Origin of the sequence: Streptomyces sp. NPDC058864 (assembly GCF_042742985.1) — a bacterium.
Classification (GTDB): domain Bacteria; phylum Actinomycetota; class Actinomycetes; order Streptomycetales; family Streptomycetaceae; genus Actinacidiphila.
The window spans coordinates 1-99712 of sequence record NZ_JBHYMQ010000026.1 but is presented as its reverse complement, the minus strand read 5'-3'; the positions used below and the strand labels follow the sequence as shown (position 1 = coordinate 99712).

General features: G+C 69.1%; 99 protein-coding genes and 4 pseudogenes. 53 read left to right on the top strand and 50 right to left on the bottom strand.

The window, feature by feature from the left end:
- Positions 1-41: 41 nt before the first annotated feature.
- Together ACFW3D_RS21220 and ACFW3D_RS21215 are read right to left on the bottom strand one after the other, a co-directional pair.
- Entirely contained in the window at positions 42-1334 is a 1293-nt protein-coding gene (locus tag ACFW3D_RS21220) for a tachylectin-related carbohydrate-binding protein (RefSeq protein ID WP_500505804.1), read from the bottom strand.
- A gap of 332 nt (positions 1335-1666) precedes the next feature.
- The gene (locus tag ACFW3D_RS21215) at positions 1667-2161 is read right to left on the bottom strand and encodes a DUF6461 domain-containing protein (RefSeq protein ID WP_500505803.1); all 495 of its coding nucleotides are present in this window, start codon (positions 2159-2161) and stop codon (positions 1667-1669) included.
- 170 nt (positions 2162-2331) lie between these two features.
- On the opposite strand from ACFW3D_RS21215, the gene ACFW3D_RS21210 reads away from it, so the two are divergent.
- On the top strand, positions 2332-2559 hold the full coding sequence (locus ACFW3D_RS21210; protein ID WP_500505802.1) for a DUF6924 domain-containing protein: 228 nt from the start codon (positions 2332-2334) through the stop codon (positions 2557-2559).
- Between the two features lie 148 nt (positions 2560-2707).
- Here ACFW3D_RS21210 and ACFW3D_RS21205 read toward each other — a convergent pair whose 3' ends face one another.
- The gene (locus tag ACFW3D_RS21205) at positions 2708-3259 is read right to left on the bottom strand and encodes a TetR/AcrR family transcriptional regulator (protein ID WP_500505801.1); all 552 of its coding nucleotides are present in this window, start codon (positions 3257-3259) and stop codon (positions 2708-2710) included.
- A gap of 119 nt (positions 3260-3378) precedes the next feature.
- Here ACFW3D_RS21205 and ACFW3D_RS21200 point away from each other — a divergent pair, with 119 nt between their 5' ends.
- A complete protein-coding gene (locus tag ACFW3D_RS21200) occupies positions 3379-4425 on the top strand; it encodes an aldo/keto reductase (protein WP_500505799.1) in 1047 nt (348 codons plus the stop codon).
- 239 nt (positions 4426-4664) lie between these two features.
- Here ACFW3D_RS21200 and ACFW3D_RS21195 read toward each other — a convergent pair whose 3' ends face one another.
- Together ACFW3D_RS21195 and ACFW3D_RS21190 are read right to left on the bottom strand one after the other, a co-directional pair.
- Positions 4665-5534 carry a TIGR03619 family F420-dependent LLM class oxidoreductase gene (locus tag ACFW3D_RS21195; protein ID WP_500505798.1) on the bottom strand — a complete coding sequence of 290 codons (870 nt, stop codon included), beginning with the start codon at positions 5532-5534 and terminating at the stop codon, positions 4665-4667.
- A 146-nt stretch (positions 5535-5680) separates the two neighbouring features.
- On the bottom strand, positions 5681-6346 hold the full coding sequence (locus ACFW3D_RS21190; RefSeq protein ID WP_500505797.1) for a maleylpyruvate isomerase family mycothiol-dependent enzyme: 666 nt from the start codon (positions 6344-6346) through the stop codon (positions 5681-5683).
- A gap of 215 nt (positions 6347-6561) precedes the next feature.
- Between ACFW3D_RS21190 and ACFW3D_RS21185 the strand changes: the two genes are divergently transcribed.
- Both ACFW3D_RS21185 and ACFW3D_RS21180 read left to right on the top strand, forming a co-directional pair.
- Positions 6562-7551: a phosphotransferase family protein gene (locus ACFW3D_RS21185; RefSeq protein ID WP_500505796.1), complete on the top strand. Its 990-nt coding sequence runs from the start codon at positions 6562-6564 to the stop codon at positions 7549-7551.
- A 182-nt stretch (positions 7552-7733) separates the two neighbouring features.
- Positions 7734-8378, top strand: a complete 645-nt coding sequence (locus tag ACFW3D_RS21180; RefSeq protein ID WP_500505810.1) for a dihydrofolate reductase family protein — start codon at positions 7734-7736, stop codon at positions 8376-8378.
- A 225-nt stretch (positions 8379-8603) separates the two neighbouring features.
- Here ACFW3D_RS21180 and ACFW3D_RS21175 read toward each other — a convergent pair whose 3' ends face one another.
- Both ACFW3D_RS21175 and ACFW3D_RS21170 read right to left on the bottom strand, forming a co-directional pair.
- On the bottom strand, positions 8604-9137 hold the full coding sequence (locus tag ACFW3D_RS21175) for a hypothetical protein (RefSeq protein WP_500505795.1): 534 nt from the start codon (positions 9135-9137) through the stop codon (positions 8604-8606).
- A 159-nt stretch (positions 9138-9296) separates the two neighbouring features.
- Positions 9297-10220, bottom strand: coding sequence for an AraC family transcriptional regulator (locus ACFW3D_RS21170; protein WP_500505794.1), 924 nt, complete (start codon positions 10218-10220; stop codon positions 9297-9299).
- Positions 10221-10323: 103 nt separating this feature from the next.
- Here ACFW3D_RS21170 and ACFW3D_RS21165 point away from each other — a divergent pair, with 103 nt between their 5' ends.
- Together ACFW3D_RS21165 and ACFW3D_RS21160 are read left to right on the top strand one after the other, a co-directional pair.
- Positions 10324-11064 (top strand): SDR family oxidoreductase, encoded by a 741-nt coding sequence (locus tag ACFW3D_RS21165; RefSeq protein ID WP_500505793.1) that lies wholly within the window; start codon positions 10324-10326, stop codon positions 11062-11064.
- A 255-nt stretch (positions 11065-11319) separates the two neighbouring features.
- A complete protein-coding gene (locus ACFW3D_RS21160) occupies positions 11320-11886 on the top strand; it encodes a hypothetical protein (protein WP_500505792.1) in 567 nt (188 codons plus the stop codon).
- A 158-nt stretch (positions 11887-12044) separates the two neighbouring features.
- On the opposite strand, the gene ACFW3D_RS21155 is transcribed toward ACFW3D_RS21160, so the two are convergent.
- Positions 12045-13106, bottom strand: a complete 1062-nt coding sequence (locus tag ACFW3D_RS21155) for a glutathione S-transferase family protein (RefSeq protein ID WP_500505791.1) — start codon at positions 13104-13106, stop codon at positions 12045-12047.
- Between the two features lie 444 nt (positions 13107-13550).
- On the opposite strand from ACFW3D_RS21155, the gene ACFW3D_RS21150 reads away from it, so the two are divergent.
- On the top strand, positions 13551-14087 hold the full coding sequence (locus ACFW3D_RS21150; protein WP_500505790.1) for a hypothetical protein: 537 nt from the start codon (positions 13551-13553) through the stop codon (positions 14085-14087).
- A gap of 561 nt (positions 14088-14648) precedes the next feature.
- A complete protein-coding gene (locus ACFW3D_RS21145) occupies positions 14649-15056 on the top strand; it encodes a hypothetical protein (RefSeq protein ID WP_500505789.1) in 408 nt (135 codons plus the stop codon).
- 341 nt (positions 15057-15397) lie between these two features.
- Here ACFW3D_RS21145 and ACFW3D_RS21140 read toward each other — a convergent pair whose 3' ends face one another.
- The 4 genes from ACFW3D_RS21140 to ACFW3D_RS21125 all read right to left on the bottom strand — a co-directional run bounded on the left by ACFW3D_RS21140 (position 15398) and on the right by ACFW3D_RS21125 (position 20268).
- A complete protein-coding gene (locus tag ACFW3D_RS21140; RefSeq protein WP_500505788.1) occupies positions 15398-16537 on the bottom strand; it encodes a transthyretin-like family protein in 1140 nt (379 codons plus the stop codon).
- A 356-nt stretch (positions 16538-16893) separates the two neighbouring features.
- Positions 16894-17703 carry an aminoglycoside phosphotransferase family protein gene (locus ACFW3D_RS21135; RefSeq protein WP_500505787.1) on the bottom strand — a complete coding sequence of 270 codons (810 nt, stop codon included), beginning with the start codon at positions 17701-17703 and terminating at the stop codon, positions 16894-16896.
- A 168-nt stretch (positions 17704-17871) separates the two neighbouring features.
- Positions 17872-18735 carry an LLM class flavin-dependent oxidoreductase gene (locus ACFW3D_RS21130; RefSeq protein WP_500505786.1) on the bottom strand — a complete coding sequence of 288 codons (864 nt, stop codon included), beginning with the start codon at positions 18733-18735 and terminating at the stop codon, positions 17872-17874.
- Between the two features lie 126 nt (positions 18736-18861).
- Positions 18862-20268: an amidase gene (locus ACFW3D_RS21125; RefSeq protein WP_500505785.1), complete on the bottom strand. Its 1407-nt coding sequence runs from the start codon at positions 20266-20268 to the stop codon at positions 18862-18864.
- A gap of 323 nt (positions 20269-20591) precedes the next feature.
- Here ACFW3D_RS21125 and ACFW3D_RS21120 point away from each other — a divergent pair, with 323 nt between their 5' ends.
- The 3 genes from ACFW3D_RS21120 (at position 20592) to ACFW3D_RS21110 (ending at position 22758) form a co-directional block, all read left to right on the top strand.
- Entirely contained in the window at positions 20592-21197 is a 606-nt protein-coding gene (locus tag ACFW3D_RS21120) for a TetR/AcrR family transcriptional regulator (protein WP_500505784.1), read from the top strand.
- Between the two features lie 195 nt (positions 21198-21392).
- Positions 21393-22163 (top strand): SDR family NAD(P)-dependent oxidoreductase, encoded by a 771-nt coding sequence (locus tag ACFW3D_RS21115; protein ID WP_500505783.1) that lies wholly within the window; start codon positions 21393-21395, stop codon positions 22161-22163.
- Between the two features lie 178 nt (positions 22164-22341).
- Entirely contained in the window at positions 22342-22758 is a 417-nt protein-coding gene (locus tag ACFW3D_RS21110) for a MerR family transcriptional regulator (protein WP_500505782.1), read from the top strand.
- 179 nt (positions 22759-22937) lie between these two features.
- On the opposite strand, the gene ACFW3D_RS21105 is transcribed toward ACFW3D_RS21110, so the two are convergent.
- Positions 22938-23693, bottom strand: coding sequence for an SDR family NAD(P)-dependent oxidoreductase (locus ACFW3D_RS21105; RefSeq protein ID WP_500505781.1), 756 nt, complete (start codon positions 23691-23693; stop codon positions 22938-22940).
- Between the two features lie 459 nt (positions 23694-24152).
- Between ACFW3D_RS21105 and ACFW3D_RS21100 the strand changes: the two genes are divergently transcribed.
- Positions 24153-24833 carry a hypothetical protein gene (locus ACFW3D_RS21100; RefSeq protein ID WP_500505780.1) on the top strand — a complete coding sequence of 227 codons (681 nt, stop codon included), beginning with the start codon at positions 24153-24155 and terminating at the stop codon, positions 24831-24833.
- A 520-nt stretch (positions 24834-25353) separates the two neighbouring features.
- Here ACFW3D_RS21100 and ACFW3D_RS21095 read toward each other — a convergent pair.
- On the bottom strand, positions 25354-26007 hold the full coding sequence (locus tag ACFW3D_RS21095; RefSeq protein ID WP_500505779.1) for a class I SAM-dependent methyltransferase: 654 nt from the start codon (positions 26005-26007) through the stop codon (positions 25354-25356).
- A gap of 612 nt (positions 26008-26619) precedes the next feature.
- Here ACFW3D_RS21095 and ACFW3D_RS21090 point away from each other — a divergent pair.
- Positions 26620-26838 carry a hypothetical protein gene (locus ACFW3D_RS21090; protein WP_500505778.1) on the top strand — a complete coding sequence of 73 codons (219 nt, stop codon included), beginning with the start codon at positions 26620-26622 and terminating at the stop codon, positions 26836-26838.
- Positions 26822-27193, top strand: a complete 372-nt coding sequence (locus ACFW3D_RS21085) for a fic family toxin-antitoxin system, toxin component (RefSeq protein ID WP_500505777.1) — start codon at positions 26822-26824, stop codon at positions 27191-27193. The genes ACFW3D_RS21090 and ACFW3D_RS21085 overlap by 17 nt, the downstream gene beginning before the upstream one ends.
- A gap of 119 nt (positions 27194-27312) precedes the next feature.
- Here ACFW3D_RS21085 and ACFW3D_RS21080 read toward each other — a convergent pair whose 3' ends face one another.
- A complete protein-coding gene (locus tag ACFW3D_RS21080; RefSeq protein WP_500505776.1) occupies positions 27313-27522 on the bottom strand; it encodes a hypothetical protein in 210 nt (69 codons plus the stop codon).
- 198 nt (positions 27523-27720) lie between these two features.
- Entirely contained in the window at positions 27721-28059 is a 339-nt protein-coding gene (locus ACFW3D_RS21075; protein WP_500505774.1) for a YciI family protein, read from the bottom strand.
- Between the two features lie 696 nt (positions 28060-28755).
- Here ACFW3D_RS21075 and ACFW3D_RS21070 point away from each other — a divergent pair.
- The 3 genes from ACFW3D_RS21070 to ACFW3D_RS21060 all read left to right on the top strand — a co-directional run bounded on the left by ACFW3D_RS21070 (position 28756) and on the right by ACFW3D_RS21060 (position 31380).
- On the top strand, positions 28756-29223 hold the full coding sequence (locus ACFW3D_RS21070) for a peptidoglycan-binding domain-containing protein (protein ID WP_500505773.1): 468 nt from the start codon (positions 28756-28758) through the stop codon (positions 29221-29223).
- Between the two features lie 493 nt (positions 29224-29716).
- Complete coding sequence (locus ACFW3D_RS21065) at positions 29717-30895, top strand: adenosylhomocysteinase (RefSeq protein WP_500505772.1); 1179 nt, start codon at positions 29717-29719, stop codon at positions 30893-30895.
- Positions 30896-31026: 131 nt separating this feature from the next.
- Positions 31027-31380: an ASCH domain-containing protein gene (locus tag ACFW3D_RS21060; protein ID WP_500505771.1), complete on the top strand. Its 354-nt coding sequence runs from the start codon at positions 31027-31029 to the stop codon at positions 31378-31380.
- 329 nt (positions 31381-31709) lie between these two features.
- Here the strand turns inward: ACFW3D_RS21060 and ACFW3D_RS21055 are convergent, their stop codons facing one another.
- Positions 31710-32111 carry a hypothetical protein gene (locus tag ACFW3D_RS21055; RefSeq protein ID WP_500505770.1) on the bottom strand — a complete coding sequence of 134 codons (402 nt, stop codon included), beginning with the start codon at positions 32109-32111 and terminating at the stop codon, positions 31710-31712.
- Positions 32112-32336: 225 nt separating this feature from the next.
- Here ACFW3D_RS21055 and ACFW3D_RS21050 point away from each other — a divergent pair, with 225 nt between their 5' ends.
- On the top strand, positions 32337-32906 hold the full coding sequence (locus ACFW3D_RS21050) for a hypothetical protein (RefSeq protein WP_500505768.1): 570 nt from the start codon (positions 32337-32339) through the stop codon (positions 32904-32906).
- A 275-nt stretch (positions 32907-33181) separates the two neighbouring features.
- Here ACFW3D_RS21050 and ACFW3D_RS21045 read toward each other — a convergent pair whose 3' ends face one another.
- Positions 33182-33781, bottom strand: coding sequence for a DUF308 domain-containing protein (locus ACFW3D_RS21045; protein ID WP_500505767.1), 600 nt, complete (start codon positions 33779-33781; stop codon positions 33182-33184).
- 209 nt (positions 33782-33990) lie between these two features.
- On the opposite strand from ACFW3D_RS21045, the gene ACFW3D_RS21040 reads away from it, so the two are divergent.
- Positions 33991-35175 carry a sensor histidine kinase gene (locus ACFW3D_RS21040; RefSeq protein ID WP_500505766.1) on the top strand — a complete coding sequence of 395 codons (1185 nt, stop codon included), beginning with the start codon at positions 33991-33993 and terminating at the stop codon, positions 35173-35175.
- Positions 35172-35831, top strand: a complete 660-nt coding sequence (locus ACFW3D_RS21035; protein ID WP_500505764.1) for a response regulator transcription factor — start codon at positions 35172-35174, stop codon at positions 35829-35831. The genes ACFW3D_RS21040 and ACFW3D_RS21035 overlap by 4 nt, the downstream gene beginning before the upstream one ends.
- 55 nt (positions 35832-35886) lie before the next feature.
- On the opposite strand, the gene ACFW3D_RS21030 is transcribed toward ACFW3D_RS21035, so the two are convergent.
- On the bottom strand, positions 35887-36495 hold the full coding sequence (locus ACFW3D_RS21030; protein WP_500505763.1) for an ABATE domain-containing protein: 609 nt from the start codon (positions 36493-36495) through the stop codon (positions 35887-35889).
- A gap of 96 nt (positions 36496-36591) precedes the next feature.
- On the opposite strand from ACFW3D_RS21030, the gene ACFW3D_RS21025 reads away from it, so the two are divergent.
- Positions 36592-37389, top strand: coding sequence for an MBL fold metallo-hydrolase (locus ACFW3D_RS21025; RefSeq protein ID WP_500505762.1), 798 nt, complete (start codon positions 36592-36594; stop codon positions 37387-37389).
- 189 nt (positions 37390-37578) lie between these two features.
- Complete coding sequence (locus ACFW3D_RS21020; RefSeq protein ID WP_500505808.1) at positions 37579-38394, top strand: class I SAM-dependent methyltransferase; 816 nt, start codon at positions 37579-37581, stop codon at positions 38392-38394.
- A gap of 192 nt (positions 38395-38586) precedes the next feature.
- Here the strand turns inward: ACFW3D_RS21020 and ACFW3D_RS21015 are convergent, their stop codons facing one another.
- The 4 genes from ACFW3D_RS21015 to ACFW3D_RS21000 all read right to left on the bottom strand — a co-directional run bounded on the left by ACFW3D_RS21015 (position 38587) and on the right by ACFW3D_RS21000 (position 42592).
- A complete protein-coding gene (locus ACFW3D_RS21015; protein ID WP_500505761.1) occupies positions 38587-38850 on the bottom strand; it encodes a hypothetical protein in 264 nt (87 codons plus the stop codon).
- Positions 38851-39157: 307 nt separating this feature from the next.
- Positions 39158-39499 (bottom strand): hypothetical protein, encoded by a 342-nt coding sequence (locus tag ACFW3D_RS21010; protein ID WP_500505760.1) that lies wholly within the window; start codon positions 39497-39499, stop codon positions 39158-39160.
- A 428-nt stretch (positions 39500-39927) separates the two neighbouring features.
- Entirely contained in the window at positions 39928-41016 is a 1089-nt protein-coding gene (locus ACFW3D_RS21005; RefSeq protein ID WP_500505758.1) for an alkene reductase, read from the bottom strand.
- Positions 41017-41518: 502 nt separating this feature from the next.
- Positions 41519-42592: a PP2C family protein-serine/threonine phosphatase gene (locus ACFW3D_RS21000; RefSeq protein ID WP_500505757.1), complete on the bottom strand. Its 1074-nt coding sequence runs from the start codon at positions 42590-42592 to the stop codon at positions 41519-41521.
- 367 nt (positions 42593-42959) lie between these two features.
- Between ACFW3D_RS21000 and ACFW3D_RS20995 the strand changes: the two are divergent.
- Both ACFW3D_RS20995 and ACFW3D_RS20990 read left to right on the top strand, forming a co-directional pair.
- Positions 42960-43073: pseudogene (locus ACFW3D_RS20995) on the top strand (ketol-acid reductoisomerase); the annotation flags it as partial.
- Positions 43066-43557, top strand: coding sequence for an MEKHLA domain-containing protein (locus ACFW3D_RS20990; RefSeq protein ID WP_500505756.1), 492 nt, complete (start codon positions 43066-43068; stop codon positions 43555-43557). The pseudogene ACFW3D_RS20995 and the gene ACFW3D_RS20990, both read left to right, overlap by 8 nt.
- Positions 43558-43953: 396 nt before the next feature.
- Here the strand turns inward: ACFW3D_RS20990 and ACFW3D_RS20985 are convergent, their stop codons facing one another.
- Positions 43954-45366 (bottom strand): helix-turn-helix domain-containing protein, encoded by a 1413-nt coding sequence (locus tag ACFW3D_RS20985; RefSeq protein WP_500505755.1) that lies wholly within the window; start codon positions 45364-45366, stop codon positions 43954-43956.
- Positions 45367-45610: 244 nt separating this feature from the next.
- Between ACFW3D_RS20985 and ACFW3D_RS20980 the strand changes: the two genes are divergently transcribed.
- The 3 genes from ACFW3D_RS20980 (at position 45611) to ACFW3D_RS20970 (ending at position 47783) form a co-directional block, all read left to right on the top strand.
- On the top strand, positions 45611-46135 hold the full coding sequence (locus tag ACFW3D_RS20980; RefSeq protein ID WP_500505754.1) for a hypothetical protein: 525 nt from the start codon (positions 45611-45613) through the stop codon (positions 46133-46135).
- Between the two features lie 393 nt (positions 46136-46528).
- Positions 46529-47158 carry a hypothetical protein gene (locus ACFW3D_RS20975; protein WP_500505753.1) on the top strand — a complete coding sequence of 210 codons (630 nt, stop codon included), beginning with the start codon at positions 46529-46531 and terminating at the stop codon, positions 47156-47158.
- A gap of 160 nt (positions 47159-47318) precedes the next feature.
- Positions 47319-47783 (top strand): hypothetical protein, encoded by a 465-nt coding sequence (locus ACFW3D_RS20970; protein ID WP_500505752.1) that lies wholly within the window; start codon positions 47319-47321, stop codon positions 47781-47783.
- Between the two features lie 591 nt (positions 47784-48374).
- Here ACFW3D_RS20970 and ACFW3D_RS20965 read toward each other — a convergent pair.
- The 7 genes from ACFW3D_RS20965 to ACFW3D_RS20935 all read right to left on the bottom strand — a co-directional run bounded on the left by ACFW3D_RS20965 (position 48375) and on the right by ACFW3D_RS20935 (position 52578).
- A complete protein-coding gene (locus ACFW3D_RS20965) occupies positions 48375-48584 on the bottom strand; it encodes a hypothetical protein (RefSeq protein WP_500505751.1) in 210 nt (69 codons plus the stop codon).
- A 157-nt stretch (positions 48585-48741) separates the two neighbouring features.
- A complete protein-coding gene (locus ACFW3D_RS20960; protein WP_500505750.1) occupies positions 48742-49362 on the bottom strand; it encodes a transposase in 621 nt (206 codons plus the stop codon).
- Between the two features lie 198 nt (positions 49363-49560).
- Positions 49561-50286, bottom strand: a complete 726-nt coding sequence (locus ACFW3D_RS20955; protein WP_500505749.1) for a flavodoxin family protein — start codon at positions 50284-50286, stop codon at positions 49561-49563.
- Between the two features lie 217 nt (positions 50287-50503).
- Positions 50504-51148 (bottom strand): RraA family protein, encoded by a 645-nt coding sequence (locus ACFW3D_RS20950; protein ID WP_500505748.1) that lies wholly within the window; start codon positions 51146-51148, stop codon positions 50504-50506.
- A 257-nt stretch (positions 51149-51405) separates the two neighbouring features.
- Complete coding sequence (locus tag ACFW3D_RS20945; RefSeq protein ID WP_500505747.1) at positions 51406-51636, bottom strand: hypothetical protein; 231 nt, start codon at positions 51634-51636, stop codon at positions 51406-51408.
- A 187-nt stretch (positions 51637-51823) separates the two neighbouring features.
- Entirely contained in the window at positions 51824-52261 is a 438-nt protein-coding gene (locus tag ACFW3D_RS20940; protein WP_500505745.1) for a zinc-binding dehydrogenase, read from the bottom strand.
- A gap of 113 nt (positions 52262-52374) precedes the next feature.
- Positions 52375-52578, bottom strand: a complete 204-nt coding sequence (locus ACFW3D_RS20935; protein ID WP_500505744.1) for a hypothetical protein — start codon at positions 52576-52578, stop codon at positions 52375-52377.
- Between the two features lie 67 nt (positions 52579-52645).
- Between ACFW3D_RS20935 and htpG the strand changes: the two genes are divergently transcribed.
- On the top strand, positions 52646-54580 hold the full coding sequence (gene htpG, locus ACFW3D_RS20930; RefSeq protein WP_500505743.1) for a molecular chaperone HtpG: 1935 nt from the start codon (positions 52646-52648) through the stop codon (positions 54578-54580).
- 251 nt (positions 54581-54831) lie between these two features.
- Positions 54832-55848, top strand: a complete 1017-nt coding sequence (locus ACFW3D_RS20925; RefSeq protein ID WP_500505742.1) for an alpha/beta fold hydrolase — start codon at positions 54832-54834, stop codon at positions 55846-55848.
- Between the two features lie 90 nt (positions 55849-55938).
- On the opposite strand, the gene ACFW3D_RS20920 is transcribed toward ACFW3D_RS20925, so the two are convergent.
- Positions 55939-57903, bottom strand: coding sequence for a SpoIIE family protein phosphatase (locus ACFW3D_RS20920; RefSeq protein ID WP_500505741.1), 1965 nt, complete (start codon positions 57901-57903; stop codon positions 55939-55941).
- Between the two features lie 317 nt (positions 57904-58220).
- Here ACFW3D_RS20920 and ACFW3D_RS20915 point away from each other — a divergent pair, with 317 nt between their 5' ends.
- Positions 58221-58526: a GNAT family N-acetyltransferase gene (locus ACFW3D_RS20915; RefSeq protein ID WP_500505740.1), complete on the top strand. Its 306-nt coding sequence runs from the start codon at positions 58221-58223 to the stop codon at positions 58524-58526.
- Between the two features lie 9 nt (positions 58527-58535).
- Here ACFW3D_RS20915 and ACFW3D_RS20910 read toward each other — a convergent pair whose 3' ends face one another.
- The gene (locus ACFW3D_RS20910) at positions 58536-59165 is read right to left on the bottom strand and encodes a TetR/AcrR family transcriptional regulator (RefSeq protein ID WP_500505739.1); all 630 of its coding nucleotides are present in this window, start codon (positions 59163-59165) and stop codon (positions 58536-58538) included.
- Between the two features lie 674 nt (positions 59166-59839).
- Here ACFW3D_RS20910 and ACFW3D_RS20905 point away from each other — a divergent pair.
- The 13 genes from ACFW3D_RS20905 (at position 59840) to ACFW3D_RS20845 (ending at position 72510) form a co-directional block, all read left to right on the top strand.
- Positions 59840-60883: a zinc-binding dehydrogenase gene (locus ACFW3D_RS20905; protein ID WP_500505738.1), complete on the top strand. Its 1044-nt coding sequence runs from the start codon at positions 59840-59842 to the stop codon at positions 60881-60883.
- Positions 60884-61213: 330 nt separating this feature from the next.
- Positions 61214-62128: an NADP-dependent oxidoreductase gene (locus ACFW3D_RS20900; protein WP_500505737.1), complete on the top strand. Its 915-nt coding sequence runs from the start codon at positions 61214-61216 to the stop codon at positions 62126-62128.
- A 97-nt stretch (positions 62129-62225) separates the two neighbouring features.
- Complete coding sequence (locus tag ACFW3D_RS20895; protein WP_500505736.1) at positions 62226-62567, top strand: GNAT family N-acetyltransferase; 342 nt, start codon at positions 62226-62228, stop codon at positions 62565-62567.
- A gap of 172 nt (positions 62568-62739) precedes the next feature.
- Positions 62740-63369, top strand: a complete 630-nt coding sequence (locus tag ACFW3D_RS20890; RefSeq protein ID WP_500505735.1) for a TetR/AcrR family transcriptional regulator — start codon at positions 62740-62742, stop codon at positions 63367-63369.
- Positions 63370-63613: 244 nt separating this feature from the next.
- Positions 63614-64993 (top strand): dihydrolipoyl dehydrogenase, encoded by a 1380-nt coding sequence (gene lpdA / locus ACFW3D_RS20885; protein ID WP_500505733.1) that lies wholly within the window; start codon positions 63614-63616, stop codon positions 64991-64993.
- 565 nt (positions 64994-65558) lie between these two features.
- Positions 65559-65945 (top strand): nuclear transport factor 2 family protein, encoded by a 387-nt coding sequence (locus ACFW3D_RS20880; RefSeq protein WP_500505731.1) that lies wholly within the window; start codon positions 65559-65561, stop codon positions 65943-65945.
- Positions 65946-66313: 368 nt separating this feature from the next.
- Positions 66314-67519, top strand: a complete 1206-nt coding sequence (locus ACFW3D_RS20875) for an MFS transporter (RefSeq protein ID WP_500505730.1) — start codon at positions 66314-66316, stop codon at positions 67517-67519.
- Between the two features lie 60 nt (positions 67520-67579).
- On the top strand, positions 67580-68053 hold the full coding sequence (locus tag ACFW3D_RS20870; protein WP_500505729.1) for a GNAT family N-acetyltransferase: 474 nt from the start codon (positions 67580-67582) through the stop codon (positions 68051-68053).
- Between the two features lie 634 nt (positions 68054-68687).
- Positions 68688-69482: an isocitrate lyase/PEP mutase family protein gene (locus tag ACFW3D_RS20865; protein WP_500505727.1), complete on the top strand. Its 795-nt coding sequence runs from the start codon at positions 68688-68690 to the stop codon at positions 69480-69482.
- A 77-nt stretch (positions 69483-69559) separates the two neighbouring features.
- Positions 69560-70189: a nitroreductase family protein gene (locus ACFW3D_RS20860; RefSeq protein WP_500505726.1), complete on the top strand. Its 630-nt coding sequence runs from the start codon at positions 69560-69562 to the stop codon at positions 70187-70189.
- Between the two features lie 47 nt (positions 70190-70236).
- The gene (locus ACFW3D_RS20855; protein WP_500505725.1) at positions 70237-71154 is read left to right on the top strand and encodes an NADP-dependent oxidoreductase; all 918 of its coding nucleotides are present in this window, start codon (positions 70237-70239) and stop codon (positions 71152-71154) included.
- 29 nt (positions 71155-71183) lie between these two features.
- On the top strand, positions 71184-71567 hold the full coding sequence (locus ACFW3D_RS20850) for an MmcQ/YjbR family DNA-binding protein (RefSeq protein WP_500505724.1): 384 nt from the start codon (positions 71184-71186) through the stop codon (positions 71565-71567).
- 55 nt (positions 71568-71622) lie between these two features.
- A complete protein-coding gene (locus ACFW3D_RS20845) occupies positions 71623-72510 on the top strand; it encodes an SDR family oxidoreductase (RefSeq protein WP_500505723.1) in 888 nt (295 codons plus the stop codon).
- 81 nt (positions 72511-72591) lie between these two features.
- Here the strand turns inward: ACFW3D_RS20845 and ACFW3D_RS20840 are convergent, their stop codons facing one another.
- Positions 72592-73482, bottom strand: a complete 891-nt coding sequence (locus ACFW3D_RS20840; RefSeq protein WP_500505722.1) for a LysR family transcriptional regulator — start codon at positions 73480-73482, stop codon at positions 72592-72594.
- A gap of 130 nt (positions 73483-73612) precedes the next feature.
- On the opposite strand from ACFW3D_RS20840, the gene ACFW3D_RS20835 reads away from it, so the two are divergent.
- Positions 73613-74056 (top strand): hypothetical protein, encoded by a 444-nt coding sequence (locus tag ACFW3D_RS20835; protein WP_500505721.1) that lies wholly within the window; start codon positions 73613-73615, stop codon positions 74054-74056.
- 129 nt (positions 74057-74185) lie between these two features.
- Complete coding sequence (locus ACFW3D_RS20830; protein WP_500505720.1) at positions 74186-75244, top strand: zinc-dependent alcohol dehydrogenase family protein; 1059 nt, start codon at positions 74186-74188, stop codon at positions 75242-75244.
- Positions 75245-75499: 255 nt separating this feature from the next.
- On the opposite strand, the gene ACFW3D_RS20825 is transcribed toward ACFW3D_RS20830, so the two are convergent.
- On the bottom strand, positions 75500-75979 hold the full coding sequence (locus tag ACFW3D_RS20825; protein ID WP_392613497.1) for a winged helix-turn-helix transcriptional regulator: 480 nt from the start codon (positions 75977-75979) through the stop codon (positions 75500-75502).
- Between the two features lie 59 nt (positions 75980-76038).
- On the opposite strand from ACFW3D_RS20825, the gene ACFW3D_RS20820 reads away from it, so the two are divergent.
- Both ACFW3D_RS20820 and ACFW3D_RS20815 read left to right on the top strand, forming a co-directional pair.
- Positions 76039-77451, top strand: coding sequence for an MFS transporter (locus ACFW3D_RS20820; RefSeq protein WP_500505719.1), 1413 nt, complete (start codon positions 76039-76041; stop codon positions 77449-77451).
- A 57-nt stretch (positions 77452-77508) separates the two neighbouring features.
- Positions 77509-78228 (top strand): hypothetical protein, encoded by a 720-nt coding sequence (locus ACFW3D_RS20815; RefSeq protein WP_500505718.1) that lies wholly within the window; start codon positions 77509-77511, stop codon positions 78226-78228.
- A gap of 179 nt (positions 78229-78407) precedes the next feature.
- Here ACFW3D_RS20815 and ACFW3D_RS20810 read toward each other — a convergent pair whose 3' ends face one another.
- From ACFW3D_RS20810 to ACFW3D_RS20795, 4 genes are all read right to left on the bottom strand, one after another.
- Positions 78408-79355, bottom strand: a complete 948-nt coding sequence (locus ACFW3D_RS20810; RefSeq protein WP_500505717.1) for an ornithine cyclodeaminase family protein — start codon at positions 79353-79355, stop codon at positions 78408-78410.
- A 351-nt stretch (positions 79356-79706) separates the two neighbouring features.
- Positions 79707-80582 (bottom strand): alpha/beta fold hydrolase, encoded by an 876-nt coding sequence (locus tag ACFW3D_RS20805; protein ID WP_500505716.1) that lies wholly within the window; start codon positions 80580-80582, stop codon positions 79707-79709.
- A 220-nt stretch (positions 80583-80802) separates the two neighbouring features.
- Positions 80803-81147 carry a hypothetical protein gene (locus ACFW3D_RS20800; RefSeq protein ID WP_500505715.1) on the bottom strand — a complete coding sequence of 115 codons (345 nt, stop codon included), beginning with the start codon at positions 81145-81147 and terminating at the stop codon, positions 80803-80805.
- Positions 81148-81229: 82 nt separating this feature from the next.
- Complete coding sequence (locus tag ACFW3D_RS20795; RefSeq protein ID WP_500505714.1) at positions 81230-81814, bottom strand: GNAT family N-acetyltransferase; 585 nt, start codon at positions 81812-81814, stop codon at positions 81230-81232.
- Positions 81815-81931: 117 nt separating this feature from the next.
- Between ACFW3D_RS20795 and ACFW3D_RS20790 the strand changes: the two genes are divergently transcribed.
- Together ACFW3D_RS20790 and ACFW3D_RS20785 are read left to right on the top strand one after the other, a co-directional pair.
- Positions 81932-82723: a helix-turn-helix domain-containing protein gene (locus tag ACFW3D_RS20790; RefSeq protein WP_500505713.1), complete on the top strand. Its 792-nt coding sequence runs from the start codon at positions 81932-81934 to the stop codon at positions 82721-82723.
- A gap of 434 nt (positions 82724-83157) precedes the next feature.
- Positions 83158-85650, top strand: coding sequence for a SpoIIE family protein phosphatase (locus tag ACFW3D_RS20785; protein ID WP_500505712.1), 2493 nt, complete (start codon positions 83158-83160; stop codon positions 85648-85650).
- A 19-nt stretch (positions 85651-85669) separates the two neighbouring features.
- On the opposite strand, the gene ACFW3D_RS20780 is transcribed toward ACFW3D_RS20785, so the two are convergent.
- Positions 85670-86518, bottom strand: coding sequence for a helix-turn-helix domain-containing protein (locus ACFW3D_RS20780; RefSeq protein ID WP_500505711.1), 849 nt, complete (start codon positions 86516-86518; stop codon positions 85670-85672).
- A 112-nt stretch (positions 86519-86630) separates the two neighbouring features.
- Here ACFW3D_RS20780 and ACFW3D_RS20775 point away from each other — a divergent pair, with 112 nt between their 5' ends.
- Positions 86631-87470 (top strand): SDR family NAD(P)-dependent oxidoreductase, encoded by an 840-nt coding sequence (locus tag ACFW3D_RS20775; protein ID WP_500505710.1) that lies wholly within the window; start codon positions 86631-86633, stop codon positions 87468-87470.
- Between the two features lie 164 nt (positions 87471-87634).
- Here ACFW3D_RS20775 and ACFW3D_RS20770 read toward each other — a convergent pair whose 3' ends face one another.
- The 3 genes from ACFW3D_RS20770 to ACFW3D_RS20760 all read right to left on the bottom strand — a co-directional run bounded on the left by ACFW3D_RS20770 (position 87635) and on the right by ACFW3D_RS20760 (position 90500).
- Positions 87635-88393 (bottom strand): SDR family NAD(P)-dependent oxidoreductase, encoded by a 759-nt coding sequence (locus ACFW3D_RS20770; protein ID WP_500505709.1) that lies wholly within the window; start codon positions 88391-88393, stop codon positions 87635-87637.
- A 68-nt stretch (positions 88394-88461) separates the two neighbouring features.
- Entirely contained in the window at positions 88462-89811 is a 1350-nt protein-coding gene (locus ACFW3D_RS20765) for an MFS transporter (RefSeq protein ID WP_500505707.1), read from the bottom strand.
- A gap of 104 nt (positions 89812-89915) precedes the next feature.
- Positions 89916-90500: a TetR/AcrR family transcriptional regulator gene (locus ACFW3D_RS20760; protein ID WP_500505706.1), complete on the bottom strand. Its 585-nt coding sequence runs from the start codon at positions 90498-90500 to the stop codon at positions 89916-89918.
- 504 nt (positions 90501-91004) lie between these two features.
- On the opposite strand from ACFW3D_RS20760, the gene ACFW3D_RS20755 reads away from it, so the two are divergent.
- A complete protein-coding gene (locus tag ACFW3D_RS20755; protein ID WP_500505704.1) occupies positions 91005-91577 on the top strand; it encodes a TetR/AcrR family transcriptional regulator in 573 nt (190 codons plus the stop codon).
- Between the two features lie 89 nt (positions 91578-91666).
- Here ACFW3D_RS20755 and ACFW3D_RS20750 read toward each other — a convergent pair.
- The 3 genes and pseudogenes from ACFW3D_RS20750 to ACFW3D_RS20740 form a co-directional block, all read right to left on the bottom strand.
- A pseudogene (locus ACFW3D_RS20750) lies at positions 91667-91843 on the bottom strand (IS5/IS1182 family transposase); the annotation flags it as partial.
- A 42-nt stretch (positions 91844-91885) separates the two neighbouring features.
- On the bottom strand, positions 91886-92272 hold the full coding sequence (locus ACFW3D_RS20745) for a hypothetical protein (RefSeq protein ID WP_500505703.1): 387 nt from the start codon (positions 92270-92272) through the stop codon (positions 91886-91888).
- 93 nt (positions 92273-92365) lie between these two features.
- Positions 92366-93010: pseudogene (locus tag ACFW3D_RS20740) on the bottom strand (transposase family protein); the annotation flags it as partial.
- 70 nt (positions 93011-93080) lie between these two features.
- On the opposite strand from ACFW3D_RS20740, the gene ACFW3D_RS20735 reads away from it, so the two are divergent.
- Entirely contained in the window at positions 93081-93470 is a 390-nt protein-coding gene (locus ACFW3D_RS20735; RefSeq protein ID WP_500505702.1) for a hypothetical protein, read from the top strand.
- 374 nt (positions 93471-93844) lie between these two features.
- Here the strand turns inward: ACFW3D_RS20735 and ACFW3D_RS20730 are convergent, their stop codons facing one another.
- From ACFW3D_RS20730 to ACFW3D_RS20715, 4 genes and pseudogenes are all read right to left on the bottom strand, one after another.
- Positions 93845-94516, bottom strand: coding sequence for an ABC transporter ATP-binding protein (locus ACFW3D_RS20730; RefSeq protein WP_500505806.1), 672 nt, complete (start codon positions 94514-94516; stop codon positions 93845-93847).
- Positions 94517-94922: 406 nt separating this feature from the next.
- Positions 94923-95366 (bottom strand): annotated as a pseudogene (locus tag ACFW3D_RS20725) (ATP-binding cassette domain-containing protein); the annotation flags it as partial.
- Between the two features lie 64 nt (positions 95367-95430).
- Positions 95431-97065, bottom strand: a complete 1635-nt coding sequence (abc-f, locus tag ACFW3D_RS20720; protein WP_500505701.1) for a ribosomal protection-like ABC-F family protein — start codon at positions 97063-97065, stop codon at positions 95431-95433.
- A 485-nt stretch (positions 97066-97550) separates the two neighbouring features.
- The gene (locus ACFW3D_RS20715; protein WP_500505700.1) at positions 97551-97703 is read right to left on the bottom strand and encodes a hypothetical protein; all 153 of its coding nucleotides are present in this window, start codon (positions 97701-97703) and stop codon (positions 97551-97553) included.
- 334 nt (positions 97704-98037) lie between these two features.
- Here ACFW3D_RS20715 and ACFW3D_RS20710 point away from each other — a divergent pair, with 334 nt between their 5' ends.
- On the top strand, positions 98038-99654 hold the full coding sequence (locus tag ACFW3D_RS20710; protein ID WP_500505698.1) for a purple acid phosphatase family protein: 1617 nt from the start codon (positions 98038-98040) through the stop codon (positions 99652-99654).
- The last annotated feature ends 58 nt before the right edge of the window (positions 99655-99712 follow it).

The following is a 99712-nucleotide window of genomic DNA, read 5'->3' as shown; positions in this document are numbered from 1 at the left end:
CGCCGGTGGTCGGCGGGGCCTTCGGGGCGTCGGGTGTGGCGTCAGGCGATCTTCTTGTAGCGCAGGGCGACGTACGACGAGGCCGGGTGGCCGCCGATGTTGCCGCTGTAGACGTTCGCCGTCGAGTAGTTCATGTCCGTGGCGGTGCTGCCCTCGGCGTAGTAGTAGAAGGTGCCGGCGTCCTGGTCCTTCCAGCCGGCGAAGAGGACGGCGTGCTCGGAGTAGTAGTTCAGCGCGTCACCGGGCCTGAGGTCGGCCTTGCTGATCTGAGTGCTCGCGCTGGAGAGGGTCTCGGTCGTCAGCGAGGTGGTGAGGTGCCAGGTCATGGAGACGAAGCCGGAGCAGTCGGTGCGGTAGGAGTGGTCGCCGTCGACGTCGGTGGCGTAGGCGCTCTGGCTGTACGGGATGTTGCGGTTGTACCAGTCCTTGGCCCGGGCGATGACCTCGTTGCGGTAGATGGTGCCGCCCTGTACGGACTTCGGCGGGGTCGGCGCCACGTAGGCGCAGTTGTTCGCGTAGGACGACAGCAGGCTCTGGGTCCAGCCGGACGCGTCCACCGGGTCGTCGGAGTGGTACGCGATGTCGCTGCCGTCACCGTCGGTCGGGTCCGAGTCGTGGTACCAGTACATGCCGCCGTTGGTACGGCCGTAGTAGAGGCCGCCACCCGGTGAGGAGAGCGAGTCCACCGCCGACCAGCCGCTCGACTTCAGGACCGCGCTGTCCCAGTCGTTCACTCCGTTGATCTTGTAGCTGAGCAGCCGGCCGTCCGAGGTCGAGGCGACGATGCGGTCGTCGCCCGCGGCGGCGAGCGTCTTGAGGACGAAGCCGGTGTCGATCACGACGTGCTGGCCTATGTGGGCCGACCCCGAGGGCTTGGCCTGCGACACCAGGTACTGGTGGAGCTGACCGTCGACCGTCCCGTAGAGGTGACCGGCGCCGTCGTAGACCAGCTTGTCGAAGGTCCAGCCGCCGTCCCAGATCTTGACGACGCCCGCGACCGTGAGGGACGTGTTGTTGGTCTGCACGTCGACCCGGTAGAGGTCGCCGGTGGTCGAAGTGACCAGCACGGTGTTGAAGTTGAGCGCCGCCATGGCCTTGGGCGTGAAGCCGAGGTTCGGGCCGATGAGCGTCTTGACGCGGTCGCCGGTGTTCGGCTCGATCTGCGTGTACGTCAGCCGGCCGTCGGACAGCGTGCCGTACATCGACACGTCACCGGTGCACGACGCGACGGCATGCGCGGCTCCTGCGGTGGTCGCGACCAGGCCGAGGGACATCGCGCTGACGGCGACCACGGCGGCGGTGGTACGGCGGACGGCATGGCTCAGCTTCATCATTTCTCCTGCGGTGGGTAGGTCGAGCGGGCGAAGGCACATCCCTGGCCCGGACAGCTGCCCTGCAGGTGCAGCCGTGAAGGTGTCTCGGATGTGACTCCCGGTGGCAGCAACTACTCTCGCCGCAGGTCACGCGGGTTGGAAGAGAATGCGGATGGACGCAAACGTCCTTGGCCCGTTGCGTCCTGACGGGGCGTGGGCGGCGACCGGCAGGGGGTCAGGGCGGCGACCGGGGACCTCGTACCGCCGAAGGGGCCGCCCCCTCGGGGACGGCCCCTTCCGCACGCATCGCGGTCGGGACCCACTACGCCCCGATGGACCGCTGCCTCTCCCCGTCAGGACATGTCGAGATCGGGTAGGGCGAAGAACCCCGCGATCGCCCGCATGATCCGTTCCTCGTCGTCATCGCTGCCGAAGTCCGCGTCCGGGTCGACCAGTTTCGCCGCGGCGAGAGCCGGGAGCAGCAGGTCGGGCTCGTCGCCACCCCGGTATCCCGGGGTTTCGAAGCTGAAGAAGGTGACCAGGCGCCCATCGCGGTAGTACTCGAAATCGGGACCGAAGGCCTTGGCCATGCATGGTTCGGTGGCGATGACGACGAGTTCTCCGCCGTCCCGGCACATCGGCCCGTAGTTGGGGAGGTCGTAGTCGCCGGTCTGCCAGCCGAGCATGGGGTGCATGATCACCCCCCACTCGGTGCCCTTGCCGTACGCGAGCGGCATCCGCCGGGCCGCGAGGAGTTTCCGTGTGAGCGCGTCCAGGGACATGCCCCGGAAGAAGACGACGTTGATCTCCTCGTGCTGCGCGAGCGGTTGGTGTATCCAGTGCCTCATACCGCGCACGGTAGAGGAGCGCACTGACATGCTTGGATTGCTCCGTGACGCTCGCGCGGGCTTCGTCCCATGGGCAGTGGAGAGTCGGGGCACCACACCGATCGCCCCTGAGGAGGCGCCTTCATGCGACCAGTGCCCGCCGTGAGCGGACGTGATGAGGACGAGGCACCATGCCCGGCGAAGGCCACCCGCTCCTGGCGATCACGACGCTGACGCCAGGGGACTGCGAGGACGACAAGGACTACCAGCAGCTGATCGAGTTCGGCCGCGAGTTCCGCACCACCCCTTCGGGGGTCCACGAGGTCTACGCGAACCTGAGCATCGCCAACCTGGGATTCGAGGAGTTCGCGGCGTGGGCTCACGATGATCCCGAAGGGGTCTTCCGCTCGTCCGCCTGAAGCGGTGGATGACACCGTCTCGAGGCGAGATCTCGCGAGCCGCCGTGCGCCGTCCACTGGAGGCCGAGGACGTCGAGGTCGTTGGTGAGGCCGCCGACGCGACCGAAGCCGCTTGCGCCCTTGAACTGAAGGTGGCCTTCGCGGCGGTCTACGGCCGGAAGCCGTCGATGGCCAGTTCCAGCAGGCGGTTGGCCTGGGCGGCGCCTTCGGGATTGTCGGGGGTGCGCCACAGGCAGCTCATGAGCATGATCACGTCGACGGGGTCGATCCCGGGGCGTACCTCGCCGGCGCGTTCGCACGCCTCGAGGAGCCGGCCCACGGCGGCGGTGACGGGGGGCCACGAGGCGCTGACGACCTCTTGTGCGGCAGCGGAGTGGAGTGCCTCTCCGAGTCCGTGCTTGATGCGTACGTAGCCGGCGAGGGTGGTGAACCAGTGCCGCAGCGCGTCCAGCGGGGCATGGGTGGCGAGGACGTCCGACACGGAGTCCACCAGGCGGTCGACGTCGCGCCGGTGGACCTCCAGGAGGAGCGCCTCCCGGGTGGGGAAGTGCCGGTAGAGCGTGCCGGGGCCGACGCCCGCGCGTTTGGCGATCGAGTTGAGCGAGGCGTCGGGGGACTCGGCGAGTGCGTCGTGGGCGACCTGGAGGATCGCGTCGCGGTTCTTGAGCGCGTCGGAGCGCTGCCGTGCGGCGTCGGGCATGGATCCTCCTGGCGTGCGGACGGCCGTCCATTGCAAAGCGGAGAACTCTCCGCTAACGTGGCCGAAGTCAGGCGGAGAACTCTCCGCTTACTTTCGTCCTCCATTGTAGGAGCCCTTTCGTGCACTACATCAAGCTCGGCCGCACCGGCCTGGACGTGTCCCCGGTCGCCATCGGTGCCATGACCTACGGCGAACCCGACCGCGGCCACCCCGTCTGGTCCCTGGACGAGGAAGCCAGCCGGCCCCTGATCAAGCACGCCCTGGAAGCGGGCATCAACTTCTTCGACACCGCCAACCTCTACTCCTACGGTTCGAGCGAGGAGATCCTCGGCCGCGCGCTGAGGGACTACGCCAACCGCGACGACGTCGTCATCACCACCAAGGTCCGCCACGCCATGCGCCCCGGCAGCCCCAACGGTGGCGGACTCTCCCGCAAGGCGATCATGAGCGAGGTCGAGCACAGCCTGCGCCGCCTGGGCACCGACCACGTCGATGTCTTCATGATCCACCGCCTCGACAGCGACACGCCGCTGGAGGAGACGCTCGAGGCCCTGCACGACGTCGTGAAGTCCGGCAAGGCCCGCTACCTCGGCGCGTCCTCCATGCACGCCTGGCAGTTCGCCAAAGCCCTCCACCTGCAGGAGCGTCACGGCTGGGCACGATTCGTCACGCTGCAGGACCACTACAACCTGCTCGCCCGCGAGGAGGAACGCGAAATGCTCCCGCTCTGTGCCGACGAGGGCGTCGCCACCATGATCTGGAGCCCCCTGGCCCGCGGGCGTCTCGCCCGCCCCTTCGACCAGGCGAACGCCGGCTCGCGCGCCACGACCGACGGCGCCTACGCCGACATGCTCTACACCAACGCCGACAGCGACCGCCGGATCATCGACGAGGTCGGCGCCATTGCCGACGCCCGGGGCCGCACCCGCGCCCAGATCGCCCTGGCCTGGCTCCGCCGCAACCCCGTCGTCGCAGCCCCCGTCGTCGGCGCCCGCACCATCCAGCAGATCGACGACGCCGTAGCCTCCCTCGACCTGGACATCACCGACGAGGAGGCCCGCCGCCTCGAAGCCCCCTACACTCCCCGCTACGACTTCCAGGGCGTCTCCGACGTACGCGAACTCGAGCGCATCAAGGCCGCCATCCCCGGCTACGCCAACGTCTGACGACAGTGTCCCGGCGCTCTCCGAGCGTGCGGCCGCGCGCCTCGTGTGCTCGCGCGGCAGTCTGTCCAACGCCCGCCCCCATGATCCCGCCCCGGCCCGAAACCCCTGGGTAGAGGAGTGCGTAAATCTGCTGTGCCTCTGGGAGGGTCGTGGCGAATGCGGTCGTGCAGACGGAACAGGCGATCCGGACGATCGTTACCGGGCGCGTGTCCAGCGCATTGAGGTATCCGGTCGGCCGGTCACGGAGCCCGTTCGATCCATGTCCGGGCGAGTCCGGTAACCCAGGTGGCCGCCGCGTCGGGATCGGGCGGGGGTGCGCCGACGATGACGAGTTCCGAGACGCCCGCCGCTGCCAGCACGGGCAGGTGCTCCGGTGTGCCGTCGCTCAAAGCGACGGCGACCGTGAGGTCGTCGAATGCCCGGCCGTGGCGGGCGCACTCGTCGGCGAGGACTGCCACGCGGGAAGGGACGTCCGTCGCGGCGACGTTGAAGCCGTACCAGCCGTCGGCCAGCCTGGCCGCGCGACGCAGGGCGGCGTCGCTGTTGCCGCCGAACACGACGGGGAGTCCACCACCACGCAGCGGCTTGGGGTTGACCCGGATCGCGTCGAAGCGGGTGAACTCCCCGGCGAAGGAGGCGGGATCGTCGGCCCACAGAGCGCGCATCGCGGCGAGGTACTCCTCGGCGCGCCGACCGCGCCCGGCGAAGGGGACCCCGAGTGCCGCGAACTCCTCGGCCGACCAGCCGACCCCGACACCGAGGGTGAAGCGTCCGGCGGAGAGCAGGTCGAGTGTGGCGGCCTGCTTGGCGGTCACGACCGGGTTGTGCTCGGGCAGCAGAAGCACGCCGGTGGCGAGTTCGATCCGGCTGGTGACGGCTGCGGCGTAGGCCAGGGCGAGCAGCGGGTCCAGCCAGTCCGCGTCCGCGGGCACGGCGATCCGGCCGTCCGCGGAGTAGGGGTACCGGGAGGCGGGTGCGTCAACGAGAACCACGTGCTCGCCGCACCAGAGCCTGGCGAACCCGTGCGCCTCCGCGGCCGTGGCCACCGCAGCGATGACCCGCGTACGGGCACCGTCACCGATGCCGAGCGCGTGCAACCCCACTCGCATCCGCCACCTCCCGGCGTCACCCTAAGCGGCAAGCGCGGTCGCGCTCCGGGTGACGTGGCACACCGCGCGCGGAGGCGGCACGGCGCGGCACCCGAATGGACGAGGCCACGACTACGCGGCACCGGGCTCGAGGCCCGGACACCGGGTCAGGCCGGCTCGCAGCGGCTGCGGAGGAGTTGCACGCCGTCGCCCTCGAGGTCGTCGCAATAGGCCGCGCGCCCGGTCGTGGCCATGATCAGAGCTACGGTGGGGCCCGACACGGTCGGTCCGGAGCCGGTCGTGAAAGGGCCGTCGTCCGCGACGAGTTTCAGCCCGTCGATGCGTCCCTTGGCAAGGACCACGAGGTCCGAACCCCGGTAGTACTCGGCCACCTGCGTGACGACCTCGATCGGGTAGTCGTGACGGATGCCCAGCGGGCGCCGAATGTCCTCCGCGTGCACGATCGTCTCGCCCAGCATGGCCACGGCCGGCAAAGGAGGCTTCGTCGTGCTGGAGACGACACGCCGAAATCGCTCAAGCGTCTCCGCCGGAGTGCCGCCCAGTTGCTCGGCCAGCCGCATGGCCACCTGTTTGTCGAAGTCGAACCTGCAGCGGATGACCCCCGCCATCCAGCGCACGGCATTGAGGCTCGCGCCCGCGGTGAGGTGGGCGAGCACCTCGCGCACCGTCAGCCCCGTGCACAGCGACGGCGTTGCCCAGCGCTCGTCGGTCAGAACGGCAAGATCTGCTGCCAGCGCCGCTCGCTCCGTGCGGATGGAGGGCCAGAGGCCGTTCCTGCGGCTGCGGTCCGCTGTCAGTTCCGGATCAGTCATGAGCGGGGGTCTCCTGTCGCGGGCCGGATCGGGTGGACGTCCGTTACGGGTACTCGTGGGGGAGACTCCCGCCCACAGGCAAAGTCATCGCCCGCGAGTGACCTCTTCTCCGGCATCCGAACGCTGGGCATCCCATGCTCGGCGGCGGGACGACACCTGTGACCGGCCGCAAAAGAGGTGGTCAGGGGATGCCGGTCCGGGGATAGGGTCGGCGGATGCGCCAGTTCACAGAGACCGCGGTGTTGTCGGGGATCGTGCGTGAGGCACTGGGAGCGCAAGCCGATGTCGTGGGGGTGGACCGGTTGCGTGGCGGGAGCAAGAAGGGGGTCTACCGCGTCCACGTGGACGGATCACGCGCGGCGAGTGTGATCGTCTACAGCTGGGCCGAGGGCGAGAACTTCTGGCCGGCCGAGGACGGCATCGACGCCGCCCACCCGTTCGCTCCCGCCTCGGGGCTGGTTCCTTTTCTGGCCGCTCAGCGGAGCCTGGACCGTATCGGGGTCCGGGTTCCAGGGGTGCTCCTGACCGACGACAGCCGGCGCCGCTACCCGGCGGACGTGGCGGTCGTCGAGGACGTTGCGGGCGGCACCTTGGAAGCGCTCCTGAGAACCGATCCCGCAAGCGCCTCGGACCCCTTGAACGAACTGGCGGCGATGCTCGGCGTGATGCACCGGCAGCGCAGCGAGCATTACGGCAGGGTGGACGTGCTGGAGCGCGGCGACCAAGCGAGTGGCCTTTCGTGCGAGCAGTTGGTGCTCGAGCGGGCCCTGGGAGATCTCGCGGAGGCGGCCGGACGCGACCCCGGCATCGGATCAGCCGCCGCCCCGTTGCGTGATCGCCTGCGGGAGCTGGCCGCACGGGTCTCACCGCGCACGGAATACGGACTGATCCACGGCGAACTCGGGCCCGACCACGTCCTGGTCGACGCCGGCGGACACCCCGTCCTCATCGACATCGAGGGCCTGATGTTCTTCGACGTCGAATGGGAGCACGTGTTCCTGCAGCTCCGGTTCGGTGAGCAGTACCCGGCCTTGTCGCGCGCCGGACTCGATCCGGCACGACTCGACCTGTTCATGCTCGCGATGCGCCTCTCCCTGGTGGCGGGCCCCCTGCGGCTCCTGGACGGCGACTACCCGCAGCGCACGCTGATGCGGGACATTGCCGACCACAACGCGAAGGAAGCGCTGGCCCTGCTGGTCCGGTAGCGCCGGCGCACCCGGACCGTGGGCGGGACCGGTGCGACGGCCGCACGGCAGGCGGGACTGCGCCCTGACGTGCGGCGGAAAAAATCTTGCGGGCCCCTGTCGATCCGGAGCCGTCCCGTTCGACGTGATGGTGTGCGGCCTCTCGCCGCACGATGACGCGACAGGACCTGATGAGGGAAGACGTGGAGCAACTGCTGAGAGTCATGAATTTCAACGTCTCGAGTGACGGGATCGGCGCAGGCGAGGATCAGAGCCTGGAGAGGCCTTTCGGCTGTGATTGTCCCGAGAGGCTGTTCGGCTGGGCCGGGGCCACGGCGAGCTGGCCGAACCGGACGGATCCCGGAGGCAGCCGGGGCCTGGACGACTACTTCACGCGGGACTTCGCCCGCAATATCGGTGCCGAGATCATGGGCCGCAACAAGTTCGGGCCCCAGCGCGGGCCCTGGCACGACCACGAGTGGCGCGGCTGGTGGGGAGACGAGCCCCCGTTCCGCACGCCGGTGTTCGTCATGACCCACCACAAGCGTCCTTCGTTCACCCTCTCCGACACCACGTTCCACTTCGTGGACGGCGACCCGGTCACCGTCCTGGAGCGGGCGCGTGGAGCGGCGCAGGGCAAGGACGTCCGACTCGGTGGCGGGGTCAGCACCATCCGGCAGTTCCTTGACGCCGACCTGGTCGACTCCCTGCATGTGGCGGTCGCGCCGGTGAAGCTGGGGTCGGGACTGCGACTCTGGGAGTCGCCCGATGAGCTGCTCGACCGGTTCCACCTGGAGGTCGTGCCCAGTCCGAGCGGCGTGACGCACCACCTGTTCTGGCGAAGGTGACGCGAGGGCCCATCCGGGTTCGGGCCACCGGCGCGCGGGCGCGATGACGCGTGGTGCGGGCGTCGCGTCGGCGCCGGTCGTCCTACCGGGCCTCTGGTCCGCACGAGGTGACGGTGCTGGCTCACGCCGGGCCGGCGCAGGGGGACGGGCGCCGCTCTTGGCCCGTCCCCCGTCCCTGCCGACCGGCTCGAGCCGGGGCCGTTGCGGTTATGCGGCGATTGACGCTCAGACCTGGTGCGGGCAGGCGTCCAGGACGTCTCGGATCGCTCGCCTGCGCGGAAAACGTGAGCGTGAACCGTACGGGTGACCCTCCAGCTTTCGGACAACCGCGCTCAGCCACTCGGGGTCGCCGAGCCGGGCGGCTCGGCCACTGGCCGCGACCTCGTCGAGCAGCAGGCAAGCTGCCGTGATCTCCCGGCGGGGGTACCTCCGGGCGTGGTGGGTGAAGTCCGCGCTCCACTGTTCATAGGGATTGCGCGCGCCAACCCCGACGTTGGCGGCAAGACCCACGTGCTGGGTCGGCCGGCCGAGCCAGGACAACAGCACTGCTACCCGGCGCAGCCGTTTCGAGTGATCCGCCCGATGGGGCTGGACGCTGAGTACGATCTCCCGCACGCGCGACCAGGCCAGCTGATGTGTACGGACGCCCCACACCACATGCGAGAGACCGTCCCCCGTCAGCCTCACATGGTCTCCTGTGGGGTCGCCGATGACCCATTCCCCGTCGATGAGCTCAAGGGGCCCGAGTCGATCGGCCATGATCCTGTCCTTCGTTCCGCTGTACGGTCGAGCGCCGCCCGAGGAATGATGCATGACGCGGGTCACGGGCTGCCCCGCCGGGGTGCTGCGGGTCAGGCGGGTGCCGGAGTGCGCGCCGCTGCTTCCCGGCAACGCGGCAGCAGGCGGCAGCCGGTCGCCTCAGCCGCGAGCGGCCGCTCTGAACCGCCCCGGCGGCTGAGAGCGCGCGCGGCTGAAGGCCCGGCTGAAGGCGTAGCCGGAGGAGTAGCCGACCGAGGCGGCGATCGTGTCGAGGCTGTCCTGGGTGTCACGCAGGCGGCGGGCGGCGAGGTCCATGCGCCAGCGGGTGAGATACGTGCCTGGCGACTCGCCGGTCGCGGCGGCGAAGCGGCGGTCGAGGGTGGCACGTGAGACGCCGACCTCACGGGCGAGGGCGGCGGTGGTCCATGGCCGGGCGGGTTCTTCGTGGAGCCTGGTCACGGCGGCCGTCACGACCGGGTCGCCCAGGGCGCCGAGCCAGGAGGGAGCGGACGTCCCACCGGAGGCGAGCCAGGCCCGCAGCACGTGGATGAGCAGTACGTCCACCAGGCGGTCGAGGACCACGCCGGTGGCCGCACGCGGAGCGGCGAGTTCGCGGCCGAGCAGGCGCACGGTGTCCTGGGCCAGCGCGTCGGGGTCCTCGCCGGCCCGCAGGTGGACGACCTCGGGCAGCAGGGCGAGCACCTGCGTCGAGACGGTCCGGTCGTGGTCGTAATCGGCGCACAGGATGCGGGCGCGTACCGGTCCGGTGCCGATCGACACGGTTCCGGAGGTGGTGATGTGCCAGTCGTCGAACGTGCGGGGTCCCGTGCGGGCCACCGCCGCCGGGTCGCTGCCGAGTGCGTGCTCGGCCCCGCCGGGCAGGAGGACGACGTCACCCGGCATCAGCTGGAGGGGCGGGCCGTCGGGCAGGCCCACCCACACCGTTCCGGCGGTGACCGCGTGGAGCGACGCGCGCGGTGTCGCGGAGGTCCACCACCAGCCCCAGTCCTCGCCGGCCTCGATGCGTGCACCGACAGCCCCGCGCACATCCGACAGGGCCAGCACCTCGGCGAGCAGATCCATGGACGCAGCGTACCCCAACACCACTCTGGTCTGAGACAAACAGCCATTATCGTGTTGCATTGAGCCATCGTTTCGCTCATGGGTTGCGTCATACGGTGATCCCATGAAGATTTCAGGAAGCACTGCACTGATCACCGGGGCATCTCGTGGACTCGGTCGCCACTTCGCCGAGCAACTCCTCGAGCGCGGCGCCAAGGTGTACGCGACCGCACGCGACCCCGAGCGCGTGGACATCGCGGGCGCCGAACCCCTGCGCCTCGATCTCCTCGACCCCGCGTCCGTCACCGCCGCGGCGGCAGCCGCATCGGACGTCACGCTGGTGATCAACAACGCGGCCGTCAGCCTCTACCAGGACCTCGTCACCGGTGACCTGGACAAGATCCGCCGCGAGGTGGACACCTCCTTCTACGGCACCCTCTCGGTCGTGCGTGCCTTCGCCCCGGTGCTCGCCGCGAACGGCGGGGGCGCGATCCTGAACGTGCTCTCGCGTCTGTCGTGGCTCTCCTATCAGGGGGCCAACTCCTACGCGGTCGCCAAGGCCGCCGCCTGGAGCCTGACCAACGGCGTCCGCCTGGAGCTGGCGGGGCAGGGCACCCAGGTCACCGGTCTGCTGATGAGCTCGACCGACACGGACATGATGAGCCGGTGGGACATCCCGAAGAACGACCCCGCGGATGTCGTGCGCCAGGCCCTGGACGGACTCGAAGCCGGCGCGCTGGAAGTCCTCGCGGACGAGGACACCCGCTCGGCGAAGGCGGCGCTCAGTGCCGACCCGGGCGAGACGTACGGCACGCTCCTCGCGGCGACGCGAACTCACGGCGTTCCGGGGGGCGCCAGGCAGTGACACGGAGCAGGTGACGCGTCGCCGCCGGGCGGTGTCTTGCCGATGGGGCAATGGCGGTTGGTTCCCCCGGCTACGCTGACCACGTCACTGGGGGGACCATGGGCGGTGTGGGTCGTCCCGGTGTGCGGGACCGTGCTTCTGGACACCCCGGGTTGCGCGCCAGTCGGCCAGTCAGGACCATCGGGTCCTGAGCCGATTCCGGTGAGGACGGTCGGCGCCGACCGGTCCGATCGAGTCCCCGAGGGGAGCAATGGCATGAAGAGACTCCCTCGGCGCTTCTCCGGCTCGGCGACGATCGCACCCGCAGCGACCTCGCTGACCTTTCGTCCCAGCCCCGGAGACACGTCGTGGCAACCGGAATGGGTCCCACGCAACGCTGTCAGCCGGCCGACGGCCGTCGAGCAGCTCACCCAATCGGCCTTCATCTGGGACAACTTCAAGGTGAGCGCAGCCCTGAGGATCGGCGCTGCCGACTTCTCCGACGCGGCCGACTTCGTCTGCGTTCTGGACCTCGTGCTGATGCTCCAGGCTGCGCGAGTCACCTTGCGCGAAGACGTCCTCGCGGTGGTCTCACTCTCCGATTGCCAGGACGAGTGGCACTTCACTCGGGACCGCGGCGTCGTTCGGCTTCGGACTCGCTATGCGACCCGGGAGGGCTGGTGCTTCCGCCCCGCCGAAGGGCGTTGCCGGATCGGCGAGTTCGAGGGCCTTGTGGACCGGGCTCTGTCGGACGCCCTCTCCCTGCTCTTCTCGAAACAGCCGGCGACTCGGCGAAATCCCTACCTTCAGGGCCTGGCCGCCAGGGGCTTTGAGGCGGCCTGACGGTCCACCGCTTCGGCAGCATCCCGAACGAGCTCGGTGCGAGGCACGCGGACCTGTTGCCCGGTATCCACACCTCAGGCAGCGCAGAGGACGCGGAAGGCTCGCTCTGCGTTACCGGCGCTACCGAGGTGGTGGGATTCCCGGGCCGTGCGCGGAGGTCAGGGACGGCCCGTGGCCGGTACCTCCTCGGCCGCGGGTACGGGACCGGGAGGGGTGCCGTCGCCGAACGGCCGGCCACCCAGTTCCTCCCTGTGGTGTGGTGTCAGCCAGTTGGCGAGGTCGGGTCCGAGCGGCGTGATCCCGTTCGGGTTCACCCCGGTGTGCACCTGGTGGTAGTGCCGCTTGATGTGGTCGAAGTCGACGGTGTCGCCGAAACCCGGCGTCTGGAAGAGGTCGCGCGCATAGCCCCAGAGCACCGGATTCTCGGTGATCTTGTACAGGTTGCACTTGAAATGACCGTGGTACACCGGATCGAACCGCACCAACGTGGTGAACAGCCTGATGTCGGCCTCGGTAATGGTGTCGCCCATCAGGTACCGGCGGGTGGTGAGCCTTTCGGAGACGGCGTCGAGTCGCCCGAAGACAGCTCCGCAGGCATCCTCGTAGTCGCCTTGCGTGGTGGCGAAGCCGGCCCGGTAGACACCGTTGTTGACGTCCTGGTAGATGTCGTCCATTACCTCGTCCATCTCGTCCCGCAGCGCCTCGGGGTAGAGATCGGGAGCGCCTTCGCGGTGGAGGGCGCCCCATTCGGTGGCGAGGTCCAGGGTCAGGTGATGGAAGTCGTTGGTGACCAGCTTGCCCGTGGGAACGTCGACGATCGCGGGCACGCTGACCCCGCCCGGGTAGCCCGTTTCGCGCGCGTCGTACGCCTCTGAGAGGTAGCGGATGCCGAGCACCGGATCACGTCCCGACTCGTCGAGGGTGAAGCGCCAGCTGCGGTCGTCCTGGATCGGGTCGGTGATGCCGACGGAGATGGCGCCTTCCAGTCCGAGCAGTCGCCGGGAGATCAGTGCGCGGCTCGCCCAGGGGCAGGCGCGGCTGACGACGAGGCGGTAGCGCCCCGCCTCGACGGGCCAGCCGTTCCTGCCGTCCGCCGTGACGCGGTCGGCGAAATGCCTGGGGGAGCGCGTGAAGCGTCGCCGACCGAACTCGGCGTTGGCGCTCGCCGGGGTGTCGTCGTGGCCTTCGGCTTCTCTTGCTGGTGTGGTGGCGCGCGTCATTGTGCCTTCCTCCTGTGGGGTCTTCTTGCCTTGATGCTCAATCACGCCGGCGGGTGAGCTGCGCGGCGGCCATTCCGGACGTGGCTCGGGGTATACGCGACACATGCTTGCGCACGCACATTATCATGGCCTCGGCAGCCGGCGTCGTGTGCCGATGGCGGCCGGCGCGACTTTCCGACCGTGTGGGGATTCGTCTTTCGGTGACTGATCGGCGAAAACCGGCCGATGCTCGCGCGACGCGATCATGCCCTTTCGGCGGGAACAAGCGTTCCCGTACTCTCGCATCGGCGATCAAGGTGGTCGGGGCTCCCGGTACCCGGGGGCAACAACGGACTGCCCTCGCCTGGTACGTCCCGCCGTGGCATTGGCCCGGGCAGCTTCAGCACGCGTTCCGGCCGGTGACCACCGGCCGAAGGCGGCTTTCCGTAACCGAGGGGGATCACGTTGGACTTCGACAGCGCTGTGTCTCGCCATGCCGGCCGTTGTACCGGCTTGGCACTCGCGGTCGTGGCCGTGACCGCTCTTGCGGCCGGATGCGGCGCGTCGGAGGGCGGGTCGTCAGCGGCTCGCGCGACGCCGTCGTCCCCGCCTGACGCGGGGACGGGCCACGCGAGCCCGTCACAGCCCGAAGCCGAACCGGGGAGCAGCGGCCCGGAAGCGGACGACGGAACCCCCGAGGCGGCGACCGCTGCCTCCAAGGGCGGTGTCATCGTGCGTGAGCCCGTGCTCAAGGAAACCGGCGACGCCTTCTGGGTCGGCGTCAGGGTCGTCAACACCCACTCCGCACCGGCCAGGATCCATGCCGTCATCCGGCTGACCGGACCCCTGGGATACAACGCGTTGCTTGATGTGCGGACCGACGTTCTCCGGTACGGCGCTTCACAGGACGGCGTCTACACGGCGCACGACGAGGCTGAGGGCGCGGTGATCCCCGACCGGCCGACGGTCGTGGTGGTCGCTGTCACCCGGAGCGAGGTGTAACGCCCCGCGTTCCACTTCGTGGCCCCGCCGTGGGCACTGTCGGCAGGTGCTCATCTCCTCAGCCGCTGGGGAGTCGCACCCGACGCCGCGCAGGAGCTGGTCGACCAGGCCATCGGCGGTCGGTTCGAGAGCTGGACCGGCCCTGACACGGTGCTCGTCGAGGACACGGCGGAACGGCTCGCGCTGTCTCTGCGGCCGAACGACGGAGCGCGCCCTGTCCGGACCTGCGCCGGACCAACCCGAGCGGTAGGACGACACTGCGGCGTCCGGCGCCGGGCCCCGTCGGCGGCGGAGCCCGCCCCGAGAGTGCCGAGGGCGTCGAGGCTCGCGACTTCGGCGGCGGCTGCCGCCCAACGCGGTGGCGGCGATCGTCGCCAAAGGCCATTGACGGGTGGGAAGCTGTCGACGGTCGCATGTGGGGAACGCTCGGGGGAGGGGCCGGACATGAGGCGGAGCAGAGCGGGCATTGTGGGAGTGGTGTTCGGGCTCGGGCTGCTGAGCGGGTGCACTCCTGCCGACCTGCCGCTTGTGGCGGTGTGGTTGGGGTCGCAAGGTGACCCCGTGGGGAGGGTGCAGCCGTGCGGCGGGGACCACGCCTCGAATGTGTGGCTGAGCAGTTGGGAGGAGGAGGTGTCGAGCGGCGCCGTCAGCACCCCGGCAGGAGCGGGCGAGGCTGCCGACAGCGGCTGGCACATGTGGTCGTCGGCGCGTATCGGCCGGACAACCTTCCCCCTGTTCTCCCCACCGTCCTCCTGGCGCGTGGAAACCACTGGGACGCAGGAACTGCTGAAGGGCCGCACGTACGCCCTGACGTTCACGGGCCCTCGCGGCAGCAACGGGAACACGTACGACGGCCATGTGTACTTCACCGCCGATGACCTCGAATCCCTGGACCCCGGCCAGGTCTGGGCCGACGGTCGCGCGATGAGCCGGGACGCCTTCCGCGAACTCGTGGACGACAACTGCTGAATGCCCACGTCCCTGCTTTTCGGGTGGCGGGACGGTGCGCCAACTGCGTGGCAGGTCTTCCTACGGGACGGTGCGCCAACCCTCGCCCTCGCCGACATCGACGAGCGCGAGTTGGCCGGCCCTGGTGGCCGGCGGCTCGTCTCACCCGAACGGCACCCGTATTCCGGTCGGCGCCGGCCGGGGGCCCCGTACCTGGCGGGCGCCGACCGTACGTCTGTGAGCCCTCCGCTGCCCGCAGCCGATGACCGGTCAGTCACCCCCCGTGACTTCGGGGCCCCCGAGTGGTGCCCGGACAGTGGCCCCGAGTCGCGCGACAGGCCGGTCCGCCCACGTGGGCGGGGTCAGGCATGCGCCTGGTTCTTGCGCCGCTTCCACCAGGTCAGGCCCACGCCGGAGCCCAGGAGAAGCAGGGCGAGTCCGGTGGCGAGCCCGGCCTCGGTCCCGGTGCCGGCCAGGTCACCGTCGGAGGAGCCGCCCGACGGGTCCGTGGGAGCCGGGGTGGTGGTCGCCGAGTCCGTCGCCGATGGCCGCGGCGTCGGGGAGTGGGTGGGCCCGGCCGTGGCGGTGGGGGTGTGCGTGGGCGTCGGTGTGCCGCCGCCGGTGCCCGCCTTCACCGGCAGTCTGTGTTCCGCACCGCTGATGTAGTAGTCGCGGGGGGCCGAGAAGATCACGAACTCCCGGTCGTACGACCTGATCTTGGCGCTCACGGTGAAGTTGCCCTGGCCGTCCGTGGTCGTCTGGGCGTTGTACTGGTTCTCGTAGTAGGTGCGCAGGAACACCCGGGTGCCGGCGATCGGCCCGTGCCCGGCCGGCCAGCTCACCTTGCCCGTGACCGTGAGGGTGTCGCCGACGCGCACCGTGTTCTTGTTGACCTTGTAGGTCAGCGTGCTGGCGACGGGCGAGGTGCTGACCGTGGTGTCGGCGTAGACCACGTCGTGGTCCGAGGGGTCTTCCGCCGGATCGTAGGTGGCGTAGAACTGCACCTGGTCGAGCGGGGAGAGCAGGACGCTGTTCTTGTCCGTCCAGCGGTCCGCCGCGACGTCGTCGAGCGTGAATCGCCCGTTCTGGTCCGTGTGCAGGGTGCCGAGGCTGCGACTTTCGCTCTCGACAGGGTTGATGGGGTCGCCCCACGGGTTCCAGGTCGCGTACATCACTCCCTGCCCGACGGAGACCGAGGCATCCGTCACGGGCGAGCCGTCCGCCCGCGTCAGGGTGCCGGAGAGATCGACCTTGCGCCGGCCGAAGTCGGTGTGGTCGGGCGTGGCGGACAGGGTGAGCCGGTAGGAGGCGGCGGCCGGCGCTCTGGTGGGCGAGGAGGTGGTGGGCGCCGTGCTGGACGTGCTGGACGTGGCGGGCGTCGTGGGCGGGGAGGATGTGGCGGGCGCGGTCGGTGCCGCGTGGGCGGGCGCCGAGGCGCCGATTATGAGAAGGGCGAACAGTGCCGTCGCGGTCGAGCGGCCCGCCGCCGGGCGTGAGCGCACGTGAACTCCAAGGAATCATGGTCGGGTTGGCACGACGAGAGCTGCCGTGCCACCGGTTGTCCCGGTGCAGATTGGACCCCTGGAGCACTGCTCGTGGTTGTACCGGATTGCGGTAAAGCCACTTGCACATGCTCTGTTCGACAGGAGGACTCCTGTACGCCGCCTGCAGTACAGACCACCGGGGATGCCTGTGGTCGGCGGGAGCCGCCCCTGCGGCGGGTGCCGGAACGGTTGGCCGAGCCGGACCTGGACGTCACCCTCACCGAGACCGATCAGCGCAAGGTCGGGTGGAGAGCCTGCGCAACGGCCCGGCACATCTGCGGATCCTCGGTCAGGCCGATTCCCAGGGCCCACAGTCAGTAGTCCACCGTGCGCACCAGCGTCCAGGCCTCTGCCCGGTCCCCGTCGAGTTCAGCCGTCTCGATGAGGGCGGCAAGCCGGCCCCGGATGCCGGCAGCCCCGCTCATGTCCGGGAATCGCCGCCAGATCAGTGGCGCCACCGCGTACTCGGGATCGCCGGTGAGCGGCTTGGGGTCGATGGCCAGCCACGGCTCGCGCGCGCCCGCCAGTACGTTCTCGTAGTGCAGGTCACCGTTGACCAGGTGCCGCGCTGTTGCGGGGCCGTACTCGGTGGCAAGGCCGGCTGCCGCATCGATCAGTCGCCTGGGGAAGGGACGTCCGAGCTGCTCCCACTGAAGGTGCAGGCGGCCGGGGTGCGCGGCGGCGACGTCCCGCAAGGAGGTGAAGCCCTGCGGGGCCGGAACCGACAGTCGTCGTAGCAGGAGCCCGGCGGCGGAGACCGCCTTGTGGATGTCGATGGCGGAGAGGGTGCGGCTCGCGTCGAGTCGTTCCAGCAGCATCGCTCCGGCGGCCGGCTCGTGGTCCAGCAACAGCACGGTCCCGTGGCCGTTCCAGGCGGCAAGAGCCGCAGCCTCATGCAGGGTCGTGGCGTCCTGCCACGACACCTTGAGCGCGCAGGGCTCATCGCCACGCCGCACCGGGACGACCAGGCCCAGGTGACCGTGGAGCGGCGTGCCGTCCACCGACAAGCCCCACCGTGCGCAGAGGCTCTCCACCAGAGCGGGCAGGGAGTCGACCCAGTCCTTTCCGCTCCGGCCGGCACGGGTCACTGCGGCGGCCGCGAAATCCGCGGGAACGTCGATCACGACCTCATTGTGCGGGATGTGCGTGGCACACCCACGGACGGGCACCGTGAGCACGCTGCGGAACCGTCGCGCCGGGAGCCACCCTGGGCGCACGTCCGCCATGCGCACTCAGAGGCCCGTTCCACCCGGCCGGGCGTCTTCGGGGACGAGCGCGCCGGTGCGCTCGTGCTAGACGACCGGCGGCCCCGCTTCGATGCGGCGCAGCACCGCAGGAAGGCTGTCGAGGTCCGGACCGCCCTGGACCTGCCGCTCGTCCCACCAGGTGGCGCCGGCGTCGTACAGCGGACCGATCACGTCCTTGGCCTTCGCCGCGTCCGGGGACGTGGCACCGCCGAGCACGAACTCGAAGGGGCGCTCGAGGTCGGCAGTCCGGTGTTTGCGTACGTAGCCGATCAACTCCCGTACCTCTGCGGCATCCGGCACATGTCCATGCCGGGCCGTCTCGAACAGCGGCACCGCACCGTCCCATCGGGCTGCTCGCCGCATGGGGGCCCGGCGCGGCCAGAACCCGCCGATCCACACCGGCGGACCGGGCTGCTGCACCGTGGCGGGCAGCAGCGTCACGTCCCGGACCTCGTAGTGCCGGCCGTGGTGGTTCACCGGCTCCCCGGACCAGAAGGTCCTCAGTACTTCCAGCCCCTCGTCGAGGCGTTCGGCGAGGAGGCGCGGCTCGGCGGCGTCGCCGAAGCTGGCGTATTCGTCCTCGATCGGACCGCCCAGGCCCGCGGCGAAGATCACCCGGCCGCCACTGAGGTGATCCAGGGTGGCCACCTGGCGGGCCAGTTGCTGGGGACGGTAACGAGGAACCGGCGTCAGCAGGGTGCCCAGCCGGATCCGGGAGGTCGCGAGCGATGCGGCGGTCAGGAGCATCCAGGGGTCCCCGAAGGGACGGCCCTGATGCCGCCGGTGCAGTACGTGGTCCCAGACGAAGAGCCCGTCCCAGCCCGCCTGTTCGGCGGCGACCGCCACGGTCGCGACGTTGCGGGGGTCGGCGAAGTCGCCGAAGTTGGGGATGTTGACCGAGAAGCGCATCCCAGCAGGATGCCGAGCCGACCGCCGGCGCGGCAATCGCATTCGGAGCCGGGCGGCTTCAGTGCGGGCCGCGGGACCCCTGCGGTCGGGCTCCCGCGCGTCGCAGCGGGATTCGTTGCCCGGTTGTCAGAGCGCGGGGTGCTGGTCGCGGACCGGACTCAGGGTCTCCAGCAGCGAGGCGATGTGCAGGATCGTGGACTCCGCGTGCGAGTTGGCCGCCAGTTGCACTCCGATCGGCATGCCGTCGCTGCTCGTGCCGAATCGCATCGCCAGGGCCGGATGTCCCGTCAGATTGAACGGGACGGTCGTCGACGACACGTGGAAGGCGTCGACGGTTCGGCCGTCGATGGTGAACTGCCCGAGCTGGTGCTCGTGCGCCGGGATCGTGGTCACCGGGAGCAGCAGGACGTCGTACTGGTGGAAGTACTCCGCGAAGCCGTCCCTGAGCCGCTCGATGCCCTGTTCGGCGCGGACGTAGTCCTCCACGGACGTGTCCGGCATGGCGGCCAGGGTCTTGGAGTAGGTGAACATCTGGTCCTCGTGGCCCGCGGTGACCTGGCGGAAGGCCGGCTTCACTTCCATGACGTTCATCTTGGTCCAGAGTTCGAGGGGGTTGTCCCGCTCGAGAGCGGGGATGTCCACCGCGTCGACCCGGGCCCCCGTTGTCCGCAGGGCGTCGGCGGCCGCCCGCACGGTTGCCGCGACCTCCGCGTCGGTCGGACCGAGTCCGGAGTCGACCAGCCAGCCGACGCGCACGGGCCGGCCGGGGGAGGCGCCCAGGCCGGTGTCGAACTCGCGCGGGGTGGTGGAGTAGCCGTCGGCGCCGTCGGGGCCGGCCAGCAACGAGTAGGCCAGTGCGAGGTCGCGGACGCTGCGGGCCATGGGCCCGACGTGCCAGTTGCGGCGCGGTGCCCGCGGCCAGACGCCCGTCATCGGGATGCGTCCGTGGGTCGGCTTGAGCGCCGTGACGCCGGTGTCGGCCGCCGGACCGCGCACCGAGATGGACAGGTCGCTCGCGAGTCCGAGCGGCGACATCCCCGCCGCGATCGCCGCGGACTCCCCGCCGCTCGAACCGCCGGGCGAGTGACTCAGGTCCCAGGGGTTGTTCGTCCTGCCGGTCAGGAGGTTGTCGGACTCGACCCAGTACGAGAATTCCGGGAGGTTGGTCTTCGCCAGGAGGATCGCACCGGCCCGCTTCATGCGCGCCACCGCGGTGGCGTCGGTGTCCGGGATGCGCCCCGCGAAGATCGGCGAACCGCGCTGGGTGAGCACTCCGGCGGTGTCGAACGAGTCCTTGGCCGTGAAGGGCACGCCGTGAAGAGGCCCCACGTCCTCGCCCGCCGCGAGCTCCTCGTCCGCCGCCCTCGCGGCCTTCAGCGCGCCGTCGGCGAGCGTGACGATGGCGTTGATCCTCGGATTCGTGGCTTCGATGCGGTCGAGGTGCGCCTGTACCACCTCGACGGAGGAGACCTTCCCGGTACGGATCAGCTCGGCGAGTTCGGTCGCGTCGGTGTGAATGAGATCGGTGGTCATGATGAATCCTGTCCTCGACCGGTCTGCTCCACCTGTTCGGACCGGTCTCCTGTTGGTCGTGTTGCCGGGGCTCGGTGAGCCACAGGCAGTAGTGGCACGTCAGGCGTGCAGGGCCTGGCGGTGACCGCCATGGCGCGGTCGGGTCGGCCGGGGCCGCCATGCCTCTTCGCGATCAGGCCCGGCAGGCCGGCCAGGGCGCGGTGAAAATTCAACGAACGGCACGAGGAGCGCCTCCTCGATCGAGGTGGCTGTGCTCTTGGGTTCACCGCCCCGGTGCAGATACTATGTAGGTCAGCATACATGCTACGTGGAGTGGGTGCAGGATGGGACGGCGAACGGACGCCAAGCAGAAAATGGTGCAGGCCGCCAAGCAGCTGATCCGGCAGCGCGGCTACAACGCGACGGCCTTTTCCGACGTGCTCGAACTCAGCGGCACGTCCCGCGGATCGGTCTACTTCCACTTCCCCGGCGGCAAGACGCAGCTGGCGATCGAAGCCGCCGAAGCCCACGCCTTCGAGCAGGTCGAGATCATCGACCGGGCCGCCGGGCAGGCCACCTCCCCAGGTCGGCTGATCGAGCTCTACGTCGAACTGAGCCGCGACGGCATGATCGCCAGTGACTACGGGCGAGGCTGTGCCGTCGCTCCGCTGATCATCGAAGGTGCCACGCGGGACTCGGTCGAGATCGCCGAAACGGGCCGCCGTGCCTTCTCGGAAATGACCGACAGGCTGGCCTTCCACTTCGTCGCCTTCGGCGTGGAGCGCGCCCCGGCGAGGACGCTCGCCGACGCCGTGCTCGCGGGTGTCCAGGGAGCGATGATCACCTCCCGCGCGCTGCGCAGTCCCGGTCCGTACGAGTCGGTGCGCACCGTACTGGTCGGCCACGCCGCGAGTGTGTCTCCGAAGCGCGACGGCCGCACCCGCGCCTGAAGCCGGTCCGACGTGCGGCCCGGCCCGCCGCCCCGCGGGCCGGCCGCCGCGTCCTTGACGTCAGTGAACTATGTATGTTGACCTACATAGCACTTGGTTCATCGCGTGGACCGTCCGCCGCAGTCGATCGGCGATGCCTTTCGTTGCATGCTGCCCGCCACGGGCCCGCTGCCAGTGAAAAGAGGGGTTCCACTCATGGCTCGCATACTCATCACCGGGGCGTCCCGGGGCATCGGTAAGGGCACCGCGACAGTGCTGCACGAACAAGGTCACGAGGTCATCGCAACGGCTCGCGACGTGTCCATGCTCGACGACCTGCCGGTGGCGCAGAAGTTGCGACTCGACGTCACCGACCAGGCCTCGGTCGACCGGGCGCTGGCCGAGGCCGGTCGCGTAGATGTCCTGCTCAGCAACGCCGGAACGACCGTGCGAGCCCCGATCGAGACGATCCCGCTCGCCGCCCTGGGTGACCTGTTCCAGCTCAACACCTTCGGAGCCCTGCGCGTCGCGCAGGGCGTCCTGCCCCAGATGCGCCGGCGAGGGACAGGGCAGCTGATCTTCATGTCCAGCATCCAGGGCCGCCTTGTGATCCCGCTGATCGGTGCCTACGGCGCGACCAAGCACGCCCTGGAGGCCCTGGCCGAGGCCCTCGCCATCGAGGCCGGCCGCTTCGGTGTGTCCGTGCACGTCGTGCAGCCGCCCGCGGTGACCTCCGGGGGCGCCGAGCGCGCCGAGGTCCACCTCGACGACAGCAGCCCCTACCGCCCGCTGCTGGACAAACTCGGCCCGTTCCGCGCGGCACCCGTCTCGGTCCAAGAAGTCGCCGACGTCGTGGCGGCGACGATCGCCGAAGGCGACAAGGCCCCCTTCCGCATCCCCGTCGGCGAAGGCGCGAAGACCATACTGAGCGCACGCAAGGCCGCACCCGACGACACGCCCTTCCTCGCCGCCCCCCTGGACTGGTAACCGCGCCCGGCCCCACCGCGGGCACTCGACGAAGGCCCGTACCAGGGGCCGTCCGAGCGTCATGGAAAACGCCAAACCTTTCCAGTAATGTGAAGGTTTAGCGGCCGGCGGCAAGATCGGCCGCCTGCGCGACGACGAGGCGTACCGTCTGCGCGACGCCCGGGAAGGGGAGTGCAGCGTGAAGATCGGAGAACTGGCCGCGAAGACCGGTGTCGCGCCGAGGCTGCTTCGCTACTACGAAGAGGTCGGCATCCTGACGCCGTTTCGGAGCCCCAACGGATACCGAACGTACGGCGAGCCGGCCATCGACCGTGTGCTGCAGATCCGCGAACTCCTCGAAGTCGGTCTGACGACGGAGATGATCCGCGAGGTCCTGCCCTGTCTGGAGTCCGCCGAGGGCGACGCGCACACCCGTGAGTGCGCGGACGCACAGGACCTGGACGGTCTGCGACGCCAACTCGGCAGCATCAAACGGCGCATCGACGTGCTGCAGCGCAACCAGCGCGCGATCGAGGCATACCTGCGCTTCCAGGAGGACGCCACGGCCACCGTGCCCACGACCGCGGACGGAGTCCTGGTCCTGGTCGCGGAGTGACAGCGGCGGGACCCGGACGGCGCGGCGCCCACGTGCCGTAAAGCGCTGTCGATGACGATGAGGCGGACGCGGGCCGGAGGACGCCGCAACGGACGAATTCGCCCGGTCGCGGGGGCTCCGGTTCCGTCGGCTGTCGTGCCGGGTCCGGAGCCCCGTGCGTCAGGGACGCGGCTTCCGCGTCAGATGCTGAGTCCGCCGTCGACGGTCAACCGTGCGCCCGTGATGTAGGCGGCGTTCTCACCGGCGAGGAAGATGACGGCCTTGGCGATGTCCTCGGTGGTGCCCATGCGCCCGAGAGGGGTCATGGCCACCTGCGGGGCGGCGTTCGGGCCGTCCGCGGGGTTCATGTCCGTGTCGGTCGCCCCGGGCTGGATGACGTTGACGGTGATGCCGCGCGGGCCGAAGTCACGCGCCCACCCGCGGCCGAGCTGGTCGATCGCCGCCTTGCTCGCCGCGTATTCGGCGACGCCAGGGGCGGGAATGCGGTGGGCGACGATGCTTCCCACCAGGATGACGCGCCCGCCGTCGGGCAGATAGCGCGATGCCGAATGCGTGGTGACGACGGTGCCCATCACATTGGTGGCCATCATCTGCTGGACCCCTTCGAGGAGGTCCAGGTCCAACTGGTCGACGGTGCCCATGACGGCCACTCCGGCGGAGTTCACCAGCACGTCGATCCGGCCGCCCAGGAACTCGGCGGCCTGTTCGACGGCGGTCGACGCCTCGTGGGGGTCGGACTGATCCGCCTGTACGGCATGTGCCTTCACCCCGAGAGCGACCAGGTCGGCGACGACGTCTTCCGCCTGCTCGCGCGACTTCCGGTAGGTGATGACAACGTTTGCGCCCTCACGTGCCAGTTCACGGGCGATTCCCGCACCGATGCCCCGCGACCCTCCGGTCACGAGCGCCGTCCGTCCTGTCAGTGTCTTGGACATGGCAATGTCTCCTTGCGCCGTTCAGTTGGCTTTCAGCTACTGACCGAAGCTAAAGGTTGACATTAGTGTGAACGTCAAGCCCGGAGGCCATGACGTGCATCACTCGCGCTTGCGTCCCGGACCTCGGCGACGGCCGGGTCTCACCGGAACCGCGCCAGCCAGTCATCGTCGGCAGCATGGGCCACGGCATCAGGTGCACGCCACCCGGGCGCCGGCACGCTCACGTCGTCCGGTCACCGCACCGCGACAGAGGAGGCCGGCGCGGCGGCCCAGGTGCAGTCGCGGCCCTTGCCAACGGCGACGCTGTACGTCTCGCCTGCGGGAGGGCGTTCTTCGGCGTCGGGAAGCTGCATGGGCCGGACCGGGCGTACGCGCCCGGGATCCCGTTGCCGAGAGGACTGCCTTGGCAGCCGGCCAGGTGTGCGGTCCGTGGCGTCCCTCATGCGGAAGACTGTGCGGGTGACCTTTCCCACCGCGCTCGCCGCCGCCGAAGAGATCCACACCCACCTGGTTGATCAGCTCAACCTCGCCCTTCGCCGGCCCGGGATGTACGGGGGCGAGACAGCTCTTCGGATCATGATTGATCACCTGCTGTTCGTGGAGCGCCGGCCTGAGGCGTGGGCTCAGGAGCAGCGGGACTGGGAAGAGCGGGGGTTCGGGACCTCCACCGGTATCGCGGGAGCTCTCCGGGACCTGTTCCCCACGCAGGTGGACGGCGAAGTGATCGCCTCGGTGTACGCGGAGTTCGCGCATCGACGCGGCTGGCTCCAGCCTGACCACGTGCTCACGGGGGAGGCGTACGGGGCCCTCACGGGCCGTGTCCGGCAGTGGGCGGCCGTGGACCGTACATGGGCTGACGTGACGGCGGAGTTCGGCGCTCCCTCCGTGCTGTTCGGAGGGAACAACCCGCTGTACGGGAAGACGCTTGCTTACCTCACGGATGATCCGCAGCAGCCGATGGTGGCCTTCCACCTGTGGAACGGCAGCGCAGCAGGAGCCGCATCGTGGTCGCCCGAGCATGAGCAACCGCTGCTCCTCGCAGTGCGTTTCGGCGTGGGCTCGTTCGGGGCATCGTTGACCTTCACCCCCGAGGGCGAGCGGCGGAAGCCGGAGATCGGTGATCCGTGCCTGGAGCAATAGCAGGTCCGACGGCGAGCGCAGGTCACCCGCATGGGGATTCCCAGGACAGCGGGTCCGCCTCCCCGTGATCCTGACCCCTGGGGGCCTGCCTTGAAGCCGGGTCGTAGCACCGCGGCACCGTGCGTCTGGCTGGGAACGAAGGCCAGAGCGGCTGTCAGCCCACCTGCGCAAGGATGACCGTGCGAGGTCTGGCGTCGCCGCCTCCGGCCTTCCGCTGTGAGCGACATACGAGGCCGACACGATGGGCAGCCCTACGCGTGGCGGGAGTTGCTGCCTGTTGGAGCGATGAGTTGCTCGATCCGGTGTTGCACGAACAGGAACGGGCCGCGCCGCTCTCCGAGGAGGTGCGCCGGGCCCGTTGGTTGGGCCGGGCGGGTGCGGGCGTCGAGGGGGTCTGCGCGCTTGAGGACCGCCTGCGCACCGAACTGCCACCGAGCTACCGGCAGTTCTTGCTGACGAGCAATGGCCGGCTCAACACGACCTCCGACAGCGAGCGGCCTTGCCGCAGGAACAGGCCCCGTCAGGGCTCTTCGGGCTTGCGGGCCAGCAGGCAGGCGTGCGGTCTGTTCACCCGTCCGCCAGGCTCCTGCTCCAGCCTCGCGGTGACGACGAGTCCGGCCTGCTCCAGCAGGTCGGCCACGCGGTTCAGGGGCAGGAGGTACGACTCGTAGGACACCGGGCGGCCGTAGCCCTGGCTCGGCTGCAGCCGTTCATCGCCGACATAGTCTCCCCAGAGCAGATAGCCGCCGGGCGCGAGCGTGCGGTGGAACTCGGCGAACACCGCCGGCAGCCACTGCGGGGGCGTGTGGTGGGTGGAGTACCAGGCCAGGATGCCGCCGAGTTCGTCGTCCCCCGTCTCCAGCGCGGTCATCGAGCCCTCGGTGAACAGCAGGTTCGGATAGGCGTGCCGGGCCAGCCCGATCATCTTCGGTGAAAGATCGACACCGAAGGCGGACACCCCGAGACCGGCCAGGTACGCCGTCACGCGGCCGGGGCCGCATCCCAGGTCCGCGACCGGCCCCAGAGCAGCCGTCCGCACGAGTTCGGCGAACCCCGCCAGCATCGCGCGTGACAGCGGGTCCAACGCGGCCGGAGGCGGGACGCGCTCGACGTAATCGACGGCGACCGTGTCGTACGACTCGCGGACGGCGGTCAGAAAGGAGGGCTCGGCCATGCGGGCGACCCTAGACCAGAGCACTGACATGCCGTGTCGCGACCTTGAGTTGACCTGCGCGACATCCACCGCCGTGAGGCAGCTGAGCGGCGGCTGCGGCAGATCACGCGGTCGCTTGAGGCATCCGGCTCGGGGCCCGGTCCGCAAGCTGCCCGTTCGGTCACGTGAACGGCCCTCGATGCTGCCGGGCGGGCCCACTGGCGCGGCAAACGGCGTCGTCCTGCACAAGATCCGTACCGGGACGGGGGCGCGCCGTGCAGGTGAAGGTGACACTCCTGGTGGAAGACGGCTTCCCTGTTGTCCACCGGCGCACGATGGAACCCGGACGCGATCCGCTTCATCCGCGGACCGTGAGCGGGCCCGCCGCTTCTGGGCGGAAGGCGCGACGGGCCCGCGAGATCCAGCATGCGCCCTGGCCGGCTGCAGAGCGCGTCGAAGGGTCGGCCAGGAGAAGCGCCCCCCGCGTGGCAGGCGAGTCAGGGTCCGGCGCCTCCCGGGACCGGGCAACCGGCGACGTGGCGGGTGGGCGGCAGGCGGTCTGGCGCGGGGGTGGACACCTGAACCCTGGGAGAAGCACTACCGATCATGGCTAGCGAGAGCTAGCATCGCTGCATGGCCAAGACGCAGCTGAACGTCCGGCTGGACGAGGAGACGGTGGAGGCGGCCCGCCAGGCGGCGGGCAACCGGCACATGTCCCTCCAGGAGTACATCGAGCACCTGGTGAAGTCCGACACCGATCCCGTCCGGAAGGCGTTCCTCGCCTCCGCGGCGAACGTGATCGAGGAGTTCGGGGACCTCATCGAGGAGCGCGTGCGTGAACCTCGCCGTTGACCTCGGCTGGATCCTGAGCGTTGCGAGTCGGGCGGGAGAGGACGATCCGGCCCCGGACGACTTCGGCGTCCCTCTGTCGGCGGTGGAGCGGCACAAGGCCCAGTTGTTCGACCGGGACGTCTACGACGGGCCGGTGGCTCGTGCGGCCGCGCTGGCCCACTCGCTCGGGCGCCTCCAGTGGCTGGAGCGGTCGAACATGACGGTTGCCGTGGCGGTGACCGTGGCGTACCTGCAGGCCGCCGGCCGCCAGGTGAAGCCGACCTGGGACGAGGTGCGGGCCCTGGTCGACGAGCTGCGCGACGAGGCGTGCACGGTGCAGAGCGTGGCGGCGTTGCTACGGGCCTGGCCCGCCTGACGCAGTGCCGAGAAGGACCGCGCCCCTGAGAGGGCCGGGGTCCTCTGGCTCTTGTCGGCAACACGGGTGACCGAGGCCGGCGAGCATCCCCGCACGGAACTCACCGGTGTCGGCAACCCTCACGAGTAGAAGCCGTCCCAGTACTCGTCACCGCTGCACACGAAGTCTTCCGGACGCTGTACGCGCAGAACCTCGTACCGGGCTGCGTAGATGTGGATGGCCTCTTGAAGCGAGCAACCGAGGTGGTTCATCAGCGCCTTGTGGCCGAGGATGATCTTTCGGGCGAGGATCTGTTCGTCGGCAACGTCGACGGAGGCGCCATCTGTCATGGCAGCGATCAAAGTCGACCGGTGCCTCGTCGGCAACCGCCATAACGGCGGGCGGCCTGCGGTCTGCCCCGGAACCGCCTACGCCTCGTCCGTCAGATCGCGCCGCGCAACCCAGTTGTCGCTGGCTCACGGTACGCCGATCCCTCAGACCGCATGCCGCTTCTGGACCAGTCCCCGGCCGTGGCGGGGCGTCTTAGGTCAGGCGGGCGGGTCGGGCATGATCTCCCGGACCTCTTGCGCGCAGCGGCATGCGGCAGCGATCTCGGCAGCCCAGTCCAGCGCGTCCTCACGTGAGGGTACGTCGATGATCGAGAAGCCGCCGAGCACTGCCTTGGTCTCCGGGTACGGGCCGTTGGTGACGGTTCCGTCGGTGGCCACGACGCTCGCCTGCTGCCTCTGCAATCCGCCGCCGAAGACCCACACACCGGCCTCCTGAGCCTTGCGCACCACCTCGTGCGAGGCCTTGGCCACCTCGGGCAACTCCTCCGCGGGGAAGGTCATCGCGCCGTCGTCGAACGAGATCAGGTACCGCGTCACAGATGGCTCCCTGGGCTGTTGGTCGCCACCGACCCTATGACGAACGCCCCCTTTCAGAACGGTGAATGGTGTCGGAGCATCCAGATGAGGGTTTCCTGGTGGGTGAGGCCACGGGGCACGGTCTGGCTTCTCCCTCGGGATTCCGGAGGCGGAAGGACGCCGGCGCCATGCCGACAACGTGGGCTCGCCGACCCCGATCCGCCCGCGAGGCGGCCAAGCGATCCCCACCGAGGTCGGTCAGGTGAGCCGGCCGGACGCGGTCGCACGCCGCGGCTGCATCGGCGCCATGACCCGGTTCTTCCGCTTCCTCGCCCGTGGGCGCCGAGGCGCGCCGGCCGGGGGAGCCCCCCGCGGCCGATGGTTGCCGTGCTCCGTGCGGTGTGCCGTCCGGACCTGACGCCCCAAGGGTGTGAGCGCTCCCGGTTCTGGCCAAGTGACCCCGCTTTTCGGGCAGTTGTGTTGTCCTCGATGTGCTTTGGGGTGGTGGGCGTGTGATTGTTCTCGTGCACGCCAGTGGGTTGAGAGGGGGCTCCCTGCCTTGCGTGAGGTCCGGGCTGGGCCGGCGCGTTTCGGGGCTCCGTGGCAGCGATTCGAAGTAGCGCGATCCGCACGAGTGCCATCTGCAGGACCGGGAGAACTCGGTGTGAGGTCCCGGGGTGGTGCCGGTCTTTGTCTGCCTTTTCAAGGGAGGAACGCATGCGAGGGAACGTTCTGGCAAGGTCGCTGGTCAGTGTCACGGCTGTGGTGGGGATCGCGGCCGGGAGCCTGGCGGGTGCGAGCGCGAGCTTAGCCGCATCAGGCCCGGCTACGACGCAGCCGGCGGCCACGGCCGTGGTGGCGCCGCTCGCGGTGGTGAACCTCGGCCTGAACACCACGCAGGCCAAGGGTGTCCAGCGCTGGCTGAAGGCGTACTGGGGCTACACCGGCGGCATCGACGGTGAGCTGGGTCCGGAGAGCTGGAAGGCCTTCCAGCGCCACCTGAAGACGTACTGGGGCTACACCGGTGCCATCGACGGAGTGGTGGGGGGTGGCACGGTATCGGCGTTGCAGCGCTTCTTGAAGACCAACGGCTGGGGCTACACCGGCGCCATCGACGGCGTTGCCGGGTCGGGGACCCAGGCGGCGTTCGCGACGTTCGCCAACTGGTGCGTGGCCAACGTCTGATCCACTGACAAGCGCCACGCGGCAGGGGACCCCGGGCCATGCGGGCCCGGGGTCCCCGGCCGGGGTGTGTGCACAGTCCGCGACGACCTGGGGGAACCGGCCTGGACGGAATCCCGCTCTGCCCTGGCCCGGCACGGGACCGGACGGTCGCCCTCCCTTCGCAGCGCGCCCGGGCCGCGTCCCCCCGGACCGCCGCGACCCGCGAGGTCGATCGGTGGGTGCACGCCGGGCGAGGTGTGTACGCGAGAAACTGTTGGCGTTCCGACGTTATACGTGTAACGTGCGATCTGATTTCGTCGCCTGAGAGCTGCAGTGACCGTTTCCACGGGAGGGAGGCCCCGATGAGCATGATCGGAAGAAGCCGCCGCCTGTGCATCTTCGGCGACCACTCCTACCGCAGTGAGTTCTACGGCTGAAGCGTTGGTTCGCATCCGTGCGACTTCGTGCACCGCGTGCACGCACCAACGCTCTCCTCACAGCCAAGGAACCTGTCATGTCCCAGTTCTCCGCTGCGCCCTTCGCGATTTCCCACGACGACACCCGGTGGGCCGCCCGTCACATGCCGCTGCTCGCGGCAACCATGGAGACCCACGCAAGCGCCTTCGCCGGACGGCGGATCGGCATCTGTCTCCACATCGAACCCAAGACCGCCGTGCTCGTGTCCCACTTGGCCCGGGCAGGCGCTCGTGTCACGCTCACCGGTTCCCCGGGCACGACCCAGGAAGCCACCGCCGCTGCCCTGCGCGACGCGGGCGTGCACGTCGTCGGCCACCGCTCGGACACCCTGGAGCAGCATCGCGACAACATCGCCCGCGTTCTGGATGCGGAGCCCGACCTGATCCTCGACAACGGAGGCGACCTGATAGAAGGCGTCCTCGCACGAGGCGGTCTCCCCTCCCTTGTGGGGGCGACGGAGGAAACAACCACCGGCGGACTGCGCATCCGCTCCTGGGACGTCCAGCCCGACTTCCCGGTGATCGTCATCAACGACAGTCGGCTCAAACTGCTGGTCGAAAACGAGTACGGTGTCGGGCAGAGCGTGGTGCAGGGCTTCATGAACGCCACCAACCTCATGGTCCCCGGAGCGCGTGCGACCGTCGTCGGCTACGGGCCGTGCGGCAAGGGGGTGGCCGATACCCTCGCCAAGCTCGGCGCCCGTGTCTCGGTGGCCGACATCGACCCGTACCGCGCGCTCGAAGCCCTCATGGCAGGGCATGCAACGGGAGCGCTGTGCGATCTCCTGCCCCAGACGCAGTTGCTGTTCCTCGCCACCGGACACCCCGATGTCATCGGCGAAGCAGAGCTGGACGCTCTCGCGGACGGCACGGTGATCGCCGGCGTCGGACACATGCCCTGGGAACTGGACACCGAGGCGTTGTCCGGGCGTACGCTCACCGTCGAGCGCTCGGGAGCCAGCGGCCAGGAACGGGCCGTTCACCGTCTGGACGACGGGAGGGAGGTCATCGTGCTGGCCGACACCAAGATGATCAACCTGACGGCCGCCAAGGGGAACCCCATCCAGGCCATGGACCTCGGACTCACTCTCCAGGCCAGGAGCCTTGCGGCTCTTGCCGCAGCGGCGGAGAACCGGCTGATCCCGGGAGTCCAGGCTGTGCCGGCGCCGATCGACCGCCAGGTGGCCACCGACCTGGTGGCCTTGTTGAGTGCCTGACCGACCACGCTGACCGAGGGGTCGGCTCGGCGAGTCCTGTCGGATGACGACAGCGCGCGGCCGCCGCGAGGCGGCCGGCAGAGCCGCGAGGTCGCGACGTCCGCACCAGCCACCAGGAGTATGCCCACCCGATGAACGGCGCCAATCGAGTTCGCGAACTCAACCTCTACCGTCGGTACTTTGACCTGGTTGCTGCCGGCCGCAAGTCCATCGAGGTCCGCGTTCGACACCCGCATCTCGCCGACCTCGTCGCCGGCGAGGTGATCCGGTTCCGCATCAAGGGAACCGACGAGACGTGCGAAGTCCTCGTCAAGCGGGTCACCGCTTATGCGGACTTCGAGGCGCTGCTCGACGGTGAAGGTGCGGCGAACGTCAATCCGACCGTGTCGCGAGATGAGCAACTGGCCGCCATCAGAGCCATTTACCCGCCGGAGAAGGAAGCGCTCGGCGCTCTGGCGATCGAGATGGAGCTGCTCGCGCGGTGAGAGCCCGGCCGCACTGTGACAGCCGCAGAGGCAACCGGGCCCCCGCAGCGCTACGCCGTGGCCCGCTCACGGCATTCCGCAGCTCGCCGCGCCGTCGCGCACGGGGGACCGGATCGACCGGCTGCCGGTGGGCACGGAGGCAGTCGTGCCGGTGCTGGGGGCGTATCTAGCTGTCGGGCGGGCCCCTGGCACGGCGTTCCACCGTTGTGAGGCCCCGCCCGGGGCCCGCTGGATGGTCTGGCGCGACAGCAGCTCAACTCGCCGTCAGTCACGGCAGGAGAGCAAACAGCCCAGGCGCCAACTCAGTCACTGATCGGGAGCCATGACTCCTAGTACGAGTTGCAGAGGCCCTCGTCCGGACAGAACATCGCCCACGTGAAGTTGTAGCCGTTCACTACGGTGACGGGATTCGGGTCGGGCGCGAAGTTGATGTGCGACCCCGTGTCGGGTGTGGCGGTGAAGGTGACCGTCGTTCCGACCTCGAAGCTCGCGGCGCACGTGCCGCTCGGGTTCGGCTGCGGCTCCTTGGTGGCGTACGGGTCCCATGCCGTCGTGTGGCAGTTGATCCCGGCCGGCTGACTGGTGACGGTTCCGCCACCCCAGCCGTCGAACCACACATACAGTTGCGCGGTGGAAGCCCGGGCCGGGGTGATGGAGGCGATCGCGACGGCCGTGGCGAATGCGGTGACGAATCCCGCCGCGCGCCGGGCGCCGTTGCTGTACCTGCTCATGGGAGTCTCCTCGGATCGAATGGAACCCCCTCGAATCAGCGAGCAGCCTACTCGCCGCCTCGGCGGATATGGTATGAGAGCTGGCGTTGTGTCAACTTCCGTCAGGCTTCGGTGGATATTGATTGAGTCATGACGGAAAAACCGCGGACTGCGATCGGATGCGCACGGCGCCCCGTGAATGTCCGGTTGCCCGAGTCGGCGCCGGTTTCCGGTTGCGCCTGTGGCATGTCCATGCGCCATGCTGTGCGCATGATGCGACCCGCGCGTGCGCTGCTCCCCCTACTTCTGCTGCCGGTTCTCCTCACAGGGTGCGACGCGGACAAGAACGGCGGGACGGCCGCCGGCAGCGCCGACCTCGACGCCGCGGCGCGGGCGTGGGGCGTCGCGCCGGAACTCGTCTATGTCACCAAGGTCTCCGGCTACACCGTGTTCCGGCAGTCGGTCGGCGAGTACGAAGGCGAGTTCGTCGCCGCGTATCGGTCCGACAAGGGCCCCACCAAGTTCGGCCTCTTCGTGGGTCGAGGCACGCTGACAGCGGAGAGCTGTCCCAAGCAGCCGCTGGGTGAGGTGTCGGACAAGCGGGTCGCCTGTGAGCACGACGGCGACGCCTGGTACCGCAAGGCAGGTGACAGCCACGAGTACGCGGTGCCCGACAACGGTGTGGTGATTCGTCTGATCGCCGACGCGGACAAGGTCGACCGCGCCATTCTGCGTAAGGCGGCCGAGGCGGCGCACCGCCCGGACGACGTCGAATTGGCCGCACTCCTGCCGGCCGCCGACGGCGCGGACATCTGAGGGCTTGGCAGAGGGAACCGGGGAGCGCGGGGGTCCGTACCGCCCCGATCGACACGAGCGGCGAGGCCGCGGCCTCGTTCCGGCACCCCGCAGCGCGGTTCCCATTCGCGAGGTCATACGCGGCCATGGCACCCCAGCGCCCCGAAGCCGGATTGCGACGTGACCCGCCTTGCAGTCCACGGGCTCGGCGGCGAGTTCCGCGGGTGCCGATGGCCATGTCCCTCCTCGGGCGGTCGCAACCGCCTCCGGGAGAGGCGGTGGCGCGACGGCGGCGATCAACGCTTATCGCGTCGGCTGCGGATGCTCAGGGCGATGACGGACACCAGGAACCAGAAGGCACCGAAGGCCGAGTATCCGGCGACGGTGGACAGGCTGCTCGTCGCCGAGGCGGACGTGGCGGCGATGGTGGCGCCGGCGAGTACGGACTGTCCACCGCTGATGACCATGGGCCACTGGGCGCCGACGGTGCGCCGGCGTCGGATCGCCACGACGAGCTGGACGGCTCCGGAAAGGAGGGCCCAGACGCCGAACACGAGAAGGGCCGTCCCGACGGTGGAGAACGCAGCGATGATCATTCCGGCGGTGGTGGCGAGGCCCAGACCCATGTTGACGGTACTGACGCGGTTCGTGGGGCCGGTGCCGGCCAGGCGACGCTCGAGGAGTGTGGCGATGGCGTCCCACAGGGGGTAGACGATGAGCAGTACGGCCGCGATCACTGTCGGCCTGTCCGTCGACACGAGCGAGGCGGAGGTCGTGAAGACGAGTGCCACCCAGATCAGGGAGAAGACGACTCGGATCAGGTGGAGCGTTCGGAGCCCGGAAGGCGTCGTCGTGGCCGTGGTCGGAGTCGTCGAGCTTACGGTGGTCTGAGTCATCGGGTGTCCCGTTGTGATGGTGACGGTGTGAGGCGGTCGCCTCGGTGACGAGTCTCAGCGGCCTCGGGAAGGGCCGTGTACTTCGAACGAAGTAGTTCTGCCATTCGCTTCGAGGGCCTGCGTTCCGCCGTCCCGATCGACCGGAGCGCACTCGCGATCTACATCATTCGAAGTACACGGCCGCCGCACGCATGAACGAGAATCGGCTCATGGTCAAGGCCCAGAACAGTCAGGTCGGGCTTGCGGCATCGCTGTGGGTCCGCCGCCCCGAGGTGCTGCACCGTGTCGCCTACGCGCTGGCCGCGCTGGTGTTCACCGGACAGATCGTGGCAGTGATCCTCAGAGGTTCGGACTGGCCGACTGCCCTCTCCGTGCTCCTCGCCGGCGGCGGTGTCACCCTCTCGTGGTGGAAGCCGTGGGCGGGACTGGTCGTGACGAGCGCCGCGTCCTTCGCCGTGACGGCGGTGGGCCACGACCCCCTGTCGGTGTGGATGATGGCGGTGCTCGTACTGTTCTCGGTCACCCTCAGGGGAAAGCAGCCACTGGCCGGAACCGGCATCGTGGCGGCGTTCTTCCTGGGAGCGTTCATGACAGTCGGGGGATTCCGCGGCGGCGCGGTCGTGGGAGCCGCCGCCGTCTTCTCGGCTGTGGCGGGAGGTGCGTCAGGGGCGGCGCTCCGCATCCATCGGGACCATTGGTGGACCCTGGAGGAACGGGCCGAAAGCGCCATCGCCACCCGCGAGATCGAAGCCACCAGGCGAGTGACCGAAGAACGACTCCGCATCGCCCGAGACCTCCATGACGTCATCGGCCACCAGGTCGCGATGCTGAGCCTGCATCTGGGTGCGGCGGAAATCGGGCTGCCCGAAGACGCCGAGTCCTCCCGGCAGGCCCTCGTCTCGGCCAGGTCCAGCGCCCGCACCGTCGTCGTCGAGACCCAGCGCATCCTCGCGCTCCTCCGCCTGGGGGACGATGTCTCCGGCGACGAGGCGCTCCGGCCGACCCCGGCGCTCAGCGGCCTGGAAGGACTCATCGCCTCTTTCGAGAGCATCGGCCTCGAGGTCCGGCCCTCCATCGACATCCCTGCCGGCTTCGTGGAGCCCAGCGTCGGCGTGACCGTGTACCGGGTCGTTCAGGAAGCACTCACGAACGCCTACCGTCATGGCGAGGGGACGGCAACGGTGGACGTGCGCGAGCACGACGGCAGGATCTGCGTCACCGTGGAGAACCGCGTCGGACGCTCACCCCGCGGCTCCGACTCGGGCAGCGGACTGGGACTCGTGGGGATGCGCGAACGCGTCGAGTCGTCCAGCGGGCGGCTCACGATCGGCAGTCACGACGGGCGATTCCGGGTTCACGCGGAGTTCAGCCCCCTGGGAGCCGTCGTCCGATGACGCGGATTCTGATCGTCGACGACCAGGACGACATAAGGACCGGGATCCGGACGATGCTCCGGCTCGACCCGGGTCTCGTCGTCGTGGGTGATCTCTCCGACGGGCTCCAGGTCATCCCCTTCCTCCGGGAGTACCCCGTCGACCTGGTCCTGATGGACATCCGGATGCCCGGCATCGACGGTGTCGAAGCCACCCGCCGGATCCGCGCGGAGCATCCGCCAGAGAAGACCCGCGTGATCGTGCTGACCACTTTCGACCAGGACGACATCGTTCTCGCCGCCCTGCGCGCGGGCGCCAACGGTTTCCTGAGCAAGACCGTGAGCCCCGCTGAACTCGTCGCCGGAATCACCGAGGTCGTCGGCGGTGGCGGGGCGCTGTCGGCCGCCGCGACGGCCGCGCTCATCGGCCACATGACCGACAGCCCGCCCCCGGTGATCGACCGGGAGCTGCTGCGACGCTTCGGCGCCCTGACACCCAGGGAGCGGGACGTGGTCGTGCTCATCGCGAGCGGCCTCGGAAACGACGAGATCGCGGCGCAGATGTCCGTGTCGCCGTTCACCGTGAAGACGCACGCGGTGCGGGCCATGACGAAGGTCGGCGCACGTGATCGGGCGCAGCTCGTCTCGTTCGCCTTCCGGGCGGGCCTCTACCCCTGAGCCGGGTGGCGTCAGCCGTCCGTCGTGCGAGCGGAGCGGGGCCGTGGGCGGCGTGTCAGTGCGAGGCGCCGCTGCGCCGGGCGTAGGCGCGGGCGGCGCGGACGCGGTCGCCGCAGCGGGTGGAGCACCAGTGGCGCCGGCCATGGGTGCGCATGAGGAACCGGTCGCAGGGGGCGGAGCCGCAGGAGGCGAGGATGCCGGCGTCGGGACCGGTGAGCAGGTCGGCGGCGTCGGCGGCGAGGGTCGCCAGTGCGTGGTTGACGGCCAGGTCGATCGGGTGTGCCTGGACGCGGCGCAGACCCTCGGCCCCGTCCCAGGCGAGGAGGGGTGCCGTGGGCACGGCGGTGAGTGCCTCGTTCACCGCGCGCAGGGAGTCTTCGGGCGGGGCGGTGTGCTCGACATGGGCGGTGAAGAGGGTGCGTACGTGCGCGCGCAGTGTGCGCATCCGCTGAGCGCACACCTCGTACAGCCGCACGTCCGGGGTGGTCAGGCTGTGGGCCGCGAGCCAGTGCATGGCGGATCCGGGGGTGGCGAGCAGGTCGTAGCTCTGGCCGGCGGGCAGGGTCGCGGCGGTGTTGGCGAAGTCCAGGGAACGGTACTGGTCGGCACCCGGAGCTGGGGGCAGGGCGGTCCGCGCTGTGTCGGTGGCCAGGGTGTCGTCCATGCCTCTCATGGTAGCGATTGCTTTTTTCCGTGATGGCCGCCTAGCCTGGTATCACGTTAAACGCAGAAGTTTTTCGTGAGGAACGAGGGAGACGCGATGTCCCAACCCCATGCCGATCAGTTCCCGGTCCGCACGTACGGCGGTCCGACCGCCTTGTTCGAGTACGGCGGCCTGCGGTTCTTGACCGACCCGACGTTCGACGGCCCCGGCGACTACGGCCGGCCCGGCCGCCCCGTCCTGACCAAGACCGCCCCCTCCACCGGCGCCCCCGCCGAACTCGGCCCCATCGACGTGGTCCTGCTCTCTCACGACGAACACCCGGACAATCTCGACACCTCCGGCCGCGCCCTGCTCGCCGACGTCCCCCTCACCCTGACCACCCCAAGCGGCGGCGAGCGCCTCGGGCAGAAGGCCAGGGGCCTGGCCGACTGGGAGACGGTCGAGTTGGAGCGCCCGGGCGGCGGCACTGTCGCCGTCACCGCAGTTCCCGCCATCCACGGCCCCGGCGCGCGCGAGGAGGTCGAGCCCTTCACCGGCCAGGTCGTCGGCTTCGTCCTGACCGGAGAGGGCCTGCCGACGGTCTACGTCAGCGGCGACAACGCCTCCCTCGGCGCCGTCGAGGAGATCGCCGGGCGCTTCGCCCCGGTGGACACCGCCATCCTGTTCGCCGGCGCACCTCGTTTTCCCATGCTTTTCGACGGCAACCTGATCGTCCTGGACAGCGTGCAAGCCGCCGAGGCCGCCCGGATCCTCGACGCCCGCCGCGTCGTCCCGGTCCACCACGACAGCTGGGCCCACTTCACCGAGGGCCGCGAGGACCTGGAGGCCGCCTTCACCGCAGCGGGCCTGGCCGACCGCCTGGACCAGGACTGGAGGCAGCGCACCTCAGCCTGAACCGCCGCACCTTGGTCCGGGTGCCGGCCGTACGCAGCCCGTGGCTGCGCACGATCCTCGACAACCTCACGCACGGCATCCCGGGCCACCCCTTCCAGCGGTCTGGCAACCGAATCCTCAGGGCCCCTGGAATCGATCGTTTAGGCTGGCGCGGTGACTGATGAGACGGAGCGGGTGCAGCCGTCGGGAGTGTGGGCCACGGCGGTGGGAGTGGCCCGGGTGCGGGCGCTGGAGACCGAGCGGGAGAACGCGCTGTTCCGCGACCCACTGGCACGGGCGTTCGCCACCGCCGGAGGCCTGTGGCCCTCCTCGCCGCCGCGGCCCGATGACGAGGCGGCGCGACGCCGCCGACTTGCCGTGTCGTTCTCCATCGTCATCAGGACGAAGTTCCTCGACGACCTGCTGCGGCAGGCCTGCGCGTCCGGTGTCCGGCAGGTCGTGCTGCTCGGCGCCGGCATGGACAGCAGGGCCTTCCGGATGGACTGGCCCGAGGGCACCCGGCTGTTCGAGGTCGACACGGCCGCGCCACTGGACTTCAAGGCGTCGGTGCTGCGCCAGGAGCGGGCCGTCGCACGCTGCGAGCGGATCACCGTCGCGGTGGATCTGCGTGACGACTGGCCGGGCGCGCTGGTTGCCGCTGGGCACGACCCGGCCGAGCCGACCGTGTGGATCGCCGAAGGGCTGCTGATCTATCTGCCCGGGGACGCGGTGGAGCTGCTGCTGGCCCGGATCAGCGCGCAATCGGCGGCAGGCAGCCGGATGGGGCTGACATTGGGCTCGCGCGGCGTGATCGAGCGGTTCGGTGCGGACGCCGTGCCGGGATCGGCGGCGTCCATGTGGGTCTCGGAGATGCCCGACGACCCGGTGGGCTGGCTGGCCGGGCACGGCTGGCAGGCCGGCAGTCACACCCTGCGCGAACGCGCTGCCGCCTATGGCCGCCCGCTCAGTACCCCGCCACGGGGCGAGGAGCAGCCCGGGGGACTGATCTCGGCGGTCCGCAGGTAGAAGGCCTCCCGGTTGCCTGCACGGTCCCGGCGGCGCGGTCGCGAGTGTGAACGGCCGGCGCACGGCGGGGTGTTCGCGGTCCCGGTGTGAACCGACCCGTACACCGGGAACCGCGACCCCAGGTCAGGACGGTCGTTGCGGCGCCGTCGGCAGACGGGAGACGTTCCCACTCACGGTGGACCGCGTCAGAGTTCACTGGGCCGGTGTGCTCGGAGAGGGTCGTGGTGCCGTGCTCTCGCTCGCAGCGCGATCCCTGCGCGTCCGCAGGTGCTTGTAGATGTCCCAGCTTGCGAGCACCACGATGACCGCACCGCCGAGAGCCCAGAACGCGCTGCTGCCACGCAGGTACAAGCGGATGCCCTGAACCGCGAGGTAGAGCCCGGTGGCGAGACCCACATAGGGCATCCGCCTGTCCAGCTTCTCCAGGAAGCCGTCGTCTCTCCGCGGGCGTTCCATGATCAGTCCCCTCCCGAGGGCGGCACTGTACCGCGCGGCCCGCCACCGGGCCACTCCCGCCCGCGCGGGAAGCACCTCACCGCGCAGGCAGGGTCGGCCGAGCAACCTTCCGCCCCTTCGCCCGCATCAAGGTGTCGGGCTTCACCGGGAGGGAGGGGCGGACGCCGCCATCGCCGCCCATGTCCGCCGACGTTGCAACCGTGCGGAATCGAAGACCGACTCGCCGCTGACGCATCGATCCGATCGTGGACCGACTACCCGGGTCGAGGCTGCGCAATGACACCTTGGCGAGCCCTTCGCGAGGTGATCACAAGCCCCTCGGCGTACGCCGCCTACTGTCGAGGACGATGCCCGATCGGGGCCTCACCATCACCGGGCAGGAGGCCCACAGCTCCACCCCTGCCGTGAGCAGGTCCAGTACCGCGTGCCGCTCCTCGGGAGTCCACGCGGCGCACTCCCCTCCGAACAGCTTCTCGTATGCGCTGTCGTGCACCGCGTTCTGCCGGGGCAGCCGGTTGGCCTCGCCAAGTCCCCGGGCCAGGTCCTCGAAGAAGTTCCACGCCTCCAGCACGGCTCCTGGGGGGACGTGCCGGCGAACCGGATCCTCCAGCCAGCGCTGGACACGGGTGAGTTCCAGAGTGCCGGCCACGGAAGTGGCCGGCCTCCACCCCTGTCGGCTCGCGTACACCCGTGCTTGCCGAACAGTCATGAACACCGGCACGCGACGGTGATCCACTTCCGTCAACGCCAGTACCTGATCGGGTTCGTCGCCCCCGCCACCGATCCATAGGACCACCGCGCTGCGGCCGAGCGCGCGCACCCGGTACGCATAGAGACTCCCACTCTCACCCGCACCGCCGCGTCCGGCTGCAGACACATGTGCCGTCTCGATCTCTGCCACGTCCTCACACTGGCACGCCCCCGCGAGCAGCGTCGCGGAATTTCTATGCAGCGACCGGCGCGACTGGAACACCCGAGGGGCGGGGTCTCCAGAGGCACTCGGCGTCGCTGCACCACGGCGCCGGTTGCGCTTACGGCGTGACCCGCCGCGACTCCCCGCCGCTGTCGTCTACGGTGTCAACTCGCGTCGGCGGTGGCATCGAGGGCGGGGTAGTCGGTGAAGCCGGCGGCGTCGCCGCCGTAGAAGGTCGCCGGGTCCGGCTGGTTGAGTGGGCCGCCAGTGCGCCAACGGTGGACGAGGTCGGGGTTGGCTATGTAAGGGCGGCCCACGGCGACCAGGTCCGCCAGGCCACGGCTCAGAACGTCCGTTGCGATCCCGGCGTCCGTGACGGGTTCCCAGCCGGTGTTGACGACCGTGGGGCCGTGGAATCGGCTGCGCAGGTCACTCAGAAGGGAGCCGGCCGGGTCGCCGATCGTGTGCAGGTAGGCCACTCCCAGCCGGGAGAGTGCGTCGACGAGGGCCTGATAGGTGGCAGCCGTCTCATGACGGTCGTCCTCTTGGATGCCGTGGAGGGCGGCACCCGGCGAGATGCGGACACCGACGCGGTCAGGTCCGATGGCCTCGCTGACGGCCCGGACGACCTCGACGACGAACCGGGAGCGCGCCCCGGGGTCACCTCCATAGGCGTCGTCGCGGTGGTTGGTGGAGGGCGAGAGGAACTGGTGCAGCAGGTATCCATTTGCGGCATGCAGTTCGACGCCGTCGAGTCCGGCCGCACGGGCGGCGATGGCCGCGTCGGCGAATTCCCGTACGACCGCGCCGAGTTCCTCGGTCGCCAGGGCGCGGGGCACCGGGTGAGGCCGGGCACCGCGGGCGGTGAACACGGCGCCGGGGGCGGCCAGTGCACTGGGGGCAACGGTCTCCGCGCCGTGCTTGTTGTCGGGGTGCGAGATCCTGCCGGCGTGCATGAGCTGGCCGACGATGAGACCGCCGCCTGCGTGAACCGACTCCGCCACCCGAGCCCACCCGGCGCGCTGCTGCGCCGTGTGCAGTCCGGGGGTGTTCATGTACCCCTGGCCCACCGGGCTCGGCTGCGTCCCCTCGGTGATGATCAGTCCCGCGGTGGCACGCTGCCCGTAGTACGTGGCCATGTCCTCGGTGGGCACCCCGAAGGGCGTGGCACGGTTCCGCGTCATGGGTGCCATGACGATGCGGTTGCGCAGCGTCCACGCACCGACGTCGACCGGTTCGAAGAGCTCGGGCATGTGGACTCCTTGTTACGAGGGGTGGACTTTCAAGAAGCGGCGCGTATCTCCGTCACCGGTGCGCGGCTTGACGTCGAGAGACGGTGAGATGGAAGCACCGGTGAGGGGAACGGGCCCGGCGTCCGGTGCATGAGCCACCGTGGCCCGCACCACGACCGCGCCGCAAAGCCTCATGCCGTTTCGGCAACCCGGCACGGTGCGTGTGCGGCCCGGCTGGTCGAGGCCGCGACGGAACGCGCCACGGTGGCCTGCGCAGAGACGTCTCCGAAACCGGAATCCCGGGCCGGCTCCCCGGTCGTCGGCGCCGGCATCGTCCAGACCGTCCGGAGCCTGCGGATGCACACCACGGCCGATGCGTCATCGCCCGGGCGAGCGTCAGTGAACCACCTGCCGACACGACCGGACCGCGGATCGGACCCCGGCGGGAGGGACAGGAGAGCGGCGTCCCGCGGGCTCCGCTCCCGCAGGACGCCGGCGTTGTCACGGGCAGCCCGACAGACGATCAGTCCTGCCGCCACTGCCCCGCGTCCTCGCGCCAGGCCTCACCGGCCGGCCAGGACAGCACAGGCGCGCCCGGTTCCTCCACCCGGGTCAGCGCGACCATCGCCAGGTCGTCCTCCGGGAGCGCCCCGGCGTGCTCGATGACGTCCTCGAGGATCTCTCCCAGCACATCCGGCAGGCACACGTGACTCGGCGTGCCCTGCCGGATCCACCGCCATGCGGTCGCACGTTCCAGCAGCGGGTAGCAGCGGCCGGCGGCGTCACGGGCCTCCATCAGCCCGTCGGTGTAGAGCAACAGCGTGTCCCCGGGGCACAGTTCGAAGCGTTCCTCGATGGTGCCGCACTCCCGCAGGCCGTACAGGCCCAAGGGGGGCGCCGGGCAGCCCGCGACCAGGGCGACGCTCCCGCGGCGGGCCCGTATGGGCGGGGGATGGCCGTGGTTGACCATGCGGGCGAACCGCTCGCCGTCCCGCACCTCCAGGACGAGCGCCGTCACGAACCGTTCGTCCTTGTCGCGGGCGACGTCGTCGCTCTCCGCCAGGTGGAACAGGAAACTCTCCTCCAGCCGCGCCGACAGCTCGGCCAGGTTGGCGGCGCGCGGCGCCCATTCGCGGAAGGCCCCGAGCACCGCCGCGACGTCCTCGAAGGTGGGCAGGCCCTTGCCGCGCACGTCTCCGATGATCAGCCGGGTCGCCCCACCCGCGCGTGCGACCGCGTAGAGGTCCCCGCCGACCTGGCCGCGGCCCCCGCAGGGCCGGTAGATGGAGGCGAGCCCCAGGGCGCCGATGCGCCCGGGGAGCGGCCGCAGCAGGACCCGCCGCACGGTGTCGGTCACGGCGTGCGCCCGGGCCGCCCTGCAGCGATAGCGGGCCTTCACGCGGCCGAGCACCATCGCCGCGGTTCCCGCGGTGATCAGCGGCGCCAGGCCGCATGCGAGGCTCGGATGGGAGTACAGGGGCAGGATCACGCACACCGCGCAGACTGCGAGGATCCACGCCACGACGCTGGCGGCGGCCAGGTATCGCAGCGGTTTCCCTTCGTCCTGCCCCTCCTCGAACTGTTCGACGTCCGTCATCAGCGCCACTCCCTCGCGGTCGTGCGCGGTGCCGGGAGCCGGCGGATCCGCGAGCGGTCCCTGGTCCACGCATTGGCGTCCCACTCGTGATGGGACACCTCGACCGTAGGGAGGGGCCGCTGAGGTACCTTGCCCCGTCGTGCACGGTGCCTTGCCCGTCCGTGCAGGGCACGGCGCGGCCACGGGCGGGTCAGGGGCGGCGGGCGGCCCGGGCGGTGCGCCCGGCGCGGACGTACGGGTCCGCGCGCCTTCGACCGGACCGCATGGCGAGACCCCCGGACTTGATCCCGGCCCGCGGACGTAGTGTGTGGGCGCCCCCGAGATCCCCGAGGAGAGACCCGAAGTGGCCGAGCTGTTCTACGACGACGATGCCGGCCTGCCCCGGTACAACGAGTACAAGAAGGCCGACGGGAACCACCTGCGGGAGACCACCGGCAAGAAGCTCCGCAAGCTCATGAGCTGGGCCGAGAACGGTGACTGATCCGTCCCCGCGGGTGCAGGCGCCCGCCGACCGGCGCGCGGATCCCCGCTTCGCCGCCCTCCTCCTGGACAGCTACCGCCGTCTGGTGGGCGTCGAGCTCTGCCCGCCGGTGTGGGCGTCGGACTCCGGGGCGGCCCGGTGGCTCTACGAGGAGGCGCCGTTCGGGTTGCTGGCGCACGACGCATCGGACGACCCGCTGTTCGTCTACGCCAACCTGACCGCCCAGCGGTGCTTCGAATACGGCTGGGACGAGTTCGTCGGGCTGCCCTCACGGCTGTCAGCGGAACCGGCCGCCCAGGAGGACCGCGACGCCCTGCTGCACCAGGTCGCCGTGCACCATCACGTCACCGGATACCAGGGCATTCGCGTCTCCAAGTCAGGCCGCCGCTTCTGGATACGGGACGTCACGATGTGGGAGCTCATCGACGACGACAACACCTTCCACGGCCAGGCGGCCGTTTTCCACTCCTGGCCGGCCGCCTGACCCTCTCCCTGGCGTGGCTCGCAGCAGGGCAGGCCGATGTCCTGCCCGGTCGACAAGCGCATGTCCTCGACGGTCGGCTCGCCGATCGGCCGACGCCGCAGGGCGTGTGCAGTAGTGACAAGACGAGTGTCGCCGGCTGACGGAGCCGGCCGACAGTCACGTTCGAGCTCTTCGAGGAACCGGTCACGATCCAAGGAGCGCGTCACCGAGCGATCGTCCTTCACGGCCTGGCGTACAGGATCCGGGGGAGCGCATCTGGTTGTGGACCGCAGGCGGGAGAGCCGGCCCCAAGCCGTGCGCCGAGGACTGCTGCCGACCTGTTCCTCGAACGCGCGGGACGGCGACGTGGCTCTGGCCTCGGGGCGCGACGGTGGCCCGGTGCGCGATCGGTCCTGCTCAGTTTGTGAGCGGTGTCCAGCCGTCGCGCGCGTACCAGTAGCGCGGCAGGCCCCCGATGCCGCTGGTGCGGAACGCAAGACCGTGGTCGTCGATGCGTTCGGTGCCGGTGCGGCCTTGCGAGGACCAGTCGAGTTCCAGGTACCAGCGGCAGTCGCAGTCGGCGGTTCGTGCGTCCACCAGCAGTACCTCGGGGTCCTTCGACGACACCCGGTAGGGCATGCGCATGGCCGGGGTACTGGTGGCGTGCTCACTGCCCTGGACCGGGTGGGCGATCGGTCGGTTCACGTCCAGGTCCACGGCGAACGAGCGGGGGGTGATGTCGCTGCCGCAGCCCTGGCCTGTGGAGTAGACGGTGCCCTTCACCGGGGCGGCGCGTCCCACGACGCGGACCCGCAGTGCTTCCAGGACGACGGCTGCGTCCGTCCGCCCCTGCACGGAGATGCCCACGAGTGTGTGGCCGCCGTGCACCGCGCCTTGCGTACGTGCCCATGGGGCGGCGTCTTGTGGGGCCGGGGGTGGCGGCACCTGCTGGGGTGCCTTGCCGATGACGTAGTCGTGCTGGCAACCGAGTTCCCAGAGCTGGGAGTTCGCCGTCCAGGTGAGGGGCGCGGCGGCGGGGACGGTCGTGGCGGAGGGGTTCATGGACCGGCCCGACGAAGGGTTGCCCGCGGCGGGTGCCTTCGGCGAGGGCGTGCCGGACGGCCGGCGGTGCGTGGTGGAGGCGGGTACGGACGGTGTCGTGGAGTCGTGCCGTGCACCCGTGGTCTTCGCGGGCGCCGTGCCGGAAGCCCGGTCGTCACCGGCGGTCCAGGAGAGCCCGGACGGCAGGGTGGTCAGGCTGCCCAGGGTGGCGATCAGTGCGGTCACGACGGCTGCGGTGACCGCCACGCGGCGCCTGCGCCAGGGCTGTCGTGGGGCGGGGCGGGACGCTGCGTCGCCGTCGTGCGACGAACCCGCAAGGCTCTCAGCGCCGGTCTGCCGGGGGCCGGGCGAGGGGCCGGACGCTGCCGCGGGCAGAGGGTCGGCGGCCGTCGTGGAGACGGAGCCGGCGACTGCCGCGGGCACCGGGTCGGCCGCCCGATCGGCCAAGGGGCCTTCACTGCGGGCCTGGTGGGCCCCGGCGTCGTCCGGTACGGACTTGGTCGCCGTCCGGGACCGCTGCCGTGCCGCCACTGCCAGGATCCACCGCCGGTGCAGCTCGATCCGTTCGGCCGCACTGGCCTGGCACATCGCGGCGAAGCGTTCCACAGGTGCGAAGCCGAGCGGCACCGCGTCCCCCGCGCAGTACCGGTGCAGCGTCGAGGCGTTCATGTTCAGGCGGCGCGCGAGGGCCGCGTAACTGCGGTCCGTGCGGGCCTTGAGCTGTCGCAGCAGCGCCGCGAACTCTTCCACCTCGTCCTGGGACGGCACCGATTCATTCCCCCTCACCCGCCTCGCGTCCCAGGACGGCATCCCAGGCACTCCCTATAAGGAGAGGTCAGCAGGCCTGGGACGGTTTCACCGTTGCGGATGGGGCGCAGTCCGTTGTGCCCGGACCGCGCCGCCGACGACGCTCATGGGGTCGCCGGAGCCGCCCCACAGGCACGAGGGCCGAGGAGGCCGCCCCGCACACAGCGACGCACATCCGGACCCATCGAATCGGGGAAGCACACTGATGAAAAGCAACACGACCGCCCGCAAGAACGTCAGCCGCACCGCTTTGATCGCCGGTCTTGTCGCCGCCGTGGCCCTTCCGCTGGGGCTCACCGCGTCGGCACAGGCGTCCGCCCCTGCCGCCCCCGCCAAGGTGTCCGCCGCGGCACCGCGGTCGGTCAGCGGTACGCCCGGCCAAGCGATGACCCGGGTCGCCGACTTCTACGGCGCGTACATCGACGCGAAGGGCGACTACGAGGACCCGGACGGCACTCTGGCCACGGTACTTCGCACGCACTACCTGACGCCCGGCTTCGCCCAGCGGCTGGCGGCCTGGGAGGAGGAGAACGGGGCGGACGGGGTCCTGCGTGCCCAGAACGTCCCTGCGCGCTGGAAGGTGACCGACAACGGTGCTGTGGGCAACGGGCACGAGGTCGTCGTCACGCTGACCTTCGGCAGCGGGGGGACGACGCAGAAGATCAAGCTCTTCGTACTGCTGGAGCGGTACGACCACATCGTCGACATTGGCACCGTGAGCAGCCGCTGACGGCACAGCCGTCCCACCCTGGTGCCTGGCCGGAGCCGGGCACCAGGGTGGGAAGACGCATGCCCTCGCGGGTCGGGGTTTCGTCCCCGCCCCCGATGTTGGTCGACCCCGGACTGCTGGTTGTTCTGGCGTGGTCCATGTGGTGTCCGGGTGGTGTGGCGCCGTCGCGCGGCGGCGCGGATTGTGGGCGTTCTTATGGCCTGTGTCAAGTCCCGTGTTGTCGGAACGTGACCCAGGCGCTGTGGCCGGGCGTAATGGAGATGCGGGCCTCGCAGGGCAGGAAATGTGAGGCAGGCCCCGGCGGCAGGAAATCCTTTGTCGGGTACTTCCGTCGCTGGTCCGGATATTTTTCCGGTATTCCCATTGAAGTTTCTCTTTGTGAGGAGTTCGGTCATGTTTCGCAGCACTCAGGTTTCCGGTCGGGTTCGTTCGCCGCGTCGTGGGTTTCGGGCAGTGGTGCTTTTCGCGTCGGCCGGTTTGATCTCCGGAGCCGTCGCGCTCCCGGCTTCGGCGGCGACGGCGGAGGTGAGCAGGAGCACCACCGCCACGGCGGGTGTGGTGACCGATGGCGGAAAGGGCGGTGAGGGCGGCGCCGGAGGCAGCAGTGTCTTCGGTCCCGGCGGCGCCGGTGGCTCCGGTGGTTCCGGTGGCGGCAGCGTCTTCGGCAACGGTGGGGCTGGTGGGACCGGTGGGGCAGGCGGTGACAGCGTCTTCGGTCCCGGCGGGGGCGCCGGTGGCGGGGGCGGCGGCGGTGAAAGCGTGTTCGGCAACGGGGGTAGGGGCGGCAACGGCGGTTCGGGGGGCGGCAGCATCTTCGGCAATGCCGGTAACGGCGGCAGCGCGGGTTCCGGTGGGGACAGTGTCTTCGGTGCCGGTGGTGGCGGCGGTAACGGAGGCTCGGGCGGGAACAGTGTCTTCGGGGATGGCGGCAACGGCGGAAAGGCCGGTGGCGGTGGCGGCAGCATATTCGGCCCCGGCGGTTCCGGCGGTGTCGGTGGTGCCGGCGGGATCAGCATCTTCTGAGCGCCATTCGTGATCCTCTGACGACCTGTCGCGGAGGGCCCGTACCCACGGTGAGGTACGGGCCCTCCACCCCGGGTCCCGGACCGGGGGCCCGTCTCTCGCGGATCTGGCCGCGGATATGGAGAATCCAGTGAAGTCACATCGTGTGTGGAAGCGTCCTTTGGCCTTGGTGGTGATGGCGGCCGCGATCGCCGGTGGCGGCGCCTGCTCGTCCGAGGGCTCGTCCGCTGGAGCCTCGGCCGCACAGACCCGCCACGACGGCAGCCGGGGCGTCGGCGGTGCCGGCGGTACCGACTCCGTCACCGGTGTCCTGGCGGGCTGCGGCCGCGGCGGGGAAGGCGGCCAGGGTAGCCGGCCCGGCGAGCCGGGGCAGCCGGGCCAGCCGGGCCAGCCGGGTGGGGCGGGGTGTCTGCGGCTCGCTGATCTGCCGGTCAAACCCGCCGAGGATCTGTCGGTGGTGGACAAGGTGCGGATCGTTCTGACCGTGACGTCAGGGCATGCCACCCGTACCGAGGTCGCGGAGAAGTACCAGGTGCCCGAGAAGGTGTTCGACATGTGGAAGGAGCAGGTTCTGGGCGGTGACTGGCTCGGGTTGTCCGGCAAGGGTTTCCCCTTCTCGACCTGATGCCCCCGGCAGGCGGGCGGCCGCGGGCCACGAGCTCCCGATATGTCCCGGTCCGTTGCGGCCGGGTCCTTCACACATCGTGGGGGCATTTGCCTCGCGGTGGCGTACGGGTGACGGGGCTGCCGGCGGTCGCCGGCTTCACAGTTCTGGAAGAGGCATTCCGACGGTACGCGTAGGGCACCGGGTGAACGGCCCGCCACCTTTCAGATGACCAACCGGGAGTGTCGCGGCCCGGTACGCAACTCTTCCCGGACATGGATCACTTCGCCGCCGTCGGCCGGTTCCTGGCCTTGGTCGGCGCGTTCACCCTGTTTCTCGGAGACTCGAAGGAGTGGCTGACCTTCTTCGGGCTGGGCAAGTTGGTCTAGGTCGAAGCCACCGCTGTGCGTGCCGCGGCACGCAAGGTCGCGGCCCGGCCGGCACGTCAGCCGCGCCGCGTTCCTGGCCCGGTGACCTTCTCCGTTCAAGGGCTCCTGCTACTGACTGTTCGGCTGACGGCAGAGGATGATGACAACAGATCCATACGCGTGGGGAACTTGGGGGTAGCCCGCGGCGCACCTGTAGCTGTGAATGAACTCCTGAGAGCACATCTCAATTGGCGTCGATGAGGCCCGCTGCGACGAGTAGGGCAAGTCGGCGCAAGCGCCGGTAGTACTGGATTCCTGCGGGATCGGTGATCGCAGGGATGACTCGGTCCAGGTCCTCGATGCAGCGCTGCAGGATGCGGCTGCGTTCTCGGTCGAGGGCGCCACCGTTGTTCAGCCACGTAAGAACGCAGCCAGCGGTGTCCGCGTCGAGCATGACCATGTCCGTGCCCCCGAATTCGGCACCTCGTAGGCAGGCTGGGAAGGGGGCGTGGCGGTGTTCGCGCCAGAGGGCGGCTGCGTTCTGTACCTGCTCGGACGATCTGCTCACCCGCACCATTTTGCTGCAACCCATCGGCGAACGAGGTGTTCGTTCACGTGTTCAGACGGCGGTAGCGGATGAGGGTGCAGGCGACGCTGCTGAAAGCCGAGGGACCGGGTCGGTCCGCAGGGGATCGGCGCTGGCCCAGCCGACGACGCGGCGCGAGGCGATGTCCGTGACGGTGGCGAGGTAGAGCCGGCCCTCGTCGGTCGGGACGTAGGTGATGTTGCCGCCGCGCGGCCAATTCGTCGCGTTCGCTGCTGGTCAGGCTGTCTCGCTCGCCGAAGTCGACCTCGGCCTGCTTCACCCGGTCACGCACCGCGGTCTCGGTCGGGTCGAAGTCCTTGGCAAGCTGGCCGATCGAACGGTCACCACGATGGCACGGCTCGACGATCTCGGCCCTGAACTCGGGCGTGAACGGGCGGCGAAGGCGTGGCTGCTCGTTCCCCCCATGCTCCCCACGATGGACATCCTCTGGGGGCTGAACCCCCGATCTCCGATATCCGCCGAAGCGGCTCAAGCCCACGCATCTCACTAGACGCGTCGCTTCGGGGATGACCGGGTAGTCGACCACCACGCGCATCCCCCGCGCGGCCAGGAGACGCGCGGTGGCCGCCCCGATCCCGCTGCTGCCCCCCGTCACCAGTGCCACCCTGCCGGTTGCCCCAGTCATGGGCCCACTCCTCGTCCTCGTCGTGGCGGACGGCCGGAATGACCGCCCTGTCTCCCGGTGGCTACGAGGCGAGCAGCGCTTTCCGGGGTGCGGCGGGTCATCTCACGGAGCAGCCCCAGCCGCGCCGCTCCGCCCGCCGCGGTTCCCGATCGGGCGGGCACGGAGCTCGGCGCGTCCCGCCCGGTGGTGGAGACGGGGTCATCGGTGTTCCGGGTTCGGGAAGTCGGGGCGGCAGCCGGCGTCCCACTCGGAGCGCTGGTTGCCGTAGGCGGGAAACCCTCCTTCGCGTCGCAGCATGCCCGCCAGATGCAGGAGGTTGTAGGTCATGAACGTCGTGTTGCGGTTGGTGAAGTCGTTCTCCGGGCCGCCGGAGCCCGGGTCGAGATAGGAGGGGCCGGGTCCGGCCTCACCGATCCACCCGGCGTCGGCCTGCGGCGGAATCGTGTAGCCGAGGTGCTGGAGGCTGTAGAGGACGTTCATGGCGCAGTGCTTGATCCCGTCCTCGTTGCCGGTGATCAGGCAGCCGCCGACGCGTCCGTAGTAGGCGTACTGTCCGGCGTCGTTGAGCAGACTGGAGCAGCCGTAGAGCCGTTCGATGACGCGCTTCATCACCGAACTGTTGTCTCCCAGCCAGATGGGCCCGCACAGCACGAGGACGTCCGCGGCCAGGACCCGCTCGAACAGCTCCGGCCAGGCATCACCGGCCCAGCCGTGTTCCCTCATGTCCGGCCACACTCCGGTCGCGATGTCGTGGTCGACCGCGCGGACCGTCTCCACCTGGACGCCGTGCCCGCGCATGATGCCCGCGCTCAGCTCGATGAGCCCCTCGGTGTTGCTGACCTCGGGCGACCGCTTCAGCGTCGTGTTGACGAACATGGCGCGCAGTCCTTCGAACCGCGGCACCCGCGCCCCGGGCGCGGTCATCGGGTCAGCCGCCACCTTTTCCTCCCAGCGTGTGGTCTGTCCGGAGGGCACCCCGGCGCCCGGTCCGGGGCGATGCCTCTTCCTGGAGGCTCACCCACGTACGCCTGGCGGGCAACCCGAAATCCCGCACCTCGGCTGTGGTCCCGCCGGCCGGCACGACCGCCGAGCGGGTCGCACCGGTGTTCGCATCTCGCGGCCGGGAGAGGCCCTGCCGCTCCTACTGGGGTGGGTGTTCGTCGCGGATCCGGGCGATGGATGCGGTGTCCTCGGCGTCCATCCTGGCGGCCTCCTGCAAGACGCGCTCGAGACTGCCCCGCGGAATGACCACGGCTCCCGCCGTGTCCGCGAAGACGTAGTCCCCAGGGGTGACGCAGACGCCGGCGACCTCCACCGCGATGCCGGCCGCGAACGGCATGACGGTGTCACCGCCCCAGCGAGTGGCCTCGCCGTGGCACCAGGCGGCGAACCCGTGCTCGCGCAGCTGGGCGTAGTCCCGCAGCCGGCCGTCCGCCAGCACGCCGGCGAGCCCGTGAACTGCGACCCGGGACAGTTTCGTACCGCCGGCGTGTGAGACGTCCGGATAGCCGCCGCTGGAGAGGACCAGGACCTTCCCGGCCGGGTCGTCACCGACCGCCCGGTAGAACAGGTCACTGAAGCCGGTGCCTGTCTGCGGCAGGTCGTCCCGGTAGGGCAGGAAGGCCATGGTGGCGGCCGGACCGAAGAGCGGCCTGGTGGGGTCGGGGCTGGACAGGGCGAGGATGTGCGCGCGGTGCTGGTGGAGGCGGCCCATCGCGTCCACCAGCGCCGCACAACCCAGCCGCGCCGCCGTGGCCGCATACTCGGCACCCGGATCACTGCTCATGCTTCTCCTCCTGACCCGCTCGCGATCTGTCCGCCACTGCGGCGCGCCGCATTCGAGGCGGGCTCCGGGCGCTGCCGGGAGGCGGCGAGCGCAACGGGCGGGTGTCCGCGGCGGCCGAGAAGAGCTTCGTGCCGCGATGTGCGCAAGCGCTGCCGCACGTGTTCCGGCAAGCGCGGCTCAGCCGATCCTAAGACGGGATCGACCGGGGCGCCCGGGCTGCCTGTGCGCCCGACGGGCGGTTTCCCGTCCACGGCCGGTCATGGCAGCTGGTTGCGTTCCAGCGAGAAGAACGTGACCTGGTAGAAGCCGCTCTGCACATGTGCGGGCAACCGCCGCACGTGATCGGCATGGATGGTCGTATAGACGTCGTGCCTGGTCATCCCCGGTGCGGGTGTGTAGGTGCCGGAGAAGGTCATCAGATCCTGCTCGCGATGGCTGAAGGTGATGATGAAGCAGTATTCGACCAGGGGTTCCGCGGGGTGCGACATGGCCGCCTCTCGGTGGTGTGGGTTCGGCTCTGTCCATGCGGACGAACGAGTGATCCGGTCGGGTTGCGGTCGCTGTCGCGGCGGCGGGTGCAGGCATGCTCGGTGACGGTGCTGGTGGTGTCCTCGTCGGCTACGGGGGTGGTGTGGCCACCCAAGGAGCGCCTGGGTGACGCCACGACCTTCGGCCTCAAAGGGTCAGCGCGAGCTTGCCCGTGACGCGGCCGTCGAGGAGGTGCCGGACGGCTGCGGCGGTCTCGGCGAGCGGGTAGACGCGGTCGACGACGGGGCTGAGCACGCCTGCGTCGATGAGGGCGGTCAGGTCGCGGAGCCCGTCGGCGCGCTCCGAGGTGATGAAGGTGCCCAGATGCCGGCCGGTGAACGGGGAGAGCATCTGTGCGCGGATCTGCCGGTCGGTGCCGCCGAGCCAGAGGCCGTTCGTCTCGCTGCCGGTGATGACCAGTCTGCCGCGGGGGGTCAGGGCGCGGCGCAGGTCCCGGAGGCTGCGATGGCCCGCGATGTCGATGATGGCGTCGTAGCGGTGCGGGCCGGCGAGGAAGTCCCCGGGTACTCCTACGGCGACGAGTTCGAAGCCGGACTGGACCTCATCCTCAACGGCCTCCAGCAAGCGTCCGGTTGACGGGGCAACGGGACGCCCGTGGGCGATCCGGTGCCGTGTCCTCCCGGACGGACGGGGTCGGACGAACCGAGGGAGACCGGCGCGCCGTGAGGAGCCCGACGTCAGCGATTCAGGGTGGTCCGGAACCAGGAGAGGGTGGCGTCGACGGCCTGTGGGTGGGGTGTGGTGGGCAGCGGGCCGAAGGTGTCGGTGAACTTGCCGGCATCGGTGACGAAGGGGCGGTCGCGCTGGCGGCGGCCCTCGGGGCCTGCGGCTCGTAGCTGTGCGGGTGTGGCGGCGCGGGGCCTGCCTGCCGCCGGAGGCATGCGGCGGCGATCGGTCTAGAGTGCGTGTGGTAGTCGGCGTTTCAGATCTTTGGAGGGTTCGCTCGTCATGTCGGCCGAGGTCCACGAGTTCCAGGTTGAGGCACGTCAGCTCCTGCAGCTGATGATCCATTCGATCTACTCGAACAAGGATGTGTTTCTCCGGGAGCTGATCTCCAACGCCTCCGACGCGCTCGACAAGCTGCGGCTGGAGGCGCTGCGCAACGACGCGCTCGGGGCGGACGTGTCCGATCTGCACATCGCCCTCGAGACGGACGCCCAGGCGCGGACGCTGACGGTGCGGGACAACGGTGTCGGCATGTCGCGTGAGGAGGTCATTGCTCTCATCGGCACGATCGCCAGCTCCGGGACGGCGAGGCTGCTCAAGGAGCTGAAGGACACCAAGGACGCGGAAGCGGCCGCCGGTCTGATCGGCCAGTTCGGCGTCGGGTTCTATTCCGCGTTCATGGTCGCCGACGAGGTCACCGTGGTGACCCGGCGGGCCGGTGAGAGTCAGGGCACCCGCTGGACCTCGCGCGGTGAGGGCACCTACTCGGTCGACAGCGTCGACCAGGCCCCCCAGGGCACGGCGGTAACCCTTCACCTCAAGCCCGCCGATGTCGACAACCAGCTGCACGACTACACCGACGGCTGGAAGCTCCGGGAGATCGTCAAGCGGTACTCGGACTTCATCACCTGGCCCATCCGCATGCCCGCGCATGCCACGACGCAGGCCGGCACGGACACCGACGGCGAGAGCACCGAGCCCGCTTCGGCGGGTCTGGAGACGGTGAACTCGATGAAGGCGCTGTGGGCGCGATCACGGGACGAGGTGAGCGAGGAGGAGTACCACGAGCTGTACAAGCACCTCGCCCACGACTGGCTGGACCCGCTGGAGACCATCCGGCTCCAGGCGGAAGGCACCTTCGAGTACCAGGCCCTGCTGTTCATCCCCTCCCACGCCCCGCACGACCTGTTCACCCGCGACCACCGGCGCGGCCTGCAGCTGTACGTCAAGCGCGTCCACATCATGGACGACTGCGAAGAGCTCCTGCCGCCCTATCTGCGCTTCGTCAAGGGCGTTGTCGACTCCCAGGACCTCTCGCTCAACGTCTCCCGCGAGATCCTGCAGCAGGACCGGCAGATCCAGATGATCCACCGGCGCCTGACCAAGAAGGTCCTGGCCACCGTCAAGGACCTCATGACCAGTGCGCCCGACCGCTACGCCACCGTCTGGAGGGAGTTCGGCCCCGCTCTTAAGGAAGGCCTGCTGGGCGACGACGGCAACCGCGACACCGTGCTCGGCCTGAGTTCCTTCGCCTCGACGCACAAGGCGGACGAGCCGACCACGCTGGCGCAGTACGTGGGGCGCATGAAGGACGGCCAGGAAGAGATCTACTACCTGACCGGCGACTCCCGGGAAGCCATCGAGAATTCCCCGCACATGGAGGCCTTCGGCGCGAAGGGCATCGAGGTGCTGCTGCTGACCGACCCCGTCGACGAGGTCTGGGTCACCACGGTGCCCGCATTCGAGGGCAAGCAGCTGCGGTCCGTGGCCAAGGGGACGGTCGACCTGGACGCCGGCGCGCGGGACCCCCACACCGACAGCGAGCGCGAGAGCCGGCAGAAGGAGTACACCGACCTGCTGACCTGGATGACCGGGGTGCTTGCCGAGGACGTGAAGGAGGTCCGGCTCTCCACCCGCCTGACCGTCTCCCCGGCCTGTCTCGTCTCCGACACCCACGACATCACCCCGGCCCTGGAGAACATGTACCGGGCCATGGGCCAGGACGTCCCGCACACCAAGCGCATCCTGGAGCTCAACGCCGGCCACACGCTGGTCGCCAGTCTCAACAAGGCCCACGGCGAACGCGGCGACGATGCCGGTGCCGGCCTCGCGGGAATCGCCGAACTCCTCTACGGCATGGCCCTCATCGCCGAGGGCGGCGCGCTGAAGGACCCTGCGCGTTTCGCCAAGCTCATGGCAGACCACCTCGCCGTCTGATCCATCCGGACCTGCTCGGTGGGCCGTGACGCACCCGCGACGACGCGTCGCGGCCCACCGAGATCTGGCACGCGGGCACGAACCGGCGCGCAATCGCGGCATCGACATCGTGGCCTTGTGACTGCGAGGGGTATCGGACGACCTGCGGCGCGAGATCTTCGGTACGGCGCTGCGCCGCACCGATGGGTGGCTCCAGCGCACCCACACGTCTAGTGTGGAATAACGAGATAGCGACCCAAGCAGGTGCATCAATGAGCATCGGAACAGGAAAGACGAACAGGCTCATCGCGGCATTGAAGGCCTTTCTGGCAATCTCGGTCATCTCGGGATCCGGAGTATGGAATGAGAGCCGCGGGAATAGCTCGACGGTGGAGCCGTCGCCGTCGAATTACCCGCAATCTCAACCACCCGCAGGTTTTCGGTCCGAGTACGCGGAAGTAAATGACTTCCGTATGCACTACATGCAGGGCGGCAATGGCTCGCCGGTGGTGATGATCCACGGGTTCCCTCAGACGTGGGCCGAGTGGCGGCAGCAGATGGGCCCGCTCTCCAGGACCCACACCGTGATCGCCGTCGACCTGCGTGGCACTGGCAACTCACAGGTCACGGAGACCGGTTACCGGGCGGCGCAATTGGCCGAGGACGTGCATCAGCTGATGAAGCAGCTGGGACTCGACAACGGGATCCAGGTGGTCGCCCACGATGTCGGCGTCTGGGTCGCCTACGCCTACGCGGCGCAGTGGCCGTCGGAGGTGCTCCGCATGGCCGTGATGGAAGCCCCCGTCGCGGATGACAGCGCCTACGGCTTCCCGGCTCTGAGCGTTGACCCGGACAAGCCGTCGCCGTGGCACTGGGGCATGTTCCAGATGCCTCTCGCCGAGCACCTCATCGCCGGTCACGAGCGTGTCTTCGTCGAGGAAATGATCACTGCGTACCTGGTGGGCAACAAGTCACCGTTCACGCCGTCGGACTTCGACTACTACGCCGACTTCCTGAAGGAGCCCGGCCGCACGAAGGCCTGGATGAGCGTATACCGTCAGTTCCGCGCGAACGTTCAGCAGAACAAGGAGTTCCTGGCCCGCGGCAAACTGGAGATGCCCATCCTCGCCGTCGGCGCTCAGGATTCCTTCGGTGGAATGATTGTCGACCAATGGCGTGATTACGCCGTGAACGTCGACGGACGAGTCCTGGAGAATTCCGGTCACTTCGTGACGGAGGAGAAGCCACAGGAAGTGACTGACATGCTGCAGTCCTTCCTGCAGAAGTAGCCTTTGCGGCGCGTCCGAGACAACTGCCGCAGGGTGCAGTGCCGGTGGGTCACGCCCGACCGCCGCGATCCTTCCCGGGCTGAGCACCTCCTAGGTGCGCCGGATGACCAGTACGGCGACGTCGTCGAGGTGGTCCACGGCGACCACGGCGTCGAGGATCGCGTCTGCCATCGCCTCGGCGTCGAGCCGGTCGTGGAGGGCGCGGCCGGCCAGCGTTCCGGCTCTCTCCAGTCCGGCTTCCAGGGTCAGGCCCGGCCCTTCGACCACACCGTCGGTGACCATCACCAGCGCGGTGCCCTCTTCCAAGGTGAAGGTCTCCTCGGAGTAGTCGATATCGGGCAGGACCCCCAGGACGGGCCCTCCGGGCAGCGTGCGGATGCTGTGGCTGCCGTCGTCGCGTGCGTGCAGGAGCGGGACGTGGCCGGCGCTGGTGCCGATGACCTGACCGTTGTGCGGATCGATGTGCAGCATGGTGCAGCTGGCGAAGCGCGGTGCGTCCATCGTGGTGAGAAGCTCGTTGGTGCGTGTCAGCACCGTTCCCGGCTCGGGCTCATGGGCGGCGATCGCACGCATGGACGAGCGCACCTGGCCCATGAAGACCGCCGCATCGACGTCGTGCCCCTGGGCGTCGCCGATCTCCAGGGCCACCGCACCGTCGGGCAGGAAGAACGCGTCGTACCAGTCTCCGCCGATGTCCAGGCCGTCCCGGCTGGGCTGATAGCGGGCGGCGATCTCCAGGCCCGGGAGGTGCTCGGGCAGCGTGGGGAGCATGTTCTGCTGTACCGCCGTGGACAGCTCGACGTGGGCTTGCTGCAACCTGATGCGCCTCAGGGCCTGGCCTGCCAGATCGGCCAGAGTGGTCATGAAGGCGAGCTTCTCCAGGGACGGAGGGTGCTTGCTGTCGTACGTCACTGCCCAGGCTCCGAGCGGCCGGTCGCCCGCCGGGCTGAGAGGAGTGATCGACATGGCGACGTCGGGGCCGGACGGTGCCCGGGGCGCACTGGTGTCACTCAGCCAACACCGAGCCAGTTCCTCCTGGTTGGCGATGAACTGCGGCTCACCGGTGCGGATCGCACAGGGCAGCGGCCGGTCCTCGTCCAGCGACAGACCGAGCAGGGCATCGGCCTGCCATGTGGGGATCCCGGCGTCAGAGGAGACCCGCAGACGCCCGTCGTCGACGAGCGCGAAGAGAGCACCGAAACCGCCGAATGCCGCGGCGAGCCGGGTCAGGACAACCTGCTGAAGCTCCTGCTCGGTGGTGGCGGTGAACAGGGCCGAGGAGAACGCGGCGATCTCATCGGCGCGCTGCCGCTCGGCAGTTACCGCAGCCGGCACGTCGTTTCGGTGCGTCTCCACCGTGGACCCGTCGCGGATCACCCCGAAGACCCGTTCGGGACCGCCGTATCCCAGCCTGATCCGGCGGGATTGGCTGGCCAGCGTGCGCCAGCCGTCGTGCTCGGTGTGGAACCGCGACCTGATCCACGGGGACTGGGCGACGGACGAGCGCACAAGCCGCTGCACGTCCTTTCGGTCATCAGGGTGTACCCGCCGGATCACCATGGGCAGGGACATCGACGCCTGCGGGAAGAGCGTGGCCAGGGCGGGCTCGCCGCCCAGCCACTCGATCTGGTGCTCATCGGGTGAACACATGTAAAGGCCGAGGCCGGCGGCCTTGGCTGCCAGGTCGAACGGGATCAGCAGGGCGCCCAGGTCATGTCGCGCGTCCAACGAGTGCACCCACACCAGCCGCTCGCCATCCGCGGGGTCCGTTACCGGCCGCGCCTCGACGAGGCAGACCACGGACGCGTCGCCCGATCCAGGGAATTCCAGCACCCGCATGGCGAGCCTCTTCGTCGTGGCCCCGTGTGTCAGCAGGCTCTTGGCGGGGACGCGCTGGTCTTCGGACAGCAGGTCACTGAATCCGCGGCCTACGCACTCTTCCCCGGGCCTCCCCAGAGCAGAGGCCATCGCGGCGTTGAGACAACGGATGACACCGCCCAGGGTCAGAAGAGCCGACGGTGTAGCCCTTTGCAGGAGTTCGTCCGAGGCGTCCATCTGCCGCTCCCTGGCCGTCATCGAGCGATTTCACCCCGATAGACGTAACAATCCTATCTGTCACGGAACAGGTCGCGCGTCCACCGGGATGCGCCTGGACCGAGACTGGACTGTTTCGTCCACTTCGCTTAGGCTGAAAGGCGCTGCGCCGGAGTCGGTGCAGCCGGGCCTTTACGCCTACTTGGGGCGGAGGCCGGACCTCTTCACGGCAGCCGCCGATCGGCTCCCGGGAACTTTCCCGCCATGGGGCTTTCACGATGGACTGGAGGGCCGAGATGCCTGACGTTATGTTTTCGGACGCGGAATCGTCAGTGGTGGTGAGCGACAACGAGAAGGAGCATCGCTACGAGATATCCGTAGGCGGCCGGACGGCCGGCCATATGGGCTATCGGGCAATTGGCGCTCGACGCGTGTTGATGCACACGGTCATCTACGACGCATTCCGGGGGCGTGGTCTCTCCAACGTCCTCATCAAGAGCACCCTGGACTTTCTGCGCATCCACGGAAACACCATTTCAAATTACTGTCCGGTCGTCGACCGGTTCATCCGCAAGAATCCCGAATACATCAGCCTGGTCGACACCAAACACTCAGGCACCTGGGTCTCGTCCTCGTCGAGCTGACGATCGGGCTCAGTCCACGACGTAGGAGCGTACGTAGTTCAACGCCATCTGCATGGAGACGCGCATCGGCTCGACGTCCTGCGCGGTCTGGGCCAGCAGATAGCCACCCTGCAAGGCGGCCATGACGGCAGTGGCGAGCTGCTCGGGGTCTGCCTCTTCACGCAGCGACCCGTTCTCCTGCATGCGCTTCAAGCCTGCCGAGATGAGCTGCTGCCACTCGGCGAACGTCTCGGCAAGCTTGCTCCTCGATGTCGGGTCCTGCGCCGCACGCGCGCTGACCAGCGAGCCCAGCGCGCACCCGTAGGCACCGTTCTGCAGCGAGTTGAGCTGGATGAGCTTGTCGCTCCATCGCTCGAGCGCGCGAATGGAATTCATCCGCTCCAGCATTTGGCGATCACGGTTGAGGACCTGGTCGGTCCGCAACTCGATGACGCTGTGGACAAGCTGGTCCTTGTCCGCGAAATGGCGGTAAAGCTGGGATTTGCTCGTCCCGCTTGTTGCCCGTACGTCGTCGAGTGAGACCGCGTTGACGCCCCTCACGTGGAAAAGGTCGGCAGCGGCCTGAACAATTCGGTCGCGGGTGACAGCCCCACGCGAGGTCAGGCGCCGCTCTTGCCTGGGAGCATCATCTACGGACATGTGCCCGATATTACTACGCGCAATCACCCGGCAGCGGGGAGCCTGGGAGCGGTACCGACCCGCGCCGTGGGGTGTCGGTCGGCTGCTCCCTGCCCACCGGGGCGTCGAGCGCACGAGGTGCCGCCTTCGCAGGTGTACGTGTCGCGCCTGTCGCGTGGACCGCCTCTGCCGCTCACCGGATGCAGCCGGGGACGGTCGAATGCGGGCCCGACCGCCCCGCGCGACGACTTCTGGGCAGCAGTGGCTGCCGGTACGCATCAGGCTCCCGTGAGCACGGTGACGACCCCGGCGATGGCGACATTCGCAGCCGCCCACCACAATGGACTGCATGGTCCCTTCTTCTGTGTTATGACGGAAGAGGACGGCACGCTCCATGTCTTATGCAGTTGATAACCGACGATTATCGGTGGCGCTCTGAGCGGAGCAATCACCCGTGGTCGTGGCCTACAGGCTCGTCAGCCCAGGCGACGGCCGATGCCCCGTCCCGACAAGTGCGCGTCAAGACGCGGCTCGGCCAGGACGCCCATCGGAACTGGGGGTGCAGAGGCGGAGCGGGGCGAACCCGGCTCGGCATGGACGGCCGCCGCAAGCCCGTCGCCGGCATGCTCCGCCGGGGCGGCCGGCCGATACGCCCTGTCATTCGCGCACGCACCACCCGTAAAGGAGCATCACTGATGCGCGCAGCACTCATGTACGGCGCCGGCGATGTCCGCGTCGAGAACGTCCCCGACTCCGTCATCAAGCACCCGACCGACGCCCTGGTGCGGATCACCGCATCCTGCGTATGCGGCACGGATCTGTGGCCGTACGCCTCGCTGAAGCCCGAGGACGGACCGGCACGGATGGGCCACGAGTTCATCGGCGTCGTCGAGGACACCGGCGGGGAGGTGACCACCATCGAGCGCGGCGACCTGGTCGTCTCACCCTGGAGCACCTCCGACAACACCTGCGAGTTCTGCCGTGAGGGCCTGACCAGCTCCTGCAACCACCCGCAGGCGAACTTCTGGGACGGCGAGGCGGAGGAAGGCGCCCAGGCCGAAGCCATCCGCGTCCCTCTGGCCGACGGCACCCTCGTCAGGCTCCCCGTCGCCGCGGACTCGGCGCTCATTCCCTCCCTGCTGACGCTCTCCGACGTCTTCTGCACCGGCCACCACGCTGCCGTGTCGGGCGGAGTCGACGAGCGCACCCGTGTCACCGTGATCGGCGACGGGGCCGTCGGTCTGATGGCGGTCCTGTCCGCCAGGCGGCTGGGCGCCGAGCAGATCGTCCTCATGGGCCGCCATCAGGCGCGCACTGACCTCGGCCGAGAGTTCGGCGCGACGGATGTCGTCGCCGCCCGCGGCGAAGAGGGTGCCGAAACCGTCCGCGAGCTCACTGGCGGGTACGGCCCGCACGTGGTCCTGGAGGCCGTCGGCACCAGGCCCGCCTACGATCAGGCCCTCGCCGTCATCCGGCCGGGCGGGGTCATCAGCCGCGTTGGCGCCCCCCAGTACGAGGAAGCGCCCATCGGCATCGGCAGTCTCTTCCGTCACAACATCCGCCTGGCCGGCGGCCCCTCACCGGCCCGCGCGTACATCGAAGGACTGCTGCCCGACGTCCTGAGCGGCACGATCGAGCCCGGGAAGGTCTTCGACGCCACCACCGACCTCGACGGTGTTCCGAGCGGCTACCGGGACATGGCAGACCGCAGGAGCCTGAAGGTGCTCGTCAAGCCCTGACTCTGGCAGACACCGGTGGGGTGTGGCGCGGCCTTCACCCCACCCATTGCGAGTCGAGCGCGCAGGATTCCGCGCCGACCCGGTGGCCGGCCGCCGGTGCGACCTGGCGTCACCGTCATCCAGGGAACCGACTGCAGGCGCCGTCGTGGCCGGCCGGATCCGGGTTGAAGTACCGGGCGTCTCTAACGGGACCATCTTGACCAGTCGATCATCTGGATATGCTGTTAGAGTCGGGATGAGGCAGATGTTGTGGACCTTTTGGTTCACTTTTGAAAGCTTGCAACTGACCGCGTCCGGCGCGGACGCCGACGGGATGGAAGGAGGTACCCGATGAAGGCGATCGTTGTGACCGACCAGGCCGCGGGGACGGCCGGAATGAGGCTGGCGGAGCGCCCCACGCCCGAGGCGGCGGGGAACGATGTGCTTGTCGAGGTTCATGCGTCCGGATTCACCCCAGGTGAACTGACGTGGCCCTCGAACTGGACGGACCGCCTTGGTCGTGACCGCACGCCGTCGATCCCCGGTCATGAGCTCGCCGGGGTGGTCAGCGCCCTCGGCTACGGTACGACGGGGCTGTCCCTGGGACAGCGGGTCTTCGGCCTCACGGACTGGACTCGCGACGGCACACTGGCGGAGTATGCGGCCGTCGAGGCACGCAACCTCGCGCCGCTGCCCGGCGATGTCGACTTCACTGTCGGCGCGAGCCTGCCGATCTCGGGCCTGACGGCGTGGCAGGGGCTGTTCGGGCACGGCCGTCTTCGGCCGGGGCAGAGCGTCCTCGTGCACGGCGCGGCCGGCGGAGTCGGATCGATGGTGACGCAGCTCGCGCGCGAGGCGGGTGCCCACGTCATCGGCACCGGGCGCGCCGCCGATCGTCAGGCGGCGCTCGACCTCGGCGCGACGGAGTTCGTCGACCTGGACAACGAAGCGCTGGAGGACGTCGGCGCAGTCGATCTGGTGTTCGACGTCATCGGCGGCGACACAGGGAGGCGATCCGCGAGCCTGATCCGCGCCGGAGGAACGCTGGTGACCATCGCCGGCCCGCCGGAGGCGCGACCTGCCGACGGTCTGGCCATCGACTTCGTCGTCGAGTCCGATCGGGATCAGTTGCGTGAGGTGGTCCAGCGGGTGCGGGACGGACGGTTGCGTTCGGTCATCGGCAACGTCGCGGCCCTCGAGGACGCTGTGGCGGCCTTCAACCCGACCGAGCGCGTCAGGGGAAAGACCATCATCCGCGTCCGCTGATGGCTCATCAACCCTCCAAGAGGACGATCCGGTCCACTGGTGATCGATAGGGATGCCCCGTCATTCAGGCGGAGCCGGCACAGATACAGGAACGGCGATGACCAAGGTGCTGTGGGCTGACACGAGCGGCTCGATCAGAGTCTTCAAGGACGAGGACAACAGGTTCTACGAGGTTCAAGAGGACGGCAACTACGCAGGGCTGCTCGCCTACGAGCGCAAGGGCACTCACTACAGCCTGACGCACACGTACGTCCAGGAGGGCTACCGCGGCCGCGGCCTGGGAACGGCGTTGATCCGTGAGGCGCTGTCCGACCTGGCGAAGGAACACGCGGCGGTCACCAACAGGTGCCCCGTCGTGGATCGGTTCATCGAGAAGCACCCCCAGTTCCGCGAAATGCTCGATCTCGGGTCGCCGGCTGTCGACGACGTTCCCAACTGAGGCTTCCGCCGTCGCTCAGGCGGAGCGAGGTGCTGCAGGGTTCGCTCGCGCCGGGCCTGACGTCAGGCGCAAGAGCGACGGGACGTCGTTCGCAATCGACGCCGCCGCGGGGGTCGCTGAATCCCACTGTCCGGAAGCCACTTCGACAGCTTCACCGAGTGAGGTCAAGCCTATGGCCGAAGATGACAATGCTCTGCAGAACAGGCGCCTGACGCCGCGCGGAGCCATAACACGTGATCGCTTGATCCAGGCCGCTGCAGACCTCTTCTACGTCAGGGGTGTCAACTCGGTGACCTTGGATGACGTGCGAGCGGTGAGCGGGACCAGCAAGTCCCAGTTCTACCGCCACTTCGCAGACAAGGACGAGCTTGTGCACAGTGTAATCGAGTTGCGTGCCCGGCAGATTCTCGAGCGCGACCGACAGTATTTGGAACGGATGAACTCCTTCCGTGCCCTGGAGCGCTGGAGCGATTCGATCATCCGCCTCAACTCCCTCCAGGACGGAGCCTACGGATGCGCTCTGGGTGCACTCGTCGGATCTCGCGCGGCTCATGATCCCGCGGCCCGAAACCTGCTCGCTGAGAAGTTCGGCGAATGGCAGGAGTTGATCGCGGCCGGCCTGCGCCGGATGCAGGAGAGCGGTTCACTCAAGGAGGAGGCCGATCCTGCAAAGCTCGCCCTTTCCGTGATGGCCGCGCTGCAGGGAAGCTACCTGCTCGCCCAGATGGCACGCGACGTCGAACCGATGCGCGTCGCCATGGACATGGCGCTGGCCCACGTGAAGACGTACACCGTGGGCTGATCCATGGCGCACGAGGCAGGAACGTACGTAGGGATTCGCTGCCCACGCGCGCCATATCTCGGGACCGGTCCGGCTGCACACGCGCTGTCCGGCCCTTCCCCCTCTCTCCCGAGGAGGTCTTGCAGTTTCCTCGAAACGTGGACCGCTCGGTCCTCTGGGGTCGGCGACATGGGAGAGATGCCGCCACAACCGGGTGGCGGCGCCGATCGGGCGACAGCCCGGCAGACCGCAAAGGAGCAATGACATGAGCGACAACGAAGAGCCCTACGACATGGTCGTTTTCGGGGCCGGCAGCGCCGGGTACGCAGCCGCTTTGCGCGGGGCGCAGCTCGGACTCGGCGTCGCCCTGGTCGAACGCCACAAACTCGGGGGCACGTGCCTCCACAACGGCTGCATCCCGACCAAAGCCATACTGCACGCGGCCGAACTGGCCGACCAGGCACGCCAGGCCGGCGATGTGGGGGTGCACGCGTCCTTTCAGGGCATCGACATGGACGCCCTGCACGCCTACAAGAACAGCGTCGTCTCAAGCCTGTGCAATGGGCTGACCGGCCTTGTCGGCGCTCGTGGCATCACCTACGTGGAAGGAGAGGGCCGGCTGTCATCAGCGACCTCCGTCGATGTCGACGGCCGCCGGATCACGGGCCGTCATGTCGTACTCGCCACCGGGTCCGTTCCGAGGACCCTACCCGGACTGGAGATCGACGGACGGCGAGTGATCTCGTCGGACCATGCCCTCACCCTCGACCACGTCCCGAAGTCCGTGATCGTGCTCGGTGGGGGAGTCATCGGCGTCGAGTTCGCCTCCGCGTGGTCGTCGTTCGGAGCCCAGGTCACCGTTGTCGAAGCCCTGCCGCACCTTGTCCCGACGGAGGACGAGACGGTCTCCAGCCGGTTGGAGACCGAGTTCCTCAAGCGGGGTATCACCCTCCGCCTCGGTGTCCCCTTCGTCAGCAGCGAGTACACGCAGGACGGCATCCGCGTCCGTCTGGCGGACGGCCGGGCGCTGGAAGCGGACCTTCTGCTCGTGGCCGTCGGACGAGGCCCTGTCTCCCAGGGCCTGGGTTTCGAGGAGGCAGGCGTCGTCATGGACAGGGGGCACGTGCTGGTTGACGAGTACATGCGCACCAGCGTCCCCACCATCTCCGCTGTCGGTGACCTGGTCCCCACTCCGCAGCTCGCACACGTCGACTTCGCCGAGGGCATCCTCGTCGCCGAGCGAGTGGCCGGGAAGACCGCTGTGCCGATCGACTACGAGGGCGTTCCGCGTGTGACGTTCTCCCGCCCGGAGATCGCGTCGGTCGGTCTGACGGAGGCCAAGGCCAGGCAGGCGTACGGGGCCGAGAACGTCGACTCCGTCGTTCACGACCTCGCGGCCAACGCCCGTAGCCGGACGCTGAGAACGGAAGGGTTCGTCAAGGTCGTCCGGAGGAAGGACGGGGCAGTGGTCGGTGTTCACATGATCGGCGACCGGATCAGCGAGCAGATCGGGGAAGCGCAGCTCATCTACAACTGGGAAGCGTTCCCCCAGGACGTTGCCGGCTTCGTCCACGCCTACCCGACACAGGGCGAGGCGCTCGGTGAGGCCGCTCTCGCGCTGACCGGCAAACCGCTGAACTTGTAAGCCTGACCCCGCGGCGGCGATCGCGATGCGGGGCAGCCAACGTGGTCACGGCACGGCACGGGCGTCCGGGTCAGGCGCAGGCCGGTGGACCTCGCGGTCCACAAGTGGCTCTTCCGCGAAGAGCCACTCAGTCCATACTCCATGATGCTGCTCCTGGATATGGTGCCTATGGCCTGCACATTTCCGGGAGAGCCGATATCGGACATCTCGAGAATAAGAGGACTTGACAGTCCTGTTTTATCTTTGAGAGGCTTGACGAGAGTTCGTTGCGACCCGTGGCCTTCCCCTGGAGCAGGAACTGCCGGACTCACACCCAAGGCCCGGGCTCCCAAGGGGTCGCGGCGCGCGAGAGCCGTCCATCCCTTCATCCAGATCGCGACGGCTGCATTCCATGGCGAACGCAAGGCATTCCCAGGTGCGGTGGTCTGCCTGATCGCCTTGTTCGCGGCGTCGACCAGCTTCGGATCGACGGACCGTGACCGTGTGCGCGGCGAGGCGTACACGGCACCGAAACGACAGCCCACCTGCAGCGAACGCCGCAACAATGCAGAGAGGGAACAAGAAAATGAACGACACCAACACCAAGCAGTCCGCCGAAGATCTGGCGATCCTCGAGCGGCTCAACAATGACTACGTCCGCTCCGACCAGTTCAACGATGTCCAGCGCTTCAGCGAGCTGCTCGCCGAGGACTTCGTCGTGCAGACTCCGGGTGTCACGCGCAACCGTGCCGAGTTCCTCGAATACATCGCCGAGCCGCGGCCCTTCAAGGATCTTGCTGTGCACGACGTCAAGATCCGCATCCTCAGTGACGTCGCCCTGATCCACGGCCGTGCCACTTACACCATGCTCGCCGACGGAGCGGCGCAGGAAGCCCTGTACACGGACACGTACCAGAAGCGTGAGGGGGGCTGGGTCTGCGTCTCGGCCTGCGCGATCGCTCCGGGCACCTGACCGGAGCACGCGGTCGATGCCGTTGGGCGCGGGGATGCCCTCACATGGGGACCATGCCCAGGGGCACGTCACGAGACAACGCGTGGGCGACCGGCCACGAACACGACCGGCGGAATCGGTGCCGGTGTCGCCGCCGGCACGGTCGGGCACGCCGGCGCTGTCCGCATGCGATCGGGCCGCGACGCCGCAATCCTCCCTCGCGCACCCGGCCGCAGGCAGACCAGTGGTTCCCGAGGGCTTCGGTCGGGAAGCGAGGCGGGCATGACGTAGCACATCGCGCTCGTGCGGGCCGGAGCGTCCACGACCGGCATCGGGACCTGACTCACCGACTCATGGAAAGGCACTGCTCGATGCAGGACGTGGCACCAGTGATCAACCTGACTCGCCGGGGCAGACCGCTCCAGCGGGCATTCGCCTCCGCAGTGGTCGCGCTGCTGGCCTCGTTCGCCGCGTCGGCCGCACCGATCCCCTTGTTCAACACCTACCGGGCCGAGGACGGGTTCACCAACGCCGGCATCTCACTGGCCGTCGTCAGCAACTCCGTCGGCACCATCGCCGGACTGCTGGTGCTGGGACGACTGTCCGGTCATCTGGGCCGACGGCCCGCCGCGATCGCCAGTCTCGGTCTGCTCCTGCTGGGCTGTCTGCTGCTGCTGAACGTGCACGACATCGGGACCCTGCTGGCTGGCCGGCTACTGATGGGGGTCGGTACGGGGGTGGCCGGCAGCAGCCTCACCTCCTACATCGTCGACGCGGCACCCAACCGACCGGAATGGCTGGCCTCCGTCGCCTCCAGTCAGGGACCCATGCTCGGCCTCACCCTCGGCGCCATCGCCTCCGGCGCCCTGGTCCAGTTCGGCCCGTGGCCACGCCACCTCATCTACCTGGTTTGCGCCGGCTTCCTCGTACTGGGTGCCGTACTCATCGTCGCCAGTCCGGAAACCGCGAAGCCAACTCCAGGCGCCTGGCGGTCACTACTGCCCCGGGTCCGCATACCGGCCCGGGTCAGGCATCTGCTCCCTGTCGCCGCCGCGGTGTTCCTCGCGACCTGGGCGACCGGGGCCTTCTATCAGGCATTCATGCCCGCACTGGTCGCGGATCGGTTCCACACGCACAGCGCGCTCACCCTCGGACTGCTGTTCGCCCTCTACATGGCCCCCAGCGTGCTCGGCGCTCCCATCGGCGGCAGGTTCACATCCGCTGCCGCCCAGCGAATCGGCATGATCGTCTTCCTGGCCGGATGGATCGGCATCATCGCGGCGATCGCCATAGGCGCACTGGCGTTGTTCATCGCCGCAACCATCATCGCCGGCACGGGTCAAGGCATCGCCATCAGCTCCGCCACCCGCGGCCTGCTGCACGAGAGCACCCTGGCCGACCGGGCACCGATCTTCAGCGCCATCTACCTCCTCTGCTACGGCGGAGCCGCGTTCCCCAGCCTCATCTCCGGACAACTCTCCAACGTCTTCTCGCTACCGCACATCGCCCTCGGGTACGCCGTACTCGCCGTCGTCGCCGCCTTCTTCACCGTCCTCGCCGCACGCGACCCGCACCCGGAACCGACAGCGGGCTGAGTGATCGCGACGAACCTCGCGGGCACCCGACCTCACCCTCCCCCAACAGAAAGTGTGACAATGACGCTCAATTTCAGGGCCGAGGCGTCCGCCCGTGAAGAGAACAACGCCGCGCTCATCGCCGCTTTGCACGAGGAGCGTCTTGGCGAGGCGGAGTCCCGTTGGGTGCTCGATGTCGTCCACGACGCGGAGCACGGTCGCTGGATCGCCGCTCTCGGTGATGACGGCATCGCCGAGCTGTCGTACCGGTTCGTGGGCGGCCGCGTCGTGCTGTTGACGACCTGGGTCGACCCCGCCTACCGCAAGAATCGGGTGGCCACGGAGCTCATCTCTCGCGTGCTGGACGAAATCCGCGAGAGCGGCAAGAAGATCACCATCATCTGCCCGGTGGTGGGCGAGTTCATCGACCGCAACCCCGAGTACGCCGACCTCATCGACACGGTCCACCCCGGCGCCGGCGCCTACCCCAAGCACGGGCCCGCGGAAGACCGCCACGACGATGAGCTCACCGCAATCGAGCGCGACCTGGCGTAGACCTCCGGTGTTCAGGAGGGTTGCCTGTAGCGGCATGATCGCAGGGCGCGCCCTGAACGGCATCGTCCCAAGCCGTCTCGGGCGAGGCGGCGCCGAGAAGCCCCGGTACTGCGTCACACGGGGTTTCGCCGCGGTCTCCGTGCGGACCGGGCTCCCCCCGGCGGGCGTGGGCGGCCCGGCGGGGTGCGTGACACGGGGGGACGTTTTCGTCCATCACTCGACGGTCCTCAAACGTCACCGATGGCAGCTACCTGCAGTGGAGACGGATACCCGTCGGGCGTGAGAGGACTCCATGGTCCACAAAAGTGGCCGATCTGCGGTACCTTTGGGGAAGGCGGTTCCCTGCGGACAGCCGGCAGCGAAGCCTCACGCGGGTCTCCGGATCCCTAGGCGACACGCATGCGGGCGTCGAGTTCCCAGGGCCCGATCCGGCTACGCAAAGAGGGGGTCGAGGCGGCGCCGGAGTCGCTCGCCGAGACGCCGCGACATCCCCGGCGTCGGCTCGGCCGGTACGCCCGGCTGATCACCGGGACCCCCGTCCAGGCTGCGCACACAGCCGGTGAACCCCTCATCGCACAAAAACGATCACTCGGGAAGGTTCGCTATGTCGGGCTCTGAACTCTATGAGAAATTCATGGCGCTGCACACCCGCGACGGCGGCCTCGTCATGCCGAACGCATGGGACGGCCTCTCTGCGCTGATGCTGGCCGATGCCGGCTTCGAGGCGATCGCGACGTCATCGGCGGCACTCGCCACCACACTCGGCCGGTCCGACGGGCGTCACGAAGTCACCCGTGGTGAGCACCTCGAGCATGCGCGGCTGCTCGGCCGTCTCACCGGCCTGCCCGTCAACGGGGACTTCGAGGACGGCTACGGCGACACGCCCGAAGACGTCGCTGCGACCGTCGAAGCCGCCGTCGAGTCCGGCCTGGCCGGTATCGGGATCGAAGACACCTCGGGCAATCCCGATCGACCGATCCGCGACTTCGACGAGGCGGTCGACCGCATACGGAGCGCCGTCAAGGCGGCCAGGGGGCGCATCGTCGTCACCGGCCGCACCGACAACTTCATCCAGGGGCGGCCCGATCTCGACGACACCATCCGGCGACTGACGGCCTTCGCGGAGGCCGGCGCGGATGTGCTCTACGCCCCTTTCCCGCCCGACCTCGACGCACTCGTCGCGATCGTCACCGCCGTCGCGCCGGTACCGGTGAACGTGCTCATCTCGCCGGCGGACAAGGTGCTGACCGTCGCTGAACTGCAGAAGGCCGGGGTCAAGCGCATCAGCGTGGGGCCGGCGCTCTACACCCACGCAATGGGGGCACTCGACCAGGCCATCAAGGCTCTCGTCGCGGGTGACCTCAGCACCGCGACGACAGGAACCAGCTTCGAGCGCATCAGTGAACTGGTTGCTCGCGGAACGAACTAGTCCAGACCCTGCGGATCACCGCTCCTCACCCACCCATCGCAAGAAAAAGGCAGATTCACATGGATCTCGATAAGCTCATGAGCAAGCATCTCACCCGGTATTTCGATCCCGGCAAGACCATTCCGGGGGAAACCCTTCAGCAGCTGCTGCGGTTCCTGCGTTCCGTGCCGTCGTCGGTGAACGTACAGCCCAACCACTTCTACGTCCTCGCCACGCCCGAAGGCAAGGAACGGCTCGCCGACAACCTGGGCGAACGGTTCCGGGACAACGCGGAGAAGATCCTGAACGCGTCGCACACCATCATCCTCACCACCAGGGCAGACCTGCCCGACACCCACCTCGACGCGGTGTTCGCAAAGGAGAGGGCCGATGGCCGGTTCCCTGATCCGTCCAAGCAGGAGCTGTGGGAATCCATGACCCGGGACTTCCTCGACCTTCGCAACTACGGCCACAAGGACCTGAACCACTGGATGGAGAAGCAGACCTACATGGCGGTGGGTCTGACGATGATGGCGGCCGCCGAGCTGGGCGTCGAGGCCACGCCGCTGGAGGGGTTCGACCCGACCAGTGTCGACAAGGCCTTCAAGATCCGCGAGAGCGGACACACCACGACGGTGCTGCTGGCCCTCGGCTACCCCGATCCGGAGAAGGTGTACGCCAACCCGATCTCGCGCTTCGACGCGGACCAGCTGTTCACGTTCATCTGAGAACCCACCCGGAAATCAAAAACCACCTACGAGGAAGGGCCATTTCGATGAAAGCCATTGTGGTCAGCGACCAGGCCGCGGGTACGGCCGGAATGACGCTGACGGAGCGGCCCGAGCCGCTCGCGGCGATCAACGACGTCATCGTCCGGATCCATGCATCGGGTTTCGTCCCCACCGAGATGGAGTGGCCGTCCACCTGGGCCGATCGGGCGGGCCGTGACAAGACACCGTCGATCCCCGGTCACGAGCTGGCCGGAGTGGTCACCGCTCTCGGCTACGGCACGACGGGGCTCTCGGTCGGGCAGCGGGTGTTCGGCCTCGCCGACTGGCACCGCGACGGCACCCTCGCGGAGTACGTGGCGATCGAAGCACGCAACCTCGCACCGCTGCCGGGCGACGTCGACTTCACGGTGGGCGCGTCCCTGCCGATCTCGGGTCTGACCGCGTGGCAGGGCCTGTTCCAGCACGGCCGCCTCCGGGCCGGCCAGACCGTCCTCGCCCATGGCGCAGCCGGGGCGGTCGGGACGATGGTGACCCAGCTCGCACGTGAAGCGGGCGCCTACGTCATCGGCACCGGACGCGCCGCCGACCGCGAGAAGGCGCTCGACTTCGGGGCGCACGAGTTCGTCGACCTGGGGAACGACACGCTGAAGGACGTCGGCGGCGTCGACCTGGTCTTCGACGTCATCGGTGGCGAGGTTCAGAAGCAGTCCGCCGCCCTGATCAGGGCCGGAGGAACACTGGTGTCCATCGTCGGCCCGGTCGAAGCACGGCCCGCCGACGGCCTGGCCGTGGACTTCGTCGTCGAAGCCGATCGCGCCGAGCTTGGTGAGATCGTGCAGCGGGTGCGGGACGGACGGCTGCGGACCAACATCGGTGACGTCGCGAGCCTCGACGATGCCATCGGGGCCCTCAACCCGACCACGCGGCGCCTGGGGAAGACAGTCATCCGCGTCCTCCCGTAGCAGTCGAACCGACAGAGGAGTCGATCACCTTGGACGGACAGGAAGTGCAGAAGGTCGCGCGCGAATACGCCGCGGAACTGCCCGGCACCGAGCAGGAGCATCGCTTGGGCCCCGACTGGGAACTGCACAAGGTGGGCGGCAAGGTCTTCATGCTCATGACCGATATGCCCGGACGTCCCGTCCTGATCCTGAAAGCCGATCCGGACGACGCCACTGCCCTGCGTGAGCAGTACGCGTACATCACCCCCGGCTACCACATGAACAAAAGACACTGGATCACGGTGGAAGGCGGGGACCCCATCGACGACAAGCTGGTGAAGGAACTCGTGACCGACTCCTACCGTCTCGTGGTCGGCGGGCTTCCCAAGTCCAGGCAACCCGTGGACCCGCACACCTTCAACCGCCACGCCTGACCCTCGCCAGGCCCGTCCTGCGTCGCAGCGTCGCAGCAGTCATCTGGAGCCTCCCATGCGCGTTTTCGTCACCGGCGCCAGCGGCAGCATCGGCTCGGCTGTCGTTCCCGAACTCATCGCCGCCGGTCACGAGGTCCTCGGCCTCGTCCGCTCCGATGCCGCGGCTACGGCCGTCGCCGCCGCCGGCGGGAAGCCACTCCGCGGCGACCTCACCGACCTTGACAGCCTCCGCGCCGGCGCCGCACAGGCCGATGGCGTCATCAACCTGGCCTTCAGCAACGACTGGAGCAACCTGGAACAGGGCATCGACGAGGAAGCGCGCGCCGTGCAGACCCTCGCGGCCGCACTCGAAGGCAGTGGCAAGCCGTTCGTGCACGCCGGCCTCACGCCGATGGTCCCGGGCCACATCTCCACCGAGGAGGACCGCGACACCACCAACGGTCCGGTCGGCGGCCGCGGACGCACTTCCGACGCGGTGCTGGCCCTGGCCACCCAGGGCATCCGGTCCTCTGTCGTGCGACTGCCGCGCTCGGTGCACCAAAGCGGGTCGGCATACGGCTTCTGTTCGGTGCTCATCGCCGCCGCGCAGAAGACGGGCGTGTCAGCCTACGTCGGCGACGGTACGCAGCGATGGCCGGCGGTCAACCTGCTCGACGTCGGCCCGCTGTTCCGCATCGCACTCGAGGACGCCGCGCCGGGCACGGTCCTGCACGCGGTTGCCGACGAGGGCGACACCATGAGGTCGCTGGCCGAGGCCATCGGCGGCGTTCTCGCGGTGCCGGTCGAATCGGCGCCGCCTGAGCGCTTCGGCGTCATCGGTCACGTGTTCGCCCTTGACATGCCATCTTCGAGTGCGCTGACCCGGGAACGGTTCGGCTGGAAGCCCGCCCACCCACGCCTGATCGACGACCTCGCTGCCGGCGACTATCCCGACCTGGGCTGAAATCCTCGTGATGCCGCCGGGACCGGACCTGCGGTGGCGGCCGATCGCTTGGCGCGCCACTGGTCGTCCAGCGCCGGATGGTCATCCTTGCCAGAGGAACTCGTGCGCCATCGCGATCATGGCACGTGCCGCAGCACCGGGCCTGCGGTCGGACGGAGCGGCCAGGGAGAACTGCCATTCCAGGTCGGCGTCGTCGATGGTCAGTGTGGCGACGCCCTGTTCCTTGCCGAGGGCGACCCGCGGCAGCAGCGCCACCCCCAGGCCGTTTCGGACGTAGGCCACGCCGGTGGTGAGGTCGGTGATTTCGATGGCGACGCGATGGGGGACGGAGGCAGCGGCGAAGGCCCGGTCCGCGACGGTCCGGTTGCTGTAACCCGTGGGGAAGTCGACGAAGTCCAGGTCGGCCAGTTCCGTGATCGATGCGGTGCGGCCTTTCGCGAGCGGATGCGCGGCCGGTACGACGAGATCGAGCACCGAGGTGGCGAGGTCGGTCAGTGTGATGCCTGCCGGGTGCGGTCCGGGGCCCGAAACGAAGGCGAGGTCGAGCCGCCGTTCGAGAAGGGCTTCGACCAGGCCCCGGGAGCCGGAGGATGCGGCGCTGGTCTGCAGGAAAACGCCGGGATGACGCCGGTGGAACTCACCGAGGAACGCGGGAAGGTCGATGAGCCCGACCGTGGTGATCGCGCCCAGCCGCAGTGTGCCGCGCAGTCCGCCGCGGACCTCGCCCACCGCGTCCGCGCCCTCCCGGGCGGCGTCGAGAGCGGCATGGGCGCGCGGTAGCAGGGCAGCACCGGCATCGGTGAGCAGCACGCGTTTGGGGGTGCGTTCCAGCAGCGGCGTGCGGAGTTCCCGCTCGAGGTTCTTGATGGTGGTGGAGACCGCGGACTGGACGACGTGCAGCCGTGCGGCGGCACGGGTGAAGTTCGCTTCCTCGGCGACGGTGACGAAGTACTCGAGCTGGCGAAGTTCCACCCTCCGAGTATCCCCCCGGCGCGCCCGCGGTATCTCCCGACGAGATGGCGGCAGTCTCCGACTTTCGTTGGACCGCGACTGTTGTTTTCAGCGACTCTGTTGGAAGTTCAACCGATAGAGGAGGCTGAAGATGGCCTACAAGACGCCACCGACATATCTGGGCAGCGGTGACCCGGCGCGGCAGCGCAAGGACTACTACCCCCCTTGGCTGGACAATCTCGCCGACGATGTCACGCTGGAGGCCGGGGTCTTCAACGGGACCGTCCACGGAGCCAAGGACGTTTTGGCGATACTGTCCTACGCGCGCACTCTGTACGAATTCCAGGATTTCATCTACATCGGCAAGTACGGAGAGAACGGCTTCGTCGAAGACTATGCGGCGACGGTCGACGGCAGGCCGATCGCCAATATTGCTGTCGTCTACATGAATGAAGAGGGGAAGACGCAACACCTTGTGATGAACCACCGTCCGCTGCCGATGCTGCAGTACTTCTCCCGTAAGCTCGGAGAGCATTTCGCCGGTACTGAGTACGCGAAGTACTGCGCCGACCCGTCGGATGCCGACGGCGGCTGAAATTTGTGCGAGGAGGTAGGGCCCGGAGCCCGGGTGTCGTCGAGGAGGCCGGCACCAGCATCTTCCATTCAGAACGCCCGCGGAGTCCGGCGGGTGCTGAGAAGTGAAAGGCCAGTCATGCCTCAATCGATGCGCGTGCTCGTAGCCGAAAAGGTCGGCGAGCCTGCTGATGTTCTTCGGCTGGAATCCCGGCCTGTTCCCACGCCGGAAGTCGGCCAGGCGTTGATCCGTGTGAAGGCGACACCGATTCACGCCAGCGATCTGCACGTACTGCGTGGCCGCTACGGTTTCTCCCCCGAGTTTCCCGCTGTCGGTGGTCACATGGAATGCGTGGGCAGGATCGAGGCCCTGGGGCCGGATACCGGGGGGCTGGAGATCGGCGAGCGCGTGGTGAATGTTGCCATCCCGGCGGTCCCCGGGCCTCACGTGGCCGGCACCTGGCAGGAATACCTTGTCGCCGACACGCGAAGGCTGCTGCCGGTCCCCGACCACTTGAGCGACTCCGACGCCTGTCAGCTCGCCGTCAACCCGTTGACCGCGCTGCTCCTCGTGACGCGCGAACTCGACGTACAGCCGGGGGAATGGCTGTTGCAGACGGCCGCGGGCTCCACTGTCGGTCGGCTCGTCATCCAGTTGGCCGGGCACCTGGGTATCCGCACGATCAATGTCGTGCGGCGGCGCGATGCCGTCGAGGAGATCAAGGCCTTCGGAGGCGACGAGGTCATCTGCACCGAGGACGAGAACCTGCTGCAGCGCGTCTCCGAGATCGCGGGACCGGACGGCGTGCGCAAGGCCATTGACTGTGTCGCCGGCCATGTGGGTGCCCAGGTGTCCCAGTCGTTGGCTCCGGGAGGAGAGGTCGTCGTCTACGGAGCGCTCTCGACCCACCGGCAGACCGATCCGGCGGCGCTGACGATCCCGCTGCCGGCACGCTCGATCATCTACGAGACCAAAGCCGTCCGTGGCTTCTGGCTGAACCGCTGGTTCGGCACCACCTCACCCGAGGATGCGCTGCGTGCCCTGTCCGAGGTCCGCACTCTCGTCGCCGATGGGGTCCTGAGCATCCCCCAGGGTCAGCCGTTCCCACTCGAACGCTTCACCGAAGCCATCGCGCTCGCGGAAACACCCGCACGAGGCGCCAAGCCGTTCTTCGCCTTCGAGGACGGCCGGAAGGGCGACGACAGGTAGGACGGGACCCTGCCGGTGCCGGGACGGCGTGGCTGCCGCGGCCAAGGCCGACAACGCCCGACTCGGGCAGACCGCACCGCTCGCCGGCCGGACGGCGTGCACCAGCCGGGCCGGCGTCCGCGATCGGGTTCGGCAAGCCGTGGCGGTCGCAGCGCCCGACTGGCTCGTGACGGCGGGAGACGTCGCAGAGCGCGCTCATCGCTACGGGGCACGGGCGGACGGCCGTTCTCCGCGCGAATTCCAAGCGCCACGGCCTCAGGAGGAGTGCACTGGGCCGGATTGGTCCCAGCCGGGTGTGAGTTCCTCGCGGTGGATGTCTTCGCCGTGGACTTGTTCACCGCAGGTTTCGCAGACCGTGTGCGTGACGAGTTCGTGGTCTCGGTGGAGTATCCGGCTGGGTGGTGTGGTGACAACCCAGCGGTCGCCCCATCCGATGAGCTCGCGGGTGATGCCTCCCAGGTCGCGCCCGGCCTCCGTCAGGTAGTAGCCGCTGTGGTGCGCGTCGTCCGGCAGCGGGCGCCGTTCGAGGATGCCGCTTTCCACCAGCGCTTTCAGGCGCGCCGCGAGGCGGTCCGTGGGAGCGCCGGTATTCCTGGCGATCTGCCGGAACCGGTGGTTGCCGAGCATGACCTCACGGATCGCGGGCAGGGCCCATCGGTCGCCGATGACCTGCAGGGCGGCGGCGAGCGAACAGGGGCGGCCGGCCATGTCCTGAGGATCGATGCGCGTACTCACGATCCCATTGTCCACCTGGATGGTTTGATTTCCAAACCACCCTGTGCTTCGCTTGCGGCATGGCTCAGATGCTTCGATTTTCAAAGCACCCTCGGGCGGCCGTTGCCGTCGTCCTGGTGGCCGTGTTCATGACCAACCTTGATCTGCTGATCGTCAACGTGGCGCTTCCGGCGATGGGAGAGACCTTCACCGGGGGCGGGGGCGGGGGACTCGGTTCGCTGTCCTGGGTCCTGAACGCCTACGCGATCACCTTCGCCGCGCTGCTGGTGCTGGCCGGGCGTGCCGGTGACCGCATAGGCCAACGGCCGGTCTTCCTCACCGGGATCGCCGTCTTCACCCTCGCGTCGCTGGCCTGTGCCCTGGCCCCGAACCTGGGGACGCTGGTCGGGGCCCGGGTGGTGCAGGCCGTCGGCGCCGCCGCCCAGATTCCGACCTCCCTGGCCCTGCTGCTGGCGACGGTACCGGCCGAGCGTCGTACCCATGCCACCCGGAGCTGGGCTGCGGTCGGCGGCCTCGCCGCAGCCGCCGGGCCGGTCGCCGGCGGCCTGCTGACCGAGGTGGACTGGAGGTGGGTCTTCGCCGTCAACCTTCCCATCGGCGTCGCGGCGTTCGTCGCCGGCCGGTCGGTCCTGCCCAAGCCGGCCGCCCGGGAGACCGGACCGCTGCCCGACCTCCTCGGCGCCCTGCTGGTCATCTCCTCCGTCGCGACGCTGTCCGGCGCGCTGGTGCAGGCGCCCGATTGGGGCTGGACGAGCGGCAGGACCCTGGTGCTCCTGGCGGTTGCCGTGATCAGCGGCGCCGCGTTCGTCCTCAGATCGCTGCGGCACCCCCACCCGCTGTTCGAGCTGGACCTCCTGCGGCTGCCGCGCTTCGGAGCGGCGAACGCGGGCAGCCTCGTGTTCGGCGTCGCCTTCGCGATCATGCTGCTGTCGAACGTGCTGTGGTGCCAGGACGTCTGGCACTGGAGCGCACTGCGCACCGGCCTGGCCCTGGCCCCCGGTCCCGCCCTCGTGCCGGTCGTCACCCTGCTGACCGCCCGCGCCGCACAGCGCTACGGACACGGCCCGCTGGTCGCGGCCGGAGGGCTGCTGTTCGCCGCCGGCATGGCCTGGTTCGCGTGCTTCGCGTCCGTCACACCGGACTACTGGGGCGGCATGCTGCCCAGCCAGCTGTTGACCGGTGCTGGGGTCGGGCTGGCACTGGGCACGCTGGTGGCCGCGGGTGTGCACGCGGTACCGGGTTACCGTGCGGCGACCGGGTCGGCGCTGGTCAACTCCGTCCGTCAGGTGTCGACCTCGGTCGGAGTCGCGGTCCTGGTCGCGGTGGTCGGCTCCCACATCGGGGCCGCCTCACTTCACGACTTCCGGATCGTCTGGTGCACAGCCGCCGTACTGGGCCTGGCGACGTCGGCGTTCGGCGTGCACCTCAGCCGCGGCGGCGCGGGGCGGATGGCGATTGCGGCGTCGAGATAGCTCGAGGCGACTGTCCAGGCTCTGACGGATGGTGCCGACCGAATGCAGGAGACTTACGTGAACGAACTGCTTGCCGCGGCAATCGAAGCCCATGGAGGACTCACGCGCTGGCGGGAACTGACCCGGGTGCGGGCCACTCTGGTCAGCGGGGGGCGACTGTTCGCCGCCAAGGGCCTGCCGCAGGATCCCGAGCCGCGCGAGATGACGGTGCTGCTCCACGAGGAGCACGCCTCGGTCAGGCCCTTTGGTGCCCCGGACCAGAAGAGCGACTTCACCCCCGAACGTGTGCGCATCGACAAGCTTGACGGGCGGGTGGTCGCCGTTCGCGAGGACCCGCGGTCGTCTTTCAGCGGCCATGCCCTCAACACCCCCTGGGACCCGCTGGACCGCGCCTACTTCAACGGCTATGCGCTGTGGACCTACCTCACCACGCCGTTCCTGCTGGCCATGCCCGGCTTTACCGTCACCGAGATCGAGCCGTGGCAGGAGGGGGACGAGGTCTGGCGTGGGCTGCGGGCCGCTTTCCCATCCGGGATCGCCAGCCACAGCACCCATCAGGACTTCTACTTCGGCCCTGACCATGTGCTCCGCAGGCACGACTACCACGTGGACGTGGCCGGCGGATTCGCCGCCGCGCAGTATGTGTACGACTGCGTGGAAGCGGACGGCATCGTCGTGCCCACCAAGCGTCGGGCCTACCTCCGCGACGTCGACGGCCACCCCATCCCCGACGAGATCATGGTCGCGATCGACCTCGGCGACATCCACTTCAGCTGACGCTCGCCAGGGGGATCCTTACGCGTTCGGGGGCACGGGTCCGGAAGGCCGGTCCAGCTCGGCCCGCACGACCTTGCCGCCGTCCACAGTCGGCTGCTACGTCAGGACACCGGACGTCACGCGCTGCCCTCGATCACCGACCCTGGCTCCGGGAACTGATGATCTGGGCAGGTGGCTGCTCAGGAGAGGAGATCGAGGCTTGCACCGATCTCCTGAACCTCGGCCTGTCGATAGGCCAGCCAAGCGAGGACCAGGTCTTGCCAGGGCAGTCCGACCGGGGTGTAGGCGGTGATCTCCAGGTCGTGGGTGCGTGCGGGAGCGTCACCGCGGATGATCTCGCTCAACGACGCCGCAACAGCGGAGGCCGGCAGGCCGGCGTTGGCGAGTGCGCCGTGAGCGACGACGAGTGCCACGTCGTCGACGATCAATCGAGTGGAGGCGAGCACGTCCGGAGCAAGCTCCTGCTTTCCCGGCTCGTCGGCACCGAGAGAAGTCAGGTGCTGGCCGGGCCTGAGTTCTTTCAGGTGCAGGACGGGCTCGCGGGACCACGTCGCCAGGACCACGACGGATGCCTCAGCGGCGACCTGTGCAGGCGTGGAGACAGCGGTTCCGCCGTGCTTGTCGGCGAAGGAGGCTGCGCGCCGCGGATCGGTGTCGTGGACGACGAGGCGGTCCCGGCCTCGCAGTGCACGCAGTCCGCGGAGGGTGAGTTCGGCTTGGGCGCCGGCTCCGATGACGCCGACCGTGTCGGGCCCGCTCCCGGTCGGCCTGGCGATCAGGTGAGTGGCCAGCGCCGCAGCAAGCCCCGTGCGCCAGGCGGTGATGGTCGCGGAGTCCAGCAGGGCCAGCAGCTCGCCGTCCGTGCCGCTGTGAAGACAGATCACTCCCCGGAGCGCAGGGGAGGCAGCGGGAAACTTGGCGTTGGCCTTGACGGTGTAGGCGTTGATGCCAGGCATCAGTCCGGGCAGCAGAGCCGTTGCGGTACCTGGAAAGGGAAGGTCGGTACGGACGCGCTGACCGGGGACCGCGTTTGCAACGGAGGCACTGAACCCCTCGCGCAGAGCCTGGATGCAGGCCAGGGGATCGAGCAGATTCAGCAGGTCGGTGCGGGTCAGGATGCGGGTCATACGGGTCACGATCTCACGCATCCTGCGGCAGCCGGATTCGACGGAAGTGGAGTCAAGACGGCCTGCACGAGGCGCCTTTCCATGCCTGCCCGGACATGAGGACGGGCGACAGGATTGTCGAGGCGTTGGGGCATGTGAAGACGGTGGCGCTCATCACCGGGAACGGGCCGGACCAGGTGGGATGATCGTTCCGGGACCGAGCCGCGTCGGTCCTGCTTGCCGCGCTCGACTACTGCGCCGCCGGAATTCGGGCGAGGTACAAGTACGGCAGCGCTGTGCGTGTCCTCCGTCAGCCGAGGTGTTCGCGGAACGAGGCGAGGCGGCGGTGCTCGCTCGGCCGAATTGGGCTCGTCAGCACGCGACGCCGCTGGCAGTCGCCACCACCTCGGCCACCACATCCGGGTGGTCCATCGAGATGAACGTCCGCCCGCCCGGGATGGTCACCAATGTGGCATTCGGGAATGCGTTCCGAAGCCGCTCAGCGACCTCGAGCGGGAAGAACGCGTCGTCGTCACCCCACACCAGGTGAACCGGCTTGGTGAACTCACCGAAACGTGACCCCACATCAAGCAAGCTTTCCGGCCGGATAGCGGCCATTACCTTCGCGGTATCCCGACGGATGCGCCCGTCCTTCAGCGCCGGCTCAATCCAGCGGCGGGTCACGCCGGCATTCGGTTTTTCGCGGAACACCAAGCCGTAGCCGCGATTGCTCTGCCTGACCGGCCTGAGGGTGAGCACCCACATCAGCATCCACAGCAGCGCCGGGTGCCGGCCGATCTCCACGGCCATCTTGAAGCCTGGGGGCGGGAACAGCTCGAACGCATCGGAGTTGGTGAGCACCAACCTGCCAATTCGGCCGTGATCAGCGTCGATTGCGAACTGGCAGAGTCCGCCGCCGGTGTCGCTGCCGACGAGCGTCACGTCATCAAGGCTCATGGCGGCAAGGAATCCATTGATGACATCAGCCATTCCATGCGGACTCAAGTCGGCTTCCGCGGCCATCGGGATGTGGTGCGAGCCCAGCGGCCAGTTGGGCGCGTAACTGCGAATCCCCTGTTCGGCCAGCCGGTTCGCTACGTCGGTCCACAGCCGGCTGTCGACCAGAAGGCCGTGCACGAAAACCACCGGCGGATAGCGGTTGTCGGCGGGGCCGGCAACTCGGTAGGTGATCGTCCCCTGCGGTATGTCGACCCGGCTGAGTTCCTGCTCGTGCGATGTGGATCGCATGGGCGAGCTCCCCTCTGTGTGGAGGTGTGACGTCGTCGCAACAACCTTCATTTGCTGCTCCACAAGGCGGCGCTTGCCGCGCAATGATTGCCCGCCGCGACACTCTCCGAGACCGAAGTCGTGTGGCTTGCCGGCTCGTCAATCGCAATCGGCGATCGACAGTGTCGATTGACGCAAGCCTCGGCAGCGCTGACCTGCTCCGAACCGCAGCAGCCGACCCTCAGTTGACGACCAGCCCTGCACGCTCGTTCCCGAGAACGAGTGCGGTGAACCGGCCCCGTGACGTGTAAGTGGCAACGAAGATATACGGCAACAGGTAAACGCTACCGAGGACTGTCGGCACCGCGAGCAGTACACGTGGAAAAGTTCGCTCCCGGTATGCGACCCATGCCATCGCGATGAGAATATGTATGACGAAGTCGCCGTTGACCTGCGCCCGCCACCCGTTCGAGAAATCCGTGAAGAACACTTTGCCGTCTGCCAAGCCGAGGGTGGAGATGGCGTTGATGCTCACCACCATGATCGCGGCCCACGCACCCACGAGAGCAATCCTGAAAGCGAACATGTTTGGCCCTTCGTCGACGAAAGTAGTTGAGACGCAGGATGTTGGCGGCGAAGTGCTTCGCGGCGGCGGGGTGTGCGTTCCTTCAGCGCACGCATGGCGCGACGCGGTGCAGGCGGATGTGCGCCTCCACAGTGGATGCGTCGCAGGCGCGTATGTCAGCGCCCAAGCGCCGCAGCAGCTTGAGTGACCTCACGTTGTCGCGTTCGGTAATGGCCTCGACGGAATCGATGCCGGCCGCTCGGGTCGACGCGACGGCGTGACCGGCCATGATCGTACCGAGTCTGCGGCCCTGCCAAGAATCATCGATCAGAATCGAGAGGTCCCACGATGAACGGTTGGAGTACGGAAGCACGCTGACCATGCCCAGAACCCGACCGCAATCGGCGGCCGGACGTGCGAGCCAGGTCCAACCGGTTTCGGAACCGCACAGCGTTCTCCACTCGGTGGGCGTGAGCGACTCGCGCGGCCGGTGATACCGAGCCCGGCGGCTGGCCGGTGAGCAGCGCCGGTGCATCTCGTTGACCTGCCCCAGATCACCCACGGTCGCCCGCTCGACAACCACGGGGCCGATTTCGGAACCTTGGACGAGAACACGCCGATTTTCCCTCGGCGGCGCGCACCTCCGCGTAAGAAAGCGCATTGCGTCCGCGGCGTCGAAGAGCGACATTCTCGGTTCCTTTCACAACCTGGGGGAACGTCGCCATCCTGCCTGTTGAGGGTGCGCGGATGCGATTACCTGGCAGGTACTCGATCCGACAATGCCGCCCGGCTATCGTGAGGTCCCGTGACAGATGCGAACGTCGGACACCTGATCCGCCGGCAACGCGGACTGGCCCGCCTCAGCCAGATGCACCTGGCGCATGAGATCGGCATCTCGCCACGCCACCTGAGCTTCGTCGAACTGGGCAAGTCGAAGCCGAGCCGCGACTTGCTGATGAAGATCGCCCAGCATCTGGACGTGCCGCTGCGGGAGCGGAACGACTGGCTGCTGGCGGCCGGATACGCTCCCCGTTATCCGGAGACACCCCTCACAGGACCGGCGCTTGCCCGGGTCCGGGCCTCGTTGCAGGCGCTGCTGGACACGCACGAGCCGTTCCCCGGCGTCGCAATCGACCCGCAGTGGAATGTGCGGCTCAGCAACCGTGCTGCGCGCCGACTGGTCTCCGGAATCCCGGAGGACGTTGGCGGCACGCCGACCAACCTCTTCCGTACCGCCCTGCACCCTGCAGGACTCGCCGGCCGCACCCTGAACTTTCCGCAATGGTCCGCTTACCTGCTGCGCCGGCTCGACCGGGCCGTCGTGCGAACCCAGGACCCCCGCCTTGCCGCGCTCGCCGACGAGATCGCGACCTGGCCGGCCATCCCGGAACGCCACACCTGGAGCCATCTTTCCGAGAACGAAGCAGACGACCCGGTCCTGTCATGGCGGCTGGAGCTCGAGGGTGAGGAACTGTCGATGTTCAGCATCCTGAGCACCTTCGGGACCCCGATGGACGTCACCCTGTCCGATCTGTCAATCGAGCTGTTCTTCCCTGCCGACGAGCAGACCGAGACGATCTTGCGCCGCCACGGTTGAGGGATCCTGCGGGTGTTCTCGGCGCGATCGCACAGCAGCCATGCCCGCGGTGAGCACGCCCGCGGGACCGGGGCAGACCGCATCACGCAGGGGCAAGACCCCGGGCCGCTCGATGGGGATCGCCCATAGGAGTAGGCGCCGAGGGAACTTCCGCCATCCACCAGCGGGGAGACGCGCGTCGTCGCGGCGGTGCCCGAGGGTGCTCTCCTCGTCACATGTGCTCGCGCAGCAGGCACCACGTCGAGGTGTCCACGGGGCACCTCGACGTGCAGCACGGCCGTCTTCCTCGGCACCGGCCCCTGGAGGGCAGAGGGGCTCGACCGACTCCATCTGACCGATTTGTCACAGATGACGGCCTTGCTTGGTCTTTCTGGTAATCGCGGTAATTCTCCGACCGCACGACCGATCCCACCCAGACTAAGGACGACGGTTCGATGACCACAAAGAGCTTCGAGGCCTTGGCGCTCGGTAAACAATCGAACAGGCTCGGTCTCCCGGACACGGCGATCGCGATGCTCGACGAGCAGGGAGCCGTCGTCGGGTGGACGCAGGCCGCCGAAGACCTCGTCGGGCACTCGGCCGCGGATGTGGTGGGTCGGTCGGCCGCACTCGTGCTGCCGCTGTTCGGAGAGCGTCAAAGCACGTCGGACTTCGTCAAGCACTGCCGTGCCCAGAACGGCTGGTCGGGAACCACCGCGGTGCGCCATCGGGACGGACGCGTGATCGAGGCGTGCCTGCGGATCACGATGCTCCGCGGCCTGGCTGGAGCGGTGCGGTGGCTCGTCTCGCTGGTCGACACCGGCACGCTCTCCGGGGAGGCGATGAGCAGCCTGGTGAGCGGGCCGCTCCTGGGCCGCGCGCCGATCGGGGTCGCCGTGCGCGACCCGCAACTACGGTGCGTGTTCGTCAATGACGTGATGGAGGAGCATGACGGCATTCCTTGTGACCGGCGGCTGGGACGCCGGCTCACCGAGGTGCTTCCCGGTCCCAGGACGGAAGCGCTCGAGGAGATGACGCGGCAGGTGCTGCAGAGTGGCACCACGAAGGTGCACGAGTATCGAACGTGGCTGCCGGTGAGCATGGGTCGGGCACACCCCCTCGCGGCTTCGTTTCACTGTCTCCAGGGCGCCGGCGGCGAATCTCTCGGGGTGTGTCTCGTCAGTGCCGACCTCGCCGAGAGCCGTTTGATCCGGGAGCGGCTCGCGGTGGTGGGCGAGGCCGGTACACGGCTCGGCGGGACGCTCGACGTGATGCAGACCAGCCAGGAACTGGCCGACCTCGCGGTACCGCTGCTGGCCGACTTCGTCGCCGTGGATCTGGACCACTCGGCGCCGTCCGGCGACGGCTCTCCGATCCGTGTGGGGTCGGGCGGCGAACGCCGCCCCGCGCTGCGCCGTGCGGGGCTGGCCTCGATCCACGCAGGGGCTCCGGAATCTCCGTGGGTGCGCGGCAAGCCGGTCACCGTGCCGTCGGCCTCGCCGTTCGCCGCGGTCCTGAGCACGGGCAAGTCGCACCTTGAGCCGATTCTCGACTGTGCACCTGGTATCTGGATGGACGAGGTTCCGGCGGTTGGGGAGGCGCTCCGCACGCACGGAGTGCACTCGCTGATGGTCGTCCCGATCCGTGCGCGGAGCGCCGTGCTCGGCGTGGTGCTGTTCGTCCGCACCGAGGACCCCACGCCGTTCCAGGAGAGCGACCTGCTGCTGGCCGAAGAGCTCGTCGGGCGCGCCGTGCGGGCGCTGAACAATGCCCGCCAGTACGCGCGTGAGCAGACCGCGGCCCTGACCCTGCAGCGCAATCTGCTTCCGCGCAGGTTGCGGGGTGGCACAGCGGTCGAGGCGGCCTCGCGCTACCTCCCGGCCGACATCGACCACGGCGTCGGTGGTGACTGGTTCGACGTGATCCCGCTGTCCGGAGCGCGCGTCGCCCTCGTCGTCGGCGACGTCGTCGGGCACGGCCTCCACGCCGCGGCGACCATGGGGACGCTCCGCGCCGCCGTCCGCACCCTGGCCGATCTGGAACTGCCACCCGCCGAACTGCTGTCGCGCCTGGACAACACGATCCAGCGACTGGTCGAGGAGGAAGACACCGAGCCCGCGGACGGCACGGCGGCCGTCATGGGGGCCACCTGCATATACGCCGTCTACGACCCGGCGACCCGCGTGTGCACCATGGCCAGGGCGGGGCATCCCCCGCCCGCGATCATCGACCCGCAGGGCCGGGTCACCTTCCCGGACCTGCCCCCCGGAACCCCGCTCGGCCTCGGTCTCGGTCTCGGAGAACCGTTCCAGCCCGTGGAGCTGGAACTGCCCGAGGGAAGTCTGATCGCGCTCTACACAGACGGCCTGGTGGAGTCCCGCGACCACGACATCCAGGACGGCATGAACAACCTGGGAGCCGCCCTCGCCGAACCGGACCGCGCCCTGGAAGACCTCTGCGACCGTGCGACGAACTCCTTCTTGGAGCAGGCATCGTGCGACGACGTCACCCTGCTCCTGGTCCGCACCTGCTCACTCGGTACCCGGTCGGCCTCCTGGACACTGCCCAGTGACGATCATGCCTCAGGCAGCGCACGGCAGTTGGTGACCGGCCAGCTGCGCGCATGGGGACTGGGCGATCTCGCGGACTCCACGAAGCTCATCGTCAGCGAGCTCGTCACCAACGCCGTACGCCACGGATCCGGCACGGTCACCCTGTGCCTGAAACGGCACACCGTCCTGACCTGCGAGGTGTCGGACACCAACGTCGGCGTTCCGCAGTTGCGCAACGCCGACATCACGGACGAGAACGGCCGCGGCATGTTCCTGATCGCTCAGCTCTCCCGCCGATGGGGATCGCGACCGGCGCCGGGAGGCAAGGTCGTCTGGGCCGAACAAGATCTACCGGACGATGGCGACGCCCGGTCACGTGAGCTGCGGGTCGCCTGACCCAACCCCGGCGCCGGGCTCACGGTCTTGCGCGGCGCTGACGGGGCCTGCTGGTGAGGCCGAGGAGGGTGAGCCGCTCGGCGGTCGCGGTTCCGGCGACCGGCGAGAACAGGGCGAGGACCTGGGTGCGGTCCTCGTCGATCAGGGACTGGCAGTCCAGATCGAGCAGGCCGACCTCGGGGTGCAGGATCCGTTTGCGGCGGAACCGCATCACGGCGACGTCGTGCAGATCCCACAACGCGGCGAACTCGGGGCTGGCGCCGCGCAGTTGGTCGACCAGGGTGCGGGCGGCGTCGTCGTCGCGGCGGCCGACGGCGGCCCGCAGGTCGGCGACCAGGGCCCGCGACTCGTAGGAGTGGTCCTCGACCGGGTACCCGCAGCGCGTGCCGGGGTCGGTGAACCAGCGGTAGATGATGCTCGCCTCGGGGCCGCTGCGGCCGGTGAGGTCACCGAACACGGCACGGGCGAGGTGGTTCTGGACCAGCGTGTCACCAAGGTCGGTCATCACCTGCGCGGGCACGTCGTAGAGCCGGTCGAGGACGGCCAGCAGGGCCGGGGCGACGTGCCGGTCGCCGCGCCTGCGGTCCGGCACGTTCAGGCCGCACAGCCGGTAGAGGTGGTCGCGTTCGTCCAGGCTCAGCCGCAGCGCGCGGGTCAGTGCGCGCAGCACCGACTCCGACGGCGTCGCCGTGGCCCGCTCCTGTTCGAGGCGGGTGTAGTAGTCGGTCGAGATGCCCGCGAGCCCGGCCACCTCCTCCCGGCGGAGCCCCGGAGTACGGCGCCGCCCGGCCGCGGCCAGGCCGACGTCGGCAGGGCTGAGTGCCTCGCGCCGGATGCGGAGGAACTGGGCGAGCTGCTGGGTGTCCATGACGAAGAGTCTGTGCTCCCGGCGAAGCGGTAGCCAGGGACAACCTCACTCTGCCTATCGCGCGCCCGACCACCGACGCTGGGCTGCACCGACTCACGTACGGAGAAATCGCATGGCTACTGCCCGCACATGGTTCATCACCGGCGCCTCGCGAGGGCTCGGCGCGCTCTGGGCCGAGGCGGTCCTCGAGCACGGGGACCAGGTCGCCGCCACCGCACGCGACGCAGCGGTGTTCAAGCCGCTCGCCGACCGCTACGGCAGCCGCCTGCTGCCGCTGGAACTCGACGTCACCGACCGGGCTGCCGTCGACGCGGCGGTCGATGCCGCCGAGCAGCAGTTCGGCGGCATCGACATCCTGGTCAACAATGCCGGGCACATGCTCCACGGCGCGGTCGAAGAGGTCGGCGCGGATCAGGCCCGGGCGCAGATGGACGTCAACTACTTCGGCGCGCTGTGGACGACCCGGGCCGTACTGCCGGGGATGCGCGAGCGCCGTTCCGGCAGGATCATGCAGGTCTCCTCGATCGGCGGGCTGGTCGCCTACCCGGCGCTGGGCATCTACCAGGCCTCCAAGTGGGCCCTGGAAGCGATGAGCCAGTCCCTGGCCGCCGAGGTCGCGGTGTACGGCATCCACGTCACACTGATCGAGCCGATCATGTTCCCCACCGACCTGGCCGCGGCCTCTCCGCAGTCGCGGCCCAACCCGGCCTACACCCACGCCCGGGAGGCTTTGTACGCCGGTGCGCGTGCGAGCGGTTTCGTTCCGGGTGATCCGGCCGCGACCTCGGCGGCACTGCTGGCGGTGGCCGACGCCCCGAAGCCGCCGCTGCGAGTGCTGTTCGGTGCGGGCGGCCTCGATGCGCTGCGCACCGAGTTCGCCGGCCGGCTCGCGGGGCTGGAGGAGTGGGACCACATCTCCCGCCTCGCCCAGGGCAACCCCGCGGGGAGGTGACCGCCATGACCCGCACCGTCCACGAGTAACTCGCCGACGTCGTTCCGCTGCTGCCCGAGCTGCCGTTCAGCGACCTGGCCACGACCCGTGAAACGGTGCGGCAGGCCTTCGAGGCCGTCGAGCCCGGTCGGTGTGCCTCGTTGCCGTGGCCGGGCGGATGTTCGTCAGGCCGAGGCGCCGCTGTCGATGACCAGGTCTGCGCCCACGACCGAGCCGGCAGCGGGAGAGGCGAGGTACAGGACTGCGGCTGCCACTTCCTCGGCTTCCGCGACCCGGCCGAGCGGGTTCTCCGACTTCATCCGCTCCGCGCGGTCGGCCTCGGTCTCGCCGGGGCGCAGGGACATGGGCGCGTCGGAGGCGCCCGGGCTGACCGCGTTGATACGGATGTTCTGGTGGATGTGGTCGAGGGCGGCGGCGCGGGTGAGCGCGGAGACCGCTGCCTTTGAGGTGATGTAGGCGGCGGCGTTCGGGATCCGCCGGTGTGCGCCCAGGTTGGCGGAGATGTTGACGATGGTGCCGCCGCCGTTGTCCTTCATGTGAGCCATCTCGTGCTTCATGGCCAGCCACACGCCGGTGACATTGGTCCGCAGAACCGCGTCCCAGTCGTCTGCTTCGATTTCGCCGGCGGGTACGGCGCCGCGGAAGGTGCCGGCGTTGTTGACCGCGACGTCCAGACTGCCGAAGCGGGCGACGGTCCTGCGTACGAGGGTGTCGAGCTGTCCGGAGTCGGTGACGTCTGCGGTGATGGCGGCGGCGGTGCCGCCTGTGGCTTCGATGAGGCTGACCGTCTCGTCGAGAGGCGCCGCAGTGCGGCCCGCCGCGACCACGGACGCACCCTCGGCGGCGAAGGCGATCGCGATCGCACGGCCGAGGCCGGAGCCCGCGCCGGTGACGAGCACGGTCTTGCCGGTGAAGCGGTTCATTTCGGTGACTCCTTTGGGTTGTGTGATGACAGGGGCGTGTGTGACGGATGGTGATGTGATTCGCCGGCCTACTTGGTGCGGCGGCAGTGCAGGAAGGCCACAACGGCCAGCAGAGCGCCGGTCGCAGCCAGGGACGAGGCGTCGCTGCCCAGGGTGAGCAGGACGGCGAACAGCACAGTCGGGCCCAGCTCCATCGCGGTGTTCAGGACGCCGCCCGCGAGTCCGCTCTGCTCGTGGGGAACACCGTCGGTGGCGAGTACGGCGGCTGCGGCGAAGGAGGCGGCAGCCCCGAGCGGCAGCACGACGAGGCCGGGCAGCAATCCGTACGCGTAGGGAGCGTGCACGTCGAACCCGGTGAACGCGAGGAGCGCAAGCCCGGCAGCGGCTGTGCCGAGGCCGGCGGCCGCGACGACTCGGGGCCCGTACCGATCGATGAGCGGACGTGCCGCGCGTCCCGACGCGATCAACGCCACGGCGAACGGAACGAAGGCGGCCGAAGTCTGCAGCTGCGACCATCCGCGGTCCTGCTGCAGGTGAAGGGAGAGGACCACGAACGTCATCCCGGTCCCGCACGCGCTCAAAGCGGTGGCCGTCAAAGCCATCGCCCGTCGCCGGTCGAGGAGGAAGCTCGGAGGCAGCAGTGGATCGCGGGCCCGGTGCTCGACGTACCAGAACGCGGCCACCAGTGCGGTCCCGCCGAACAGCGGTCCCATGACGCCCGCCGACAGCCAGGGCCGGGCGTCTGTGGCGACGAATCCGTAGCTGGCGAGGGTGATCCCGGCGGTGGCGAGCAGCGCGCCCGGCAGGTCGAGCGCTCTGCCGCGGTTCGGCGTGGTGCCCGGCAGCAGCCTGCGGGTGAGGGCGAGGGCCGTGACCGCCACCACGAGGGGCACGCCCAGGGCCCAGCGCCACGAGAGCTGGGACGCGATGACGCCGGAGAGCAGGTTGCCCGCCGTTGCGCCGAGCACGGACAGCCCGCCCCAGGTCGCCATGGCCCTGCCGTAGTCGGCGGGCGCGGGGAAGACGGTGCGCAGCACGGCCATGGCGGCCGGCGCGACGATGGCCGCGCCCGCACCCTGGGCGAAGCGCGCGACGAGCAGCACCCCGATGCCCGGGGCGAGCGGGGCGGCGGCAGACGCCACGGCGAAGAGCAGGAGTCCCGCGATGAAAGCACGCCGTCCGCCGTAGCGGCCGGCGAGACTTCCGCCGAAGAGCACCAGTCCTGCGAAGGACAACCCGTAAGCGGCACTGAGCAGGATCAGGTCGGCGCGGTCCAGACCGAACTCGCGGCCGATGTCGGGCAGCGGTACGGCGATGGCGGAGAGCGTGTAGATGAGCGTGGTCTGCGCGCCGGCGAGGAGGACGAAGGCTCGCCGGTTCCACGAGGCGGCGGCGCGGACGGTGCTGGGGGCGGCCATGGATCTCCCCAATTATTTGACCGATCGGTTCAATTTCTAGAGCGCGTTGTACGAGTCCAGTCACATGCGCAAGGGCGGCCGGCTGTCCGTCCCGATGCAACCGACTAGGCCAACAGCGCCAATGCCTGCTCCGCCGCGCTCTGCACCCGCGCGGGATCGTTCGACGCCTTGCCGACGACCCGCATGCCCTGCATCAGGACGAGGAGCAATCGGGCCAGTGCACGCGGATCGCGGTCCTCCGCGAGCTCGCCCTGGGCCTGGGCCCGTACGAGAGCGGAGTACAGCGTGGTCTCGACGTGCTCCCAGCTGATCTCCACCCGGCGGGCGGCCGCATGGTCGTGCGGGGCCAGTTCCGCGGCCGTGTTGGTGACGAAGCAGCCGGTCAGCCGTACCTCCGGCGAAGTGGCCTCCGCAGCGAAGCGGCGCACCACGGCACGCACCGCCGGCAACGCCGGCCCCGGCTGGGACAGTTGCTCGATGACGGGCGGGTCGCGCATCTCGACGTACCGGTCCAGCGCCTTGAGGTACAGGTCGTGCTTGCTGCCGAAGGTCGCGTAGATGCTGGCGCGACCGATGCCGAGATGCTCGACGAGGTCCGCCATCGACGTCGCTTCGTAACCGAGGCGCCAGAACAGCTCAAGAGCCGACTGCAACACCGCGTCCGGATCGAATTCCTTGGTCCTGCCCACACGCTGAATGTAGGCCCATCTAGAACGATCGGTCAAATAGCTGTCGTGGTGACTGGCGTCCTGTCGGGCTGCGCGGCAGGAGCAGCGATCACGCGCTCGACGGAGGGAGTGGGGATGGTGAGACGGGCCTTCGCCGTGTCGGTGCCGTGAAGTGCCGGACAGGCTCAGGCGCAGCCGGCGCGATGGTCGGGGCACTCGGCCGGCACCCGGCGGCGCCCCGCCGACCGGGTGCGCGAGCGGACTGCCCCGGAACGGCATGGCGTGATCCGGTGAAGCGGCCCCAGGAGGCGTCCACCCGGCCCGCGGCGGCGTTCTGATCAGTACCCGGGCGCATGAAGGGCATACGCCGTTGACGTCGGTCGCAGTTGCGCACGGGGCGAGGCCGGAGTGACTGTGGCAGGCGATAGACAGCAGGCATAATCTTAAACTCGGGGTGTCGGCCCGCTGGTCTTCGTAGCAGCCGCGACGGGGCAGAGGACCAGTCGGCATTACGGAGGGTGATAAATGAGTCGCGTCTCGCAAGCAGAAGCGAGGGCCAACCGGGAGCGAACGGTGGCCGCGGCCTCTCGGCTGTTCCGTGAGGACGGTGTTGCCAAGGTCGGCATTGCGGATGTGATGAAGGCGATCGGACTCACTCAAGGCGGCTTTTACAAGCAGTTCGCCTCCAAGGCCGCGCTCGTCGACGAGGCGACCGCCAAGGCGTTCGCCGACAATTTGCAAGACCTCGTGACTCTCGACCACGAGGCTGGGGGGCACCAGGCGGCGTGGCAGTCGCTGCTTGAGTCCTACTTCTCCGTCGAGCATCGCGACAGCCCCGGCACCGGCTGTCCCGCAGCCGGTTTCGCGGGCGACATTGCGCGTGAGCCCGAGCACAGGGAGACCTACGCCAGGGGCGTCGAGGAACTCGCGGGGTGGATCGCGCCTGGTGACGCCGGCCTGGCCGCCTATGCCACGCTCGTCGGCGGCATACTTCTCGCCCGTGCCACCGCAGGCACGCCTTTGTCGGAGCAGATCCTGCAGGCGGCACATGCAGCGGTGGCGAGGGCTGCCGACAGTGGTCAACCGGCGACCGGCTGACGTGTACGCCACCCGGGTGTCCTGAACGTCTTGACGCCCCGAGGGGTCAGTGCGCCGTATGCGCAGCGCCCCGCAGCGCCGACCCCGCGGTACGGGGCGTCGGCATCCACCCGGTCTTCCAGGGGCAACCCCCACGGCCGACCCCGTCGCACCTCATCCGCCCCCTCGCGACGCAACGCGGTGGACAACTTGCCGAAGCAGCGCGGGCTCTGCCCGGTGAACGGGGCTGTCCAGGACGGTTCCGACGCTGTGATCACACCAGCCACTGCAGGATCCTCACACGGCTTCTGCCGGCACAGGCATACGAGTCATCCGGTGGACAGACGGAGATCTCCGGCCCGCATCTCGCACCGGACCCGGCCGGAGGAAAACGTGATCTCCAGGGCAAGGCGCCCGTTGTCCGGGCCCTCTTCCCGCACTGCCAGGACCGTCTCGCCGAGGTGGTCCGCAAATGGCGTCTCACCGCTGATCGGTCCGACTTCAATACGGCCGTGCCCTCCCATGTCGTATCCCTCGTAGGGGGCAGACGCCTCGACGATCAGGCACCAGTCAGAGCCGGTCGTGATGCGGGTGGCGACCTCGTTGCTGTCGATCAACCACACATCCAGCGGGTCGGACGGGGCCTCCGCGTCATACAGGTGCCGAGACACGATCACCCGCTCAAGGCGCCGTCCAACCAAGTGCACAGGATGCATGCCAACTCCATGCAGTGGGCACTGGTTCAACCTCTCGGACTCCACCCCACGACCGTACCGTCGACCAAAGCACCAGCTCACGCGCCATTAGGGGACCTCGCGTTCGAAACCACGGCCGGTGTGGTTCCTGTCCCCGAAGAGAGTCTGTCGGGGGCGCTCTGGCCGAAGCTCGCATTGGGCTGCCGGGAGGGCCGAGGAGGGTCTCGCGTTCGTCGGCCTTGGCCCCGGTCAGGGCGAAGGCGATGGGCAGGCCCTGAAGGGTGCAGATCGGGTGCGGGCGCAGGCCCCAGAAGATGCGGCTGCGGCCGGCGCAGTAGCCGTATTCGCCCCAGCCTGCCAGGTCGGAGCGTTTGACGGTCTCGCGGGAGCGGCGCATTCCACCGGGGTGGAGTCCACGACCCATACGTCGTCGGTCCACACCGAGGTGGTGATGGCCACCATCCGATTGTCGCTTCGCATCAGACCGGCGGCCTTGCGCATCCGCTTGTTGTAGCCGAGCTGCTTGGGCAGGTAGGGGAAGAGGTGGCGCGGGTGGGCACGGGCATGGCGGAGTCGTTTGGCCTCGGAGGTGTAGCCGAGTATGGCCTGCATCGTGGCGAGGGCGACCAGTTCGGCATCGCTCGGGCGGGGCGTAATGCCGACCGGTGGGCGTCACGGCGCCAGGTCGGGATGTTCCTTCGGCATGTCGTCGGTCGTCGCATAGGGTGCTGTCGCGAGGGGGTCCACGTCGTTCGTCACAAAACGATCTTGGGCGCCCTCGTTCTCGTTCCGCAGGCACCCCTTGGACCACACCACAAGGAGGGAACCAGTGTCATACCCGCAACTGCTCACCCCCGAGGAGAAGCTCGCCGACGCGAAGAGGCTGTTGAGCCTCCCGCGTATCGTCGTGATCTGCGGCTCCACGCGCTTCATGACCGAGATGAACGAGGCCGATCTGCGGCAGACCGAAGCCGGAAAGATTGTCGTCAAACCGGGCTGTGACATGAAGTCGCCGCACGAACTCTGGTCCGATCCTGCCGAGGCCGAGGCGCTGAAGGTTCGACTCGACGATCTGCACCGGGCGAAGATCCGGCTCGCTGATGAGGTGCTCGTGGTCGGCGACTACATCGGAGACAGCACCCGAGCCGAAATCGCCTACGCCCGGTCGCTGCGCAAGCCCGTGCGCTTCACGCACCCCGAAGTCGACCCCGACGCCTGACCGCCCGCTGCCACCTCGACAACCAGGGCCGGCAGCCCGCCGCCTGACCGTCTCGCGGTGGCTTCGGCCGCCGCCCACCCCGCACTCTCCGCAGGCATCCCTTGGAACTGTGGCCCGGTTCGTTGGGGGAGTATCCGCGGGCTGCCCACCCGTGAACCCGAGTCGTACTGCGACGCCGCGTCGACGCCCGTATCGCGGTGACCGCGCATCGAGGCCGGGACCATGGCCCACGTGATCATGGGGGTCACGGTCGGCGGCCGGTGCCCAACACGGTCATCCCGTGCCCGAACGCCGCCATGTCGCAGGCCGGTTCGCGGCGTAGCAGTACCAGGCGGCCAACTCGTCGGGTCGCGCCGCCGCCGCGTGGGGTGGGGTCAGTCGGTGGTGGTGATGTGGCCGTCGCGGAGTTCGAGGACGCGGTCGGCGAGGGCGATGAGCTGGGGGTCGTGGGTGGCGACGAGGGCGGTGACGCCTTCGCTGTGGACGACGGCGCGCAGGAGTTCCATGACGGCGCGGCCGGTGTCGGCGTCGAGTTGGCCGGTGGGTTCGTCGGCGATGATCAGGGCGGGGCGGTTGGCGAGGGCGCGGGCGATGGCGACGCGTTGCTGCTGGCCGCCGGACATCTCGCCGGGGCGCTGTCCGGCGTGGCCTTGCAGGCCGACGAGGGAGAGCAGGAGGTTGACGCGTTCTTCGCGTTCGCGGCGGGGGGTGTTGCGCAGGCGCAGGGGGACGCCGACGTTCTCGGCGGCGGTGAGGATGGGTAGCAGGCCGAAGGACTGGAAGACGAAGCCCATGCGGTCGCGGCGCAGGGCGAGCAGGTCGCGTTCGGGCAGGCCGTTCAGGGTGGTGCCGTCGACGGTGACGTGGCCGGCGTCGGCGCGGTCCAGGCCGCCGATGATGTTCAGCAGGGTGGTCTTGCCCGAGCCCGAGCGGCCCTTGAGCGCGACCAGTTCCCCGCGCGCCACGGAGAAGGAGACTCCGCCCAGGGCGTGCACCGCGGTGTCCCCGGTGCCGAAGGCGCGCACCAGGTCCTCGACCACGACCATCGCCTCGGAGGCCGCCCCGTCGCCCGCCGGGCCCTCACGCCGTTCCAGCAGTCCCTCACTCATGCCGGTCAGCATAAGGGCCACCAAGCGGTCCCCTGTTCACACAGTGGAAACACATGCAGGCCTAAGATTGCGATGAACATCCGATCGGCTGCCACCCACTTCCGAGTGGTCACGGGGCAGCTGGGTCACGTCGTGGCGTGGGTGCAATGTGTGCTGCCGCCCAGCCCCGCGGTGACCTGGTCGACCATTCGTAACACACTGTTACCTCGCCCGGCTCGACCGCTTCGGCCAGGACGTCCGCCGCACGGTGGGGCAGCTGGACGACACCGTGCTGAGCGGGGAGACGACGGTGGGCAGCGAGCTGTCCGCGCTGGCGGAAGGCCTGGGCCGCACCCTGCTGGTGAGCCGCTCGACGCTGCTCATCAGCGCCCTGCAGCTGATCGTCCTGGCGGGTCTGGCGCTGATGCTGATGGCCGGCCTGCTCGCCAGTGAGCGCTCCGAGGAGACCGCCGCCGATCCGGTCCAATTGCGTGAGCTCCTCATGGGCCTCGCGCAACGCCGCGTCCAGTACGGCGCCGAGGGTGACTTGCGCGTCGAATGGCATCTCCTGTTGGACGAAACCGACGTCGCGGGGCCGTGAGATGCTTCCCGCGTCGGGCTCGTCCACGCCCGCGAGAAGCCGCAGCAGGGTGGATTTGCCGACGCCGTTCTCCCCGATCAGGCCGATGCGCTGACCGGGGGAGACGGTGAAGCAGACACCATCAAGAAAGCGACGTCCACCCGGAGTCCGGACGAGGTCGTGGGCGAGCAGAGCGGGCCGAGGTACGGGGTAACGTCCCGGCGGGATCGGTCGGTTCTCGGCCCGCCGGGTGCGACGTCCTCGGACGCCAACCAGGTCGCACGTCAGCGGCTCACACCACCGGTGCGCCCGTCTCCTTGAGCACCCCGTCGGCCAGCCGCAGCCATCGGGTGATCCCGATCTCGGCGAGGAACCGCTCGTCGTGGCTGACCACCATGAAGGCACCCTGGTAGGAGTTGAGCGCGCTCTCCAGCTGGCCCGCGCTGAGCAGGTCGAGGTTGTTGGTGGGCTCGTCGAGCAGCAGCAGGTGCGGCGCCGGCTCCGCACACAGAACGCACGCCAGGGTGGCGCGCAGCCGCTCGCCGCCGGAGAGCACACCCACCGGCAGGTGGGCCCGCGCGCCCCGGAAGAGGAACCGGGCGAGCAGGTTCATCCGCTCCGCCTCGGGCCGCTCGGGCGCGAACGCGGCGAAGTTCTCCGCCACAGTGCGGTCCAGGTCCAGCAGATCCAGTCGCTGCGACAGGTACGCGATCCTCCCGTCGTTGCGCTTGATCTCCCCGCCGTCCGGAGCCAGGACCCCGGTGACCAGCCGCATCAACGTGCTCTTGCCGGCGCCGTTGGGACCGGTCAGCGCGATGCGCTCGGGCCCCCGGACGCTCAGGTCGACGCCGCCCGCCGCAAACACCTCGTGGTCGCCCAGGCGGACCCGCATGCCCTCGCCGAGGAACAGGTTGCGGCCGGCCGGCACCTGGGTGTCCGGCAGCTCCAGCGTGAGCCGCTGCTCCTCGCGCAAGGCCCGCCCGGCCTCGTCGAGGCGAGCCTTCGCATCGCTGACCCGGGAAGCGTGCATCGTGCCGGACTTGCCCGCGGCCTCCTGCGCGCCGCGCTTCATGTTGCCGGCGAAGATCTTGGGCAACCCGGCGTTCTTCAGGTTCTTTGAGGCATTGCTCGCCCGGCGCTCGGCGCGCTCGCGGGCCTGCTGCAGCTCCCGCTTCTCCCGCTTCAACTCCTGCTCGGCGTTGCGGACGTTCTTCTCGGCAACCTCCTGCTCCGCTCGGACGGCCTCCTCGTACTCGGTGAAAGTACCGCCGTACAGGCGCAGTTCGTCGCCGCCGAGTTCGGCGATGCGTTCCATGCGGTCCAGCAGCGCACGGTCGTGGCTGACCAGGAGCAGACAGCCGTTGAAGTCCGACAGCACGTCGTAGAGCTTGTGCCGGGCCTGCAGGTCGAGGTTGTTGGTCGGCTCGTCGAGCAGGAGGACGTCGGGACGCTTGAGCAACTGGGCGGCGAGCCCGAGGGAGACCACCTGGCCCCCGCTGAGCGTGCTCAGGCTGCGGTCCAAGGTGAGGTCGGCCAGACCCAGACGGTCGAGCTGGGCGCGGGTGCGCTCCTCGATGTCCCAGTCGTCACCGATGGCGGCGAAGTGCTTCTCGTCGACGTCCCCGGACTCCACAGCGTCCAGGGCGCGGATCACCGCGGCGACGCCGAGCACCTCGGCGACCGTGAGGTCACTGGTCAGGGGCAGGGTCTGCGGGAGGTAGCCGAGCGTGCCGTTCACCGACACCGAGCCCGTGGCGGGCTTCAGCTCACCGGCGATCAGCTTGAGCAGGGTGCTCTTGCCGGAGCCGTTGGGCGCTACCAGGCCGGTACGGCCGGGTGTGACGGAAAAGGACAGCTCGTGGAAGACGGGGGTGTCGTCGGGCCAGGCGAAGGAGACGTTCGAGCAGACGACAGCGGCATCGGACATGGAAATGACCTCGGAGGTACGGGGGCAGAGCGTAGACCTCTGCCCTGGGCAGACGTGGGAGAAGGGGTACGACGAAACGGACCACCTCGGCAGCGCTCCTGAGCGCCGGCCGGTGGCCGTCAGATCCGGATCTCACCCGGAGATGTCGTCGTCACCCACCACGTCTGTGACTCCTCATTGCCGTCCAATGTCAGCCATCAGCATAACAACACGTTCCCGTCTCCGGACCCTGCCATGATCACGATCGGCGGTTCCCGCTGCCGACCAGGCGGCGCCCGGAACTCTGCGGCGTTCGGCGTGCGATCACGACTTCGGCGGGAGCCGGCGGCGGGTGCGAGTCAGGCACGGAGAAGCAACCGCGCCACGCAGACCTCCGCCGAACAGGAGCCTTGATCAGGGGACAGTTCGACGGCAAGACAGCCGTTGTCACTGGGGGTAACAACGGTATGGGCCGGCCACCAGCTTCCTGCCCTCGGGGGCTGAACTCAGGTGAGGTCGAAGGTGACGCTCACGGAGCCGTTCCAGTCCGGTGCCTCCATGAGCGTGAGGGCTCCATCCTTTGCCTCGACGACTCCCACCGTGATCCTGCCGCGATCCTCACCCGGAAACGCGACGGAGAAGTGGGGATCCATCTCCATGAGGAAGTCCCAGCCCTCGCGCTGGGTCGTGTCGAGTGCGGTGGCATGCCGACCGGTTGCCCGCCACTTGCCGGCCGCGCGACACGGGAGCGCGCCCGAACACCCCAACCGCCCTGAGGCATTAGCCAAGACAGGGCGAGGCCGCTGCGGGAATTGCCGTCCGTTGCGGTGACCGACATCTGGCGTTCATACCTGTCGCACCGCTCCGGTCGACCGTGCTTCCTAGCGTCCGTGAGTGCGCGCAGCGCTGACCTGCCGCAGCACGCTGTCAGGTTCGGAGCGCTGCTGTCCGGTCGGTGTGCGGCTGCACCCGACGACGCGAAAGGCCCCCGGAATGTCCGAAGAACCCAAGCAGACCAGAATCTCCCGTCGCAACGCGCTCGGCCTGTTCGGCGCGACAGTGTCCGGCGCCGCCGCCGGTCCACTGGTCCTCGGCGCCGGAACCGCCGAGGCGGTCCCGTCGAAGTCGGAGGTCACCGGTCTCACCACCGGCTCGGCCACCACTCCCGTCCAGGGCCTGCACCTGACCTTCGGCGCCGACCCGCGCAGCCAGATGGTCGTCTCGTGGGTCACCGACGCGGCCGTCAAGAACCCCCGGGTCGTTTACGGCACGCTGAGTGGCGGCTTCGGCTCCACGGTGCACGCGAGGACGAAGACCTACGTGGACGGCACCTCCGGGCGGACCGTCTGGGTCCATCACGCGCTGATCAGCAAGCTCAAGGCCGACACCGACTACCTGTACGCGGCCCAGCACGACGGCGCCACCCCCGACGCCGGCACCTTCCACACGGCGCCGTCCGGCCGCGCTCCGTTCACCTTCACCAGCTTCGGCGACCAGGGCGCGCCCAGTGTGACGTGGAAGACCGGAGCGAACCCGGCCGACGCATCGGGCCGGGACTTCGAGCCCAACGCCACGCCCGCCGCCGCCGACATCGTCACCGGCATCGAGAAGGTCGGCCCGCTGTTCCACCTCCTCAACGGTGACCTCTGCTACGCCAACACCGGGCCCGACCGCATTCGCGTCTGGCGCGACTTCCTCACCAACAACAGCCGCTCGGCGCGATTCCGTCCGTGGATGCCGGCCGCGGGCAACCATGAGATCGAGCTGGGCAACGGCAAGCTCGGTCTCGACGCGTACCAGACCTACTTCGAGCTGCCCTCGACCGAGACCCAGCCCGAGCTCGACAACCTCTGGTACTCCTTCACCGTCGGCTCGGTGAAGGTGATCACCCTGCAGAACGACGAGATCGCCCTGCAGGAGGGCGGCGACATCTACATCAAGGGCTACTCCGGCGGTCGGCAGCTCGCCTGGCTGGAGAAGGAGCTCAAGTCGGCACGGGCTTCGAAGGACATCGACTGGATCGTCATTTGCATGCACCAGGTGATGATCAGCTCGGCGACCGCCGCGAACGGCGCCGATCTCGCGCTGCGCGCGGCGTACGGCCCGCTGTTCGACAAGTACGGCGTCGACCTGGTGGTCTGCGGCCACGAGCACGACTACGAGCGCTCGTTGGCGGTGCGCGGAGTCGTCCCCGGCAGCGTCACCCTCACGCCCAACCCGAGCCAGACCGCACTCGACGTGGTCGAGAGCGAGCACGGCACCACGCACATGGTCCTCGGCGGTGGCGGCGTGTCCGGCATCACCAACAACAGCTTCACCACCGACGACGCCGATGGTCACGGGCATCACTCGGCGTACGTCCAGATGGAGCACGTCGGCAAGTACAACTCGGTCAAGGAGAAGGAGACGGCGGTCTGGATCGGCGTCCGCGACGCGGAGCATCCGTACGGCTTCGCCGAGTTCTCCGTCGACCCGGGCCGTCACCCCGGTGACATGACCCGCATCCACGTCACGTACTACAACATCATCACGCCCACAGGTGAGCTGTCGGTCTTCGAGAAGTTCACGCTCCAACGCCGTCGTAGTGACGGCGGCCACGGCCGGCACTGACCCACCGCGGCCGGCAGCAGTAGCCGTCAACGCCTGGGGCCGGGACGTCGTCCCGGCC

What these genes read in the sequence shown, in the direction of transcription:
- ACFW3D_RS20910 (WP_500505739.1), bottom strand. Translation starts at nt 59,165, where the DNA reads ATGTCCGTAGATGATGCTCCCAGGCAAGAGCGGCGCCTGACCTCGCGT.
- ACFW3D_RS20965 (WP_500505751.1), bottom strand. Translation starts at nt 48,584, where the DNA reads ATGCTCGACGCGGACACCGCTGGCTGCGTTCTTACGTGGCTGAACAAC.
- ACFW3D_RS20865 (WP_500505727.1), top strand. Translation starts at nt 68,688, where the DNA reads ATGGCGCTGCACACCCGCGACGGCGGCCTCGTCATGCCGAACGCATGG.
- ACFW3D_RS21195 (WP_500505798.1), bottom strand. Translation starts at nt 5,534, where the DNA reads ATGCGAGTGGGGTTGCACGCGCTCGGCATCGGTGACGGTGCCCGTACG.
- ACFW3D_RS20860 (WP_500505726.1), top strand. Translation starts at nt 69,560, where the DNA reads ATGAGCAAGCATCTCACCCGGTATTTCGATCCCGGCAAGACCATTCCG.
- ACFW3D_RS20920 (WP_500505741.1), bottom strand. Translation starts at nt 57,903, where the DNA reads ATGGACGCCTCGGACGAACTCCTGCAAAGGGCTACACCGTCGGCTCTT.
- ACFW3D_RS21185 (WP_500505796.1), top strand. Translation starts at nt 6,562, where the DNA reads ATGCGCCAGTTCACAGAGACCGCGGTGTTGTCGGGGATCGTGCGTGAG.
- ACFW3D_RS20805 (WP_500505716.1), bottom strand. Translation starts at nt 80,582, where the DNA reads ATGCGATCCACATCGCACGAGCAGGAACTCAGCCGGGTCGACATACCG.
- ACFW3D_RS21005 (WP_500505758.1), bottom strand. Translation starts at nt 41,016, where the DNA reads ATGCCCGAGCTCTTCGAACCGGTCGACGTCGGTGCGTGGACGCTGCGC.
- ACFW3D_RS20980 (WP_500505754.1), top strand. Translation starts at nt 45,611, where the DNA reads ATGAAAAGCAACACGACCGCCCGCAAGAACGTCAGCCGCACCGCTTTG.
- ACFW3D_RS21125 (WP_500505785.1), bottom strand. Translation starts at nt 20,268, where the DNA reads ATGACCACCGATCTCATTCACACCGACGCGACCGAACTCGCCGAGCTG.
- ACFW3D_RS20765 (WP_500505707.1), bottom strand. Translation starts at nt 89,811, where the DNA reads ATGGCCGCCCCCAGCACCGTCCGCGCCGCCGCCTCGTGGAACCGGCGA.
- ACFW3D_RS20830 (WP_500505720.1), top strand. Translation starts at nt 74,186, where the DNA reads ATGCGCGTGCTCGTAGCCGAAAAGGTCGGCGAGCCTGCTGATGTTCTT.
- ACFW3D_RS20730 (WP_500505806.1), bottom strand. Translation starts at nt 94,516, where the DNA reads ATGGTCGTGGTCGAGGACCTGGTGCGCGCCTTCGGCACCGGGGACACC.
- ACFW3D_RS20855 (WP_500505725.1), top strand. Translation starts at nt 70,237, where the DNA reads ATGAAAGCCATTGTGGTCAGCGACCAGGCCGCGGGTACGGCCGGAATG.
- ACFW3D_RS20775 (WP_500505710.1), top strand. Translation starts at nt 86,631, where the DNA reads ATGGCTACTGCCCGCACATGGTTCATCACCGGCGCCTCGCGAGGGCTC.
- ACFW3D_RS21130 (WP_500505786.1), bottom strand. Translation starts at nt 18,735, where the DNA reads ATGCGCTTCTCGGTCAACATCCCCAACTTCGGCGACTTCGCCGACCCC.
- ACFW3D_RS20810 (WP_500505717.1), bottom strand. Translation starts at nt 79,355, where the DNA reads ATGACCCGCATCCTGACCCGCACCGACCTGCTGAATCTGCTCGATCCC.
- ACFW3D_RS20975 (WP_500505753.1), top strand. Translation starts at nt 46,529, where the DNA reads ATGTTTCGCAGCACTCAGGTTTCCGGTCGGGTTCGTTCGCCGCGTCGT.
- ACFW3D_RS21000 (WP_500505757.1), bottom strand. Translation starts at nt 42,592, where the DNA reads ATGACGGACGTCGAACAGTTCGAGGAGGGGCAGGACGAAGGGAAACCG.
- ACFW3D_RS20710 (WP_500505698.1), top strand. Translation starts at nt 98,038, where the DNA reads ATGTCCGAAGAACCCAAGCAGACCAGAATCTCCCGTCGCAACGCGCTC.
- ACFW3D_RS20845 (WP_500505723.1), top strand. Translation starts at nt 71,623, where the DNA reads ATGCGCGTTTTCGTCACCGGCGCCAGCGGCAGCATCGGCTCGGCTGTC.
- htpG (WP_500505743.1), top strand. Translation starts at nt 52,646, where the DNA reads ATGTCGGCCGAGGTCCACGAGTTCCAGGTTGAGGCACGTCAGCTCCTG.
- ACFW3D_RS21090 (WP_500505778.1), top strand. Translation starts at nt 26,620, where the DNA reads ATGGCCAAGACGCAGCTGAACGTCCGGCTGGACGAGGAGACGGTGGAG.
- ACFW3D_RS21120 (WP_500505784.1), top strand. Translation starts at nt 20,592, where the DNA reads ATGGGACGGCGAACGGACGCCAAGCAGAAAATGGTGCAGGCCGCCAAG.
- ACFW3D_RS20880 (WP_500505731.1), top strand. Translation starts at nt 65,559, where the DNA reads ATGAACGACACCAACACCAAGCAGTCCGCCGAAGATCTGGCGATCCTC.
- ACFW3D_RS20950 (WP_500505748.1), bottom strand. Translation starts at nt 51,148, where the DNA reads ATGAGCAGTGATCCGGGTGCCGAGTATGCGGCCACGGCGGCGCGGCTG.
- ACFW3D_RS21015 (WP_500505761.1), bottom strand. Translation starts at nt 38,850, where the DNA reads ATGGAACGCCCGCGGAGAGACGACGGCTTCCTGGAGAAGCTGGACAGG.
- ACFW3D_RS20890 (WP_500505735.1), top strand. Translation starts at nt 62,740, where the DNA reads ATGGCCGAAGATGACAATGCTCTGCAGAACAGGCGCCTGACGCCGCGC.
- ACFW3D_RS21095 (WP_500505779.1), bottom strand. Translation starts at nt 26,007, where the DNA reads ATGGCCGAGCCCTCCTTTCTGACCGCCGTCCGCGAGTCGTACGACACG.
- ACFW3D_RS20870 (WP_500505729.1), top strand. Translation starts at nt 67,580, where the DNA reads ATGACGCTCAATTTCAGGGCCGAGGCGTCCGCCCGTGAAGAGAACAAC.
- ACFW3D_RS21070 (WP_500505773.1), top strand. Translation starts at nt 28,756, where the DNA reads ATGCGAGGGAACGTTCTGGCAAGGTCGCTGGTCAGTGTCACGGCTGTG.
- abc-f (WP_500505701.1), bottom strand. Translation starts at nt 97,065, where the DNA reads ATGTCCGATGCCGCTGTCGTCTGCTCGAACGTCTCCTTCGCCTGGCCC.
- ACFW3D_RS20945 (WP_500505747.1), bottom strand. Translation starts at nt 51,636, where the DNA reads ATGTCGCACCCCGCGGAACCCCTGGTCGAATACTGCTTCATCATCACC.
- ACFW3D_RS21035 (WP_500505764.1), top strand. Translation starts at nt 35,172, where the DNA reads ATGACGCGGATTCTGATCGTCGACGACCAGGACGACATAAGGACCGGG.
- ACFW3D_RS21155 (WP_500505791.1), bottom strand. Translation starts at nt 13,106, where the DNA reads ATGACGCGCGCCACCACACCAGCAAGAGAAGCCGAAGGCCACGACGAC.
- ACFW3D_RS21160 (WP_500505792.1), top strand. Translation starts at nt 11,320, where the DNA reads ATGAAGAGACTCCCTCGGCGCTTCTCCGGCTCGGCGACGATCGCACCC.
- ACFW3D_RS21105 (WP_500505781.1), bottom strand. Translation starts at nt 23,693, where the DNA reads ATGTCCAAGACACTGACAGGACGGACGGCGCTCGTGACCGGAGGGTCG.
- ACFW3D_RS21045 (WP_500505767.1), bottom strand. Translation starts at nt 33,781, where the DNA reads ATGACTCAGACCACCGTAAGCTCGACGACTCCGACCACGGCCACGACG.
- ACFW3D_RS21220 (WP_500505804.1), bottom strand. Translation starts at nt 1,334, where the DNA reads ATGATGAAGCTGAGCCATGCCGTCCGCCGTACCACCGCCGCCGTGGTC.
- ACFW3D_RS21065 (WP_500505772.1), top strand. Translation starts at nt 29,717, where the DNA reads ATGTCCCAGTTCTCCGCTGCGCCCTTCGCGATTTCCCACGACGACACC.
- ACFW3D_RS20935 (WP_500505744.1), bottom strand. Translation starts at nt 52,578, where the DNA reads ATGCCTCCGGCGGCAGGCAGGCCCCGCGCCGCCACACCCGCACAGCTA.
- ACFW3D_RS20755 (WP_500505704.1), top strand. Translation starts at nt 91,005, where the DNA reads ATGAGTCGCGTCTCGCAAGCAGAAGCGAGGGCCAACCGGGAGCGAACG.
- ACFW3D_RS20770 (WP_500505709.1), bottom strand. Translation starts at nt 88,393, where the DNA reads ATGAACCGCTTCACCGGCAAGACCGTGCTCGTCACCGGCGCGGGCTCC.
- ACFW3D_RS21025 (WP_500505762.1), top strand. Translation starts at nt 36,592, where the DNA reads ATGTCCCAACCCCATGCCGATCAGTTCCCGGTCCGCACGTACGGCGGT.
- ACFW3D_RS20745 (WP_500505703.1), bottom strand. Translation starts at nt 92,272, where the DNA reads ATGCATCCTGTGCACTTGGTTGGACGGCGCCTTGAGCGGGTGATCGTG.
- ACFW3D_RS20960 (WP_500505750.1), bottom strand. Translation starts at nt 49,362, where the DNA reads ATGACTGGGGCAACCGGCAGGGTGGCACTGGTGACGGGGGGCAGCAGC.
- ACFW3D_RS21055 (WP_500505770.1), bottom strand. Translation starts at nt 32,111, where the DNA reads ATGAGCAGGTACAGCAACGGCGCCCGGCGCGCGGCGGGATTCGTCACC.
- ACFW3D_RS21210 (WP_500505802.1), top strand. Translation starts at nt 2,332, where the DNA reads ATGCCCGGCGAAGGCCACCCGCTCCTGGCGATCACGACGCTGACGCCA.
- ACFW3D_RS20905 (WP_500505738.1), top strand. Translation starts at nt 59,840, where the DNA reads ATGCGCGCAGCACTCATGTACGGCGCCGGCGATGTCCGCGTCGAGAAC.
- ACFW3D_RS21080 (WP_500505776.1), bottom strand. Translation starts at nt 27,522, where the DNA reads ATGACAGATGGCGCCTCCGTCGACGTTGCCGACGAACAGATCCTCGCC.
- ACFW3D_RS21170 (WP_500505794.1), bottom strand. Translation starts at nt 10,220, where the DNA reads ATGGATCTGCTCGCCGAGGTGCTGGCCCTGTCGGATGTGCGCGGGGCT.
- ACFW3D_RS20780 (WP_500505711.1), bottom strand. Translation starts at nt 86,518, where the DNA reads ATGGACACCCAGCAGCTCGCCCAGTTCCTCCGCATCCGGCGCGAGGCA.
- ACFW3D_RS21040 (WP_500505766.1), top strand. Translation starts at nt 33,991, where the DNA reads ATGGTCAAGGCCCAGAACAGTCAGGTCGGGCTTGCGGCATCGCTGTGG.
- ACFW3D_RS21205 (WP_500505801.1), bottom strand. Translation starts at nt 3,259, where the DNA reads ATGCCCGACGCCGCACGGCAGCGCTCCGACGCGCTCAAGAACCGCGAC.
- ACFW3D_RS21060 (WP_500505771.1), top strand. Translation starts at nt 31,027, where the DNA reads ATGAACGGCGCCAATCGAGTTCGCGAACTCAACCTCTACCGTCGGTAC.
- ACFW3D_RS20785 (WP_500505712.1), top strand. Translation starts at nt 83,158, where the DNA reads ATGACCACAAAGAGCTTCGAGGCCTTGGCGCTCGGTAAACAATCGAAC.
- ACFW3D_RS20900 (WP_500505737.1), top strand. Translation starts at nt 61,214, where the DNA reads ATGAAGGCGATCGTTGTGACCGACCAGGCCGCGGGGACGGCCGGAATG.
- ACFW3D_RS21215 (WP_500505803.1), bottom strand. Translation starts at nt 2,161, where the DNA reads ATGAGGCACTGGATACACCAACCGCTCGCGCAGCACGAGGAGATCAAC.
- ACFW3D_RS21175 (WP_500505795.1), bottom strand. Translation starts at nt 9,137, where the DNA reads ATGGCCGATCGACTCGGGCCCCTTGAGCTCATCGACGGGGAATGGGTC.
- ACFW3D_RS21050 (WP_500505768.1), top strand. Translation starts at nt 32,337, where the DNA reads ATGTCCATGCGCCATGCTGTGCGCATGATGCGACCCGCGCGTGCGCTG.
- ACFW3D_RS20925 (WP_500505742.1), top strand. Translation starts at nt 54,832, where the DNA reads ATGAGCATCGGAACAGGAAAGACGAACAGGCTCATCGCGGCATTGAAG.
- ACFW3D_RS21165 (WP_500505793.1), top strand. Translation starts at nt 10,324, where the DNA reads ATGAAGATTTCAGGAAGCACTGCACTGATCACCGGGGCATCTCGTGGA.
- lpdA (WP_500505733.1), top strand. Translation starts at nt 63,614, where the DNA reads ATGAGCGACAACGAAGAGCCCTACGACATGGTCGTTTTCGGGGCCGGC.
- ACFW3D_RS21115 (WP_500505783.1), top strand. Translation starts at nt 21,393, where the DNA reads ATGGCTCGCATACTCATCACCGGGGCGTCCCGGGGCATCGGTAAGGGC.
- ACFW3D_RS21190 (WP_500505797.1), bottom strand. Translation starts at nt 6,346, where the DNA reads ATGACTGATCCGGAACTGACAGCGGACCGCAGCCGCAGGAACGGCCTC.
- ACFW3D_RS20800 (WP_500505715.1), bottom strand. Translation starts at nt 81,147, where the DNA reads ATGTTCGCTTTCAGGATTGCTCTCGTGGGTGCGTGGGCCGCGATCATG.
- ACFW3D_RS20835 (WP_500505721.1), top strand. Translation starts at nt 73,613, where the DNA reads ATGGCCTACAAGACGCCACCGACATATCTGGGCAGCGGTGACCCGGCG.
- ACFW3D_RS20955 (WP_500505749.1), bottom strand. Translation starts at nt 50,286, where the DNA reads ATGACCGCGCCCGGGGCGCGGGTGCCGCGGTTCGAAGGACTGCGCGCC.
- ACFW3D_RS20795 (WP_500505714.1), bottom strand. Translation starts at nt 81,814, where the DNA reads ATGTCGCTCTTCGACGCCGCGGACGCAATGCGCTTTCTTACGCGGAGG.
- ACFW3D_RS20715 (WP_500505700.1), bottom strand. Translation starts at nt 97,703, where the DNA reads ATGGAGATGGATCCCCACTTCTCCGTCGCGTTTCCGGGTGAGGATCGC.
- ACFW3D_RS20820 (WP_500505719.1), top strand. Translation starts at nt 76,039, where the DNA reads ATGGCTCAGATGCTTCGATTTTCAAAGCACCCTCGGGCGGCCGTTGCC.
- ACFW3D_RS20895 (WP_500505736.1), top strand. Translation starts at nt 62,226, where the DNA reads ATGACCAAGGTGCTGTGGGCTGACACGAGCGGCTCGATCAGAGTCTTC.
- ACFW3D_RS21030 (WP_500505763.1), bottom strand. Translation starts at nt 36,495, where the DNA reads ATGGACGACACCCTGGCCACCGACACAGCGCGGACCGCCCTGCCCCCA.